Annotated in this window: 113 protein-coding genes, 1 riboswitch and 1 other annotated feature (2 of these 115 only partly in view); of the genes, 32 read left to right on the top strand and 81 right to left on the bottom strand. The window is 46.8% G+C overall.

Annotated elements, in window-relative coordinates; genetic code table 11:
- From BW952_RS12260 to BW952_RS12250, 3 genes are all read right to left on the bottom strand, one after another.
- Positions 1 to 769: the 5' portion of an FAD-dependent oxidoreductase gene (locus tag BW952_RS12260; RefSeq protein ID WP_045851780.1), read on the bottom strand. It extends 737 nt beyond the left edge of the window; 769 of the gene's 1,506 nt are visible here — the first part of the coding sequence; its start codon is at positions 767 to 769; its stop codon lies off the left edge, out of view.
- 85 nt (positions 770 to 854) lie between these two features.
- On the bottom strand, positions 855 to 1,622 hold the full coding sequence (locus tag BW952_RS12255; RefSeq protein ID WP_045851779.1) for a TIGR01457 family HAD-type hydrolase: 768 nt from the start codon (positions 1,620 to 1,622) through the stop codon (positions 855 to 857).
- A 1-nt stretch (position 1,623) separates the two neighbouring features.
- Entirely contained in the window at positions 1,624 to 2,073 is a 450-nt protein-coding gene (locus BW952_RS12250) for a DUF86 domain-containing protein (RefSeq protein ID WP_045851778.1), read from the bottom strand.
- Positions 2,074 to 2,145: 72 nt separating this feature from the next.
- Between BW952_RS12250 and BW952_RS12245 the strand changes: the two genes are divergently transcribed.
- On the top strand, positions 2,146 to 2,412 hold the full coding sequence (locus BW952_RS12245; RefSeq protein WP_045851777.1) for a DUF3055 domain-containing protein: 267 nt from the start codon (positions 2,146 to 2,148) through the stop codon (positions 2,410 to 2,412).
- A gap of 41 nt (positions 2,413 to 2,453) precedes the next feature.
- On the opposite strand, the gene BW952_RS12240 is transcribed toward BW952_RS12245, so the two are convergent.
- The 9 genes from BW952_RS12240 to BW952_RS12200 form a co-directional block, all read right to left on the bottom strand.
- Positions 2,454 to 2,771: a YutD family protein gene (locus BW952_RS12240; RefSeq protein ID WP_045851776.1), complete on the bottom strand. Its 318-nt coding sequence runs from the start codon at positions 2,769 to 2,771 to the stop codon at positions 2,454 to 2,456.
- Complete coding sequence (gene lipA / locus BW952_RS12235) at positions 2,768 to 3,682, bottom strand: lipoyl synthase (RefSeq protein ID WP_045851775.1); 915 nt, start codon at positions 3,680 to 3,682, stop codon at positions 2,768 to 2,770. Before lipA ends, BW952_RS12240 begins: the two co-directional genes overlap by 4 nt.
- Before the next feature lie 126 nt (positions 3,683 to 3,808).
- Positions 3,809 to 3,922: a methionine/alanine import family NSS transporter small subunit gene (locus tag BW952_RS12230; protein WP_076496300.1), complete on the bottom strand. Its 114-nt coding sequence runs from the start codon at positions 3,920 to 3,922 to the stop codon at positions 3,809 to 3,811.
- Positions 3,922 to 5,415: a sodium-dependent transporter gene (locus BW952_RS12225; RefSeq protein WP_045851774.1), complete on the bottom strand. Its 1,494-nt coding sequence runs from the start codon at positions 5,413 to 5,415 to the stop codon at positions 3,922 to 3,924. The genes BW952_RS12230 and BW952_RS12225 overlap by 1 nt, the downstream gene beginning before the upstream one ends.
- A gap of 174 nt (positions 5,416 to 5,589) precedes the next feature.
- A complete protein-coding gene (locus BW952_RS12220; RefSeq protein WP_045851773.1) occupies positions 5,590 to 7,167 on the bottom strand; it encodes a Na+/H+ antiporter NhaC family protein in 1,578 nt (525 codons plus the stop codon).
- Between the two features lie 119 nt (positions 7,168 to 7,286).
- Positions 7,287 to 8,018 carry a sporulation protein YunB gene (gene yunB / locus BW952_RS12215; RefSeq protein ID WP_045851772.1) on the bottom strand — a complete coding sequence of 244 codons (732 nt, stop codon included), beginning with the start codon at positions 8,016 to 8,018 and terminating at the stop codon, positions 7,287 to 7,289.
- Positions 8,019 to 8,058: 40 nt separating this feature from the next.
- The gene (locus tag BW952_RS12210) at positions 8,059 to 9,417 is read right to left on the bottom strand and encodes a bifunctional metallophosphatase/5'-nucleotidase (protein ID WP_045851771.1); all 1,359 of its coding nucleotides are present in this window, start codon (positions 9,415 to 9,417) and stop codon (positions 8,059 to 8,061) included.
- A gap of 13 nt (positions 9,418 to 9,430) precedes the next feature.
- A complete protein-coding gene (locus BW952_RS12205; protein WP_045851770.1) occupies positions 9,431 to 10,240 on the bottom strand; it encodes a sulfite exporter TauE/SafE family protein in 810 nt (269 codons plus the stop codon).
- A 12-nt stretch (positions 10,241 to 10,252) separates the two neighbouring features.
- Positions 10,253 to 11,098: a DUF72 domain-containing protein gene (locus tag BW952_RS12200; protein ID WP_045851769.1), complete on the bottom strand. Its 846-nt coding sequence runs from the start codon at positions 11,096 to 11,098 to the stop codon at positions 10,253 to 10,255.
- A gap of 117 nt (positions 11,099 to 11,215) precedes the next feature.
- On the opposite strand from BW952_RS12200, the gene BW952_RS12195 reads away from it, so the two are divergent.
- From BW952_RS12195 to BW952_RS19895, 4 genes are read left to right on the top strand one after another with little or no spacing between them, the layout of a single operon-like run.
- The gene (locus BW952_RS12195; RefSeq protein WP_045851768.1) at positions 11,216 to 12,817 is read left to right on the top strand and encodes a spore germination protein; all 1,602 of its coding nucleotides are present in this window, start codon (positions 11,216 to 11,218) and stop codon (positions 12,815 to 12,817) included.
- Positions 12,807 to 14,021 (top strand): Ger(x)C family spore germination protein, encoded by a 1,215-nt coding sequence (locus BW952_RS12190; RefSeq protein WP_045851767.1) that lies wholly within the window; start codon positions 12,807 to 12,809, stop codon positions 14,019 to 14,021. The genes BW952_RS12195 and BW952_RS12190 overlap by 11 nt, the downstream gene beginning before the upstream one ends.
- A 17-nt stretch (positions 14,022 to 14,038) precedes the next feature.
- A complete protein-coding gene (locus tag BW952_RS12185; RefSeq protein WP_045851766.1) occupies positions 14,039 to 15,145 on the top strand; it encodes a GerAB/ArcD/ProY family transporter in 1,107 nt (368 codons plus the stop codon).
- Positions 15,142 to 15,378 (top strand): YczF family membrane protein, encoded by a 237-nt coding sequence (locus BW952_RS19895; protein WP_045851765.1) that lies wholly within the window; start codon positions 15,142 to 15,144, stop codon positions 15,376 to 15,378. The genes BW952_RS12185 and BW952_RS19895 overlap by 4 nt, the downstream gene beginning before the upstream one ends.
- 18 nt (positions 15,379 to 15,396) lie before the next feature.
- On the opposite strand, the gene sufB is transcribed toward BW952_RS19895, so the two are convergent.
- From sufB to BW952_RS12105, 16 genes are all read right to left on the bottom strand, one after another.
- The gene (gene sufB, locus BW952_RS12175; RefSeq protein ID WP_045851764.1) at positions 15,397 to 16,794 is read right to left on the bottom strand and encodes a Fe-S cluster assembly protein SufB; all 1,398 of its coding nucleotides are present in this window, start codon (positions 16,792 to 16,794) and stop codon (positions 15,397 to 15,399) included.
- A 69-nt stretch (positions 16,795 to 16,863) separates the two neighbouring features.
- Entirely contained in the window at positions 16,864 to 17,298 is a 435-nt protein-coding gene (sufU, locus tag BW952_RS12170) for a Fe-S cluster assembly sulfur transfer protein SufU (protein ID WP_045851763.1), read from the bottom strand.
- Positions 17,288 to 18,517 (bottom strand): cysteine desulfurase, encoded by a 1,230-nt coding sequence (locus BW952_RS12165; protein WP_045851762.1) that lies wholly within the window; start codon positions 18,515 to 18,517, stop codon positions 17,288 to 17,290. The genes sufU and BW952_RS12165 overlap by 11 nt, the downstream gene beginning before the upstream one ends.
- The gene (sufD, locus tag BW952_RS12160) at positions 18,514 to 19,824 is read right to left on the bottom strand and encodes a Fe-S cluster assembly protein SufD (protein ID WP_045851761.1); all 1,311 of its coding nucleotides are present in this window, start codon (positions 19,822 to 19,824) and stop codon (positions 18,514 to 18,516) included. The genes BW952_RS12165 and sufD overlap by 4 nt, the downstream gene beginning before the upstream one ends.
- Positions 19,825 to 19,840: 16 nt before the next feature.
- A complete protein-coding gene (gene sufC / locus BW952_RS12155; RefSeq protein ID WP_045851760.1) occupies positions 19,841 to 20,617 on the bottom strand; it encodes a Fe-S cluster assembly ATPase SufC in 777 nt (258 codons plus the stop codon).
- Positions 20,618 to 20,795: 178 nt separating this feature from the next.
- Positions 20,796 to 20,954 (bottom strand): YuzK family famiily protein, encoded by a 159-nt coding sequence (locus BW952_RS19495; protein ID WP_169714102.1) that lies wholly within the window; start codon positions 20,952 to 20,954, stop codon positions 20,796 to 20,798.
- A gap of 303 nt (positions 20,955 to 21,257) precedes the next feature.
- Positions 21,258 to 22,106 carry a MetQ/NlpA family ABC transporter substrate-binding protein gene (locus BW952_RS12150; protein WP_045851759.1) on the bottom strand — a complete coding sequence of 283 codons (849 nt, stop codon included), beginning with the start codon at positions 22,104 to 22,106 and terminating at the stop codon, positions 21,258 to 21,260.
- 30 nt (positions 22,107 to 22,136) lie between these two features.
- The gene (locus tag BW952_RS12145) at positions 22,137 to 22,805 is read right to left on the bottom strand and encodes a methionine ABC transporter permease (RefSeq protein WP_045851758.1); all 669 of its coding nucleotides are present in this window, start codon (positions 22,803 to 22,805) and stop codon (positions 22,137 to 22,139) included.
- The gene (locus tag BW952_RS12140; RefSeq protein WP_045851784.1) at positions 22,798 to 23,823 is read right to left on the bottom strand and encodes a methionine ABC transporter ATP-binding protein; all 1,026 of its coding nucleotides are present in this window, start codon (positions 23,821 to 23,823) and stop codon (positions 22,798 to 22,800) included. Before BW952_RS12140 ends, BW952_RS12145 begins: the two co-directional genes overlap by 8 nt.
- 73 nt (positions 23,824 to 23,896) lie before the next feature.
- Positions 23,897 to 24,002, bottom strand: a riboswitch (SAM riboswitch).
- Positions 24,003 to 24,088: 86 nt separating this feature from the next.
- The gene (locus tag BW952_RS12135) at positions 24,089 to 24,388 is read right to left on the bottom strand and encodes a thioredoxin family protein (RefSeq protein WP_045851757.1); all 300 of its coding nucleotides are present in this window, start codon (positions 24,386 to 24,388) and stop codon (positions 24,089 to 24,091) included.
- Positions 24,389 to 24,751, bottom strand: coding sequence for a toprim domain-containing protein (locus BW952_RS12130; RefSeq protein WP_045851756.1), 363 nt, complete (start codon positions 24,749 to 24,751; stop codon positions 24,389 to 24,391).
- 89 nt (positions 24,752 to 24,840) lie between these two features.
- Complete coding sequence (gene gcvH, locus BW952_RS12125; protein WP_045851755.1) at positions 24,841 to 25,224, bottom strand: glycine cleavage system protein GcvH; 384 nt, start codon at positions 25,222 to 25,224, stop codon at positions 24,841 to 24,843.
- 71 nt (positions 25,225 to 25,295) lie between these two features.
- A complete protein-coding gene (locus BW952_RS12120) occupies positions 25,296 to 25,646 on the bottom strand; it encodes an arsenate reductase family protein (RefSeq protein ID WP_045851754.1) in 351 nt (116 codons plus the stop codon).
- 304 nt (positions 25,647 to 25,950) lie between these two features.
- Complete coding sequence (locus BW952_RS12115) at positions 25,951 to 27,717, bottom strand: acyl-CoA dehydrogenase family protein (protein ID WP_082084650.1); 1,767 nt, start codon at positions 27,715 to 27,717, stop codon at positions 25,951 to 25,953.
- Positions 27,718 to 27,733: 16 nt separating this feature from the next.
- Entirely contained in the window at positions 27,734 to 28,912 is a 1,179-nt protein-coding gene (locus BW952_RS12110) for an acetyl-CoA C-acetyltransferase (protein WP_045851752.1), read from the bottom strand.
- 14 nt (positions 28,913 to 28,926) lie between these two features.
- Entirely contained in the window at positions 28,927 to 31,239 is a 2,313-nt protein-coding gene (locus BW952_RS12105) for a 3-hydroxyacyl-CoA dehydrogenase/enoyl-CoA hydratase family protein (RefSeq protein WP_076496298.1), read from the bottom strand.
- A gap of 173 nt (positions 31,240 to 31,412) precedes the next feature.
- Between BW952_RS12105 and cls the strand changes: the two genes are divergently transcribed.
- Complete coding sequence (gene cls, locus BW952_RS12100) at positions 31,413 to 32,939, top strand: cardiolipin synthase (protein WP_045851751.1); 1,527 nt, start codon at positions 31,413 to 31,415, stop codon at positions 32,937 to 32,939.
- 297 nt (positions 32,940 to 33,236) lie between these two features.
- On the opposite strand, the gene BW952_RS12095 is transcribed toward cls, so the two are convergent.
- The 5 genes from BW952_RS12095 to xylA all read right to left on the bottom strand — a co-directional run bounded on the left by BW952_RS12095 (position 33,237) and on the right by xylA (position 38,642).
- Positions 33,237 to 34,301 (bottom strand): M20 family metallopeptidase, encoded by a 1,065-nt coding sequence (locus BW952_RS12095; RefSeq protein ID WP_045851925.1) that lies wholly within the window; start codon positions 34,299 to 34,301, stop codon positions 33,237 to 33,239.
- Positions 34,302 to 34,468: 167 nt separating this feature from the next.
- Positions 34,469 to 34,687, bottom strand: a complete 219-nt coding sequence (locus BW952_RS12090) for a hypothetical protein (protein WP_045851926.1) — start codon at positions 34,685 to 34,687, stop codon at positions 34,469 to 34,471.
- Between the two features lie 55 nt (positions 34,688 to 34,742).
- Positions 34,743 to 35,660 carry an aldose 1-epimerase gene (locus tag BW952_RS12085; RefSeq protein ID WP_045851927.1) on the bottom strand — a complete coding sequence of 306 codons (918 nt, stop codon included), beginning with the start codon at positions 35,658 to 35,660 and terminating at the stop codon, positions 34,743 to 34,745.
- A gap of 12 nt (positions 35,661 to 35,672) precedes the next feature.
- Positions 35,673 to 37,169, bottom strand: coding sequence for a xylulokinase (gene xylB / locus BW952_RS12080; protein WP_045851928.1), 1,497 nt, complete (start codon positions 37,167 to 37,169; stop codon positions 35,673 to 35,675).
- A 159-nt stretch (positions 37,170 to 37,328) separates the two neighbouring features.
- Positions 37,329 to 38,642 (bottom strand): xylose isomerase, encoded by a 1,314-nt coding sequence (gene xylA, locus BW952_RS12075; RefSeq protein ID WP_045851929.1) that lies wholly within the window; start codon positions 38,640 to 38,642, stop codon positions 37,329 to 37,331.
- Positions 38,643 to 38,780: 138 nt separating this feature from the next.
- On the opposite strand from xylA, the gene BW952_RS12070 reads away from it, so the two are divergent.
- Complete coding sequence (locus BW952_RS12070; protein ID WP_045851930.1) at positions 38,781 to 39,926, top strand: ROK family transcriptional regulator; 1,146 nt, start codon at positions 38,781 to 38,783, stop codon at positions 39,924 to 39,926.
- Positions 39,927 to 40,244: 318 nt separating this feature from the next.
- Here BW952_RS12070 and BW952_RS12065 read toward each other — a convergent pair whose 3' ends face one another.
- The 11 genes from BW952_RS12065 to BW952_RS12015 form a co-directional block, all read right to left on the bottom strand.
- Positions 40,245 to 41,570: a glycoside hydrolase family 30 protein gene (locus tag BW952_RS12065; protein ID WP_045851931.1), complete on the bottom strand. Its 1,326-nt coding sequence runs from the start codon at positions 41,568 to 41,570 to the stop codon at positions 40,245 to 40,247.
- Between the two features lie 18 nt (positions 41,571 to 41,588).
- A complete protein-coding gene (locus tag BW952_RS12060) occupies positions 41,589 to 43,595 on the bottom strand; it encodes a beta-galactosidase (protein WP_045851932.1) in 2,007 nt (668 codons plus the stop codon).
- A 22-nt stretch (positions 43,596 to 43,617) separates the two neighbouring features.
- Entirely contained in the window at positions 43,618 to 44,442 is an 825-nt protein-coding gene (locus BW952_RS12055; protein WP_045851933.1) for a carbohydrate ABC transporter permease, read from the bottom strand.
- Positions 44,442 to 45,386, bottom strand: a complete 945-nt coding sequence (locus BW952_RS12050) for a carbohydrate ABC transporter permease (RefSeq protein ID WP_082084655.1) — start codon at positions 45,384 to 45,386, stop codon at positions 44,442 to 44,444. Before BW952_RS12050 ends, BW952_RS12055 begins: the two co-directional genes overlap by 1 nt.
- Before the next feature lie 67 nt (positions 45,387 to 45,453).
- Positions 45,454 to 46,734 carry an ABC transporter substrate-binding protein gene (locus BW952_RS12045; RefSeq protein WP_094031977.1) on the bottom strand — a complete coding sequence of 427 codons (1,281 nt, stop codon included), beginning with the start codon at positions 46,732 to 46,734 and terminating at the stop codon, positions 45,454 to 45,456.
- An 87-nt stretch (positions 46,735 to 46,821) separates the two neighbouring features.
- Positions 46,822 to 47,898: a response regulator transcription factor gene (locus BW952_RS12040; protein WP_169714107.1), complete on the bottom strand. Its 1,077-nt coding sequence runs from the start codon at positions 47,896 to 47,898 to the stop codon at positions 46,822 to 46,824.
- A gap of 7 nt (positions 47,899 to 47,905) precedes the next feature.
- The gene (locus BW952_RS12035) at positions 47,906 to 49,651 is read right to left on the bottom strand and encodes a sensor histidine kinase (RefSeq protein WP_045851936.1); all 1,746 of its coding nucleotides are present in this window, start codon (positions 49,649 to 49,651) and stop codon (positions 47,906 to 47,908) included.
- 729 nt (positions 49,652 to 50,380) lie between these two features.
- A complete protein-coding gene (locus BW952_RS12030; RefSeq protein ID WP_045851937.1) occupies positions 50,381 to 51,091 on the bottom strand; it encodes a LutC/YkgG family protein in 711 nt (236 codons plus the stop codon).
- Entirely contained in the window at positions 51,088 to 52,518 is a 1,431-nt protein-coding gene (locus BW952_RS12025; protein WP_045851938.1) for a LutB/LldF family L-lactate oxidation iron-sulfur protein, read from the bottom strand. The genes BW952_RS12030 and BW952_RS12025 overlap by 4 nt, the downstream gene beginning before the upstream one ends.
- Before the next feature lie 13 nt (positions 52,519 to 52,531).
- Entirely contained in the window at positions 52,532 to 53,248 is a 717-nt protein-coding gene (locus BW952_RS12020; protein ID WP_045851939.1) for a (Fe-S)-binding protein, read from the bottom strand.
- A 148-nt stretch (positions 53,249 to 53,396) separates the two neighbouring features.
- On the bottom strand, positions 53,397 to 54,110 hold the full coding sequence (locus BW952_RS12015; RefSeq protein ID WP_045851940.1) for a FadR/GntR family transcriptional regulator: 714 nt from the start codon (positions 54,108 to 54,110) through the stop codon (positions 53,397 to 53,399).
- A 147-nt stretch (positions 54,111 to 54,257) separates the two neighbouring features.
- Between BW952_RS12015 and BW952_RS12010 the strand changes: the two genes are divergently transcribed.
- Both BW952_RS12010 and BW952_RS19490 read left to right on the top strand, forming a co-directional pair.
- On the top strand, positions 54,258 to 56,066 hold the full coding sequence (locus tag BW952_RS12010) for an L-lactate permease (protein ID WP_045851941.1): 1,809 nt from the start codon (positions 54,258 to 54,260) through the stop codon (positions 56,064 to 56,066).
- Between the two features lie 319 nt (positions 56,067 to 56,385).
- Positions 56,386 to 56,550: a hypothetical protein gene (locus BW952_RS19490; protein ID WP_156149430.1), complete on the top strand. Its 165-nt coding sequence runs from the start codon at positions 56,386 to 56,388 to the stop codon at positions 56,548 to 56,550.
- 57 nt (positions 56,551 to 56,607) lie between these two features.
- Here the strand turns inward: BW952_RS19490 and BW952_RS12005 are convergent, their stop codons facing one another.
- Both BW952_RS12005 and BW952_RS12000 read right to left on the bottom strand, forming a co-directional pair.
- On the bottom strand, positions 56,608 to 56,979 hold the full coding sequence (locus BW952_RS12005) for a DUF4181 domain-containing protein (protein ID WP_045851942.1): 372 nt from the start codon (positions 56,977 to 56,979) through the stop codon (positions 56,608 to 56,610).
- Between the two features lie 228 nt (positions 56,980 to 57,207).
- Positions 57,208 to 58,050 (bottom strand): STAS domain-containing protein, encoded by an 843-nt coding sequence (locus BW952_RS12000; RefSeq protein WP_045851991.1) that lies wholly within the window; start codon positions 58,048 to 58,050, stop codon positions 57,208 to 57,210.
- A 135-nt stretch (positions 58,051 to 58,185) separates the two neighbouring features.
- Here BW952_RS12000 and BW952_RS11995 point away from each other — a divergent pair, with 135 nt between their 5' ends.
- Positions 58,186 to 58,509, top strand: a complete 324-nt coding sequence (locus BW952_RS11995; protein ID WP_045851943.1) for an iron-sulfur cluster biosynthesis family protein — start codon at positions 58,186 to 58,188, stop codon at positions 58,507 to 58,509.
- Positions 58,510 to 58,537: 28 nt separating this feature from the next.
- Here the strand turns inward: BW952_RS11995 and BW952_RS11990 are convergent, their stop codons facing one another.
- The 6 genes from BW952_RS11990 to BW952_RS11965 form a co-directional block, all read right to left on the bottom strand.
- A complete protein-coding gene (locus BW952_RS11990; RefSeq protein ID WP_045851944.1) occupies positions 58,538 to 59,353 on the bottom strand; it encodes a metallophosphoesterase in 816 nt (271 codons plus the stop codon).
- Positions 59,350 to 59,892: a GNAT family N-acetyltransferase gene (locus BW952_RS11985; RefSeq protein ID WP_045851945.1), complete on the bottom strand. Its 543-nt coding sequence runs from the start codon at positions 59,890 to 59,892 to the stop codon at positions 59,350 to 59,352. Before BW952_RS11985 ends, BW952_RS11990 begins: the two co-directional genes overlap by 4 nt.
- Positions 59,893 to 59,961: 69 nt before the next feature.
- Complete coding sequence (locus BW952_RS11980; RefSeq protein WP_045851946.1) at positions 59,962 to 60,426, bottom strand: DinB family protein; 465 nt, start codon at positions 60,424 to 60,426, stop codon at positions 59,962 to 59,964.
- 115 nt (positions 60,427 to 60,541) lie between these two features.
- Positions 60,542 to 61,846 carry a globin-coupled sensor protein gene (locus BW952_RS19815; protein ID WP_045851947.1) on the bottom strand — a complete coding sequence of 435 codons (1,305 nt, stop codon included), beginning with the start codon at positions 61,844 to 61,846 and terminating at the stop codon, positions 60,542 to 60,544.
- Positions 61,847 to 61,988: 142 nt separating this feature from the next.
- Positions 61,989 to 62,495, bottom strand: coding sequence for a CarD family transcriptional regulator (locus BW952_RS11970; protein ID WP_045851948.1), 507 nt, complete (start codon positions 62,493 to 62,495; stop codon positions 61,989 to 61,991).
- Between the two features lie 357 nt (positions 62,496 to 62,852).
- Positions 62,853 to 64,802, bottom strand: coding sequence for an alkaline phosphatase family protein (locus BW952_RS11965; RefSeq protein WP_045851949.1), 1,950 nt, complete (start codon positions 64,800 to 64,802; stop codon positions 62,853 to 62,855).
- A gap of 166 nt (positions 64,803 to 64,968) precedes the next feature.
- Between BW952_RS11965 and BW952_RS11960 the strand changes: the two genes are divergently transcribed.
- Positions 64,969 to 65,226 carry an HPr family phosphocarrier protein gene (locus tag BW952_RS11960; protein WP_045851950.1) on the top strand — a complete coding sequence of 86 codons (258 nt, stop codon included), beginning with the start codon at positions 64,969 to 64,971 and terminating at the stop codon, positions 65,224 to 65,226.
- Positions 65,227 to 65,244: 18 nt separating this feature from the next.
- On the opposite strand, the gene BW952_RS11955 is transcribed toward BW952_RS11960, so the two are convergent.
- The 5 genes from BW952_RS11955 to BW952_RS11935 all read right to left on the bottom strand — a co-directional run bounded on the left by BW952_RS11955 (position 65,245) and on the right by BW952_RS11935 (position 69,802).
- On the bottom strand, positions 65,245 to 66,396 hold the full coding sequence (locus BW952_RS11955) for a GGDEF domain-containing protein (protein WP_052698511.1): 1,152 nt from the start codon (positions 66,394 to 66,396) through the stop codon (positions 65,245 to 65,247).
- Positions 66,397 to 66,450: 54 nt separating this feature from the next.
- Positions 66,451 to 67,680 (bottom strand): EAL domain-containing protein, encoded by a 1,230-nt coding sequence (locus tag BW952_RS11950; RefSeq protein WP_045851951.1) that lies wholly within the window; start codon positions 67,678 to 67,680, stop codon positions 66,451 to 66,453.
- 128 nt (positions 67,681 to 67,808) lie between these two features.
- The gene (locus tag BW952_RS11945; protein WP_045851952.1) at positions 67,809 to 68,342 is read right to left on the bottom strand and encodes an MEDS domain-containing protein; all 534 of its coding nucleotides are present in this window, start codon (positions 68,340 to 68,342) and stop codon (positions 67,809 to 67,811) included.
- Positions 68,343 to 68,444: 102 nt separating this feature from the next.
- Entirely contained in the window at positions 68,445 to 69,128 is a 684-nt protein-coding gene (locus BW952_RS11940; RefSeq protein ID WP_045851953.1) for a Na-translocating system protein MpsC family protein, read from the bottom strand.
- 293 nt (positions 69,129 to 69,421) lie between these two features.
- Positions 69,422 to 69,802 carry a hypothetical protein gene (locus BW952_RS11935; protein WP_045851954.1) on the bottom strand — a complete coding sequence of 127 codons (381 nt, stop codon included), beginning with the start codon at positions 69,800 to 69,802 and terminating at the stop codon, positions 69,422 to 69,424.
- Between the two features lie 193 nt (positions 69,803 to 69,995).
- Between BW952_RS11935 and BW952_RS11930 the strand changes: the two genes are divergently transcribed.
- On the top strand, positions 69,996 to 70,187 hold the full coding sequence (locus BW952_RS11930) for an alpha/beta-type small acid-soluble spore protein (RefSeq protein ID WP_045851955.1): 192 nt from the start codon (positions 69,996 to 69,998) through the stop codon (positions 70,185 to 70,187).
- A gap of 74 nt (positions 70,188 to 70,261) precedes the next feature.
- Here BW952_RS11930 and BW952_RS11925 read toward each other — a convergent pair whose 3' ends face one another.
- From BW952_RS11925 to BW952_RS11910, 4 genes are all read right to left on the bottom strand, one after another.
- Positions 70,262 to 70,972, bottom strand: coding sequence for a hypothetical protein (locus BW952_RS11925; RefSeq protein ID WP_045851956.1), 711 nt, complete (start codon positions 70,970 to 70,972; stop codon positions 70,262 to 70,264).
- Positions 70,973 to 71,090: 118 nt separating this feature from the next.
- Positions 71,091 to 72,803, bottom strand: coding sequence for an assimilatory sulfite reductase (NADPH) hemoprotein subunit (gene cysI / locus BW952_RS11920; protein WP_045851957.1), 1,713 nt, complete (start codon positions 72,801 to 72,803; stop codon positions 71,091 to 71,093).
- A gap of 29 nt (positions 72,804 to 72,832) precedes the next feature.
- Complete coding sequence (locus BW952_RS11915) at positions 72,833 to 74,656, bottom strand: assimilatory sulfite reductase (NADPH) flavoprotein subunit (protein WP_045851958.1); 1,824 nt, start codon at positions 74,654 to 74,656, stop codon at positions 72,833 to 72,835.
- 200 nt (positions 74,657 to 74,856) lie between these two features.
- Positions 74,857 to 75,093: a hypothetical protein gene (locus tag BW952_RS11910; protein WP_045851959.1), complete on the bottom strand. Its 237-nt coding sequence runs from the start codon at positions 75,091 to 75,093 to the stop codon at positions 74,857 to 74,859.
- A 104-nt stretch (positions 75,094 to 75,197) separates the two neighbouring features.
- Between BW952_RS11910 and BW952_RS11905 the strand changes: the two genes are divergently transcribed.
- Both BW952_RS11905 and BW952_RS11900 read left to right on the top strand, forming a co-directional pair.
- The gene (locus BW952_RS11905) at positions 75,198 to 75,695 is read left to right on the top strand and encodes a YceI family protein (RefSeq protein ID WP_045851960.1); all 498 of its coding nucleotides are present in this window, start codon (positions 75,198 to 75,200) and stop codon (positions 75,693 to 75,695) included.
- A complete protein-coding gene (locus tag BW952_RS11900; RefSeq protein WP_045851961.1) occupies positions 75,692 to 76,180 on the top strand; it encodes an immunoglobulin-like domain-containing protein in 489 nt (162 codons plus the stop codon). The genes BW952_RS11905 and BW952_RS11900 overlap by 4 nt, the downstream gene beginning before the upstream one ends.
- Positions 76,181 to 76,329: 149 nt before the next feature.
- On the opposite strand, the gene BW952_RS11895 is transcribed toward BW952_RS11900, so the two are convergent.
- Positions 76,330 to 77,817 (bottom strand): flotillin family protein, encoded by a 1,488-nt coding sequence (locus BW952_RS11895; RefSeq protein WP_045851962.1) that lies wholly within the window; start codon positions 77,815 to 77,817, stop codon positions 76,330 to 76,332.
- Positions 77,818 to 77,905: 88 nt separating this feature from the next.
- The gene (locus BW952_RS11890; protein ID WP_045851963.1) at positions 77,906 to 78,097 is read right to left on the bottom strand and encodes a hypothetical protein; all 192 of its coding nucleotides are present in this window, start codon (positions 78,095 to 78,097) and stop codon (positions 77,906 to 77,908) included.
- 113 nt (positions 78,098 to 78,210) lie between these two features.
- On the opposite strand from BW952_RS11890, the gene BW952_RS11885 reads away from it, so the two are divergent.
- Complete coding sequence (locus BW952_RS11885) at positions 78,211 to 79,080, top strand: LysR family transcriptional regulator (RefSeq protein WP_045851964.1); 870 nt, start codon at positions 78,211 to 78,213, stop codon at positions 79,078 to 79,080.
- 34 nt (positions 79,081 to 79,114) lie between these two features.
- Here the strand turns inward: BW952_RS11885 and BW952_RS11880 are convergent, their stop codons facing one another.
- Positions 79,115 to 80,320 carry a Bcr/CflA family multidrug efflux MFS transporter gene (locus BW952_RS11880; RefSeq protein ID WP_269430742.1) on the bottom strand — a complete coding sequence of 402 codons (1,206 nt, stop codon included), beginning with the start codon at positions 80,318 to 80,320 and terminating at the stop codon, positions 79,115 to 79,117.
- 171 nt (positions 80,321 to 80,491) lie between these two features.
- Between BW952_RS11880 and BW952_RS19485 the strand changes: the two genes are divergently transcribed.
- Both BW952_RS19485 and BW952_RS11875 read left to right on the top strand, forming a co-directional pair.
- Positions 80,492 to 80,659: a hypothetical protein gene (locus BW952_RS19485; RefSeq protein WP_169714106.1), complete on the top strand. Its 168-nt coding sequence runs from the start codon at positions 80,492 to 80,494 to the stop codon at positions 80,657 to 80,659.
- Complete coding sequence (locus BW952_RS11875; RefSeq protein ID WP_045851966.1) at positions 80,659 to 81,450, top strand: serine/threonine protein kinase; 792 nt, start codon at positions 80,659 to 80,661, stop codon at positions 81,448 to 81,450. Before BW952_RS19485 ends, BW952_RS11875 begins: the two co-directional genes overlap by 1 nt.
- 104 nt (positions 81,451 to 81,554) lie before the next feature.
- Here the strand turns inward: BW952_RS11875 and BW952_RS11870 are convergent, their stop codons facing one another.
- The 3 genes from BW952_RS11870 to BW952_RS11860 all read right to left on the bottom strand — a co-directional run bounded on the left by BW952_RS11870 (position 81,555) and on the right by BW952_RS11860 (position 84,530).
- The gene (locus BW952_RS11870; protein ID WP_045851967.1) at positions 81,555 to 82,655 is read right to left on the bottom strand and encodes an S-layer homology domain-containing protein; all 1,101 of its coding nucleotides are present in this window, start codon (positions 82,653 to 82,655) and stop codon (positions 81,555 to 81,557) included.
- Between the two features lie 58 nt (positions 82,656 to 82,713).
- Entirely contained in the window at positions 82,714 to 83,502 is a 789-nt protein-coding gene (locus BW952_RS11865; RefSeq protein WP_169714105.1) for a CPBP family intramembrane glutamic endopeptidase, read from the bottom strand.
- A gap of 92 nt (positions 83,503 to 83,594) precedes the next feature.
- On the bottom strand, positions 83,595 to 84,530 hold the full coding sequence (locus tag BW952_RS11860; protein ID WP_045851968.1) for an aldo/keto reductase: 936 nt from the start codon (positions 84,528 to 84,530) through the stop codon (positions 83,595 to 83,597).
- 224 nt (positions 84,531 to 84,754) lie between these two features.
- Here BW952_RS11860 and BW952_RS11855 point away from each other — a divergent pair, with 224 nt between their 5' ends.
- The gene (locus BW952_RS11855; RefSeq protein WP_045851969.1) at positions 84,755 to 85,168 is read left to right on the top strand and encodes a hypothetical protein; all 414 of its coding nucleotides are present in this window, start codon (positions 84,755 to 84,757) and stop codon (positions 85,166 to 85,168) included.
- An 8-nt stretch (positions 85,169 to 85,176) separates the two neighbouring features.
- Here BW952_RS11855 and BW952_RS11850 read toward each other — a convergent pair whose 3' ends face one another.
- Positions 85,177 to 85,635: an SRPBCC family protein gene (locus BW952_RS11850; RefSeq protein ID WP_045851970.1), complete on the bottom strand. Its 459-nt coding sequence runs from the start codon at positions 85,633 to 85,635 to the stop codon at positions 85,177 to 85,179.
- Between the two features lie 332 nt (positions 85,636 to 85,967).
- Between BW952_RS11850 and BW952_RS11840 the strand changes: the two genes are divergently transcribed.
- Positions 85,968 to 86,486, top strand: a complete 519-nt coding sequence (locus BW952_RS11840; protein ID WP_045851972.1) for a hypothetical protein — start codon at positions 85,968 to 85,970, stop codon at positions 86,484 to 86,486.
- 9 nt (positions 86,487 to 86,495) lie between these two features.
- On the opposite strand, the gene BW952_RS11835 is transcribed toward BW952_RS11840, so the two are convergent.
- Complete coding sequence (locus BW952_RS11835; RefSeq protein ID WP_045851973.1) at positions 86,496 to 87,518, bottom strand: YheC/YheD family endospore coat-associated protein; 1,023 nt, start codon at positions 87,516 to 87,518, stop codon at positions 86,496 to 86,498.
- Between the two features lie 171 nt (positions 87,519 to 87,689).
- Between BW952_RS11835 and BW952_RS11830 the strand changes: the two genes are divergently transcribed.
- Together BW952_RS11830 and BW952_RS11825 are read left to right on the top strand one after the other, a co-directional pair.
- Complete coding sequence (locus tag BW952_RS11830; RefSeq protein WP_045851974.1) at positions 87,690 to 88,694, top strand: permease; 1,005 nt, start codon at positions 87,690 to 87,692, stop codon at positions 88,692 to 88,694.
- 17 nt (positions 88,695 to 88,711) lie between these two features.
- Positions 88,712 to 89,533 (top strand): TIGR03943 family putative permease subunit, encoded by an 822-nt coding sequence (locus tag BW952_RS11825; protein ID WP_045851975.1) that lies wholly within the window; start codon positions 88,712 to 88,714, stop codon positions 89,531 to 89,533.
- A gap of 39 nt (positions 89,534 to 89,572) precedes the next feature.
- Here the strand turns inward: BW952_RS11825 and BW952_RS11820 are convergent, their stop codons facing one another.
- The 3 genes from BW952_RS11820 to BW952_RS11810 form a co-directional block, all read right to left on the bottom strand.
- Positions 89,573 to 89,776: a hypothetical protein gene (locus BW952_RS11820; protein WP_045851976.1), complete on the bottom strand. Its 204-nt coding sequence runs from the start codon at positions 89,774 to 89,776 to the stop codon at positions 89,573 to 89,575.
- Between the two features lie 116 nt (positions 89,777 to 89,892).
- On the bottom strand, positions 89,893 to 90,156 hold the full coding sequence (locus BW952_RS11815) for a DUF1292 domain-containing protein (protein WP_045851977.1): 264 nt from the start codon (positions 90,154 to 90,156) through the stop codon (positions 89,893 to 89,895).
- A gap of 96 nt (positions 90,157 to 90,252) precedes the next feature.
- Positions 90,253 to 91,545 (bottom strand): ATP-binding protein, encoded by a 1,293-nt coding sequence (locus tag BW952_RS11810; protein WP_076496296.1) that lies wholly within the window; start codon positions 91,543 to 91,545, stop codon positions 90,253 to 90,255.
- A 207-nt stretch (positions 91,546 to 91,752) separates the two neighbouring features.
- On the opposite strand from BW952_RS11810, the gene BW952_RS11805 reads away from it, so the two are divergent.
- On the top strand, positions 91,753 to 91,929 hold the full coding sequence (locus BW952_RS11805; protein ID WP_076496295.1) for a YjfB family protein: 177 nt from the start codon (positions 91,753 to 91,755) through the stop codon (positions 91,927 to 91,929).
- An 80-nt stretch (positions 91,930 to 92,009) separates the two neighbouring features.
- Here the strand turns inward: BW952_RS11805 and BW952_RS11800 are convergent, their stop codons facing one another.
- Positions 92,010 to 92,201, bottom strand: coding sequence for a hypothetical protein (locus tag BW952_RS11800; RefSeq protein WP_045851978.1), 192 nt, complete (start codon positions 92,199 to 92,201; stop codon positions 92,010 to 92,012).
- A gap of 317 nt (positions 92,202 to 92,518) precedes the next feature.
- Here BW952_RS11800 and BW952_RS11795 point away from each other — a divergent pair, with 317 nt between their 5' ends.
- Together BW952_RS11795 and BW952_RS11790 are read left to right on the top strand one after the other, a co-directional pair.
- Positions 92,519 to 93,373, top strand: coding sequence for an SDR family NAD(P)-dependent oxidoreductase (locus BW952_RS11795; RefSeq protein ID WP_045851995.1), 855 nt, complete (start codon positions 92,519 to 92,521; stop codon positions 93,371 to 93,373).
- Positions 93,370 to 94,908, top strand: a complete 1,539-nt coding sequence (locus tag BW952_RS11790; protein WP_052698513.1) for an AMP-binding protein — start codon at positions 93,370 to 93,372, stop codon at positions 94,906 to 94,908. The genes BW952_RS11795 and BW952_RS11790 overlap by 4 nt, the downstream gene beginning before the upstream one ends.
- Here the strand turns inward: BW952_RS11790 and BW952_RS11785 are convergent.
- A complete protein-coding gene (locus BW952_RS11785; RefSeq protein WP_045851979.1) occupies positions 94,901 to 95,269 on the bottom strand; it encodes a DUF2538 family protein in 369 nt (122 codons plus the stop codon). The two genes, BW952_RS11790 and BW952_RS11785, sit on opposite strands and share 8 nt — an antisense overlap.
- A 164-nt stretch (positions 95,270 to 95,433) precedes the next feature.
- Positions 95,434 to 95,655, top strand: a binding site (T-box leader).
- 52 nt (positions 95,656 to 95,707) lie between these two features.
- Here BW952_RS11785 and BW952_RS11780 point away from each other — a divergent pair.
- Positions 95,708 to 97,396, top strand: a complete 1,689-nt coding sequence (locus BW952_RS11780; RefSeq protein WP_045851980.1) for a 2-isopropylmalate synthase — start codon at positions 95,708 to 95,710, stop codon at positions 97,394 to 97,396.
- 275 nt (positions 97,397 to 97,671) lie between these two features.
- On the opposite strand, the gene BW952_RS11775 is transcribed toward BW952_RS11780, so the two are convergent.
- The 4 genes from BW952_RS11775 to BW952_RS19480 all read right to left on the bottom strand — a co-directional run bounded on the left by BW952_RS11775 (position 97,672) and on the right by BW952_RS19480 (position 101,920).
- Positions 97,672 to 98,733: an ABC transporter ATP-binding protein gene (locus BW952_RS11775; protein ID WP_045851981.1), complete on the bottom strand. Its 1,062-nt coding sequence runs from the start codon at positions 98,731 to 98,733 to the stop codon at positions 97,672 to 97,674.
- Positions 98,730 to 100,454: an ABC transporter permease gene (locus tag BW952_RS11770; RefSeq protein WP_045851982.1), complete on the bottom strand. Its 1,725-nt coding sequence runs from the start codon at positions 100,452 to 100,454 to the stop codon at positions 98,730 to 98,732. Before BW952_RS11770 ends, BW952_RS11775 begins: the two co-directional genes overlap by 4 nt.
- A 13-nt stretch (positions 100,455 to 100,467) precedes the next feature.
- The gene (locus tag BW952_RS11765) at positions 100,468 to 101,496 is read right to left on the bottom strand and encodes an ABC transporter substrate-binding protein (protein ID WP_045851983.1); all 1,029 of its coding nucleotides are present in this window, start codon (positions 101,494 to 101,496) and stop codon (positions 100,468 to 100,470) included.
- 283 nt (positions 101,497 to 101,779) lie between these two features.
- Positions 101,780 to 101,920, bottom strand: a complete 141-nt coding sequence (locus tag BW952_RS19480; protein WP_156149432.1) for a hypothetical protein — start codon at positions 101,918 to 101,920, stop codon at positions 101,780 to 101,782.
- Between the two features lie 170 nt (positions 101,921 to 102,090).
- On the opposite strand from BW952_RS19480, the gene ytvA reads away from it, so the two are divergent.
- A complete protein-coding gene (gene ytvA, locus BW952_RS11760) occupies positions 102,091 to 102,873 on the top strand; it encodes a YtvA family blue-light photoreceptor (RefSeq protein WP_052698514.1) in 783 nt (260 codons plus the stop codon).
- Positions 102,874 to 102,950: 77 nt separating this feature from the next.
- On the opposite strand, the gene BW952_RS11755 is transcribed toward ytvA, so the two are convergent.
- Positions 102,951 to 103,928 (bottom strand): S-layer homology domain-containing protein, encoded by a 978-nt coding sequence (locus BW952_RS11755; RefSeq protein ID WP_045851984.1) that lies wholly within the window; start codon positions 103,926 to 103,928, stop codon positions 102,951 to 102,953.
- Positions 103,929 to 104,204: 276 nt separating this feature from the next.
- Here BW952_RS11755 and BW952_RS11750 point away from each other — a divergent pair, with 276 nt between their 5' ends.
- From BW952_RS11750 to BW952_RS11725, 6 genes are all read left to right on the top strand, one after another.
- Positions 104,205 to 106,007 carry a sensor histidine kinase gene (locus BW952_RS11750; protein WP_045851985.1) on the top strand — a complete coding sequence of 601 codons (1,803 nt, stop codon included), beginning with the start codon at positions 104,205 to 104,207 and terminating at the stop codon, positions 106,005 to 106,007.
- A complete protein-coding gene (locus BW952_RS11745) occupies positions 106,004 to 107,155 on the top strand; it encodes a response regulator transcription factor (protein WP_045851986.1) in 1,152 nt (383 codons plus the stop codon). The genes BW952_RS11750 and BW952_RS11745 overlap by 4 nt, the downstream gene beginning before the upstream one ends.
- Positions 107,156 to 107,204: 49 nt before the next feature.
- Positions 107,205 to 108,497, top strand: coding sequence for an ABC transporter substrate-binding protein (locus tag BW952_RS11740; RefSeq protein ID WP_045851987.1), 1,293 nt, complete (start codon positions 107,205 to 107,207; stop codon positions 108,495 to 108,497).
- 200 nt (positions 108,498 to 108,697) lie between these two features.
- On the top strand, positions 108,698 to 110,161 hold the full coding sequence (locus tag BW952_RS11735; RefSeq protein ID WP_045851988.1) for a glycoside hydrolase family 68 protein: 1,464 nt from the start codon (positions 108,698 to 108,700) through the stop codon (positions 110,159 to 110,161).
- A 61-nt stretch (positions 110,162 to 110,222) separates the two neighbouring features.
- Positions 110,223 to 111,767: a glycoside hydrolase family 32 protein gene (locus BW952_RS11730; RefSeq protein WP_045851989.1), complete on the top strand. Its 1,545-nt coding sequence runs from the start codon at positions 110,223 to 110,225 to the stop codon at positions 111,765 to 111,767.
- Between the two features lie 102 nt (positions 111,768 to 111,869).
- A complete protein-coding gene (locus BW952_RS11725; protein ID WP_052698515.1) occupies positions 111,870 to 113,918 on the top strand; it encodes a bifunctional diguanylate cyclase/phosphodiesterase in 2,049 nt (682 codons plus the stop codon).
- Between the two features lie 589 nt (positions 113,919 to 114,507).
- On the opposite strand, the gene wrbA is transcribed toward BW952_RS11725, so the two are convergent.
- Together wrbA and BW952_RS11715 are read right to left on the bottom strand one after the other, a co-directional pair.
- Positions 114,508 to 115,236: an NAD(P)H:quinone oxidoreductase gene (gene wrbA / locus BW952_RS11720; RefSeq protein ID WP_045849267.1), complete on the bottom strand. Its 729-nt coding sequence runs from the start codon at positions 115,234 to 115,236 to the stop codon at positions 114,508 to 114,510.
- A gap of 19 nt (positions 115,237 to 115,255) precedes the next feature.
- Positions 115,256 to 115,343 carry the 3' end of an amidohydrolase family protein gene (locus BW952_RS11715; protein ID WP_045849266.1) on the bottom strand. 1,217 nt of this gene lie beyond the right edge of the window, so the window shows 88 of its 1,305 coding nt (coding positions 1,218–1,305); its start codon lies off the right edge, out of view — the gene reads right to left on this strand; the stop codon is at positions 115,256 to 115,258.

Here is a 115,343-nt window from a genome sequence, read left to right as displayed (position 1 = left end):
CTTTCACCCCAATCGCATACGAGCGCTCCGGATGAAGCTTGGCAAAATACAAGCCATCAAAATCGTTAAAAGGAAAATGAGAGGCGACCACAATATCGTTACAAACAATTTTATGTCCGCTCACTGTCTTCACTGCATGTCCATCAATGGCTTCAGCGCGTGTGTCTTCGAATATATGGACGCGGTCTGCCATATCCTCAATCAACGCTTCTAACAGCTTCACCGGATGAAACTGCGCCTGATCTCTCATCACAAGCGCTTCCGCTATATCAAATGGCAGTTTCTCCTGCGCGGACGCTCCTGCGATGCCGCCGTTAATGCCCAGCTTCTCGTAAGCATCCAGCTCTTTTTCAAGCGCGCTTCGCATTTCATTCGTCGTGATGTATACATACGCATCCTGAGCAGTGAAATCGCAGTCTATCTTCAGGTCTTCCACCGTTTTCTTTAAAAAAGCAATGGCTTCTTCATTTGCTTCATAATAAAGCCTGGCTTTGTCTTCTCCCATTGTCCGAATCAGTTCATCGTATATAAGACCGTGCTGTGAGGATATTTTCGCTGTCGTAAAGCCCGTTGTTCCATCTGTTAATTTTTTCGCTTCAATCAAAGCCGTCTTTTTGCCTTTTTTCGATAACAGCCAGGCAGTCAAAATGCCTGTAATCCCTCCTCCGACAACGACAACATCTACCGTTAAATTCATATTCAGCGGCGCAAAGGTGCGGGGTGCAGGGTGATCTTTCCAGTAGGACATGGATTGGTTCGGAATGCGCATGTTCTCCTCCTAAAATTCGTCATGCTCCTTGTATACCCATTCCTGTCCATTTTTAGCCAAAAAAAGAAACAGCCTCGGCTGCTTCTTACAGTTCCCACTCATTCAAATTGTTCCGCGTATGTGTCGGCTGAATATCATAACGCTCCAGGAATTCCCGCTGCGTAACGCCTGTGTGCACAAGAAGCGTGTCAATGCCGATATTGATTCCGGCAAGAATGTCCGTATCGTAATAATCGCCGACCATAATCGTTTCTTCCTTGGATGTCCCAAGAACAGCCATTGCCTGCTCCATAATGACCGGCTCCGGCTTTCCGATGAAGATTGGCTGTGTTTCAGTCGAAACCGTTACAACGGACGTTAGAGAGCCGTTTCCTGGCATAAAGCCGCGCTCGGTCGGAATCGCGATATCACCGTTTGTGGAAATAAACCGGGCGCCATTTCGGACAGAAAGGCAGGCGCCCGCCAGTTTTTCGTATGTAATGCCGCGGTCAATGCCTGTCACAACGTAATCTGGATTTTCATGAGTAACGACTTCAAGCCCCTGCTCAGCCAGCGCTTCAAGAATGCCGTCTTCACCAATGACGTAAATGCTTGCACCCGGTTTTTCATCATGAATAAATTGAGCCGTGGCGCGGGAGGTCGTGAAGACATTTTCCGGTGTCGTGCGGATGCCCATTTTCACAAGCTTATCTGCTACCTGCTCCGGTGTACGGGATGAGTTGTTCGTCACAAACAAATATGGAACGTTCGCTGCATTCAGCCGGTCGATAAATTCTGCCGCTCCGGGAATGACTTGTGTTCCGGCATACATCGTGCCGTCTAAATCAATTAAATAGCCTTTATATCGTGTCATGTTATTCTCCTTCTTCTGGTAAAAATGCAGAAACCGGACCGAGTTCATTTTCCAGATACGCTCTTACACGCTTCGGAAAATCGGCCAGCTCTTTTTTATTTGCGGTTAATACAGCAGCCAGCTCATCATGTGAAATGGTGACATATTCACGCACAAGCCCTTTTCGCAGACCAATCACATCTTTTAGTGGAGCCGACTGTTCTGGCAAAATAACGTTTTCATCTTCCATAATATCGATAATATCTTCATAGCTGCCCGGGTCACGCATAATAAATCCATCAATCATCGCATTGCCGACATCGATGACGGATTCGACAAGCGTCTGGGCAATCCGTTCAAGCGCCAGCTTTTCAATTGCGGTGCCGAAAACCGGCTGCGACTCAAACAAGGCAAGCTGCTGCTCCATAAACCGGAGAGTTTCTTCCATTTTTTTGCGGTCGATAAAGTACACAGGCCATCCATCCTTTCCGTTCTTATTGTAGCATGTGGTACAATGATTGAAAATGCACAGCGGAGGTTCTACATGAGTGAACGTTTTTTTCTTTATGACGAAAAGGATACGACGACCACACGGTTTGTCAGCTTTGCCGGAGAACATGCAAGATATGACCTGGCTCTGATGCAGACGGACCGTTATTATGGAAAGCGGATTGTTATAAATTTGCAGGGTAATACATATGCCATTATTGGCCGGGATGACCTGGATGAACCCGGCTATATTGAATATGCTTTTAAGCTTAGCGAAGAGGAAGCCGCCGAGCTGAAGGATTTTTTATACGAAGTCATTTAATGAACCAAAAAGCGCGAACCCTAATCGGTTCGCGCTTTTTGTTACTGTTTTCCTTGCGCTTCTGCCTGCTTTTTGGGGGCGGCGGAAACGGGAAGCTTTTTTAAAATAAAGTAACCGCAGCCGAAGTTGCAGTACTCCAGCAAGTAATCTCTTACCGTTGAAAACTTATTGTCATACGACGACTTTTTATTTGAATCTTCGAAAAAGCCCTTTAACCGAAGCTGGCCGTAGCCCCAGTCACCGACAATGTAATCGTACTTGGACAAAATGTCGCTGTAGCGGGCACGAAACACTTCGTCATTAAAGCCGTCCATCCGCTCTTCCATTATTTCATAGCATTCATTTTGAATCGTGATCATTTCGCCGCCTGCACTTCGCCCTGTTCATGCCGCTTTTTCGCTGCCGCATTCACTTGTTCATCCGCATGGTAGGACGAGCGAACCATCGGGCCTGCTTCACAGTGGCTGAACCCTTTTGACATGGCAATGTCACGAAGCTCCGCGAATTCGTCCGGATGGTAATACTTCTGTACCTTCAAATGTTTTTTCGATGGCTGTAAATATTGGCCAATCGTCATAATATCCACGTTATTCGCCCGCAGGTCATCCATTACTTCAATGATTTCTTCTTTTGTTTCCCCAAGTCCGATCATCAAGCTTGATTTCGTCGGAATCGTTGGCTGCATTTCTTTTGCACGACGTAAAAACTCGAGTGAACGGTCGTATTTCGCACGCGCACGCACACGTGGTGTCAGGCTGCGGACCGTTTCAATATTATGATTTAGAATGTCTGGCTTTGCATCCATGAGCATTTTTAAGTTTTCTTCGATGCCGCCCATATCCGATGGAAGCACCTCAATAGAAGTAAACGGATTTTTGCGGCGAATCGCCCGCACGGTTTCCGCAAACACATACGCTCCGCCGTCTTTTAAGTCATCACGGGCTACTGCCGTCACAACAACGTGCTTTAAATTCATTTGCACGACGGAATCCGCTACGCGTTCCGGCTCTTCTAAATCAAGCTCCGTCGGAAGTCCGGTTTTTACTGCACAAAAACGGCAGGCGCGTGTGCAGACGCTCCCGAGAATCATAAAGGTTGCTGTACGGCGGACCGCCCAGCACTCGTGAATGTTCGGGCATTTTGCTTCTTCACAAACCGTGTGAAGCTGCTTTTCACGCATCATTTTTTTCAAGCCTGTGTAATTTTCGTTCGTGTTCAGCTTTATTTTCAACCATTCCGGTTTACGCAAATATTCTTCTTTCGTGCTCATTTTTCCATCTCCAATCAGCTTACGATATACCGCTACTTTATCATAATTATCATGTGGCGGCAAAAATAGATTTTCATTTCCACACAAAAACCCGGACTGCCTGTTGGCTAGCCCGGGTTTTACACATTATGCTCGTTTCGCTTCTTTTGATTTCTTCACAGCGTGGGCGATGCTTGCGCCAAGGCCGCCCCAGATGATGACAACACCTGTAATCATCATGACAATTGCACCTGTGCTCATTACAATCCCCCCTTGCTACGCTGATCAAATGGCTTCACGATCATTAGAATCACACCAACTACTAAAGCAGCGGCTGCGACAAGCCAGCCATATGTGATTAAAAACGAAGTTGGGTAGTCGCCATATGGTGCTGCAATATTCTGGCGGATGTTGTCAAACATCATGTACGCCAGAACGATTGGCGTTACGAATTTCAAGCAGAATTTCCACCATGCACCAAGGTGAATGTCCGATACAGAATCGGCGTGCTGCTTAAGGGAATCAAGCTCCTTGAACACCCAAACCACTAAAATAACTTCAACAAATCCGGCAAATACAACACCAAATTGATTAATAAAGTAGTCTGTAACATCAAGGAAGTTCAATCCGCCTTTTGTCGCGAATAGAAGTGAAATAATGGCTGCAGCGCCGCCGCCGAATAAAACGGATGCAGTCCGTGAAATGTTAAACTTCTCTTGAAGACCGGCTACAAACGTTTCAACGATCGAGATCAGAGAGGTTAAGCCAGCCAGCGTTAAGGAAGCAAAGAATAAAAATCCGAAAAAGCCGTTGGCCACCGGGAATTCATTAATAATTTGCGGGAATACGGCAAAAGCCAGAATCACGCCGCTTGATACGACTTCATTTACCGGAACGCCTTGCTGCTGAGCCATAAAGCCGAGTGCTGCAAATACGCCAAAACCGGCTAACAGTTCAAAAGATGAATTCGAAAACGCTGTGATAAATGCATTGTTTGTAATGTCCGCTTTTTTCGGTAAATAGCTTGAGTACGTTATCATGATCGCGAAGCCGACAGACAAGCTGAAGAAAATCTGTCCGTATGCGGCCACCCACACTTTTCCGTCCGTAATTTTCGACCAGTCCGGCTGGAAGAATGCATCTAGGCCCTCCAGTGCGCCCGGAAGCGTTAATGCCCGAACTACAACAATCAGGAATAGGACAACGAGAACCGGCAGCATAACCTTTGTGGCCGCTTCAATTCCTTTTTTCACGCCGGAAATTAAGATCCCCAGCGATACAATCCAGATGATGACGAGGGGAAGCAGTACGCCGCCTGCAAAGCCGCCGAATTGTCCGGCATCCACCACCTGCAAATAGTCACCGAGCAAAAAGTCCTGCGGGGCATCTCCCCACGTAAGCTTGAATGAAAAAAATGAGTACGATGTAGCCCATGCGATAATAACCGAATAATACGTGGCGATGACGAACGAGATTGCAAGCTGCCACCAGCCGAGCCATTCCGCTTTTTTGTTCATGCGTGTCATCGTTAATGGCGCGGAACCGCGGTACTTATGCCCCATTGTAAATTCCATGATGAGAAGCGGAATCCCTGCTGTTAAAAGCGCGAATAAGTAGGGAAGGAAAAATGCCCCTCCTCCGTTTTCATAGGCGACTGCCGGGAACCGCCAAATGTTTCCTAAGCCGATCGCGGAGCCTACCGCTGCCATAATAAAGCCGGCACGCGTTCCCCACTGTGGACGATTTTGTTCCATGTATAATGGACCTCCTTAAATTACACGAATGTGCCAAAGTTTTGTATTTTCAGATAACTTCTGAAGACACTCCTTATTATAATATTGTTTAAAATATTCGTAAATATCTTTTTTTATTATTTTCAGAGGATAATATATACATGGCTGTATAAGACGCGGAACAAGCCCGCCTGCTTAAGCAGGCGAGCTTGTTTTTTGGCGTTTTAATAGAATAGCCGCCACACCGAGCAAGAGAAGGGTCACGAGCAGCCCAAACAGCGTGCTGCCTGTGAAGCCGAGAACAAGATACCCTGCTGTTGCACATACAGCGGATACCGCTGCATATGGAATTTGTGTCATCACATGATCGATATGATTGCTTCCCGCCCCTGTTGACGAAAGGATTGTCGTGTCAGAGATCGGCGAGCAATGATCGCCGAATACAGCGCCCGCGAGAACAGCGGCCAAAGCCGGCAGCAGAAGGGAAATATCTGTTGCCGCCGCAATTTCACCAGCGATCGGAAGCAGAATGCCAAATGAGCCCCAGCTTGTGCCGGTTGAGAATGCCATAATGCCTGCAACGATAAATAAAATGGCCGGCAGGAACCCGATGTTCATGTTTGACTGCTCAACAAGACCCGCTAAATACGTGCCCGTTCCAAGCTCGCCGATCAACGCAACAATCGTCCATGCTAAAAATAAAATGTAAACGGCTGGAAGCATTGATTTAATTCCTTCAAATACCCCTTTTTTAAAGACAGACCCTGCTCCTTCAGGGAACACAGAGCCCTGGCGAGCGAAAGAAATAAGCGAAACAACAAAGCCGATTAATCCGCCCCAGAACAGCGATTTGGCTACATCTGTATTTTCAAAAATCGCCATAATGCCTGCTCCCGCACCGGCCGCCTGATAGCCGGTTACCACCATCGCCGTCACGGTACCAATAATCAAAGCAACGATTGGCCAAACGAGACCGCCGACGGTTCCACGGTCACTGACAGGCAGGTCTTCTTTTAATTCACCGGGAATTTCGCGGTCGGTAAACACGACCTCTCCCGTTTGAATCGCATGGTCTTCGTGCTTTTTCATTGCGCCGAAGTCACGGTTTAACAAGGCCACAACAAACACCATGCCAAGCGCGGCCCAGACGTAATAATTCATTGGGATCATTTGCAGGAAAGCTGAAAATGCCGTGACATCCGCTACCTGATGAGCAGCCAAAATGGTGCCGATCAGCCCGATAATGTATGCTCCCCAGCTTGATACAGGTGCCACAACGCAAACTGGTGCGGACGTAGAGTCAATAATGTAAGCAAGCTTTGCCCGGGAAATCCGGTGGCGGTCTGTGATCGGACGCGATACCTGCCCAACCGCCAGCGCATTAAAGTAGTCATCAATGAAAATCAATATGCCAAGAAGTGCCGCCATAACCTGCGCACCTGTACGTGACTTAACGCGTGTCACAGCCCATTCGCCAAAAGCGCGGCTTCCGCCTGAAATGGTGATGAATGCGGTGATGATGCCCAGAATAAGCAGGAAGAAAATGATATATAAATTCCACATACTCCATTCAAATGCTCCATCCGTCACCGTATACACATTGCCAGCCAGGGCTCCCCAGGTGATGGAAAGGGTTTGGCCAACGTTAAAATTGGCGAGAAGCAGCGCAGCAGATAATATCCCTACACCAAGGGACAGAAGCACCCTGCGCGTTAGAACCACCATTACAATCGCCAAAAAAGGCGGCAACAGTGAAAAAATCGTATTTTCCAAAATCGTCTCTCCTTCTAATGAATTGCACAAAAAAAGCAATGACTTGTTTCACTTCATTGCTATTGCACGATAGATTCGCTACCATCTTATCAAAAAAACCGAACATTATCCATACTCTTTTATTTTGCCGGAATCCCGACAGAATCAGGATTATAATAATTAGGCACAGTTCCATGCACGAGACCCATGGCGACCGGCAATGTCTGCTTGACCACCTTCATATCAGAAGCAAACGGCACAATAACCTGCACGTTCACCTCCAGTTCAATGTACACCTCCACATAAGCAGAATTAATGCCGAATGGCTCAACCTTCGTTTCCACATTGGATGTTACGTCTCCTATCGCATGAAAGCGGATCGGGATGCGGGGCCCGATATTACCGAGAATGGCATTGTTCGTAATTTGTCCGAGCGGAATGGTGTAAGCAATGCCATCCCCTTGTGCCGTTCGTTTAGCATCGATATCGACCCCAGATAATTTCTCCAGCTCTCTTAAATCCCCCGCTTCTGCCTGGTCGAGATTTTCCTCTGCAAGATCGGTTACTTCTGCAAGCACTTTGTTAATCACTTGTGTATTAAAGGAAGTGGACCCGCCTTCTCCTCCTTCCGTGATCATAATGTCTTTTATATCAAGGTTTTCTGTGATCTCCCGGCTAATCGCTTTTTGCAGCACCATCGAGGCAATTTTTTCGGTTTGGGCATCTGCATAATTTAACAAAACCGGCTGAAGATTCCGGTTGATCAGCCAAAAAAGAAAGATGACGCCAAGAACAAACAAAAGGAACGCTGTCACAAGCCGGTGGCGCATAGACATCTGCGATCTGCTGCGCCATTTTCTCCGCCGCCGCATAAAAAAACCTCCTTTCCGCAGTATATGCGGAGAAGAAGGTTTATTGCTGCAAAAGCTTCCATTCCATCAGATCACGTAAAAATTCAGGCATAAAATAACGCTTGGAGCGGGCTCTATGAAGCTCAACAAAGTAATGTCCGTACGTAAACATATCAAGCGTCGCCAGCTTGTATGTCTTTTTTAACTCGATCGCCTCTCCGTTGATTAAAAAGTGCGGGCCGTTCATTTTGATTCGGTCATACACAAACCGGCCCATTACACTGCCGCGAAAGCCCAGCCCTTTGACTTGCAGATGAGGCCATTTTTCGTCACGCGTCTGGCGAAGCACTTCGGAAAGCTCCGCACCGGTCAACTCAATTAAACACGGGTTGATTGGATGCGGCAGCAGCTTATGCAAGTCATACTTCGTTACGTTTCCGGCCGGCAAATGGCCGAGAACAACGCCCGCATTTAAAAACGAGCAGTCGGCCTGGCACCAGTCTGTCAAGGCTTCTGTCAGCATTTGCGGCAGCGGCGACGGATCAAACCAATGGCTTTCAATCGGCTTGTCCAAATGAACGACTGGGACGGACAGCGCTTGTCTGCCTCGCTCTTCAATTCGTTCCTGCTGTTCCTGCTCATCTTGAGGGGGCTTCAGAGAGCGGTTCGTTTCAAAAACGCGTGCCCGCTTCGCCACAACACGGCCGCTTTCCACGTCGAGATCCAGTTCCACGTGTCCGGCGAAGTAGCCGTACTTTCCCGCTGCGGCAAGCAAAGTGCCGTTCACCATTTTGCCTTCATGAAACACATGATGTGTATGTCCGCCAAGGATCACGTCGGCCTCGGTTTCTTCAGCCAGCTTTTCATCATCGTACATGCCCAGATGCGACAGGACAATGACAATGTCTGCTCTCTTTTTCAGCATCGCAATCTGCTTTTTCAGTTCATCGACCGGCAGTGTTACACACCAGTCAAGCAGCTCATAAAATGCGGTATATTGAGCCGTGGCAGAGGTAACGGCAATCGTTGTATCCCCCGCCTGGAAAAACGTATGCGGCACAAGCCAGTCCGGGCGCGTTTCGCCGTTTTTCTCGAACAGATTAGCGCAGACAACGGGGAATGAAGCATGCTCATACAGCCTGTTTAACGCTTCACGGGGCATCGTAATGCCTTCATTGTTGCCGATGGCTACTGCATGAAATTGTGACTCATTCAGCAGGTCAATATTATACGTGCCTAGCGTTCCTTCCGTAAGAGGATGCGCCCGGTCCACGTGATCACCGATATCAAACGCAAAGGAATACTCTCCCGCCTCGTCATGAAGACGTCGGCGCTCCTTTATAAAATGAGCAATTCTTGGCCAGTTTTCAAAATGGCTGTGTAAATCATTCGTATGATAAATATGTATCGTCTTTTTCATTTTCACTCCACCTTTAATGAATGCCTTGCCAAATAAGGCGGACTCCGACCAAAATCAAGACGAGACGAAGCAGCAGCACCACCGTTTTCGAAGCCATTCGCGCATTCAGCCAGGCACCGAGCTTGGCGCCGAACCACGCGCCCGGCACGAGAGCCGCCGCATACAACCACTCTACATTCCCAAGAGCCACGTGGGTCACGCTTGACACGCAGGCAGACAAAAAGATGAGAAGCATGGAGGTCGCGACCGCCACGTGCGGCGGCACAGCAAACAGCATAATCATCGCCGGCACCATAAGCGACCCTCCGCCAATTCCAAACAGTCCCCCGAAAAACCCGACCGTAAATGAAGCTGCGGTGCCTGTCACCGGTTCAATCGCGTACGTATGTGTGCCCTCGCTGTCGACAAATGTCCTCGCTATTCCACGTGCTCCAAACACGGGTTTTGCCCGGCTTTTCAGCATTAGAACGAAGGACATCAGCACCATAAACAAGCCGAAATATAAGCTGAATTGATCGACATTCAACCCTTTGTTCGCCCAGGCACCCAGAATACTTCCCGGAGCGCTGCCGATAAACAATATAAGCCCCAGCCGGTAATCCACTTTTTTCTGCTTCATGTAAGCCAGTGTCGACGACAAACCGGTCACGATTAAAATAACAGAGGACGTGCCGACTGCTATTTGCGGGGAAACGTTCGCAAGAAGCGCTGTGCCGCCTAAAAAAAGCAGGGCCGGCACGATGATAATGCCGCCTCCAAGACCGACAAGCGAGCCGGTAATCGCCGCTGCCAGACCTACTCCAAGTAAGATCACCCATTCCATCGGCCAGGCCTCCTAAAATAAATCCAGCTGGCGGGAAGCCAGGTTGTCGTACTGAATACCGGCCAGGTTTACATATTGCTTGGCATTATCCGCCGCATCTCCGCCGGAATTGTTGTTAAACAGGACATACACATCTTTCGACTGCTTCTGAAGTTCAGCGGTAAAATCCATCCACTGGCGCAGCTCATGTTCATTGTATCGGTACAAGTACCGGACTTCGCGCCAATTTTTTTGGCCGTTTTTCCGCCAGCCCGCCCGGTTGCGGCCGTGGAGGCGAACCAGCGTTTTTTCTTTATTCGTTGCCTGCAGCACGATCGGAATCGATCCATCACCTGCCTGAGGTTCATCACAAACAGTGTGAATCCAGTCCTCCTGCTCTAAAAAAGAAAGGGTTTTATCTATATACTTCGCTTGATACCACGTCTGATTGCGGAATTCGATCGCCAGCGGAACCGGCCCCATCTGTTCCTTGCAGTACCGGATGTATGTCACATTCTCCCTCGTGCAGTCAAACCACGGCGGAAATTGAAACAAAACCATCGCAAGCTTGCCCGCTTCCACCATTGGCGTTAAAGACAGATTAAAAGCGTGAAACATGTCTTCTTTTGAATCAAACGGAATGTCTCCTCGTTCATGGCCCGTCATTCCTTGAAACGCTTTAACCACAAACCGGAAATCCTCAGGTGTTTCGTCTGTCCATTTGCGCATATTGCGTTCAGGCTGCACAGCGTAAAAGGTTGAATCGACTTCAACCGTCGGAAAATGAGCCGCATATTCCGTTAATTTATCCCGGGAAGCGACCCCTTGTGTATACAGTGTGTCATGATCTCCCCAGCCTGTTACCCCAGTCCAAATCATCCGTATCACCTCGTAGTATGAGTGTAGCATATTTAGTCAGATTGTGTGAATCTTGAAATCTTCTGTTTTAAATCTCGCCAATATGGTGAGAATGGTTGAAAAAAAGGAGAACGGAAGATGAAATCATTTTTCAAACGAAGAAAGACAGCTGTCCGTGCAAAACAATCATCGGGGAGTGAAGATTTGATCCCTTCTTCTTTGTCTGCAAACCTGGATACAATCCGGCAAAAAACCGGCTACAGCCCTGACATTATTATCCGAACACTTTCTATCGGCCATTATAAAGCAGCTGTTGTTTACACAGATGGATTGATTGATTCCGTTCCGATTCAGGAAAGCCTGCTCGAGCCATTGCTGAAGCATGAAGCCCTGCCAAAACCACTTCCGCCGGATGAAGCACTTCCCATCATCGCAAGGCAGAGCATCGCCCTCGGGAGCATTCAATTCACTAAAAAGTATGAGGAAGCGATTCTGGCTGTTGTGGGCGGTGATGCTGTTCTTTTTATGGACGGCACGTCAACAGCAGTCATCACGGATGTGAAGGGCGGAGAAAGGCGCAGCATTCAGGAAGCATCAACTCAAGTATCCGTACGCGGCCCCAAGGAAGGGTTTACCGAATCAATGGCAACGAACATCGCTTTAATCCGGCGCATGATTCACAATCCAAACGTATGGGTGGAAACAATGAAAGTCGGCAAGCAAACGAAAACAGATGTAGCCGTTATGTACATAAACGGTCTCGTCAGTGAGGAAGTGCTGGGAGAAGTACGCAGAAGGCTTAAAAAAATTAACATGGACGGTGTCCTCGAATCAGGATATGTTGAACAGCTTATTGAAGATGAAACGTTTACGCCCTTTCCTACGATTATCAACACTGAACGACCGGACATTGTCACCGCGAACCTTCTTGAAGGCCGGGTAGCCATCATTGTGAATGGCACTCCCTTCGTTCTTCTGGCACCGGCCGTTTTTGTTCAGTTTTTTCAGTCGGCAGAAGATTACTATTCCCGGTTCGATATCGCAACGGCAATCCGGATGCTGCGTGTTCTCGTTTTCCTTATCTCATTAATAGGACCCGCCGTTTATATTGCTGCTACGACCTTTCATCAAGAGATGATCCCAACCGGTCTTTTAATCATTGTCGCTGCACAGCGGGATAACGTTCCTTTTCCCGCATTTGTTGAAGCACTCATTATGGAAATCACATTTGAGATTTTGAGAGAAGCAGGCGTGCGGATGCCGAAAGCAATCGGCTCTACTGTCTCGATTGTTGGTGCCCTTGTCATCGGACAAGCCGCCGTTCAGGCAGGCATTGTGTCGCCAGCGATGGTCATTATCGTCTCCATTACGGCGATTACGAGTTTTGCGACCCCATCTTATTCAATCGCCATGTCTGCGCGGCTCCTGCGCTTTTTATTCATGGGAGCAGCTGCTTCTTTTGGCTTTTACGGCGTCGCCCTCATTTTCATGGCCATGATTGTTCATTTGTGCAGCCTTCGCTCATTCGGTGTTCCATATATGTCACCGCTTGCGCCTTTTATTGCGAAAAATGTGGGCGACACCTTTATCCGGCTGCCCCTTTTATTTTCCAAAAACCGCCCTCGGCTTTTTGGACACAGCAATCCAACGCGAAGTGAACGTGGACAAGAATACGATCACTCTGTTCCTAAAGGCATGGTCAACAAGAAAACAGTGGAAGGAGAAACCAATGAAACGTAATCTGATCATGAGCTTGATCCTGGCCGCTGCTTCTTTTTTACTCGCCGGCTGCTGGGACAAGAGAGAACTGACGGACCTGGCGATTGTGTCAGCGCTAGGGCTCGATATCACTGAAAGCGGTCAGTATGTAGGCACCTTTCAAATCGTGATTCCAAGCAATGTGGCAAGCGGTCTCCAGGGCGGCGGCGGCGAAAACCTGCCCATTGCCGTTTATAAAGCGGAAGCAGATAACTTGATAGACCTGCATGGACAATTATCCGGAAAAATTTCACGGCAGCCGTATTATGCTCATACAAATGTCATTGTCATTAGCGAAAAGTTAGCAGCTGAAGAAGGCATTGCCGCTGTTTTTGACGGAATTGATCGTGGCATAGAATTTCGTAATACGACAAAGGTGGTCATTGCTCGCGGTGAAAAAGCAGAGATGGTTGTTCAGACGTTAACAGGCATCGATAAGCTGCCTTCCGAAAAAATCATAAAAATGATTTCTTTAAATGAACTCATACAGGGCGAGCATTTTAATACGAGAGTTCACGATGTGATCCATACTCTTGTTTCACCAGGATCAGAACCATTGATCAGCGGCGTCTCCCTGAAAGGCAGCGCAGAAGATGGCAATAAACAGGAAAACCTTCAATCCGCTCAGCTTGAAACAGCTCCATACGCAAATGGAATGGCTGTTTTCAAAAAGGATAAATTAATCGGCTGGCTTGATGATGACCTGGCAAGAGGAACGACCTGGACAATGGATAAATTACTATCAACTAACTTGAATCTCGACTGGAAGGATCAAAAAAATGCCATCGCATTTCAAGTCTCACGTCAACAAACGGAGGTGCGTGTTGACATAAAACATGAAAAGCCTGTTATTTCTATCCATGTTCAAGCAGAAGGAGACATTATGGAAGTAAAGCAGGCCATTAGCTTAAACGATCCCCACGTTCTCGCAGATATCGAAAAAGAAATGAATAAAGTCATCGAGCAGGACATCCTCCATTCCGTCCAAAAAGTGCAGCAGTATCATGCAGATGTATTTGGCTTCGGGGAAGCGGTTCATCGAAAAGACCCCACCTACTGGAATAAAGTCAAAAAAACATGGGATGATGAAATGTTTCCTTCGCTTACTGTTCAAGTGAATGCGGAATCGTTTGTACGCCGGACGGGCTTGCGAAATAAATCCTATTGGTCATCAATTGACTCATAAGAAGGAGCGTCTGCACGATGGAAAAAGCAAAAATCAGTGCTTTTCAATTATTTGTTATGATCGCTTTATTTGAATTCGGAAGTGCAATTTTAATTCCGCTCGCCATAGGAGCAAAACAGGATGCATGGCTTTCGATTGTCATGGGCATGGTGGGCGGATTTCTTCTGTTTTTCATTTACTACCGTCTCTACCTTTATTACCCTGACATGCTGCCCACCGGTTATGTACAGAAAATAATCGGGCGTATCCCAGGAAAAATGCTTGCTTTCCTGTACATGATTTACTTTATCTATTTAGCTTCTCGAGACCTTCGAGATTTTGGCGCCATGCTTGTGACCTCGACCTATCCGGATTCACCTTTATTTGTCGTCAATGCCCTGCTGATGCTTTTGGTCATTTATACCCTTCGATTCGGGATTGAGGTTTTAGCCCGTACAGGTGAATTGCTTTTCTTTTTATTTTTACTAATTACAGTGAGCGCTTTAGTTTTAATCAGTTCTTCCGGTCTCATTGATTTCAGACAGCTGCAGCCGGTTTTAGAGAACGGATTTTATGCCGTATTCAAAACCGTCTATATGGAAACGCTCTACGTGCCCTTTGGTGAAGCCATTGTCTTTACGATGATTTTTCCTTATTTAAATGAACGAAAAAAGCTAAAGCGGGTGTATATATCCGCGATGACGCTAAGCGGCCTTTCTCTCGCCTTCGCGATGATAATCAATGTAAGTGTTCTTGGCGTTGATTTAACGAGCCGCTCTCAGTTCCCTATCCTTTCTACTATCCAAATGATTGAGCTCGCTGAGTTTCTTGAAAGACTGGACGTGTATTTTTTACTTGTTTTGATTATTGGTATTTTCTTCAAGCTCAGTCTTTATTTTTATGTGGCCGCTTCCGGAATTGCTGATCTTTTTCAGGTGAAGGAGCCTTCTCAGCTTATTTACCCAATGGGAATCATTATTTTGCTTTCTTCCATTTCCATCGCCGGAAGCTATGCTGAACATATCGAAGAAGGACTGAAGCTTGCGACCATCTATGTACAGCTTCCTGTACAAGTAGTGATACCAGCTGTTTTGCTGATTATCGCATTTTTTAAAAATAAAAAAACGAAGGCACTGCCCGCATGAAAATCATCGGAATTGCATTACTCATCAGCCTTTTTCTTTTCGCACTGATTTTCGGCATGGACCTGTTATTGAAGTTCGATGTTAAAACGTCGATTGCTGCGATATTAACACCTATACAAATTATAGGCCCGGTAGAAATTGGCCTATTAACGATTTTCATTTTTTTCTTTTTTGCCCTTCCATTGTTTCATGAATACAAAAAGAAAAAGAACAAAAAAAAGCCCGCAGAATAATCTGCAGGCTTTTGCTTATCAACCGATTGACCCTTCCATTTCGAACTTGATCAATCTATTCATTTCAACGGCGTATTCCATTGGCAGTTCTTTTGTAAACGGCTCAATAAAGCCCATGACGATCATTTCTGTTGCTTCTTCTTCTGAAATGCCACGGCTCATCAAGTAGAACAATTGCTCTTCTGATACCTTTGATACTTTCGCTTCGTGTTCAAGCGAGATGTTGTCGTTTAAGATTTCGTTGTATGGAATGGTATCAGATGTTGATTTGTTATCCATAATGAGCGTATCGCACTCGATGTTTGAACGGGCGCCTTCCGCTTTGCGTCCGAAATGGACGATGCCGCGGTATGTGACTTTCCCGCCTTGTTTTGAGATTGATTTTGACACGATGGTTGACGATGTATTCGGCGCTAAATGAATCATTTTTGCACCGGCGTCCTGATGCTGTCCTTTGCCGGCAAGAGCGATGGACAATGTCATGCCGCGCGCACCTTCACCTTTTAAGATAACAGCCGGGTATTTCATCGTCAGCTTGGAACCAATGTTGCCATCTACCCATTCCATCGTTGCGTTTGCTTCACATACGGCACGCTTCGTAACCAGGTTAAATACGTTGTTTGCCCAGTTTTGAATCGTCGTATAACGGCAATAAGCGCCTTCCGCGATGTAAATTTCAACAACTGCGGAGTGAAGAGAGTTGGTTGTGTAAACCGGAGCTGTACAGCCTTCAACGTAATGAACACTTGCGTCTTTATCGACGATGATCAATGTACGCTCAAATTGCCCCATGTTTTCTGAGTTAATACGGAAATACGCTTGCAGCGGTGTATCCACTTTTACGCCTGGCGGTACGTAAATAAACGAGCCGCCTGACCAAACAGCTGAGTTTAGCGCTGAGAACTTGTTATCCGTTGGCGGAATAACTGTTGCCCAGTGCTTTCTAAAGATTTCTTCGTTTTCTTTTAATGCAGAATCGGTATCTTTAAACACGATGCCCATTTCTTCCAAGTCTTCTTTCATGTTGTGATACACAACTTCAGACTCGTACTGAGCGGATACACCGGCTAAATATTTTTGCTCTGCTTCAGGGATACCAAGCTTATCAAATGTTTGCTTGATTTCTTCTGGTACTTCATCCCACGATTTCTCTGAACGTTCAGATGGCTTTACGTAGTACGTAATTTCATCGAAGTTCAAAGAAGACATGTCGCCGCCCCACTGCGGCATCGGCATTTTGTAAAAATGCTCCAATGATTTTAAGCGGAAGTCGAGCATCCACTGCGGTTCTTCTTTCATTTTGGAAATTTCTTTTACGATCTCAGGCGTTAACCCACGCTCTGAACGGAAAATCGAGACGTCACGGTCATGGAAGCCATATTTGTAATCGCCGATTTCAGGGGCTTTTTTAGCCATGCTGCATTCCTCCTGTTAGAACAGAATGGCGGCAAACGATTGTTTCCGCCCATTCTGCTTTGTATTCATTTATTGTTCGTCCTGAAGCCCTTTTTCCATCGCTTTCCACGATAACGTCGCGCATTTAATGCGGGCAGGAAATTTGGCCACTCCCTGCAAGGCTTCAATATCATCAAGGTCTACATCATCCGGATAGTCATTGCCAAGCATCATTTCCGAAAAAACGTGCGACAGCTTCATCGCGTGATCCATGTCTTTTCCTTTGATGGCCTGTGTCATCATGGAAGCGGATGCCATGGAGATTGAGCAGCCTTCGCCGTCAAATTTCGCGTCTGTGACAATCCCATCTTCTACCTTCATCGTTAAATGAATGCGGTCACCGCACGTCGGGTTGTTCATGTCGACGGTCACACTGCCGTCTTCAATGGCGCCCTTGTTGCGCGGATTTTTATAATGATCCATAATCACCTGGCGATACAGCTGATCCAAATTATTAAAAGACATCTGAGAAATACTCCTTCGTTTTTAACAAACTGGCGGCAAGTCTGTCGATATCTTCTTCCGTGTTATACACATAAAAGCTTGCGCGTGCTGTAGCAGATACGTCGAGCCATTTCATAAGCGGCTGTGCACAATGATGGCCGGCACGGACTGCAATGCCTTCTGCGTCAAGAACAGTGGCCACGTCATGCGGATGAACATCATCCAGGTTAAACGTGATCACGCCCGCACGGTCACTGCCGTTCGGCGGGCCGTAAATTGAAAAGCCTTCGATTGCCGACAGCTTTTCCAGTGCATAGGCAGCGAGCTTATGCTCATGCTGCTCGATCGCATCGAGCCCGATCTCATTTAGAAAATCAATCGCTGCGCCAAGACCGACAGCGCCTGCGATGATTGGGGTGCCGCCTTCAAATTTCCACGGAAGCTCTTTCCATGTCGATTCATACAGGCCGACGAAATCAATCATTTCGCCGCCAAATTCAACCGGCTCCATCTTCTCTAAAAGAGCCTGTTTCCCATATAATACCCCGATTCCAGTCGGTCCGCACATTTTATGGCCGGAAAAAGCGAAAAAGTCGCAGTCCAGCTTTTGAACGTCAATCGCTAAATGCGGTGCCGCCTGTGCCCCATCTACTACCATCACCGCTCCATTTTCGTGAGCGATTTTCGTGATGTCTTCAATCGGATTAATCGTGCCAAGTACATTTGACACCATCATGACGGATACAATCTTCGTCTTGGATGTGACGGTTTCCCGCACATCTTCAATGGAAATCGTTCCATCCGGCTGAAGTGGGATGTATTTTAAAACCGCACCTTTTTGTTTGGCGAGCTGCTGCCACGGAATAATATTGGAGTGGTGCTCCATGTACGTGATCACAATTTCATCGCCTTCTTGCACATTGGCGCCGCCGTAGCTTTGTGCAACCAGATTCAGCGCTGTTGTTGTTCCACGCAAGAAAACAATTTCCTTCATGGAAGCAGCGTTGATGAAGGAACGCACTTTATCGCGCGCGCCTTCATATAAATCCGTTGCCCGGTTGCCCAGTGTATGAACGCCCCGGTGAACGTTTGAGTTGTGTTTTTGATAATACTCATTGACCGCTTCAATTACTTGAACCGGTTTTTGAGACGTTGCCGCGCTATCAAGGTAAACAAGTGGATGACCATTTACTTCTTGATCGAGAATCGGAAAATACTTTCTCAATTCTGCTGCGTTCATTGGCGAACTTTCCTTTCAATGACACCTGTTAACTGTTTTTTTACGTTTTCAATTGGCAGCTTGTTCACAACAGGGGCTAAGAATCCGTGAATAACGAGACGTTCTGCTTCCTGCTGCGAAATACCGCGGCTCATTAAATAATAAAGCTGAAGCGGATCAACCCGTCCAACAGATGCCGCGTGGCCCGCTGTAACATCATCCTCATCAATTAGGAGAATCGGATTGGCATCGCCGCGTGCTTTTTCACTCAGCATCAGTACACGAGACTCCTGCTCGGCATTCGACTTGGACGCGCCATGCTCGATCTTGCCGATGCCGTTAAAGATCGATTTTGCTTCGTCCTTCATAACGCCGTGTTTTAAGATGTAGCCTTCTGTGTGCTTTCCGAAATGAACGACTTTTGTTGTGAAGTTTTGAGACTGCTTGCCCCGTCCAACGACCACCATTTTTGTGTCCGCAAACGAACCGTCACCGATTAAATTCGTGACATTTTCAGAAACAGTATTGCCATCGTTCATCATGCCAAGCGACCACTCAAGACGTGCATTTGGCGCCGTAATTCCGCGGCGGTTCACATACGTCGTTGTGTTTTCACCGAGTGTATCTACCGCTCCATATGAGACTTGTGAATTATCGCCCGCGATCACTTCTGTAATGATATTAACCACACTTTGCTCTGTTTCCACTGTGGAAATGTAGTTTTCTACGTATGTGACAGAGCTGTTTGCTTCAGCAGCCACAATTACATGGTTGAAAAGCGCTGCCTGTGCATCGTCATGAATAAAAACAGCTTGCACCGGTTTTTTGATCTCGACGTTTTTTGGTACGTATAAGAAAACACCGCCGTTCACAAGGGCTGCATGAAGAGCTGTTAATTTATGCTCATCCGCTTTGACGACTTGCTGCATAAAGTATTTTTGGAAAAGGTCGCTATGCTCTTTTGCAGCTGTCGCAAAATCAGTGAAAATAACGCCCGCTTCCTTTAACTCATTCGAAAGCTTTAAAATAGCCGGTGTGCTGTTGCGCTGTACGTATACATTTTGCTCGTCATGTTCTTCACCGATCACCGCCTGCGCCGATTCCGGCAGTTCAGAAATCGTGCTAAACGTAGCACTTTTTGCGTCATGTGCACCAAATTCCGTGAAGTTCCATTTATCAATTTTCGTTTTATCCGGCTTCGGAAGCGGAAGATCCTCCACTTTGCTGAACGCATCCAGACGAACGTTCAATAGCCATTCTGGTTCATTGTTTGCAGCTGAGAAATCACGGATTGCGGATTCGTCAACTGACCATTTTGTTTCCGTCATGTTTGTTCCTCCTCGATTACTGTACCGTTTCGTCTTCGATGCCAAGTTCCTGCTTGATCCAGTCGTAGCCTTCAGCTTCAAGGCGCTCCGCCAGCTCTGCTCCGCCGGATTTAACGATTTTGCCCTGCATCATCACATGAACGTGATCAGGTGTAATGTAGTTCAATAGACGCTGGTAGTGAGTAATCATCAGGCAGCCAAACTCTTCGTTGCGCATTTTGTTGATTCCCTTTGATACCACTTTAAGCGCATCGATATCAAGGCCGGAATCAATTTCATCCAGGATCGCAATTTTCGGTTCAATGGTCATCAATTGAAGAATCTCGTTGCGTTTTTTCTCACCGCCTGAGAAGCCTTCGTTTAAGTAGCGCTGTGCCATGTCTTGATCCATTTCAAGCATATCCATGTTTGAATCCATTTGACGGATAAATTTCATGAGTGAAATTTCATCGCCTTCCTCACGGCGGGCGTTGACAGCTGAACGAAGAAATTCAGCGTTTGTGACGCCTGTGATTTCGCTCGGGTACTGCATCGCAAGGAACAGGCCTGCACGTGCACGCTCGTCTACTTCCATTTCAAGAACGTCTTCCCCGTCGAGTGTAATAGAGCCTTGTGTTACTTCATATTTAGGGTGCCCCATGATAGCGGAAGAAAGCGTGGATTTACCCGTTCCGTTTGGACCCATGATCGCATGGAATTCGCCGCCTTTAATTTCAAGGTTGACCCCTTTTAAAATTTCTTTCCCGTCGATTGCGACGTGAAGATCTTTAATCGTTAACGTAGATTGTGCCATTAATTAACCCTCCGTATTCATCGGCTGAGACGACCGATTATGTCTATTCTCAATTTATTCTCATTACAATCTTATAACAAATGAAATTTATATTCAACCGTAGAAACCGGTTACTTTCCGTATTCTCAAATAAAAGAAGAAAAACCGGCTTTTCGGCCGGCTTCCCTTCTTTTCACTATTAAATATGATTCGTAAAGTTACGGTTCACGTCAGCAGCCATCTGCTGTGACTTCTGATAGTCCTTCTCGCGCTGCTGCTCAACTTCCATTCTCACTTCGTGCTTCTGGTTGTACTCCGCATAGCCGACACCATAATTGGCGTGCATCGCTTTTTCCATACCTTCTGTGTGCTTCATATCAAGTGAGTTACTAATGGGGAATCAATCCTTTTCGTTTTTTTTTGGAAACTGAATCTTCCACGGTTAATGGTAACAAGTTCAGCCAGGAGTCGCAAAAGCCGTCTCATAGCCTCTCTCCCGCTCACACGATGTGAGCTCCTGATTACTCTCATATAATACCCGTATCTCACAATTTAAACCTCATACGGCCAAATTCGCAATTATTCGAAAATACAATCTTCAAGAAAAGCGGCATTATATTAAAAAGCCTGACGCTCACTGGTCGCCAGGCTTTCCCATTTGTTATTCAGTTACAGGTACGACAGCACCCTGCCATTCCTCTGTGATAAAGTCTTGAATTTCTTGTGATTTTAATACGTCCACAAGCGCCTTGATTTTTTCTGCGTCTTCATCCCCTGAACGTGTCACGATCAAGTTGGCGTAAGGTGAGTCCGTTCCTTCAATAGCGATAGAATCCTCTGTTGGGCTGATGCCGGCGTCAATTGCGTAGTTTGAATTGATCACGACCGCATCCCCTTCGCCGTTTTCATAAAGCTGCGTTAAAAGAGCAGGCTCGTAATCGTAATCAAACTTGATGTTTTTCGGGTTTTCCGCGATGTCTTCAAGTGATGCCTGTGTTTTGTCGATGCCGTCTTTAATCGTAATTAAGCCTTCCGCTTCTAGAATCATTAAAATGCGTCCATGCTCTGCTACCGAATTGCTCAAAATAATCGTCGCACCGTCTGGAAGCTCGTCTAAGCTTTTGTATTTTTGCGAATAAACAGCCATTGGCTCGATATGAATCGCGCCGGCGTTTTCGAAATCATAGCCTTGCTCTTTTTCCTGCAGCTCGAGGTACGGAAGATGCTGGAAGTAATTCGCATCCAAATCGCCTTCTTCAAGCGCTGTGTTTGGCAGCACGTAGTCCTGGAATGTTTCAATTTGCAAATCGTAGCCCTGTTCTTCTAACAGTGGCTGCGCTTCTTCTAAAATAACCGCATGCGGCGTGTTAGACGCGCCGACAACAATCGTTTTGTCTTCTTCTGACGAACCGGAATCCGTTGCTGTATCGGATGATTCATCTCCGCCGCCGCATGCAGCGAGAGCGAGTACACTTCCTGTTGCAAATACACTTAAAAGCCATTTTTTCATTTTGACATTCCTCCTGAAATAAAATTATTATTAACGTTTATCAAGCTTGCGAACTGCTGTATCACCGATAAACTGGATAACAAACACAATCACTAAAATAACAATGGTCGCCATAATGGTCACATCTGTCCGGCTGCGCTGAAAGCCATCCAGGAAAGCCAGATTCCCAAGTCCCCCGGCCCCAATAACACCGGCCATAGCCGTATAGCCGACAAGGGCAATCGCCGTCACCGTCAGACCGGATACAAGCGCCGGAAGTGATTCCGGAATAAGCACCTTTTGGATGATGGTCCATGTTGAAGCACCCATTGCACGAGCTGCTTCAATCACACCTTTGTCAATTTCGCGCAAAGCAATTTCAACCATACGGGCATAAAATGGAGCTGCCCCGATAATAAGAGCTGGCAATGCCGCATTTTCACCAATGATCGTATTCATTATTGCCTTTGTAAACGGAATTAATAATACGATTAAAATGATAAACGGAATCGACCGAAAGACGTTCACAATAACAGCTGTAATGCTGTATACTATTTTATTTTCCCAAAGCTGTCCTTTAGATGTTAAAAATAAAAGAAGACCGAGGATAATACCGAGAATAAACGTGATCACGACGGAGATGCTCGTCATATAAAGGGTTTCATACGTTGCTTCCCACATTTTTTCCCAGTCTACGTTCGGAAACCATTGTTCAATCATACGTAATCACCTCCGAATCCACCTGCTGCGCGTCTAAAAATGCAACTGCTTCGGCTACTGCTGCCCGGTCTCCGGTTATTTGCACAAAAAGAGTCCCGTAAGCACCATTTTGCGTCTGAGAGATTTTCCCCTGCAAAATGTTCACGCCTACGTTGAAGGAACGAATTAACTCTGTGACAACAGGCTGTTCTGCTGAAATGCCCACAAACGTAAGCTTGACAATCTGCCCATCCGGATGTTCAGCAAGCAGATGCTGAATCGTTTCCTTTGACTCCTCCGGCTCCGTGACCTGCTGAACAAACCGTTTTGTAATTGGCTGATCCGGGCGGCGGAATACATCTAGAACCGGACCGAGCTCGACAATTTTACCTTCTTCCATGACCGCCACGCGATGACAAATTTTGCGAATGACGTGCATTTCATGGGTAATGAGCACGATCGTTAAGCCGAGGCGTTCGTTAATGTCTACGAGAAGCTCTAAAATCGAATCCGTCGTTTGCGGATCCAGTGCGGATGTAGCTTCATCACAAAGGAGCACTTTCGGATTATTTGCCAGTGCCCGGGCAATTCCGACACGCTGCTTTTGACCGCCTGACAGCTGTGCAGGATATGAATCCCCGCGTCCATTGAGGCCGACGAGGTCAATCAGCTCATCGACACGTTTGTTTCGTTCGGCTTTTGAGACACCCGCAATTTCAAGTGGAAATGCAATGTTGTCCCGAACCGTACGAGACCAAAGAAGGTTAAAATGCTGAAAGATCATGCCGATTTCCTGCCGTGCTTTCCGGAGCTCTGATCCTTTGATGGATGAAATCGTCCGCCCAGCTACAGTGACGGACCCTTCTGTTGGCGTTTCAAGCCCATTCAGCATCCGAATCAGCGTGCTTTTCCCAGCGCCGCTGTAGCCGATCATGCCAAAAATTTCTCCTTCTTGAACAGACAGGTTTATATCATCAACAGCCTTTACAGGACCATTTTTCGTTTGAAAAATCTTTTTTGCTTGATTAATCTTGATCATGGGATCACTTCCTTTCCAAAAAAAAAGCCTGTCTGCCCATAATGACAGAAAGGCTTTGCGTTCAAATTCCTTTCTCTCATCTTCCGGAGCATACTGCTTCGTGTGATTTGGCACCTTTTCTATTATAGACGGTTGCCGGGCTTCATCGGGCACATTCCCTCTGCCGCTCTTGATAAGAGTCGCTATTAATTATGAATGGATTTTACCACCGCACTTGCAGTCATGTCAACAATCGATGTTCAAATTCCGACAAAATTCGGCGGAATTATGAAAACGACTGTATTTCTTCATATATATATGGAACTGACTGAAAAGCGTAAATTTTCTTACTTAGCTTCCCTTCTTGAAGCAAAAGCAAACACGGCACACTTTCCACTTCAAACTGCTGGGATAATTCTTCGTGGTAATTCAAATTGATCCGTTCAATTGGCACTTCAACCTTCATTGCCTCAATGACATCCAGCATTTTCCCCGCTACCTGGCACGTGCCGCACATCGGAGTATATAAATAAAGAGCTGCTTTCGGTTTTTTTAACATTTCCTGAATCGGCTGAGCTGTGTTCATTTACGTTTGTGCTCCTTCTTTTTGTAAATACTCACCGCGCACATCGATATCGGCACTCATTAAAATTCCGGCCAGATGACGATGCGGTGCTGATGCTACTTCTTTGTAGCCGCGGTCGATATAAAGGTGACGGGCGTGGGGAAGCTCTCGCATAAATTGCCGGCGCAGCTTTTCACCGGACGCATCTGCGTCAACCAAAATGTAAACATCCCGTTCAAACAGTTCATCCACCAGCTCATCCAGACGTGAAACACCAATGGTCCCGTTCGTACAAATAATTTCAATTGGCTCCTGCACAATTTGGGCTACCCGCTTTCGATCAGATGACCCTTCGACGATAATCGTTTTTTCCACCATCATCACCAATCACCCCGCTGCTTGTTAATATCTATATCGTACGTTGTTTACCCAAAAATAGAAAGAAAAAAGACCGGCGAAAAGCCGGTCTTCTGTTAATCTTCTTTTGTCATTTCTTCATATTGCTCCGCTGTCATCAATTCCTCGATTTGCGCAGCATCAGACGGTTCCACGACGATCATCCATGCTTTTTCGTATGGTGACTCGTTTACAAATTCAGGGCTGTCATCCAGTTCTTCATTGATTTCTACCACTGTACCGCTGACAGGCGCATACAGTTCAGAAACAGTTTTAACAGATTCAACGCTGCCGAATGGCTCATCTGCTGTTACTGTATCTCCAACAGAAGGAAGCTCAACAAATACGATATCGCCAAGCTCTGACTGGGCGAAATCAGTGATGCCGATACGGACCTTTCCGTCTTCTTGTTTCACCCACTCATGTTCTTCAGAATAGCGCAGCTCTTTAGGCAAGTTCATTTGTATGTACCTCCAGATTAGAATAATTACACTTTACACTTTACTGATTAATCGAGCAGAAAGCAAGAAAATCACTGCCATTTCCCTGTATAATCTTCTTCCTTGAAGCCGACCGTTACGGTTTCGCTTCCCACTGCAAGCGGCCGCTTGATCAACATGCCGTCCGATGAAAGGATGTCGAGCAGTTCATCATCAGAAGCTGTTCCCACCTTGTCCTTTAATCCAAGCTCGCGGTACTTTTGACCGCTCGTGTTAAAAAATTTCTTAAGCGGCAGTCCGCTTTTTTCGTATGCTTCTTTTAGTTCCGCTTTAGACGGCGGGCTTTCCACAATGTGTATGGCTTCATAGTCAACATTATGCTCATCCAGCCATTTTTTTGCATTGCGGCACGTTCCGCATTGCGGATACCAGTAAAATTTCATCCTTTATCACCTCATACATAACGAGGTTCGACAAGCAGGAGCAAAATCCTCTTTAATTGCTTTTTTTTTAGAATACAGGCTAAAAACGTTCACATTTCCCCGCAGCTGTCTCGCATCTGGAGATAGAAAAAACGATCGCCGATATAGGTAGAATAACGCTGATATATACATGTCGATCGCCGATATTCACCTGTCAATCGCTGATATCTTCAACATACCGGCGATATGGGACCTTCTTTTTACCAGCTTGAGCCGAACGATCGTGTGACACGACCGTTCGGCTCCTTTTTGTCTGTTCGGTTGCTTATACGATGTATCTCTTAGCTTCATTCAGCCGGTCTGCTGCTTCACGCTTTTTCGCAATAACGTTAATCGGCGTGTGGCGGCCGAGCTTGCGGAGGACGGACATCATCATCCGCAGGCTGTCGCCGGATTCGATGGCGACGAGCGTTTCTTTCGCATGTGCTTCAATTTCGTTAAAGGCTTCCTGGCAGAAAATTTGTGTGTACAGGATTTTTTGCTTGTTTTTTCCTTCGCCGGAAGCCTGAATCGCTTTTTCCGTCCGCAGCACAGCGGATTCCATTGCATACACCAGGTTGACGAGATCGGCAATGTTTGCAAGTACCTCCTGTTCGGCTTCAAGCGCTTTTCCGTATTTCTGGACAGCCAGCCCGGCTGCAAGAAGCGCCACTTTTTTCCCGTTTTTCACAAGCATTTTTTCCTGCGCAAGCACTTCATCTCCCGGCTCCTCCGGCATGAGCATCATCAGCTCACCCTGCAGCTCCTTTGCTTTTTCAAACAGCGGCAGCTCGCCTTTAAAAGCCTTTTTCACGAATGTACCCGGCACGAGCAATCGGTTGATTTCATTCGTTCCCTCGAAGATCCGGTTGATCCGGGAATCGCGGTACATGCGGGCAATTTCGTATTCTTCCATAAATCCGTAGCCGCCGTGGATTTGAACTCCCTCATCGACCATGTAATCCAGCACTTCCGAGCCGAAAAATTTCCCGAGCGAGCATTCGATTGCATACTCAGCAATCGAAGCTGCGATCGCTTTCCCATCCTTTTGTTCTTCTTCGGACAGGGCACTCATTCGTTCCTCGAACAAGCCGACCGTCCGGTAAATCGCGCTTTCCGCTGCATACAATTTGGATGCCATCGTTCCAAACTTTTCTTTGATCAAATTAAAATTCGCAATAGCGGTTTTAAACTGCTTTCTTTCTCCGGCATATTTGAGTGAAATATCAAGCGCCCGCTTGGAGCTGCCGACCGTGCCGACACCGAGCTTGTAGCGGCCGATGTTTAAAATATTAAAGGCAATAATATGACCTCTTCCCGCTTCCCCGAGCAGGTTTTCCACCGGCACTTCTGCATCGGATAAAATCAGCGTCCGGGTTGAGGAGCTTTTAATGCCCATTTTTTCTTCTTCAGCGCCTGTTGATACCCCTGGATACCCTTTTTCTACGATAAAAGCTGAAAATTGCTCACCATCGATTTTCGCATATACGATAAAAATATCGGCAAAGGCGGAGTTAGTAATCCACTGTTTTTCTCCATTTAACACGTAATGAGTTCCGGCTCCATTTAACCGAGCTGTCGTTTTAGCGCCAAGCGCATCGGAACCAGAGCCCGGCTCTGTCAGCGCATAAGCGGCGAACCTTGTACCCGCAGCCAGATCCGGCAAATAGACTTTCTTCTGCTCCTCGTTTCCGAACAAAACAATGGGCAGCGACCCGATGCCGACATGCGCACCGTGTGAAATTGAGAACCCGCCGGCGACCGCCATCTTTTCAGCAATGAGCGCCGAGCTGACTTTATCGAGATTGAGCCCGCCGTACTCCTCTGGCACATCTGCGGCTAAAAGACCAAGCTCTCCCGCTTCCTGCAAAAGCTTCACGGAACGGTCAAATTCATGTTTTTCCAAGAAAGGCACTTCCGGCATAACACTGCCCATCACATATTCTTCCGTTGTTTTCGCAATCATTTTTTGTTCATCTGTAAAGTCCTCCGGTGTAAAGATCGATGCTGCCTCTACTTCTTCTATTAAAAATGAACCGCCTTTTGCTGCCATGATCATGTCCCCCTTTTTAGTTGATCAGTTCGAAAACACCGGCGGCTCCCATTCCGCCTCCGATACACATCGTGACGATACCAAACTGCTGCTGACGCCGCTTTAATTCATGCAGCAGTGAAAGTGTCAGCTTTGTTCCGGTACAGCCAAGCGGATGCCCAAGCGCAATGGCGCCCCCGTTTACATTCACTTTTTCCTCGTCAAGGCCGAGCTCCCGAATAACTTGAATCGACTGGGAAGCAAACGCTTCGTTTAATTCAAATAAATCAATATCCGACAGTTCAAGTCCCGCAAGCTGCAGCGCTTTCGGCACAGCCACAATGGGTCCAACGCCCATAATTTCCGGTGGTACCCCTCCAACCGCAAATGAACGAAATTTGGCCAGCGGTGTTAAGCCAAGCGACTCTGCCTGAGCGCGCTCCATCACCATAACCGCTGCTGCTCCGTCTGACGTTTGCGACGCATTTCCTGCGGTGACTGAACCCGTCACCGAAAAAGCAGGCCGCAGCTTGCTCAGCCCTTCCATCGACGTTCCATGCCGAACCCCTTCGTCCATGGAAAACGTCACCTGTTCTTCCTTTATTTTATGGTCACTGCCCACATGACGGAACGTGACGTCGACCGGCACAATTTCATCTTTAAACTTCCCTTCCGCAATGGCGCGTCCAGCACGTTCGTGGCTTCTTACCGCAAAGGCATCTTGATCTTCACGCGAGATGCCGTATTTTTTAGCAACTTCCTCTGCCGTATGCCCCATCGGCATATAGTAGCCAGGCATCTCTTCCGCAATTTTAATATTGGGCCTTGCCACATGTCCCATCATCGGCACCAGGCTCATTGATTCTGCACCGCCGGCAATAATCGTTTTGGCATGGCCAATCATAATCCGTTCTGCCGCATAGGCGATCGATTGAAGACCCGATGAACAGTAGCGGTTGACTGTGATAGCAGGCACATCATGCGGCAGCCCTGCGAGGGCGCCAATGTTTCGGGCCAGATTCAACCCCTGCTCCGCTTCGGGCATCGCACAGCCGATAATGAGATCATCTATTTCACCTTCATACTGCCCCGCCCGCTTCAAGGTTTCTTTCACCACAAGCGCACCGAGATCGTCCGGCCGCGTATACCGGAGCGTTCCTTTTTTAGCCCGGCCGACCGGCGTCCGTGCTCCTGCGACAATAACCGCTTCTTTCATATTTGTTCTCCCCTTTAATTTCGAAGTGGTTTTCCTTTAACGAGCATATGCTGCATGCGCTGCTGTGTTTTCGGCATCGCGACAAGCTCTAGAAAAGCTTTTCGTTCAATCTCCAACAAGTACGCTTCATCAACCTTTGTTCCGAACGGCACGTTTCCTCCGGCAATGACCCAGGCTAGCTTTTTTGCAATGACCAGGTCATGATCCGAGATAAATCCGGATGCATGCATGGACTGTGCCCCTAACAGCAACGTTGCGTAGCCTGTTTCACCGGTGACCGGTATGTTCTGGCGGATCGGTGGCCTGTAGCCGGATGCGGCCAAATGAAGAGCCGCCCGCTTTGCATCATGGAGCAAGTGATCTTGATTCACACTAATGCCGTCCGGGCGGGTTAAAAAGTGAGCATCACGTGCTTCTGCGGCAGATGTAGACACATTTGCCATGGCAATCGTTTCAAAAACCTTGTTCGCAACCGCCTGCAAATCATAGTTCACACCGTCTGCCATCTGATTCAAATAGCGGATGTACAGCTCCTTGTTGCCACCTCCGCCAGGGATCAACCCAACACCGACCTCGACAAGCCCCATGTACGTTTCATGGGCGGCCTGTATATGAGCCGCAGGCAAACATACTTCAGTCCCGCCACCGAGTGTCATGCCAAACGGTGCGGCGACAACTGGCTTTGTACTGTATTTGATCTTCATCATCGCCTGCTGAAAATGCTTTACGGTCATGTCAATTTCCCACATATCGTCATCTTGGGCGGCCATTAGAATCATGGCCAGGTTTGCGCCCACACAAAAGTTCTTGCCCTGGTTGCCGATCACAAGCGCTTGATAATTTTTTTCCACTTCATCGATTGAAGCGTTGATCATCTGGATGATATCCATGCCGATCGCATGATTCGGTGACGTAAATTGGAGCAGCGCCACGCCGTCTCCCATATCATGAAGCCGTGCTCCTGTATTTTCCTTTATCACACTTGTTCCTTTGCCAAGGTGAATGACCTTTTCATCCTGCGGCACAGATTGATAGGATTTGGTGGCTGGATGATAAAATGCCCCCTCCTGGTAAAAGGAACCGTCCATTTCCTTCACCCATTCCGGAACCGAAAGACCCTCCTCTTCCATTCTTTCAACGGATCGCTTTACACCGATTTGATCCCATATTTCAAACGGGCCCTCATTCCAGCCAAAGCCCCACTTCATCGCCTGGTCGATCGACACGATGTCGTCGGCAATTTCACCGGTAAGACGTGCTGAATAAATCAGCACGGGAGCCAGCATTCTCCAAAGAAGCTGTCCCGCTTCGTCTTTTGCGAAAAGGAGTGTTTTCCACTTTTCTGCTCCTTTTTGCTGTTTGGCCATTTCAATTGAAGCCGCTTTCATTTTCTTGCGTTCTTCATATGCCATTGTCTTCGTATTCAACTCCAAGATGGCTTTTCCGTCTTTTTTGAAAAAGCCCTGGCCTGCTTTGGCTCCAATCCAGCCTTTGTCTTTCATCTGAGCGAGCGTGTCAGGAATATCAAAAACCGCCTGCTCTTCTCCCTCTGTCTGGTCATACACATTTTTCGCCACATGAATAAACGTATCCAAACCGACCACATCGAGTGTTCGAAAGGTCGCGCTCTTCGGCCGGCCAATAAGCGGCCCCGTTACTGAATCCACTTCACCGGGAGACAGGTCCATTTCCTTCATCACCTGCATCGTTTTCAGCAAGCTATATGTGCCAATGCGGTTCGCGATGAAATTGGGTGTGTCTTTGGCCAGAACGACTCCTTTTCCAAGCAGATTTTCGCCAAATGATTTCATGTAAGCCGTAACAGCTGGATCGGTTGCACTTGTCGGAATAATCTCCAGCAGCTTTAAATAACGAGGCGGATTAAAAAAGTGCGTGCCGAGAAAATGCTTCTGAAAGTCGTCACTTCGCCCTTCCTTCATCGCATGGATCGAGATGCCCGATGTGTTGGACGAAGCAATGCTTCCTTTTTTCCGGTGCGTATCCACCAGGTCAAAAATGGTTTTCTTTACGTCAAGCCGCTCCACAACCACTTCAATAATCCAATCGGCTTCTCCGAGAAGGTCCGCATGATCTTCTAAATTACCCGGTGTTATGAGAGCCGCGTTTTTTTTAGAAGACAGCGGGGCAGGCTTTTGCTTGAACAATTTTTCGATAGCGCTTTCAGAAAGTTGATTGCGATTCTCTGCGTTTTCCGGTACGATGTCGAGCAGAACGGATGGAATGCCGATGTTAGCCAGGTGCGCCGCGATACCCGAGCCCATGACACCTGAGCCGATCACTGCCGCTTTTTGAATGTGCTGAACCACGTTCGTATCCCCCTCTTGAATGAATACTCATTCATTTAATATAACTCCACTATACCGCACCTTTTTTTTATTTTCAACTGTCACCTGCGGGATTTTTTCGGGTAAACTAATGGAAAGTTGACGAGAGCTTATTTTTGGGATGGAAATAAGCGCTGTGAAAGGATGGGGCAGCCATGAGAGAAAAAATTGTGCAATTATGTGTGTTAGCTGCAGTTGTAGGTCTTGTTTATTTTTCAATCCGTTTTTATTCCAATGAATTATCGGTTGCGTTTTCTTATTTAGCCGTGACGATTTCTGTGATCGTTGTGCTGAATCTGCTTCTCTTTGATTCAAGAGGCACGAATTCAAAAGTGGCATGGAGCGCGCTCGTTCTGGCTTTTCCTCTTGCCGGTGCCGTTGTGTACGCCGTATTCGGACGCGATCCGAGAAGACGGATGCTGCCAAAGCACGTGATTGCCGAAACGGTGAAGTTTATTACGACAATGCGGCATCTCGGAAAAGAATGGGACGTATCCGAACAGCTGCCAGAAGCGAAAAACATTCGCAATATGACTGGCTTTGAAGCGCTCGGCGGCAATAAAGTGGACATCTTAACAAACGGCGATGAAACATTTCCCGCCATACTGGATGCGATTCGCCATGCTGAGCATCACATTCATATTCAGTATTATATTTTCAGAGATGACGCGATTTCCACCGACATCCGTGATGCCCTTATAGAACGTGCGGAAGCGAATGTACATGTCCGTTTTTTATTTGACGGTCTCGGCTCCTCCAGCCTGCCCAAGTCTTTTTTAAAGCCGCTTCGCGATGCTGGAGCTGAAGCCTATGCGTTTGATTCTATTGTCTCCCCCTGGCTGACACGGACAGCAAACTTGCGGAATCACCGAAAAATGGTCGTGGTCGACGGTCATACCGGCTTTACGGGCGGATTAAATGTCGGTGAAGAATACCGAAGCAACACGCCCCAGTTTGAAGTGTGGCGCGATACGCATATTCGCCTGGAGGGTCCCGCAGTCCGACAGCTGCAGGAGGCCTTTATAACAGACTGGATTCATGCCACAGGTGCAAAGTCTTCTCTTTTAGATGAACTAAAGGAACCGTTTCGTTTTGAGGTTTACTTTCCTTCGAAGGTGCAGGAAGCCGATCAAATGGTTCAAACTGTTTATGGAGGACCATACAATGAGGAACGGGACGTACGGGACGCCATGATGGAAATGATTCAATCAGCAGAAAAGTCGATCTGGATTGCTTCTCCGTATTTTGTTCCCGACGATGAAGCACTCGCTGCCATTCGGGTGGCGGCAAGGAGCGGCAAGGATGTTCGCGTGATCGTTCCCGGAAAAGGGGACCGGGCTGTTTCCTTTTACGGGACAAACTCCTACTTTAAGGATCTGCTCAGTGCCGGTGTGAAGGTGTTTGCTTACCGGGATGATTCCTTTATCCATTCAAAGGTGCTCCTCATTGACAACGTACACGCGATTGTTGGCACGGCCAATTTCGACGTTCGCAGCTTCCGGCTGAATCACGAACTGATGACCTTTTTATACAACCGGACGCCAGCTGTCGAAAAAATCGAAATTGATTTTCTCCACGATTTTGCCGAGTCCGAGCCCGTCACACGCGAACGGTACGAGCACCGCAGTTTCTTAAAACGAATCGGCGAATCCCTCGCCAGACTGCTGTCGCCGATTTTATAAAAGGCTGAGACATAACAATGAGAATGGCCCTTGAATTCGAACGACCTAGCAGCTGAAAGCCTCGTTTCTTCCTTTTTCTTGAAAAAGCACATTCAGGGGCTCTGGGCTGGCGCAGGGCGAAGACTCGGGAGGGAGCTCACCTCCCGCCCCTCCGAACGCGCAGTCCTGCAGAAGCCGTCCCGACTGTGTTGGCGCAAGCGCAGCCACTAAATGATCTACCAATATGAAGTGCTCAAAAGAAAGCGAAGGTGATCGTTCGGTTTTTTCTTCTATCCAGAACCATTTGTCCCAAGCTCATTAAAACATATATATATATTCCGTTAAAATTTCTTTAAATGCGACCAGGGATTCGGTTTCGACGTATTCGTTTTTGCCATGGTGATTGGCGCCGCATGGACCGAATTCTACGGCGGGAATGCCGCGTGCTGCGTAAAAGCGTGTGTCCGCCGCGCCGTGCTGGCCGAACAGTTCAATGCTTCGTCCCGCCACTTTTTCTGCTGCTTGCTGGAGACGAAGAATCAACGGATGTTCCGGGTTGGTTTGCACCGGTTCGCCTTCGCTTAATACGCGAATCGATCCATTGACCACCTGCTTGATCTCATTCAGCAAAATGGATGGGTCCTGTCCCGGTAAATAGCGGATATCAAGATCCATAATACACCGGTCAGGCACTTGATTAATCGCCTGCCCCGCCTGAATGCGCGCCAGGTTGAGCGACGGATGCTCGAAATACGGTGTGCTGACGCTGAACACCGGCAGCTCTGCAATTTTTTTGTACGTCTCCACCGCTTTTAAAATGGCATTGTCGCCAAGCCACGGACGGCTTCCGTGAGCGGAAACACCTTCGATTTCAATCTCCACCTGCAGGACGCCTTTTGCCTGTACGGCGATATCAAGGTTGGTCGTTTCGCCGCAAATGACAACGTCTCCTAATAAGCCGTGCTCCACTAAATATTTCGTTCCTTTTTGTCCGCCTTTTTCTTCATCCGGCACGAGTGCAAGCATCACACGGCATGGAAGCTCCTCCTGCACAAGCTCTGCCATCACGTGCATCATGACGGCCACTGAGCCAAGCATGTCGAAGCTGCCCCGCCCGTACAGCCTTCCTTCTGCGACATACGGAATAAATTGATCCGGACCCGCGGGCACAACGTCTAAATGGCCATTCAATATAACGGTTGGTCCTTTTTTTCCAATAATCGATACGACGCTTTTTAATCCTTCATTATCGAGCACTCTCGTTTGAACGCCGTGTGCTGCCAGCCATTCCGCACAGTAATCAGCCGCTGCGTTGATCCGGTCTTTTTCCACTGTACGAAATTCAATTAATTTTCTAGTTAAAGAAACGATGGATTCCTTCATTACTTCCACTCCTTTGCGTATGTTATAGTACTTCCTTTTGTTTACGCAATTAAACATATAAGAGGGATCGCGGGTCCTTTTACATTTTCAGAAAACCCAAAAACAAGAAAGCCGACGAACACGGTCGCCAGCATAAAATAATCATTTCGTTTCATTTCAAGCTCTCCTTAGAAAATAAGCACATACCCAATTCCCATCATACCGAGTGTCAAGCCCGACAGCATGAGAAAAAGCCTGAGTCCCGGCGCCATCCATTCTTTTGCTTCATTGCTCAAAGACATAGCCCTGTCATGCCGCTGCACCGAGGCGAGTTCATCCGCTTCTCTTTTCAAATAATCATCAGGCGTTTTGCCGTTTACAAGCATATCGATGAGTGACTTTTTCATAGAATCCTCTTCTTTCTGCTCTTTTCCTCATTATACCAAAAAATCCGCAGTGAAATCACTGCGGATACGAAATCTCTAATTGAGCGGTAACGCTGTCTTCTTCGCCGGGCTGAAGGACACGCAGCCCCGTCACATCAGCCGGAAGATCCAGATTAAACGCATTCGTTATACACGTGTAAGGCTCTGGACAAAGAAAGCCTTCCCGTCCGTTTCCGTTGTACACCACCCAATGCTTGAACGCTGAGTCGGTCCGGTAAACGAGTCGGATATCCTCACCTTCGACAACCGCTTTGTTTTCAGAGGCTGCTGCCGCAAACGCGTCATCAAGCGGTACATTTTGCAAATTAACCTGCTCAAAAGGGTCCGTTTCTTCCAGTTTCCCGGTCGGAATCGCCTCATCCGTCAGCGTCCACTGGTTCGTTTTCGTTAGCGAAAATGCGGCATTGCGCTCGTCAAATAAAAGCGCCGTATGGTAGCCGATTCCCCATGGAAACGGCTTACTTCCTTCGTTTTTCACGACCGCTTTTTGGCGAAGAACCTGTCCCTCCAGTTCATAGGTTAAATGAATAACCGCATGCTGATAAATAGCCGGTTCCTCCAGCTGGATCGCTGTTTCAATCGTAATGATGCCGCTTTCTTCCTTTTCCGTGACAACACGCCACGGCTTGTCGTATACAAACCCGTGAATATGATGCTTGCCGATTTCATTAATCGGAAATTCATGTGTTTCACCTTCAAACGAAAAGGTACCGCCTTCGATCCGGTTTGGCGGAAACAAAACCGGAATGCCATGCAAAATCGGGCTTTCTTGCAGCGCTGAAAACGACTCCGGTTTTACAAGAAGCTCCTGGCCCGTTTTGACATCCACGAGCGAAATCACGTTGCTGCCGAACGAGGGGATAATCGTCATTACAAGAGCACCGTTAGATGCCTGTATTGCTTCTGCTCCATCAAACTGAATGTGCTGAATCATGTGAAAACTCCTTTACGCGCGAAATGGCTGAAGCTGTTCATTGATCGACTTTGTTTGATCATACACTGTTTGATAGATAGAAAACAATGATTTATACTGCTCTACCCGTTCCTCATTCGGCATAAAGACCGTTCCTTCTTTAATAAACACCGCTGCACACTCCTCAAGAGAGTGGAACAAGCCGCTGCCTGCTGCCGCAATCATCGCTGCTCCCATCGCGGGGCCCTGCTCATTTTGAAGCTTCACCACTTTTGCATGAAAGATATCCGCCTGCATTTGCAGCCAGACGTCGTTTTTCGCCCCGCCGCCGATCGAAATAACAGTATCCACTGTTTTCCCTTCGTTCCGGAACAAATTGATTGACTCCTGAAGTGAAAAGGTAATGCCTTCCATCACCGCCCGAGCAAAGTGAGCCCGTGTATGTGCGCTGTCCATGCCGATGAAGCTTGCGCGAATCACTGAATCAGGATGAGGCGTCCGTTCGCCAACTAAATACGGTGTGTAAAGAAGACCGCCCGCTCCCGGTGGAATGTCGCCCACCTCCGCCAGCAATTGGTCAAACGATTCATTTTCAGCGAATGTTTCTTTAAACCATTGCAGGCTGTGCCCGGCTGAAAGCGTCACGCCCATTGTATAAAAGGCGTTCTTTTTGCCATGATTAAAAAAATGAACCTTTCCCTCAAAATCGCGGGAGGCATCTTCTTCGTGTGCCAGGATCACGCCGGATGTACCAATGCTGCACATCGTTTTTCCCGATGTTAAAATACCGGCACCAATCGCACCGCACGCATTGTCAGCGCCGCCGGCAAACACAGGTGTCCCTTCGCCAAGCCCTGTTTTCGCTGCCACGTCAGGAAGAAGAGTCCCCGTTTGATCGGTTGAATCAGCAAGAGGCGGACAAAACGACAACGGAATGTCGAATGCTTCACAAATAGTGCTGCTCCATTCTTTTTTTGCCACATCCAGCAAAAGAGTCCCGGCAGCATCTGAATAATCCATGTGCACGTCTCCGGTCATCTTCAAGCGAAGATAATCCTTCGGCAGCAAAAACAAGCTCGCTTTTTCGAAGATCTCAGGCTCATTTTGCTGCACCCAGCGAATTTTCGGAAGCGTAAAGCCTTCCAGCACCCGGTTTCGTGTAATCCGAAGCAAGTCCTCTCCAAGCGCTGCGGTCATTTCTTCACATTGCTTTGTGGTCCGCGTGTCGTTCCATAAGATCGCATTCCGGAGCGGCTGATGCTCCTGGTCGAGCAGGACAAGCCCGTGCATTTGACCAGAATAGCTGATACCGGCAATGTCTTCAGGTGACGCTTTTGTTAAGGCCATCATATCCTGCAGCGCACCAATTGTTCCAGTTACCCAGTCATCGGGATTTTGTTCACTCCACCCTGCTTTTTCGTGAAAAAGAGGAAAGCTTTTTGATGCTTCCGCGCAAATATCACCGGTTTCGTTGACGAGAATTGTTTTTACCGCACTCGTGCCGAGGTCAATGCCGATTACATACTTCATTTGTGTTCGCTCCTTTTTGAATACGTTGTTGGTGGACCGGATTGTTTGAAAAATGGACCGGATTGTTCACATGAAAGACCGGATTATGATGAATCCGGTCTTTCATGGTCCCTTTCCGGTCCATTCGCCTATTTTTCCGGCCAATGCGGCCGCTGTTGCTTATTGATTCAGCAAGTATTGATTCAAGACCGCTTTTAAATTTTCCTGGCGTCCTGAACGGTTTTGGATCTGGCTGTTTTCAAGTGCATGCTTCTCCAGTGAATGGAAATTAGCGCGTCCTTCGACAATATCAAGGCCAATTCCCTTTGTATAGCTGCTGTACCGCTCTGAAATCATTTCTTCAAACACGCGATCCTCTATTAAGCGGTGAGCAGTTTTTAAACCGATCGCAAAAGCATCCATGCCGGCAATATGGGATAAGAATAGATCATCTGCTTCAAATGACGCACGGCGCACCTTCGCATCAAAGTTTAAGCCGCCTTTACCCAATCCGCCATTTTGCAAAATTTCGTACATCGCAAGCGTTGTTGAATACAGGTCTGTTGGGAATTCATCTGTGTCCCAGCCTAATAGCGGGTCGCCCTGATTGGCATCCACTGAACCGAGCATGCCGTTAATGCGCGCTGTCCGCAGCTCATGCTCAAATGTATGGCCCGCAAGTGTCGCATGGTTCGCTTCAAGGTTTAGTTTAAAATGGTCGTCAAGTCCGTACTGACGCAGGAAAGACAAGGTTGTTGCCGCATCCGTGTCATACTGGTGCGTCGTCGGTTCCTTCGGCTTCGGCTCAATTAAAAATTGACCATCGTAGCCAATTTCCTTCGCATAATCAACCGCCAGATGAAGGAAGCGGGCTAAATTATCAAGCTCCAGCTTCAAGTCAGTATTCAGAAGTGTATCGTACCCTTCACGGCCACCCCAGAACACATAGTTTTCAGCGCCGAGAAGCTTCGCTGTTTCCAGCCCTTTCTTCACCTGTGCGGCCGCATACGCAAACACATCGGCATTGCTGCTCGTTGCCGCCCCGTGCACAAAGCGCGGATTCGTAAACATATTCGCTGTATTCCATAGAAGCTTCACGTTGCTTGTTTTCATATAATCCTGGATCATGGACACAATCACATCCAGGTTTTCATTTGTTTCTTTTAAGTTGCTTCCTTCCGGGGCAATGTCACGATCATGAAACGCGAAATAAGGAGCGCCTAATTTTTCGTAAAGCTCAAACGACGCTTCAACTCGTGCTTTTGCCAGATCCATGTGTGAATAGCTGTTCCACGGGCGCTGCATCGTTCCGGCGCCAAATGGATCGCTTCCGTCCGCTGTGAAGGTATGCCAGTAGGCAATAGAAAAACGAAGCTGCTCTTCCATCGATTTGCCGCCAATGACTTCTTCCGGATTATAGTGTTTAAAAGCAAATGGATTTTTTGATTGTGCCCCTTCAAATTGAATCTTGCTGATGTTTTCAAAATAGCTCATGTGTATATCCTCCTTAATGTTTGTTGTGCGGATAAACTAACTTAATTGCTATTTTACAGAATCCGCTTTCATTTTTCAAGCTTTTCGTTATAATTATGTTAAACTTTATTTAAATACACAACAAAGCGAGTGAATCATATGACAATAGCAGATCAAAACTTAGTGAAAAAGATGAACAGGCGGCGTTTGCTGCAGGAAGTTATTCACCATTCTCCCATTTCCCGCGCCAGCTTATCCAAAACAACCGGATTAAATAAATCCACTGTTTCCGCCCAAATTCAAGGACTTGTAGACGAAAAATTCATTTTTGAAATCGGCCAGGGCCAATCGAGCGGCGGGCGCCGTCCAGTGATGCTCATGTTTAACAAGCAGGCCGGCTATGCGATTGGTGTTGACATCGGGGTAGATGATCTGACAGTTCTTTTGACCGACCTGGACGGTTCCATTGTCAGCGAGCATTATTTTGAATTGGAACAGTCCTCTGTTAACGAAACGATGGCGCTTCTTTTGAAAACAATCGAGCAGGTCATTCGCACGATGCCCGGTTCTCCCTATGGCTTGATCGGCATCGGCATTTGTGTGCCCGGTCTTGTCAATCGCTCTGAACAAATCGTGCTAACCCCTAACACGCACTGGAATGGGGTTGACGTGAAAAAACAAGTGGAAGAAGCGTTTAACGTACCGGTTACCATTGAAAATGAAGCAAACGCAGGGGCATACGGCGAACACATTTACGGCGCCGCCAAAGCCTTTGATGACTTTATGTACGTCAGCATCAGCACAGGGATCGGTGTCGGTCTTGTATTAAATAATGAACTGTACCGTGGTGTTCACGGGTTTTCCGGTGAAATGGGTCATATGACCATCGATTTTAACGGACCAAAGTGCAACTGCGGCAATCGGGGCTGCTGGGAATTATACGCCTCTGAAAAAGCGTTTCGCCAGTCACTTCCAGCTGACTGGGATGAAAAAGAGTTAAACAAACGTTTCCAGCAAAATGATGTAGTCCTTTTCCGGTCACTTGAGAACTTTGGTCATCATTTAGGCATCGGTCTCGTCAACATCGCCAATACCTTTGACCCGGAAGCCATCATATTGCGCAATCCGCTCATTGAATCGAATCCGTTTGTCTTGAATGCAGTGAAAAACACTCTTTCCTCCCGGATGAATGTCCGGTTTGAAACAGAATGCGCGTTTTTGCCTTCTACATTAGGAAAAAATGCACCTGCACTCGGCGCCTGCTCGATGATGATCGAGTCGTTTATTAAAGGAATTACCGCATAAGCGCCTGCTGACTGGACTACATTGTAAAACAGAAAAGCTTATCGCCGGTATATTTCATTTATCGCCGATATAAAGTGCGCTATCGCCGGTATTTCTTTTTATCAGCGTTAGACAGGTGGATATCGGCGGTATTTTCACTTTATCGGCGATAGACCAGCGGATATCAGCGGTATTTTCTTTTTACCGGCGATCGCTTTAATGGAATCCATTTCATTTCGAAAAGATCCAGTACCGCTGCAAAGCAAAAAAAGCCGGACGATTAGCAGATTCGTCCGGTTTTTCAACTATTCTTCTTCTTCTCCAGTCAGCTTGTTTGCTTTATTTCCAGCTGATTGTGTGGAAGGATTCTTTCTCCAGCGAAAAGGTATACTTTTTTCCACCAATATTGATCACAGCTTCCCGTGCTTCTTTAAACGGGTTTTGAACAACAATGACGTTCGTGTTGTCCGGATTGCGAAACGCAACAGCGCTTCCTGTCCAAGGTCCTTCCATTTCCACACGCCGTGCACCCGGCTTCACAAAGTGGGAAAAGTGCTTCATTACAAAGTACTCGGGATTGAGCTCAACTTTCTGCTTCTCCACCTGAGAGGTCATCATCGCATTTTGCTTCCATCCCCACGTGCTTTTTCCTTCTGGCTCTAAGATCATATTCCAATATATATAGGCGTTGGCTCCGTTCACAAAATAGTGGCGATACAGGTTAAACACATACTGCGCGTATTCCCATGTATTCTGACCGTCGCCACATTCATTTTCCGTTTGCATGTAGCGCTTGTCCGGATAGCTTTGAACCGTTTGCTGCAGCGCATATTTCCCCGCCCATTGAAAACCAACACCCGAAATATACTTTGCCGCCTCCGGGTCACTTAAAGCTGGTGCCGCAATCGCGTCATAATCGGAAGCGGACTTTGTGAACAGGTCCCGTTCAATGCCGTTAATGGTGCCAAGCCAAATTTCCGTTTGAAGACCGTGCTGTTTAAACGCAGGCCCGAGGTAATCACGGATAAATTCACGTAGCTGTTCACCGGTCCATACACACGAAGGAAACTTCTGATCAGCCACCACTTCATTTTGAACATGCACTTGATGAATCGTAATGCCCTCTTCCGCATATGCCTGCACAAATTTAACGAAATAAAGCGCATATGCAGTTAAAATAGCCGGCTCCCAGCGGAGTGTACCATAATTGTAAGCCTTCGGAAATTTCATCCACGTTGGCGGGCTCCATGGTGAGGCGAATAATTGCAAATCAGGATTGCGCTTCAACGCTTCCTTAATATATGGAATTAAATACTTCCGGTCCCGCTCAATGCTAAAATGAGCCATGTCTATATCATCATCTGTTTCATTATGACTGTACCATTCGAGCGCATAGTCGCTGGCACCGATTGGCAGTCGGCAAATTGAAAAGCGGCAATCTCCGTCCGGTGAAAACAGGGCTTCGTACACCGTTTGCTGCTCCTGCTCCGGGAGCTGTTGGATGGCGTGATAGCCGAGTTCATTAAAGCAGCCTCCGAATCCTTCAATGATCCGCTTTCCTTCTTCCGTGACCGTTATATTTACCGCGGCACTTGTTTTTTGCTCCGGCTGTTTTTCCTGCCAGAGCTGATCCTTTGCTGTGGCAATCCACTGTATCGTTGTCATGATTCACACCTTCTCCTTTTACTGTATTTCCAGGATGAAAAAGGACCACGGCTCGATCGATAGCTCCTGATCTTTTTCAATGATTGCGCCTGACTGCAATTCGATTGATTTTTCATACGGCGATTGGATGCTTTGCGTGTTCCACGAATAGTTAAATAAAAACTTGATCTGTTTGCCTGCTTCGTTGACGGCGCTTTTGATGATCAGCGGGAAGGCATAGTGCTGCTCCGTTCCACACAGACCTGCTCGCTCCAATGCCTGCTGTAATATGCCCGCCAGCAGCTCACGTGAGACGATGCAGCCGACATAAGTCGCATATCCTTTCCCATATGAATTGCCCGTCACAGCTGCATATTCTCCCCAGGCCGGATGGTCATAGCGTGCCAGCGTTTCGGCCGTTGTCGGAATGAGAAGCTCCATCCATGTGTGAACCTCGTTTTCATTTACTTCCACGTTATATGAATGATCCGCCAGCTTCACATTTTTCGGTTCGGCGAACATTTGATAGTTTACGCCGCATGTTTCAGCAATTCGTCCAGGCTGCATCGTTGTGCGCACTTGAATGTGTTCATTCGTAAACCCTGATTTAAAGGTAAACAGCGCATGTCCACCCTTTTCCACAAACGAATTGATCCGATCCAGCAGTTCATCTGATGCGACATACAGACAAGGGGCAATCAATAGCGAGTAGTCATCAAAGCTTTCGGTGCCGGGATGAACAATATCGCATTCTATATTTGCCTTATATAATTCATCATAAATGAGCCGGACGATGTCGTTGTAATTCAGCTCTGTCTTTTGATTGAACGGGAACCATTGCAAGCCGGTTAACGATTCGTTGCTGACAAGAATAGCTACTTTGTTTTGTTTCTTTAAGTTCACCAGCTTTGGAGACAGCCGGTTAAAGTCCGCCCCGATTGTTTTCGCTTCATTGTAAACCGGATTGGGCTGAAGATCGTGGCTTAAAAGACCTTTCCAGTACGTTTCAAATGAATTGTGAATCGAATGCCAGTGCCAGTACGCCACCATATTTGCACCGGAGGCCACGTGGCTAAAGGCTTGAAGACGGAGCTGGTTTGGATAAGGTGTCCAGTTGGAAAAAGCCTGTGCCTCTGTTTCCAGTACCAAATAATTTTTTCCTTTTGTAGACCGTGCGACATCTCCGCCAAATGAAATCTCAATCCCTGTTAAGTCATTCTGTGTCGGATGATAAATGTCCACTCCGGTCACATCAAACGGTTCGGAGGCAGTGAAATGATTGACATTCGGCTGTACGCCAAAAGAATAGCCTCTCCACTCAAAATCGAAGTTTTGCGTAATAAAATGCTCCGGCTTCCGGTATTCCTTCACAATGTCGACCTGCCAGGATAAAAACCGGTCGACGAGGCGGCGTTGAAAGGCTGAAAATTCTGCCCCAAGGCTGCCATTGATTGTACCGACAACAGAAGGCATATCCTCCCAGCTGTTTACTTTGTTGCTCCAGTACGCCAGCCCAAACTCTTTATTCAGCGCATCAGTCGTGCCGAATTTCTCTTTTAAATACTTCACAAACTGCAGCTGAACATTTGGACCGCTCGTATCATAATGCTTTGTTTCATTATCAATCTGGTAGCCGATCACTGCCGGATGACCACTTACCTGCTCCATCAGCTTTCGGATAATCCGTTCTGCATAAAACAAATAAACTGGGCTGGTAATGTCCATAATTTGCCGCGCGCCGTACTTGCCCGGCCCTTTTTTCGTTTCTGCCAGCACGTCCGGATGCTCCTTCACCATCCACGTCGGCACCGCATACGTCGGTGTTCCGACGATGACATGGATGCCGGCTTCATGCATGGCATCCAGCACCCGGTTGACTGACGTGAAATCAAACACGCCATTTTGCGGCTCATGTGTACTCCAGGTGGATTCCGCAATCCGCACCATATTAATGCCGGCGTCCTTCATCATTTGTATATCTGTGTCCAGCCGTTCATACGGCATGTATTCATCGTAGTAGGCAACACCATACAGCAGCTTCTCCATCAAACCTCACTCTTTCTTCTTTTTATTTAATCGCTCCGTCCGCAATTCCTTCTAAAATATATTTCTGGAAGAATGCGTAGAAGACAACGACCGGCAACGCTGTTAACACAAGGGCAGCCAGAATTTTTGGCCAGTCCGCAGCATATTGGCCGAACAGCATATTGATGGACAGCATGAGCGTATAATCGTTCACATCTGTCAGCATAATGAGCGGCAGAAGGAAGTCATTCCACAGCCATAGCACGTTTAATACTAAAATCGTTGCTGTAATCGGCTTTAAAAGCGGAAAAATAATTTTCGTGAAAATTTGAAAATCATTGCAGCCATCGATTTTTGCGGCTTCCTCCAGCTCTTTCGGGATCGCTTTAACAAACCCATGATACAGAAACACCGCCATGTTCACGCCGAGCCCGATATAAATAAAGCCGAGTCCGATTAAGGAGCCTTGCGCACCGACTCCTTTTGCCATCTGGCTGAGTGTGATCATGATCGAATGAAAGGGAACAAGCATGGAGGCGACAAACAGCATGAACAGAAAATTGCTGAACTTCCCAGACGTCCGAGCCAGCTTGTACCCGGCAAGTGAACCGCAGAAAACAATTCCGGCCAGTCCTACAATCGTGACTATCAATGTATTAAAGGCGCTGCTGAGTAAATTCAGCTCTTGAAAAACGCCAATGTAATTGTCAAAAGAGAAATTTTTCGGCAAAGCCAGCACCGAATCGAATATTTCAGCCTGTGTTTTAAATGAGTTGATCACGGACATGTAGATCGGAAAAAAGGAAACAACCGCGAAAAGGGAAAGAATGAGATTTACCGACCATGAAGCGGCTTTACTTTGTTTCATTACGCTTCAACCTCCTTGCGTTTTAACACTCTGATTTGAATAATCGTAATGATGAGCACGACGAGAAACAAAATCATCGCCTTTGAGTTGGCGTATCCAAACCGGAAGTTGTTCGAGAACGCTTCCTGGTAAATATTCAACGTCATAACCTGTGTAGATGTCCCAGGGCCCCCTTGTGTCAGCGCATACACTACATCAAATACTTTAAACGCGCCATTCAACGTTAAAAATGAGCAAATTGTTATCGCATGCATAATCATTGGAATCGTTACATGGCGCAGGCGCTGGAAAATGGTTGCGCCATCAATCATGGCCGCTTCTGACAATGATTTCGGCACACCCTGCAGTGCTGCCATGTAAATGATCATCATGTAGCCAATTCCCTGCCAGAGTGAAACGATGACGATCGAATAAAAGGAAACCTTCGGGTCACCGATCCAGGACTGATCGAGAAACGAAAAGACCGCTTTTTGAGAAAGCTCTGGAAATACGTTGGTGAAGATGAACGAAAACATAAAGGCGCTGATGATTAAGCTGATCATATTCGGCATAAAAAAGATGGTTCTGAAAAAGCCTTTTGATTTTATTCTGGATTCAATGAGAAGCGCAAGGAACAGCGCAATAATATTTTGCACGAAGAACACGACAATCGTGTAGCGCAGTGTAAAGAAAAACGAGTGGCGGAATGCAGGGTCATCCCTAAATGCTTCAATGTAATTCGCAAATCCAACAAAGTTGTACGTTGGGTTCAAACCGTTCCAATCGGTGAAGCTGTATACGCCGGCCCCAATCATTGGGATAAATAAAAAGATAAAGTAAAAAACGAACGCTGGCAGAACGAAGAGAATCAAGCCAAGATGGCTGCTTTTCGTCCGCAGTTTTTTTTCTTTTTTGCGCACATTGACTGACGTATTCTTTTTGTCATTAATGGCTTTTACCGTCATTCTTTATCAGTCCTTTCGTTGTTTGATAGTAGGAAAGACAGCTTGAAAGCTGCCTTTCCTCCACAACTTATTTATTCAGCTTGTTGTATTCCTGCCATGCGCGGTCAAGGCCTTCTACGACTTCATCCTGTGTGGCATCTTCCGCATAGTAGCTTTGAAGCAGCTTTTCGGACGCTGATTTCACCGCTGCCGGAATGGACGGGTCCTGATACACCTTGCCTTCTTCTACATATTTTGCTGAGTCAACAAGCCACGGATACGGCTCGAATGTGTGAACATCTGAAATCGGGTTAAAGCCAAGGCTTTCATATAGCTCGCTTGAGTCCTGCTCATCAAGGATATAATTGATAAAATCTTTTGCGACATCTTTTACTTCACTTTGCTTTGACACAGCCAGTGACGTCGATGTACTTAAATCAATCAATGTCGCATTTGGGTCATCATTGATTGGCAGGGGAGCAACACCGAAGTTAAAGTCTGGATTGGTTGCCATTAATGATTCGGCCATCCACGGACCCTGTACCCACATAGCGGCTTCGCCGGCTGCAAATGCGGCGGCTCCCTGATCTTGTCCAACTTCAAACGGACGGTCTGTTCCATGCGCATGAACGAGATCAATAATAGGGAACATCTCATCCTTCAGCTGATCGAACGATGTGTCATCTGCATTCATTTTGTCAATGAAGCCGGCCTGTGATGTGCTCTCAAGCGCACCGACTGTTAGCGGCAGGAACAGCTGTGGAATGTAAGAATCTTTGTACGCCCGGATAAACGGTGTGACATTTGCCTCTTCAAACGTTTTCACGGCTGCTTCTAGCTCTGTGAACGTTTGAGGCAGCTCTACCCCGTGCTTTTCAAATAGATCCTTGTTGTAAATGTAGCCCCACTGAAGCGTTTCAAGCGGAAGAGCTAGAACACGATCATCCTTGGTTACTGCCGGTGAAACCGTCTCGTACATTTTTTCTACAAAGGGCTCTCCTGATAAATCCTCCAGGTAACCGGCTTTATCATAGACAGGAATATCGTTTACAGCATGAAGGGCAAAGACGTCTGGACTGTCTCCAGATGCAAGCCGCGTTTTCAGCAGCTCGTCCGCTTCATTTACGCTCGGAAGTTCAAGCTTGACCGTCACATCTCGTCCCTCTTCTTCTTTCTGCTTGGCGACGAACTGGTCGATATAGGTTTCATACTGCTCTTTAAAGCGAGGCTGGCCGATAAACACCTTCAGCTCCACTTGATCCGAATCCCCCGAGGATGACCCTCCTGATGAGCTGCTTTCTCCTCCGCAGCCTGCAAGCATTCCAGCGATTAAAACGGATGCGAACGGCAAAGTAAACGCTTTCTTCATTTCCATCTCCCCTTTGCTTTTTTTCTATCATAATGTGTTTTCGCACCTTAATAAATCGACAATATTAGCGCTTACATTTGTATTATATTAACCTTTCCTCATGCAGCCAGGCGAAGTGCCGTACACTTTTTTGAACAGCCGGTAAAAGTAAGAAACATCCTCGTAGCCGACCATACTGCCGATTGTTTTAAATTGAAGCGTCGTTGTTTCCACCAGCTCCTTTGCTTGTGCCATCCGGTATTCAATAATAAATTCTGTAATGTTACAGCCAAATTTCTTTTTAAAAGCGGTCGTCAAATATTCCTTGCTCACGAAAAATTTCCTGGAGATCATGCCGAGTGATAAGTCGGCTGATGCATAATGCTCTTCAATATACTCCTTAATTTCGTCCAAGTTGACCCGTGACTTTTGCTTTGCCCCTTCTTTTATTTTCTGAATGGCTGCTTTCCCAATCTGCTGCATATTCGTCAATTGCTCTTCAACTGAAAGGGCCGGCTCATACAAAAATTCTTTTCGTTTAAACCCAAGGTCTTCTGCTGTAACGTCAAAGTGTTTCATAGTCGTCTCCATCAACACAACAAACTGTTTGTGAAGATGATAGCGGAAGGCTTCATTTCGTTTCAGCACCTGGGTAAGCTTTGTGTCAAACGATCGTATGGTTGCATGAAACTGTTCCGCGTTTAATTCTTTTAATGAAAACCCCAGCGTCCCGAAAAAGGGATCTGTGATCGTTGTCATTTCCGGCTGCTTGGAGGCAAACAGCGGGCTGCTCATTTGCTGCTCCTCCTGCTTCCGCATTTCCATAACCGCTTTTCCGATCGCTTGATTAAGCTCTTCTCCATCCACCGGCTTGGTCAAATATTCAACCGCTCGTGCCCTGATGGCCTGCCGTGTATACATAAAATCCTGATAGCCGCTCAGCACAATGACCGGGAGCTCCGGGTATTCCCGCTCCAGCACTTCAAGCAGTCCGATGCCATCCATACCGGGCATTTTCATATCAGTGATGACCATATCCGGCCGTTTGGCTTTGATTTTCTCAAGGGCTTTTTCACCATTTACCGCTTCGTCAAGCTCGGTAATACCCCATGACTCCTGGTTGATCAGCGCCTTTACTGTATCACGCGTCCATTTTTCATCGTCAATAATTAATACCGTCGTCATCGTCATGTCACTCCGTTTCTGCAGAGGGGATTCGGATCGCCACCTGCGTATATTCGTTTTCAATACTTTCAAGCTCGATGCCGTATTCCACGCCGAAGTAAAGCTTTATCCGGGCATCGACGTTTTTAATACCAATGCTGCGCTCCTCTGAAAAACCATCTGCTGCTAATTTGTGCTGAACTTCCTGAAGCCGCCTTTCACTCATACCAACGCCGTTATCCTTCACAATAATCTCGATCTCATCAAACACTTTTTGAATGTCGATCTTCAGAATGCCTTTTTCCGTTTTTCTCTCAAATCCATGCTTGAACGCATTTTCAATAATGGGCTGAAGGGATAGTAAAGGAATAAGCGAATCGTTTACTTCTTCATCAACGAACAGCTGGATGGAAACGTCCTCACCAAAACGGACCTGCTGAATGTATAAATAATTGTTTAAATGAGCGATTTCTTCCTGAATTGGAACAAGATCTCCCTGTTTATTCGTAATGTAGCGGAACATAAGCGCCAGCTTCTGTGTCATGCTGTAAATATCATTTGATCCATTTTTCAGCGCCATTCCTCCGATCACTTGAAGCGTATTGTACAGAAAATGCGGATTAATTTGTGCCTGAAGCGCTAGAAACTGAGCGTCCCTTGTTTCCATTTCACGCTTATAGTTTTTCTCGATTAAATCTCGAATCCGGTCGATCATTTCTTTGTATTTCCGGTGCAGGATGCCGATTTCATCCGTACGGCTTGTTTTCATGTTCACACGAAAATCGGTTTCTTCCACGCGGTCCATTGCTTTTGTCAGGGACACAATCGGTCTGGCAACTTGATTTGACACCAGTATAGAAAGGATCGCCGTCAAAATCATAGATACTAGCAAGATCACTGCTCCAGATCGTCCGATATAAACGGCACCGACCATCATGACCTCTTTGGGGACCATTTTCACTAAAATCAAATCGCCCTCCATCATTGGCTGAAGAAAATAATAATGTTCGTCCTCCACTAAATAAGCACCTTTTGTTGAACGATCTGCCACCTTTTCGCTAAATGCTTTTGTAAATGTGACATCCTCCGGGCTGTAAAGAGCCTCTCCCTTCCTATTCAGAAGAACAATATGCTCACCCTCGTTGCTTTTTAAATTTTCTGCAATATGATCCATAAAAGAAAAATCGATGGCAATTTGAATTTTTCCGACGACCTGCTGGTTTTCAAACCGGTAAATATACCGCTCAAATGAAAAGGTTCCTGCTTGTTCGTCGACTCTGAAAATGGCCTGCTTGTTGTCTTGCCTTGCGGGTAAATCCAAGTAGGGATAAACGAAAAAGTCATTGTCCTTCACTTGGTACAGCTGATTGTTTTCAAATGAGATAAGGGAAGCTGACACCATATCGTCCCGTCCATTAAATAAGCCGAAAAGCTTGTCCCGGACATAATTCATCCGATAAAACACACCAGCTGTATCAATGTTTTCCACGGACGCGATACTTGGCACAAGCTGCTCATCGACCATTTCGTCAAACAGAAATTCGTCGTAAAGCTGAATCTGTTCCTCCATATAGCTTCCGGAAAGCGCCAGCCGTGAGATGTTGGAGCTGATTTCAGAGGATTCTACCGTGCCGCGGGAGATTTGCGTTGAAATGACCATGAAGATCAGCAATGGAACGATCATCACAAGCAGCAGTGTCCCCATCAGTTTTCGCTGAATGCTATTTAAAATGGTATTTCGCACAAAAATGAGCAGCTTTTGCTTTATTCTCATAAAGCTGCCTCCTTTCTAACTTAATCATGTAATCGATTCCATTTTGATCGTAAAAAGCTTTTTTGACAAGACAAAAAACAAACGTGTCAGGGGAATATAGGTATTTCTTTATGGCATTTTCTTTTTTATGAGCAACATAAAGACGGTTATCTTTCTAGAAAAGAACATTCAGGGGCTCCGGGCTGCCGGCTCCGCTTTCCTACTGGGCGAACGCTGAACCAGCCCAAAAACCGTGGCTGTTTCACCCTGTCCGCTCGTCCAGTGGGAGTCTTCGCCGGCCTCCCTGCGCCCGTTGTGGTTCTAATGAAACAGTGAGGATAAAAGATAAAAATGCTTGAAAACGGCTTGTTTTCAATGACTAACGAGTAGATGGATGAACAGAAGCTTCTCTTTTTTCGTGTGAAGAGCAGAATGGTTTTTTTCGTTCATCACGCTTCTTTTGGATTTTACCAGCTGCGTTTCCTCCCCACTAAGGGCGGCTGGCGCAGGACGGAGACTCCTTGGGATCAAGCGGGTCAGGTGAGATCCACTTTTGACGCATCAGCGTCAAAAGTTAGCTCACCGCCCGCCCCCAGGAACGCGCAGTCCTGCAGAAGCCGCCCAGACTGTGTTCGCGCAAGCACATTAGCTTTAAAAAAGAGAAAGGGTCACCTGGTTTTCATTGACAAAGGCTTTTTCAACAGCATGAAAAAACACCGCAGCAATAGTAAGCTGCGGTGCTTTTTGATTTTAGCGGTCTTCGACGACAATATAAGCGGCTTTCACCGGGCCATGCACGCCGACGACTAAATTCATTTCAATGTCGGCTGAGTTGCTCGGTCCGGTTACAAAGTTAATGCACGAAGGAATCGTTTCTCCTGCCTGAACACGGCGGGAGATTTCCTGTGCGGCCTGCGTCATGCGCGGCACGATCGTGCTTTTCGGAATAATCGCAATGTATTGCTTCGGAAGCAGGCTGACCGTACGCCCTTTGCCTGTGCTGGAAAACAGCACGACTGTACCTGACTCCGCCAGCGTCATGTCGCTAAAGGTGATGCCGACGTTTGCCTGCTCGGCTCTAGCAATGTTTTCTTTGCCCTGTTCAGCGTCCCATTTGTGCACGTCTACGCGGCGGGACGGCCACGTTTCATCGATGAGAGAAGCAAGACCGAATTCCGTATAGCGCGGATCATCCCAAAGCGAAATCGGTCCGCCGCCGTACAGATTCACGGTTGCTTCGAGTACGTCAGCCAGCTTTTCTCCTGTTGTTTCAATTAACTCGGTGTGAATTAACCGGCACTGGTCCCGAAAAATCGTCATCAGTTCATCCGGTGTTTTGTTCGTGAGCGTCTTATCTTGCGGACGAAACTGCCAGTTGCGCTCCGGCTTGACGGTTGTATTTCGGCTGCGGCCAAGCTGTTTGGCAACATTATTTAAAAATGCATCACGGTGATGGATCATTGCCCGCCGCCTCCTTTTTCATGTTCTTTAAACCAGTCACGGAACCGTTCCTTATTCGGCGCCGGGAATTCGCGAATTTCCGTCCATGCCTTTAGCGGTCCCGGTCCGCTTGAGATCCGGTCATTTTTCGTAAAGGGCTTCATCATCGCCGACGCCATTTTCGAGCCGGCTGCATACATCGGATTGGATGCCGCTCCAAGACCAAAGGCTTTCATCGCCAGCTTTTCCGAGATCGGCGCCCGACCTTCCCGCTCCACGATGACCTGGCGGTGTTTATGCAGCAATTCGTGAAGCGGAATCTTCACTGGACAAGCGTCGGTGCAAGCCGCGCAAAGCGTTGACGCGTAAGGCAGATCTTTAAAGTCATCATAACCGCCAAGAAGCGGTGTTAACACAGCGCCAATTGGCCCTGGATAAATCGAATTGTAGGAATGGCCGCCAATATGCCGGTAAACCGGGCAAACATTAATACAGGCCGCACACCGAATGCATTGCAGCACAGACTGAAATTCAGTTCCCAGAATGCCTGAACGGCCGTTGTCCACGATGACAAGGTGGAACTCCTCCGGTCCGTCCGCTTCTCCGTCCATGCGCGGTCCGGTCAAGGCGGTAATGTAGCTTGTCAGCTTTTGTCCAACAGCGCTGCGGGTTAATAAGCCGACAAGCACTTCAAATTCCTCAAATGTCGGCACGATCCGTTCCATGCCCATGACAGTAATTTGTGTTTTAGGCAGGTCAGTGACAAGCCCTGCGTTGCCTTCGTTCGTTACAAGACCGACCGAGCCGGATTCTGCAATCGCAAAGTTACAGCCTGTGATGCCAATATCAGCTGTCAGGAATTCCTGACGCAGCTTTTCACGCGCATGAAGTGCAAGCTCCTCCGGTTTTTCCGTCAGCTTATAATCCAGCTTTTCTGTGAACACATCCCGAATCTGTTCTTTGTTTTTATGAAGCGCCGGAGTCACAATATGAGACGGAGGATCATGCTCGTCCAGCTGCAAAATGTATTCACCGAGATCGGTTTCAATGACCTCGCAGCCTTCTTCCTCTAACATCTGATTTAAGCCAATTTCTTCTGTCACCATTGATTTCGCTTTTAAAATCTTTTTGCCATTTTTACTATTGACGACTTCACGCACATACGCATTTGCCTCATCCGCTGTTTCAGCAAAAAACACGTGCCCCCCGCGCTTTTGAATATTTTCTGTTAATTCATGCAAGTAATAGTCCAGATTGTTAAGGACGTGCTGGCGAATTTCTTCTCCGTGTGACCGCCACTCTTCCCAGTTGCCGAGCTCTTCGGCCGCATCTAAACGGCGCGTCCGCAGCCGCTCCTGTGCGCCTGCCACGGCACCACGCATAAATGTATCTTCCATATTTTTATTCACATTATCTTTAAATTTGCCTTCACCGATTTTCATTGCCATGCGTTTCTCCCCCTCACCGGCTGTTTAGCACTTCCGCGATATGCATCACACGGATCGGCTTGCCTCGTCGTTCGATCCGGCCGCCAATGTTCATTAAGCAGCCGCCATCTGCCCCAATTAAAAAGTCTGCTTTTGTTTGTTCGGCTGAATCTACTTTTTCATCGACCATCTGCTCGGAAATGTTGCCCATTTTCACTGAAAACGTTCCGCCGAAGCCGCAGCAGTTATGTGCATTCGGCAGCGGCTCAAATTGAAGCCCTTCGACATTGTGCAGCAGCGTCATCGGTGCATCCTTTACCCCGAGCAGCCTTGTCATGTGGCAGGAAGGATGGTAAGTCGCGACACCGCTCAGCTTTGCCCCGACATTCTCCACCTTCAGCACATTAACGATAAATTCGGTCAGCTCATACGTTTTAGACGCAAGCTTTTCCGCGCGCGGCCGCCAGATAGGATCATCGTGGAATATATGCTGGTATTCCTTGAACATCGTTGCACAGGACCCGGACGGCGTAACAACAACTTCCGCGTGTTCAAACGTCGCAATCATTTTTTTCATGGCATCCTTTGATTCTTCTACGTAACCGGAATTGTACGCCGGCTGTCCGCAGCACACCTGTCCCATCGGAAAGTCAATGTCACAGCCGAGCCGTTCAAGCACTTCTACTGTTGCTTTGCCCACATCTGCTTGAAACATATCGACGATGCATGTGATAAATAATGTAACCTTCACGTCGCTCACCCCAAAAGTAAGGTCATCTGATGACCTGTATAATATGATTTCTTTTTATGATACAACAAACGCTTTCATTTTCCAATGATTTTCTGTATTCAAAAAACACCCCCTGCTGATTAGTCTCAAAATCAGTAGAGGGTGCTAATTATTTTGCCATAAACTCGTTTAATACTTTTTCGACGTAGCTTAAATGCTCGGCCATAGCCCGCTGTGATTCGTCAGCCTTTTTAGATTCGATCGCCTTGTAAATCGCTTCATGCTGCTGATTCAGCTGATCCACTGTTGCACACGCCTCATATAAACAAATGCGGCGTGTTTCCCGCATCGATTCTGCCGTCATATCAGACACGTGATTCATTAAGCTGAGCAACAGCTCGTTTTTCGCAGACGCGGCCACCGCAAAGTGAAAGGCTAAATCGGCTTTTTCTCCTTGCTCAGGGTCTCCCGCGTTTGCCACCATATCAGCCAGCGCCTGCTTCATCGCCTCGAGGTCGGTTTCTTCTCTGTTTTTTGCTGCAGACGCGGCGATGCCTGTTTCTAAAATTTTGCGGACTTCCATTAAATTTTGCAGGTCTGCTTCGTTCATTAAAAGCACACGCTGAAGCGGAAATGCAATGCCGCCCGGTTCAAATGCTTTTACATACGTTCCCTCTCCCTGACGCATTTCAATGAGCCCCATCGCACGGAGGGATGTGAGTGCTTCTCGAATCGCGGACCGGCCTACTTGAAAGCTTTCAGCGAGCTGCTGCACCGAATCAAGCTTTTCCCCCGGCTGCAGCTCACCGGAACGGATCGATTCAAGCAATGTATCAGCCACTTCTTCATATATTTTTTTCGGTTTAATTTGTTTGTATTTCAACGTCGACCTCACCTCTCGTTCTATTATATACACAACAAACAAAAATTTTTATTGATTTTTTGAAAACGTTCCCCGTATAATCATAACAGGTCATCTGATGACCTAACTACTTTAAATTTGAAATCGCTTACTTAGGGAGGGGAAAGAATGAGCTTGCTTGCATTATCACTAATTTCGATTGTGCCCATTCTAACGATTATGTTTTTCCTGGTTTTATTAAACTGGCCGGCCAGCCGCGCCATGCCGGTTGCGCTCGTGGTCACAGCCGCCATTGCGATGTTCGTTTGGGGAACGGACGGCAATGTCGTGGCAGGAGCTGCTTTTAACGGTGTTATAACAGCGCTCGAAGTGATCTTTATCGTTTTTGGGGCTGTTCTTTTATTAAACACGGTGAAAGAAAGCGGTGCCATCAATACGATTCGCCGAGGCTTTATTGGCATCTCGCCAGACCGCCGCATTCAGGCGATTATCATTGCCTGGCTGTTCGGATCTTTTATCGAAGGGTCTGCCGGCTTCGGCACACCAGCGGCCATTGCCGCACCGCTTTTAGTGGCAATCGGGTTTCCTGCGATGGCTGCCGTAATGGTTTCACTTATTATTCAAAGCACGCCGGTTTCTTTCGGTGCGATTGGAACACCTATTCAAATTGGTGTTAATACAGGCTTGACCGATCAGCCGGCTGTCATGAGCGGCATTGAGTCGATTGGGATGAGCTACACGGATTACCTGCTTCACATTACATCGAATGTGGTCTTGATTCACGGCATTGTCGGGACACTGATTCCATTGTTTTTAGTGGCGATGCTGACGCGCTTTTTCGGACCGAATAAGTCCTTCCGGGAAGGGCTGAAGGTATGGAAGTTTGCCCTGTTTGCCGGCTTTGCTTTTACCATTCCATACGTACTGATTGGCACCTTTTTAGGACCTGAATTCCCGTCCCTGCTCGGTGCACTTGTTGCCTTGCTTATTGTCGTGCCTGCTGCTCAAAAAGGGCTGTTTATCCCGGATAAGGACGTATTTGACTTTCCTCCGAGAAACAAATGGGAGGAAGACTGGTTTGGCAAGCTGAATCATGAACCGGAACGCCCAGAAGGATCACAGCGGTCCATTTCAATGGGCATGTCCTGGCTGCCCTACATTTTGGTTGCCGGTCTGCTTGTGGCATCGCGGACGATTGAGCCGCTGACAGCTGCTTTGAAAGCGCCTGCACTCGTGTTTGAGAACACATTCGGCTCAGGTATTACAACGACTTCAACACCGCTTTATTTACCTGGCTTTATTTTTATCGTTGTATCCGTCTTAACATTCTTCCTTCATAAAATGAATACACAAGCCTACAGCATGGCTTGGAAGAATTCGTTTAAGACAGCGGTTTCTGCTGGTATTGCACTTATTTTTGCCGTGCCAATGATCAAAATATTTTTAAACACTTCGCTGGCAGCCGATAAGGTCAACGCGGCAACAGACTATTTAGCCGGCCAAAATATGCCGCTTATTCTAGCCGAAAGCGTATCGATTATAGCGGGTGATTTCTGGCCGATCGTTGCACCTGCGGTCGGCGCACTCGGCGCTTTTATCGCTGGAAGCAATACGTTCAGCAATATGATGTTTTCCTTGTTTCAATTCGGTGCAGCCAGCAATATCGGTCTGGACGTTCAGCAGTCGGGCATTGTGGTTGCTCTTCAGGCAGTCGGCGGTGCAGCCGGCAATATGATCTGTGTGCATAATGTCGTCGCCGCTTCTGCTACCGTTGGCTTAATCGGGAAAGAAGGCGCACTGATCCGTCGAGTCCTCCTGCCAATGACGTATTACTTACTGGCAGCCGGCTTCCTCGGCATGGCGATTATCCACGGGACGTTCAATGTTTGGCTAATCGTGTACGCTGTAATTGTTATTGCGTTCCTTGCACGCTTAATCTCTGCGAAAAATAGCTTACCAACTGTTGCAGCCCGTTAACCAAAATCCGTCCTGGTTTCCAGAGACGGATTTTTTCTTGAGTTGAAAATGGTTTTCAATTATGTGTTGACAAAAATGGAAGCAGCGGGTAAGATAATACTTGTAACCGGTAATGATAATCATTATCACTTTAGCTTTACCCCACCGATTCATTGTGCATTGTTTGGCGCTCCGAATGCCCATCCGGAGCGCCCCTTTTTTGTTTACCTTTAATGAAATGTAAAGAATATGTAAATATAGCGATTTTTTGTTTATTATGTTTTAGATCGGGAATTGAAATAGTGCTTTTCATCTTACAATTTCTGAGGAGGGTTTCGGTATGGATTCTATTTTGAAAAAGAAGTTGGTTGCAGGCGGCGCGGCAGCATTTTTATCTATTGGGGTATTAGCAGGCTGCGGTGCGGAAGAGGAAGAAACAGATACCGGCACTGAGATGGAAGAAACGGAAACGGAAGACGCAGAAATGGAAGAAGAAACGGAATAAGACGATCAAGGCCGGACTGTTATTAAGTCCGGCCTTTCTTTTATTTAAAATCTACAGCTACTTAAATATGGGATGCAGTGGTCCGATTAAAAGAAGAATCACAACCAGTACATACACTAGAATGAAGAACGATAAAATGTATTGCCGCTGTTCTTTAGCATACTTCCATTCAAAATAGGTGCGCGTGCTGTAGATCGCTATATACATAGGGATGAGGAAGGAAATAGACAAAAAACGCGGGAATTGGTCAAGCAATATAAACCCTATTACAAATGAAAGCACCATCGCAATACCTTCTGTCCAGCGATGCGTTTCGTTCACATGCTTGTAAAAGATCCCTTTTAATTTCGGAATGGCAAAATAAGCTCGCACTCCTCTTTCCAAAAAGATTCCACCAGCTATCGCCAGAACAATAAATAAAAACAGCATGACATCAATCTCCCTTTAAAAAGCTTCAATACAATGTACGTTTCATCCACTAAAACGTTTCAATATATTTTACATATAAGAAAGAGACTGGAATAAAAAAGGCCCTCTTGATGTTAGCAAGATCATATTTTTTTTGACTATACCGCGCATTCATTGACCGTTAAACTAGAAAACCCAAACGAATACGCGATAAACTTCGCATTCGTTTGGGTTTTCTATCAATATATGTTATTGTCCAAATCCTAAATAAGCAAGTGCCTGTGGCAGGCCATGAAAGGTTTTCACCTGACTGAAATCCAATCCCAGCTGAATGGCTGTCTGGGCTACCTCCGGCCGGATGCCGGACAGAACCGTTTGCACACCAATTAATTGAAGCGATTTCGTCAGCTGAAACAATTGATTAGCCACGAAGGTATCAATATCATGGATGCCTGATAGGTCCATCACAAGGTGAACGATCCTTTTTTCCGCACATTTCACTGGAATTAATTCAAACAAAGACGCCGCCCGGCTTTCGTCCATCATGCCGATCAACGGGAGAATGGCAATACTGCTGGATACGGGAATAATCGGTGAGTCTATTTCTTCAATCAGCTTTTCCTGTCCTTTTAACCGGCTTCGCGTCAAACGGTAATACTGAGTTGAAAACTCGCTAATGAGTGTGTCTAAAATAGGGTGATAGACAGCGCTCCATCTCAGCACATCTTTTTTTGTGATTTCCTCTTTTTCCATGGCGTATTCCGTAATAAAGGTCCAAATGAGGTTTCTTGTTTTATTCACGGCCGCGACAACCTCGTAAATAGGCGTGTCCCATTCAAGGCGGGTTTTCACTACTTCCTTCGTCCACTGATACACGTTTTCATGAAAAAGCTCCTGCTCCGGCAGGAATCCGCTCGCAATCGTTTGAATGGTAAATAAATGCTGTTCTTTCAGCTGTTTCTCGATCGATTCATTCACATCATTTGAATAAATAGAGCCATCCTTTTTTTGACGGGTATCGAACCATTTTTGGCTGAGTTTTGCTGCCTGACGATTTATTTCCTCGTACAGCGCTCTATCCTTTCGATCCATCTTTTCATCTCCCATTCTATCGCTCCATTCCTTATGATGCCGCTTTTCCCTTCCTAAGGAGCGTTAATCAAAAAACCACAAAAAAGACGACGTGCCTGCCCTATGCTATACTAAAAGCAAAAAGGCGGAATACGAATGAACATTACGATTACACCGGCTGCTGCTGAAAAAATACATGCGCTGAAAAACAGAGAAAACGGCTTGCTCAAGCTCAAATGGGATACAGAAGGAAACGGCTGCGTGCTGAACGGCGTTCCGACCCTTTGGTATGTGGATGAAGCAGACGCGGATCATGATGTATTGCTTGAAACAAATGACATGTCCATCTTAGTAGAAAAGCCGAAAATGGTTTTTTACGATGAAGAAGTCAAAATCGATTACTCTCGGGAAGCAGGCATGTTTCAATTAAAAAGCCCGAACCAGATCTTAAATGGCCGAATGGCTTTTCGCAACAAATAAAAGGAGCGGCTGCCAACGGCCGCTTTTTTCATTTGCTGCTTTTCAGCTCTACTACCATTATTTCAGGACGATTGAAGATGCGCTGCGGGGCCATGCTGTTGCCCAGACCCCGGTTGACGATCATCGTTGTCGAGTCCATAGCATGCGCTCCGGACGTAGATTCCGGGAAAAATCCTTGTCCCGGTGCAAACAATCCGCCCACAAACGGAATTCGAATTTGGCCGCCATGTGCGTGCCCGGTAAACACAAGATCCATGCCGGCGTTTGCATATTGAACAAAATACTCGGGACGATGGGACAGCAAAATCGTATAGGGTGCGGTCACGCTGCCTGCCTGCTCGAATGCTTCCCCTGTTTCCGTCATCAGCGGATCATCGATGCCGATTAGTCCGATTTCTACCCCATCCTGTTCAAGAGAGACCTGTTCATTCCGAAGCACCTTCACCCCGATTTCACGCAGCTTCGTTTCCTTCTCCTTAAACACCTGCCATTCGTGGTTGCCCGTCACGAAATAAACCGGTGCGATGGCCACCATTTCTTCCATTAGCCTGTACCCCGCTTCTTCGTCGTTTTTACGCCGGTCAATTAAGTCTCCAGTGTAGAATATGACATCGGGGCGCTGTTCCTTGACTTTCTTCGCAATTTTTTGCTGCTCCTGCCCAAAGCGCTTGCTGTGAAGGTCCGACAGCTGTATGATTCGGAATCCATCAAATTCTGCCGGCAGCTGCGGCGATTTCACCTCGATGTTTGTCAGCGTCAGCCAATTGTTCTGGCTATAGAAAAAAGGGATGGTCAACAGGAGAAAGGCGAAAAGGAGCATTCTTTTTTTACGCTTTCTGTTCATTTCATTCGATCACCCATTCTTTCTTTCCATTCGTTTTCCAATAAGCTCATTTCCCACAAGCTCCAATATTCGTTGCGGCACTTACGGGCGTCACGCAAACATCCTTCTTTTTGAAACCCCGCTTTTTCGTAGCAGGCAATCGCGGCCTCGTTAAAATCAAATACACCGAGGCTGACACGGTGGAGTTTAAAGGTGCCAAAAGCTTCATTTGTTAAAGCTTGTATGAGGTGGAGGCCCGCCCCTTTCCCCCGCATCGATTCATCACCAATCAGCACGTTTCTAATACGGCCTGACTCGTTTCTTCTATCTATTTTCAAAGAAGCATGTCCGATGGTTTTGTCCGTTGCTTCTTCGACTGCTTTATAAATGAATGTATCCGACGCTGGCTGATTTGCTTCTTTCAGGTATCGTTCCAGCTGGTGAATGTGCAAAGGAAAGGTGAAGCCAGTGCCGGCCCATTGAATCATGAACGACTCAGTGGGAACCCAGTCCAGCAGCTGAGAGAAATCGTCTCGTGTAAAGTAGTTAAGCCGGATCATCACCAGCCCCTCCTCTCTTTGTAAAATCGTGTATGAAAAAACGGATCTCCCCTCGAGATCCGCTCCTCCTTATAAAAACCGCTTGATCGATTTAATCGCTTCTGTATGAAGCCCCTCATGATGGAGGCTGAAGGTCAAAAATTCTTCGACTGTGAAAAGCTTCATGCCGGCCGACGTTGTAAATGGCTCCGACACAGATTCTGCTAAACGATGCCCGACCTGACGTTCAATGCGCTCTGTTTGCTGCTCCAAAAGCGCTTTTAGCTCGTCTGTTTTCGGCAGCTCCCCCTGCCAGTCTGCTGGCTTTGTTCCACGGCCGAACCAGCTGCTGAATGTCTCAGGCAGAATCATTTCTTCCCCGATAAAATAAAACGCGAACCGCTCCTGCACGAGATAAATATGACCAAGATTCCATTTTATATTATTATTAAACCGCTCAGGGACGATTAACGAAGCTTCTTCATCAATCCCTTCAGCCGCTTTTAGTGCCTGACCTCGAACGAAAGCCAGCTGGTTAAATAAAAAATGCGCCACAGCAAGTCCCCCTTTTTTTCGATTTTATCATTTAAAGCGTTTGCGATAAACTTTCCAGCATCTTAAAAATGAAAAAATCATCCTTATTTATAAAAAAAAGGATGATTTTTTAAGATTAAACCGTTTGCTCCGCTTTTTCAAGCAGATTAGTTGTTAGTCTAGACAAGCCTTCAGTCGTCTGGCTGATTTCTTGAATGGATAGCACAATTTGATTTAAGTCTTCTTTGTTTCGTCCAAACATCGTCAAGTAGTTTTCCATTTCCATTTTCACGGTGTTTAAGCCTCTTTTCACCTGCTGCAGTTTCATTTGTGACTGTTCGTTCGACTGATTTACTTCTTCCATCTGCCCAACGAGGCGGGTAATATTTGAATTGTTTTGGCCAATCAACGTGTTAATGCTGTTGCTCATCACCTTGGAATGTTCGGCAAGCTTACGGACTTCACTGGCGACCACTGAAAATCCTTTTCCGTGCTCTCCAGCCCGTGCCGCTTCAATGGATGCGTTTAAGGCCAGCAAGTTTGTTTGATCGGCAATGTCTTCGATCCCTTTAGTAATGGAAATAATTTCTTCAGATGTCTGCTTCAGCTCGCTGATACCCGATAAAGACGCGCTCACTTTTTCGGATGATTCATGGAACTGCCCCTCCATATCCGCCATTTGTTCTTCATTTTGACTCGTGAGGCTTACCAGGTTTTTGCTGCTTTTCTCTGTTTGACCGGTTTCCTTTAAAATCTGATCTGCTCTGGAGCTCGTATCTGAAATCGCTGCTTCAGTTTGCTCCACCGATGCTGCCACTTCCTGGCTGACGGAGACGATCTCCTGCTGCAGCGTGTACTTGGATTCATTGGCCCGTTCCACTTCCGTATAGCGGGCATCCATGTATTGATCAATGACCATTTGCGCATCAAGGTTCATCGCATGGGTAATTGCCTGAATCGCGTTCGACAGCTTTTTGGGATCGTGCTGAAAATGCTCAACAATTTTCGGAATAATGAGTGTATTAAAAGCGGAATATGACGCAACAAACCATGTCACAGGGACAGCATTTTTGTTATGGGTTTGGCCCATTCGTTTCCGCATGGCCAAAAAGGCTTCGTCCATATTCCCTGTCAGCAAGCTGCTGAAATAGTCTCCGAATACCTTTTTCAAACGGTCACGAGTGGAATGGTTTTGAGCAATTTCCGCCATTTCCGGACTTTTCACTAAATGATCGAGCACTTGCTCTAATACCTCATCCAGTATACTGTTCATAACCGGTGCCATTTCCTGCAGCAAATTCACCTGCTCTTGCGTATAGCCCATATAATAAAGTCGCGGTGCCAGACTTTCGTCCACCGAAGCTGCAATGGCTGATTGATCTGGAAATTGAATAGACGCTTTGAACTCTTTTTCTTTTTTATCTTTAAGGAAAGGAAACATGGTGATCCTCCGCATTCTTCAAATTACAATCTATTTTCATTATGGAGGATGCATATAGGACATTGCAACTATTATTATCTTCACATTCGGCAAAAAAACCAAAATAAAAAAAGCTTTTCAGCTTTTTTATCACACTCTTCATTTAACCGATTTTTTCTGCTTTAAAATGCTCATTAAATAAGTCAGAAGCCTGCTGTTCCGTTAGACTGTTGCTCATTTCAATTTCACTAATTAGAAACTGCATCGCTTCTCTGAGCATTGTTTTCTCGTTGGAGTTTAACGGCTTCACTTGTTTGACGATCATTAAGTCTCTTATGACCTCAGCACCTGCACTTGTTTCGCCCGTTTTCATTTTTTCAGTGTTTTGTTTGAATCGCTGTTTATAATCCAGTGACTGATCCATGTCTCCCCGCTGAACGGTGTAGATAACCTGTTCCATTGCGGATTGTTCCAGTACAAGCCTCATTCCTGAATGATCAATCTTCGAAATCGGAATCATCACTTGAATATTTTTCACCGGAAACGCCATAATCAGAAAGCTTTGCTTTTTACCGAACAGTTCTTTTTCTTCAATGGCTTTTATCACGCCAGCTCCATGCATCGGGTACACAACTTTGTCGCCTACTTCAAACAAATGCTCCACCTCCATGGAATGTATCTCCACTAAGGATAGCATACTTTTCATTTTTAATCGAATTTATTATAATAACATTTCGTTATTTTCCTTGTCAATTACTTTAGCGTAAAAAAATAAAGAGGTTGGAGAAAAGTTATCATATACAAAGATAAGCAGCTTAACTAAGCGCGTAGACCCGTTTTTTTGTATGCAAAAAGAGTACAGAGCCTCCTGTATCGCCGGTATATTTTATTTAGCGCTGATATCGGTCAGTCTATCGCCGGTATTTTGAGGATACCGGCGATAGGCAGGAGGATATCAGCGCTATTTTCATTTTATCGGCGTTAGCTCTTGCTCTTCACCTGCATGTGTCACACTCGTAAACCTTTTTCATTTCCATAATTCATCCAGTATTTCACCCTCCACAAAATCCGGGGAATCAATCCCTAGCAGGTCATATAGTGTCGGCGCCAGATCCATCGTTGACGTTTTCCCGATTGTTTCTCCCTCTTTCACCGCAGAGCCGGAAGCCATAAACACCGGGCGCAAGTCCTGCTTCGTCGAATCACCGCCGTGCGTGCCCAGCTCCTCGGCCGGCTTCACCCCTCTTTCCGTTCCATTTGCCATCATGTAGCCCGGAGCCCCAATTAAAAGAATATCGCCGGCATGCTCATGGCCAAGTACTTTTTCCTCCAGGTTCGATGACGAATACATCACGTGATATGGGTGAATGGATTTGTTGATTCCTGCCTTCCACACATCCTTCATCGTTGCTTCTGGAAGCCTTGACAGCAGATCCTCCTCTTTTTCCGAAAGAACGGCTTCGATTGCCAATTCAAGGATTTGGTTTTGATTGCTCAAAGCTACGTTTGATTTCCTAAAGGCTTCAATCACCTGCCGCTGAACATCATCGAATTCTTCATCCGGGACAATACCGTTCTTTTCCGTGCTTTGAGCTTGAATGTACACATGTGCCACTGATCCGCTGGGCACAGCATACGCTTTCGTCTTGCTGTAATCAATGTTTCCTTTTTTCGTAACAGCAAGCAGCCCGGCCTGCTTCAGAACAGCATTCGGCTCAAGCATCGTGTGGGCGGCCTCCATACCATGATCCGATACGACAAATAAATGATCCTGTTCATCCATTGCCTGCATCGTTTTTCCAACCGTCTCATCCGCGAGCTTGTAAGCCCACTTCACATAGCTGTCGTACAGCGCTGCTTTTTCCTTTGTGTAGCAGGTCTGGCGTGGATCGGTCATCGTATAATGATGGGCCTCATGATCGATTTGCGGACCATAAAAAAAGAGCGCATCCGGCTTATAGGTTTGTTTAATATAAAGAGAAACATCGGTGATCCACGTCGTAAAGCGGGCACTGATTTCTTCGTATTCCGTTCGGGTAATCCATTTTTCTTCAAACGCTTTATCTTCTGATTCAACTGGGAAAAAGCCGAATTCATCCGTGATCGCTTCTTTAAAACCGGCTGGGCCCTCCAAAATACCTGACGTTACCGCTGTTCGAAACACAGGAACGGGCCTGGTTAAATCCGACGGCTTTTGCTTGATTTTAAATGAGAAGCCAGCTGATTCCTCCTTAACCTGAAGCGGCACCGTTCCCCACTCATTGGATGTTACCGGTTCGTTCATCCCAGTTGTCTCTTTTGTTTCAGACACAAAAAACTGGTCATAATTCACTGTGCTGTCGTCGGTTGTGTCGGCTGCAAGCACAACCAGCTTTCGGTTCTCTGCTCCTTTCAGCTTCAGCGGCCACTCGGCTTCCTTTAATGGACTGAAGCTTTCAATCGAGCCGCTCCATCCCGATGCCGGCTGAAAGGAAAGCTTATCCAAGCTGCTTTTTGCCCATGTATCGCCATAAAAAACCGTATAATCCGCCGACTGGTTTTTCGTCTCCGGGTTAGCGCCGGGAAAAGCAACCGTTGCCGTTGTTTTACCCTGCTGGCTCGCGACGGACCAAATCGGCGCTACATCTAACGTTGTATGAAAAGCATCGTCTTTATTGTTAAACTTTTTTTCCGGATCGTGAAACTGATTGCTGACGACACCCGTTTTTGCAGGCCTCGCACCTGTCGACATCGCTGCGTGGGAGGGTGCCGTTAAAGACGGGGTAATGGTTTCAGGCGCGCCGGCCCAGACACCGTGCTCTCTCAGCTTTTGTACATTCGGCATCACCCCGGATTCCATATAGTCCTCTGTTACATCCTGGCGCATACCGTCGAACGATATCACGATAACCGTTTCCTTCTTCCTTTCATCCGCCTGTGTAAAGAGCGGATTCATGCATAATGTTGCGCCCATGACCGGCAGCAGCAGCTTCTTCATCAATTGCAAAACTCCTTTTCCTCAAAGTAGAACCATAGTCTATACCCTAATGAAGAGACGGTTAGACGTTATGATTCTTAAAAAAATTCTACAATTTAGAGGTTCTTTTTTCTACAGGACTGGGTATAATGAATACTGTCATTTTAAAATGAAAGGTCTGAACGAGATGTTCGTCAAAACAGTTTATATAAACGGCTTTTTGCCGGAAACCGCCGTCCCTGTTGTTCACCTGGCCAGCCAGTTCGTTTCTGATGTTTTCCTTGAATATCAACATCGGAAAGTGAACGTGAAATCGATTATGGGGCTTCTTTCGCTTGGCTCGACAACGGGTGAGATGACCCTGACCGCCAAAGGAATGGACGAGTACGAGGCGATCAAAGCAATCGGTGCCGCTTTTGAACAAAACAAAACACGCTCCGCCTAGGGTGCGTGTTTTGTTTTGTTATACGAATGTAGAGTCGGTTTGAGGCTGTCCGGCTTCCACACGGTTTCGACCGGATTTTTTTGCTCTATACAATGCTTCGTCTGCTGCATGATAGCTCGCCGCAAAGGTCCCGTTCATTTCAGCCACTCCGAAGCTCGCTGTAATGCGGATGTCATTGAGAAACACGTACTCTTCAATCGTCTGGCGCAGCCTTTCAGCCGTCTGCGAGCTTGCGTGCTCGTCTGAGTCCGGTATTAAAACCACAAACTCCTCGCCACCGAGTCTTCCGGTTATCCCTTCCATTCCAACTGACTGCCGTAAAAGATCGGCCACACTTTTTAAGATGGCGTCCCCTGCTGGATGCCCATGTTGATCGTTCACTTGTTTGAATAAATCGATATCCATTACAATTAACCCTGATAAAATGCCTTGATTCAGCCATTCATCTGCTTTTTGAATAAACGTCGGGCGATTGATTAAACCGGTCAATGAATCATGCGAAGCCGTCCACGCAAGCTCCTCGTTTGCCTGCTCAAGGAACCGGTTTTGACTTTCGATTTTTTCCTGCTGCCTCATGCGCTCCTCGTGCATCCGCCATAAAAAAACGGAAACACCAAGACTGATGCCCAGCAGCGTCAGTGCGTTCACCCGCAAGGAAAGCAAAATATCGGCTGAATGGCTCGTCCAGGTCAGCATGAGTTGAAAAAACAAAAAAGCGGTCATATACTGCAGAACAGAAAAGAGCGGCGGAATCAAAAAAACAACCGCCACGCCAAGACACGCCATTAAAAACGGCGTGATGCTGGCTGAAACGAGCAAGTCAGCCCAGGCGACCAGAATGCCAAACAGCAGCCAGGAAAAGATGAGCAGCTGCTGGAGCACAATCGCTTTTGTTTTTTGAACGCCATTGTGTTTTTTCAGCTTCCAGGCGGCTGCTCCTGTCCCAATCGCCACAAGGCTCATACTGGCGTGCAGAAGCATAATCGCGTATTTCCATTGAACCGTTTTATCGCTGTCCCCCGGTGATAAAGCGAACCAAAACAAAATAATGTGTGCCACATGGATCGGAACAGCGATAAAGGACAGCCGGTAAATCCGCTGTATATTGACTGCTGATACATTGTCCTGCCATGCACTTTTTCTGAATGCCCTGCGCCAATCTGCTATCATTTCATGGAACCCGCCTTTCGACAAACAGGTTTTTTCTCACAGTATAGCATCTTTTCATGCATTGAATAAGGCTTTTTTCAGATCAACCATCAAGTCAAGGAACAGGTAGCCATTTTGAATAGGATAAGAAAAGGTTCGGATACGGACATTCGTTTCCAAGTCCTGATATTCTTCAGACAAGATGCCTTTTTCATCAATCTTCATCTTGGCGATATTGTGCAGAAAATACGGGCGCCAGCTCCAGTTTTTCCCTCGGTATTCCGGCTGCTTCTGCCAGTCCCCGTCCACCATTATGTAATTCGCTGTTATTTGATTTCCTTTACTGTCACAGATGTAAATGCGATAGCAGTACTCTTTTACATCAACCGTCAACTCTGTTAAATACGCAGCCGGGTCTGCCAGATAAGGAAACGTGTCTAATATTTGCAGCATCTTATGATTCAAAAGCTGCTCAAGCTTAAACTGGCGGTTCCAAACGGTCAGCTCTTTTTCCACAAGCTGCTCAATCAGCCCGTTCATTTTCTGCTGGATTGGCACTGCGATTTCCTGAAAATGAGAAGCCGGCCGGGCGAACAGGTAGCCTTGATAAAAACGGCCGCCGCTTTTCCAGGCGTTTTGCCATTCATCCTCTGTTTCCATTCCTTCGAACAGGAGTGACGCACCCATTCGTCTGGCCAGGACCGATAAGGAATGAAGTACATCCATGAAGGACTGGGACTGCGTACTGCTTTTTAACAAATGAATGTCCACTTTAATGATATCCGGTAAAAAAGAGGCAATGCGGTCAAGATTGCTGAAGCCTTTGCCAACATCATCAATCGCAATTTTACAGCCGAGCTCTTTGTAATAATTCAGCATATTCAGCATGTCTTGTTCTTTTATTGAAAACAAAAACTCGGTGACCTCAAGCACAATTCGTTCCGGTTCAATGCCGTGCCTTGTGATCCAGTCTTTGTCGCCTTCCTGCCAGTCCATGCGGAGCCAGTCGGGATTCACATTAATAAACAAGTGACCAGTCTTTTTTTCTTCAACGAATTTGTTCAACGCCAGCTCTCTTATATGCCGGTCTACCTGACGCTGCAGAGCGGGATCGGCTTCCGGATCTCCAAAAAACGGACCAAGCGATTGAATGCCCGAGGAAGAATGCACACGGCCGAGCACCTCATATCCCCACACCTGCTGCTGATCAGCTCCGATAATGGGCTGGAAATAAGGAATGACCTGCTGAAGATCGATTGGTTTAGACTTCGTCCGATGGTTTATTTGATTGATCGTATGTCCCATCTAACTTCCCCTTCTTCATGCTTCCAAGCGCTTCTAAAAAATGGCGCCTGTCTCTAATCTCCTTAGTATACATTGTTTTCTTCGTTTCCGCCCGAAAAGTTTCATTGTATGTCACAAAAGGTCACATATTATAACGCATGATTTTTCCAATCGGCGTCTGTCATCACGTAATCATGCGTTTCATGGAGCACTTTTTTCAAATCGGGTAATACACGGTCTTCATTATAAGCACAAACCGCTGTAATGGGCTGGCAGGACAAGCGCTCACTTAACCGTTTTTCGTATACACCCACGTGCTGGGCATTGTCTGCTGTACCCCACTCCACATGGCCCCACGTCCGCACTCCCTGGTTCACATATAGTTCGGTCGACTTATGAAACTGGCCGAGAATTCGCCCGGGGTCGAAGGTCTGATTGGAGAAGTAAAAATCGAAATTGTCTTCCGCATGAAGCCGCTGCAGCTGCTGGTCCGTAAAAATGGCATGAAGCTTTGCTTGTATAAGAGCAAGACACTTTTTGTTTTCCACCAGCAAAACGTGCTCCCCTTTTTCAATCCCTTCTTTAATGTATTCCACCACATTATGTATATACGAATCGTTGCTAGCGAAGCAGTACGCGATATGTACAGGTTTTTCTGTTTCATTACTGTTTTGTTCTCGCATGATCAGTCCCCTTTTTTTAATAAATAAAAAAGCCAAAAAGAAAGGCGGATTGCCTTTTCTTTTTGGCTTATATCCAGTTCCATGCCTGGCTTATTGCTGCCGTTATTTAATGGGTTTTAAAACAAACAAGATCGCGCTCTTATCATGGTCAAAGTCCCAATCGACGAAGTAATCGACGATTTGCGCACTTGTATGCTGTTCAAATTCCTGCCTGCGTTCTCCAATAAGGCGGCGTTCAAGGTTTCGCTTGGCTAATTTTAACGTTTCCTGAAAGCCGAGCCGGTTGAGTTCTTTTTCAATGTTTATTAAAAGACCTTCCCTTATTATAAGAAGCGTTCGCTCATTAATCAAATGAGAAAACACCGCTTCCGGCTGCTTTTCTGCTTTTTCCGTTATTCTCATAATGGCTTTTTCCACTTTTTCTTGATTTGGATAAGGTGAAGTCGCGACCGCTCCCTCTCCAATCGCGACGAACATTCCAGATTCTTTCTCCAGATTCCAATCGTAGTAAAATTTATTTACGGTAAGGTCCGCATATTGATGAATGAATACATTGATTTCCTCAATTAACGTCTCCATTAATAAATCTCGTGTTTCCTGTACGTAAAGGCTGCGATCCTTTTGCATCAGCGATTTTTCCAGCGGGGATAAAAACCCGGTGAAATAAATAGTGACAACTGTATCCGATACAGTCGAAAACACCGTTTCCGGCCCTTTTCCAAACTTCTCACGCAAAAGACGCCCCACAAAGCCGCTTAATTCTTTTTGTACTGTTTGTTTTTCCATATGATTACCCGTCCTCAGCATTGATCTATCCATCTCTTTCATTTTACTTCTTGAGGAACGGGAGAACAACGGTCATTTTTAAAATGTTCAGCCAATTCACTTCAGGGAACATAAGTAAATATGGATTATCAAATAAGGAGAGCCTGGCACAGAAGGGTTTAAACAAAAGAAAAAGCCGAACAATCATGCGAAAACATCGCATTCGTTCGACTTTCATTTTTGATCTCTATGATGATGAGCCAGTTCTTTATGCAAAAAAAGGAAGTCGTTTCTCCCTGACCTATCCAGCTCTTTTATGTTTGGACAGCTACGGTAAATGAACCGGATTCGTCAGCTGTAATACCCACTTGTTTCGTTTGTCCGTTTTGTTCAAATTCATACGTTTGAATGTTCGCGTTTAATTTTTCTGATTCCGTGTCAATATGTGTCTCAACCGGCGAGCTTCCTTCCGGCAAAAAACGTTTGGCAAGCTCAACTGCCGCCTGCGCTCCCATTGGCATGGAGCTTGACAGCTTATGTACATTTTTTTCCTCGTCAATCCAGCATGTCAGTACCGCATTAATGCCGGGAATGTCGAATAAAATCATGTCGTCTGTAGACTGTGGTGCCGGCTGGCCGCACACTTGAATGAATGACTGGATCGGATCGCCGACCTTTGGATATCCTGGATGCATGAAACATCGCTCCTTTACTAAATCACTTTTGTCTTTATCCTGTACCCTTATGCAAAACACGCAAAACATTCTTTCCGCTCCCTCATAAAAGCGGAATCTTTCCAAATCCGATATCATTTACTACCCTTCTTTTTGCATGATCGCACCGTCATTAACAAATAGTATGAACAAACAACAGAGGTGGTGAATCATCATGGCAGCGAATAATCGGCAGCAGCTTCTTGTGCCCGGCGCTGAACAAGCGCTGGAGCAGTTCAAGTATGAAATTGCCAGCGAATTTGGCGTTACGCTTGGCGCTGAAACAAATGCCCGCTCTAACGGCTCCACAGGCGGTGAAATGACCAAGCGTTTAGTGCGTCTTGCCCAGCAGGAGCTCGGCCGATAACATGAAACGCACTGAGTAAAATAAAAAGGGAAACGAAAACGTTTTGCCATCTTATTTTCAAGTGCGCTTTTTCGTTAATCGGCTGCCTGCTTTTCCTCCCCGTAAATTTGCACATACTGGCGGTCGATGTGAAACGAATGGCCATCCCATTTCAGCACATTTTCCATATAGCCGAGCCGGTCCGCACTGTACCGGCCGGCTATATTCTGATAGGCGTTTAATTCATACACGCCGTCCCGTTCAAAATCAACCGGATATAAGCCAGTCAGCGGTGACACCCATCCATGAATCGGCTGTTTCAGCGTCCCGTCCGGATTATATATATCGTTTAAATAATCGGCTCCTTTCGTTGTCAGATCAAGCACGTACCGTTTGTCCGGCTGTCGGCTGATAACCTCCGCCTTGAACTGATCCCGAAACCGAACCTCATAGTCCGCTTGCTGGTTAAATTGATTGACATTAAAAATGGCATCAAACCGGTCATTGATAAAGGAGAAAACAAACGCATAAATGGTTCCGCCGCTTCCCCCCGTGTCGATGACAACTAAAATATCCTTTACATTGTTCCCAGTGAAATCTCCTAAAAACAGCGTCGGGTGATACCCTGCATTTTCCTCAAGCGGCACTCGGAATGTCTGACCCGTCCGCCGGCATTGGATAACGAGCGTGATCTGCTCTAAAAAAGGGCTGCCTGCTGCTTGAACCGCTGTCAAGTAGACGACATCAGGTACGCGGTCGCCGGTCACATCGCCATACTTTACCTGAATAACCTTTTTTCCGCTCATCTATTCTTTCCCCTTTTCTCACTGATTGATGCAAGGCTTATTATCATCCTTATGTGCTCAACCCTTTTTTAGACACACAAAAAAAAGCGGCCTCGATGTCGAGACCGCTTTTCCCTTCTTACTGGTGGAAGTTCGTTCCATCCGTTGTCGCTTCGATAATGCCGGCGCGGATGACAAAATCACCAAAGTGTTCGCTTTCCTGCCGCTCATTAGCGTAGCGTGTTAAAATCACACGAAGTTCTTTTAAGATTTCTTCTTCGCCGATATTTTCACGGTACATTTTGCTCAAGCGACTTCCATCATGCGCCGCACCTAAATACATATTATATTTGCCGACTGCTTTGCCGATAAAGCCGATCTCACCAAGAGCATGCCGCGCGCAGCCGTTCGGACAGCCTGTCATGCGGATCGTAATTTCTTTATCGCGCAAGCCGTTTTCATCGACAATCGCGTCAATTTTGTTCATTAATTCAGGCAAATAGCGCTCAGCCTCAGCCATCGCCAGTCCACATGTCGGCAAAGCTACGCAGGCAATGGCACTGCGGCGGATCGCCGAATGGTGCGCTCCGTCTGTTAAGCCGTACTGGTCAATCAAGGCGCTGATTTTCTTTTTCGCCTGAGTGGACACGTTGCCGATGATCAAGTTTTGATTGGACGTTAAGCGGAAATCGCCGTTATGCACTTTGGCAATTTCACGAATACCGGTCATGAGCTTGTAGTTATCGTAATCGATAATGCGGCCGCCTTCGACAAACATCGTGAAATGCCATTTGCCTTTCACGCCTTTTTGCCAGCCGTAGCGGTCGCCGTTGTGATCAAAGCGGAATTCCCGTGCTTCGTCCAGCGTCCAGCCAAGACGTTTTTCAAGCTCATCTTTCACGTTTTGAAGGCCAAGACGATCCACTGTGTATTTGAAACGGGCGTATTTGCGGACAGAACGGTTGCCGTAATCACGCTGAATTGTGATCACTTTTTCTGCCAGATCAACGATTTTATCCGTAGTCACAAAGCCGATTACTTTGCCAAGCTGCGGATACGTTTGTGTATCGCCGTGTGACATGCCCATGCCGCCGCCAATTGTCACGTTAAAGCCGGCAAGCTTGCCTTCTTCAATAATCGCAATAAAGCCCAGATCCTGTGAAAACACATCGATATCATTCGCGGGCGGAACCGCGATTCCAATTTTGAATTTACGCGGCAAATAAAGCGGACCGTACATCGGTTCAACCGTTTCCGGTGTCCCGGCTACTTTTTCTTCATCAAGCCAGATTTCATGATACGCGCGTGTTTGCGGCAGCAGGTCATCGCTCAGCTTTTTCGCCAGAGTATGGACCTCAGTATGAACCTCGGATTGGTATGGATTGGATGTGCACATCACGTTCCGGTTTACATCACCGCACGCCGCAACCGTATCCATCATCGTCGAATGAATATCCTTGATCGTCTGCTTCATGTTCCATTTTAAAATGCCATGAATCTGAAATGTTTCACGCGTCGTCAGCTTTAATGTGCCGTTGCCGTATTTATGGGCCAGCTCGTCCATCATCAGCCACTGCTCTGATGTAGCCACACCGCCTGGAAGACGAACGCGGAGCATAAATTGATAAGCCGGCTCAAGCTTTTGCTTTTGGCGCTCAGTACGCAGGTCACGGTCATCTTGCAAATAGCTGCCGTGGTGCTTCATCAAGCGGTTGTCATCATCTGGGATTCCAGCTGAAATCCGGTCCTCCATCACTTCCGCGAGTGTTCCGCGCAAGAAATTACTTCGATCTTTAATGCCCTCTACATCACTTGGTGCGCCACCGGGTGCTGTTAACAATTGATTGCCCATCTGTTTTTGTTCCCCTTTCAATCAAAAACTCAGTATACGTCGCGCTGATAGCGTTTTTGCTGCTGCAGATCCGCTACATACTGCTCCGCTTGTTCACGGCTCATCTGACCTTCTTTTTCAACGATATCGATCAATGTATGGTGAACGTCATGTGCCATATTCTTCTCGTCGCCGCACACGTAAACCGCTGCGCCCTCTTCAAGCCACTGGAACAGCTCCTTGCTGCTTTCCTGCATACGGTGCTGCACATATACTTTTTCCGCTGTATCACGAGAAAACGCAACGTCCATTTTGGTCAGGACACCCGACTGAAGCCATTTTTGCCATTCGGTCTGATACAAAAAGTCTGTGACGAAGTGCTGGTCACCGAAGAACATCCATGCCTTGCCCTCAGCTCCTGCTTCCTCGCGCTCCTGCATAAAGGAACGGAACGGTGCAACGCCTGTTCCAGGACCAATCATGATAATAGGCGTTTCCGCTTTTTCCGGCAGCTTGAAGTTGTCATTATGCTGAATGTAAACCGGCAATGTATCACCCGGCTGCAAACGCTCGGCACAAAGAATCGAGCAAACACCGCTGCGGTCACGGCCGTTTGCATTATAGCGAACCGCCCCAATCGTCAAGTGCACTTCGTCCGGATTCGCTTCTAGGCTGCTCGCAATCGAGTAAAGGCGGGCGGGCATTTTGCGAAGCACGTCCGCAAACGCCTGCGGAGAAACGCCGAACGGGCCGTATTGCTCGACAAGATCCAATAAATCACGCCCATGTATGTACGCTTTTACTTTTTCACTGTCGCCAATTAAGTCGTGAAGCTCATCCACGCCTGTTAACTGCGCAATTTTCTCTAATAATGGCTTCGTCAGCACGGTAATTTCGTAATGAGACAGGAATGCGTCACGCAATGAGCGGACATCGCCCTGCTTGTTAATCGTAATCGTTTCGTCCGCATTCCAGCCGAGCGCTGCGATTAAATCGTCCACAAGCTTCGGATCATTTTGCGGATAAACACCCAGGCTGTCCCCCGGCTTATACGTTAAGCCTGATCCTTCAAGAGAAATTTCAAGGTGGCGAGTTTCTTTGTTCGAGCCGCGTCCGTTTAAGTTGATGCTTTCGAGCACTTCAGCATGAAACGGATTCGTTCTGGAATAGTCAGATTCCGCTGCCGGAGCCGCCGCTGTTTCCTGTGATGGAGCAGCGCCTGCTGATGCTTCAGACAGTCCGGACAGCACACTGTCAAGCCATTCTGCCGCCGGCTCGTCAAAGTCAAGATCACAGTCAACCCGTGCGGCAATGCGCTCGCCGCCCAGTTCTTCAAGGCGCTGGTCGAATTCCTTCCCTGTCTGGCAGAAGAATTCATATGAGCTGTCGCCGAGAGAAAGAACGGAGAACCGAAGCTCCTCTAGTTTTGGCGCACGCTTGCCATGCAGAAATTCATGGAAGGTGATGGCATTATCCGGTGGATCGCCTTCTCCATGTGTGCTCACCACAATCAGCAGGTTTTGCAGCTTTTTCAAACTGTTTGGCTTAAAATCGCTCATTGCTGAAACGGTTACTTGAAAGCCGTTTGATTGAAGCGTTTTTCCTGCTTTTTCACTCAAACGCTGGGCATTTCCAGTTTGAGAACCGTATAAAATCGTTACGTCCTTTGAAACAGCAGGTGCTGCCGACGGTGCCGGAGCTGCCTGTGGTGCTTCAGCTGCTGACACGGGTGCCGGAGCTGCTGCTGCAGACGGGGATGCAGCTAAAAAACCGCCCAGCCAAACTTTTTGCGATTCAGTCAATGTTGGCAGAAGACGGTTCAGAAGCTCTGCCTGCTCCTCATTAAACGGACTATTCGTTACTTGAAAATGCAACACGATCCACCTCACCTAATATTAGGAAATCTATTAACGCTTTTTAATAGATTAATCGTAAACCTCTTATTCCTACAAGTCAAGTTGGTTTTATTTATATTTACTATAACCTATAACTTATCATAAAAAGAGAAACAATAAGAATGATTCTCAATAAAAAAAGCTGGCTTCACGTAAGCTCAGCCAGCTTTTTTTTATATCTATTTTTCCTTTTCATCATGTGTCGGATGTGCACCCGGATATTGTCTTGGCACATTTTCATGCAGCCGTTTGTATTCGTACGTAAAGGCACTGGCCTTTCGCTGGTTTTCTTTCCATGGCGTTGTTTTGTTTTCGACGCGCCTGTTCTGGCTGATGACTTCCCCGTACGAGCCTTCAGGGAATTCCTCCACTCCAATCGTCTGCTCCTCTTGCAGATTCTCCTTTTCCTGATCCACCGTCTCACCTCCCCCTTTCCTAGTATGCGGCACTGATTCATTGTTTTATTCCTTGTGCTAAAGGGAACTAATGAACAAAGAGAAAAGTCGAGGAGGATATGCAAATGGATAAAACAAAATGGACAGTGGATGAGTCGCAAAGCAGCATTCAGTTTAATGCCGACCAGGTGAAAGGTTCTTTTCATTCGTATGAGGCGACCGTAGAGGCGGACCCGGGCAATCTCGTTGCGGCGAATATTGCGTTTATGGTGGATCTGGACAGCATTGATACCGGCGACAAACAACGTGACGCGCTGCTGGTGAGCGAACAATTTTTTGATGTTGAAAAATTTCCGGTCATGCGCTTTATTGCCAACAATATCCTGGAGCATGAAGAGCACCAGTACGAATTAGTCGGGGATTTTTCATTGCATGGTGTCACTCGAACCGAATCCTTTTTTGCTACCTTTAAAGGAGAAGCGGAAGACTCTGATCAGCAGCACAAAAGCAGCTTTCAAGGAAGCGGCCGTGTAAAGCGGAGTGATTACGGGCTGGCGGATCAGGATGGGGACAAGGACGAGGTTGAGTTCACCCTTCACATTCAGCTGACAAAAGAAGCATGATCAAACCCTTTATCCAGCTAGCGGCTGTACTGATCTTTTTAACGGGCTGCCAGCCAGAGGAACAAACAGTTGAGATGGAGAAAGCACCCCTTCAACAGCTGGATAGTGAAGAAAACGGACTGTCTATATCTCTGCGCAAGGTGACAGACAGTGAGCTCACTATTGTGATTCAAAACGGTCGAAACATCGATTTTACATATGGCCGGCCGTTCCGGATCGAGCAGCGAATCGACAATGTTTGGTATGTGCTTCCGTTTAATGAAGATGGCAGCGCTTTTGAGGATATTAAGCTTTTGGCTGGGCCCCGGAAGCAGACGATTGAAACGGTCAGCCTGAGTCAGTTAGCAGATCCGCTCGTACCCGGTGACTACCGGATTGTGAAATCGTTCAGTGCATTCTCTATTAATGAACAAGGCGCTGGCGTAGACGGAGAAGCGTTTTGGCTGGCCGCGCCGTTTAAAAAAGAAGCGATCCGTTCTGAATGAACGGAATCGCTTCTTTTTTGATAGGATGGACCGGAAAAGTGGTGAATGGACCGGAATGCTGGGAAGGATGACCGGATTATCCCTTTTCCGGTCATCGCACTGTACAATCCGGTCTATTTTGAAAAAAATCCGGTCGTTCCTGCAATATTTCAGTCTTTAGATTCTGTTGGCTGCACACCAGGTTCCGGTGCTCGCGGTGAGGCTGCTTCTGTTCGTTTTCCTTTCGCCGCAAAATCCTTCAGAAGACCAGCTACATCAATACCCGTTAATTCCTTTAATGGCTCTTGAATGCCGAGCATCGTGTCCGTGACGCCTTTGCTAATCGAAGGAATGCCCGATTCGCTGCCGGTTTGAATGACTTTGATCGAGTCTACATTATTCAGCGGCTGAGCAATTTTTTCCGCAAGAAGCGGCAGCATTTCGATAATCTTCTCTGTAATAATGACATCGCCGTGCTCTTCAATGGCTTCTGCCAGCAATTGGCGTGCTTTGGCTTCAGCTTCCCCTTTTTTCAGCACAACCTCAGCTTCTGCAAGACCCGCTTCACGGACAATTCGCGCTTTTGCGGCTCCGTCAATTTCTGCTTTTTGCGCTTCGGCTTCAGCCCGCTTTGTTGTTTCGTAGAAATCCGCGTCCGCTTTTGCTTTCCTAATTTTTGTTTCCTCTGCTTCAAGTGTAACGAGGCGCTCCCGTTCAAGCTGCTGAATGCGGAGCTGCTCTTCTTTCTGGCGGCTGATCAGCTTCAGCTCTTCTTCCTTTACTTCTTTTTCAAGCTTGGCCCGTTCAAGCTCATAGGACTGCTCGGATTTTGCGCGTGCCCGTTCTGTTTCCTCTTTAATCGAAGCATCCTTTAAATCTTTTGCTTTTTTCGATTCCGCTGTGGAAATCTCACGCTTGTACTCTTCTTCCCTTGCTTCCTGGTCTGTCTTCGCCTTATGAATCCGCGTTTCCCGCAGGCTGTCAGCTTCCGCAATTTCTGCCTGCTTGCGTACTTCCGCAATTCTCGGCCGTCCCAGATTGTCCAGGTAGCCGTTTTTCGCATCGGAATCGCGCAAATCCGTTAAGCCGAGTGACGTGATTTTAAAGCCCATTTCATCCAGCTGTTTTTGAGCAATTTCCGTGACCTGCTTATTAAATCCTTCACGATCCCCATTAATCTCTTCCACGGTCATTTTCGATAAAATCGCCCGCAGGTTGCTTCCCAATACTTCAGTGATTTCCACTTCAATTTCTTCCTGCTCTTTTCCTAAAAACTGCTCAGCGTAATTGGCAATCCCTTTTAGCGTATCGGCCACCTTCACCATCGCTACCGCGTCCGCCACAATTGGCACACCGCCATTTGTGTATACACGGGGCGTCGTCAGCTTCAATTGAAACGAGGTTAAATTAACCGGTGTCGACGTTTGGAACATGCGGAGACGATAGCCGCCTCCACGGATAATTTTCATCGAGCGCCCTTCATCATCGGTGAAAATATTCGTTTCCTTTTCATTGTCCCCGAGCTTCGGTCCGGTAATGACCAGTGCTTCGTTGGACTTGGCCGTGCGGTAGCGTACCTTCATAAAAAAGTACCAGAATGCGGCTCCAATTGCGGCCAAAATGAAAACAATAATAAGAAGAATGACTGCATTTCCCATAATAAAACTCAACTCCCTTTCATGGTAAAATATTGATCTACCATTCTGTACGGAAGAAATGGGAAAACGTTTCGTTTTTCGACAAGATTTATTCGTTGTTGATTTTTTTGATCGTCCAGCCGTATTTAGGCAGTTCAGTTAGATAAAACTCTTCCGCTTCCACCCAGCGATTTTCAATTAATACATAGGTCTTCTTGTCCTCGTTCTTTACAGACGGCTGCCCGACTCCATACAATACTACGGCACACAAAATAATGAGTAAATAAACGGCTCGTTTCATATCGTCATCTCTTTTCATTCTTTTTTTACAAGTGTAAAATAAAAGAGTGATTCTTAAAAATGATCATTATTAATATATTTCATCATTATTATTGATGGAAGGAGGAGAAATCGATGGATATAGGCGATTTGGTCGTGTTTAAAGCGATAGCGAAAGAACAAAGCGTCACAAAAGCCGCGCACTCATTGAATTATGTCCAATCCAATGTCACCATGCGGCTGAAGCGGCTTGAAAAGGAACTGGGCACTCCGCTTTTTCACCGGAACGCACGCGGCATGACGTTAACATCCTCCGGAAAAACACTTGTTGGCTACGCCGACCGGCTCCTTTCATTAATGACAGAAGCGAAACAGGCAATGCAGGGCGATGAACCGCGCGGACCGCTTACGATCGGTGCCATTGAAACCGCAGCGGCTGTACGCCTTCCCGCTTACTTAACTTCTTTTATGCGCCGGTTTCCAGCGGTTGATTTGACCTTCCTGTCCGGTACGACGGAATCGCTTATTCAAGATGTTCTCCATCACCGTGTTGACGGAGCATTTGTGACCGGTCCTGTGGATCATCCCGAGATTGACACGTTTTTATTTTGCGAGGAAGAGCTTGTCCTCATTTCCGATCAGGAGCATTCACCATTGGAATCGTTCCAGGATATTCACGCCCGGACACTTGTGACACTTCAAGCAGGCTGCATGTTTCGGCGGCGGGTGGAGCAATGGCTGGCGGCAGAAGGCATTTATCCGAAAAAGCATGTTGAATTTTCAACACTGGAAGGACTGATCGGCTGTGTGAAGTCAGGGCTCGGCGTCGCTTTATTCGCCAGAGCCTACATCGAGCATGCTGCCAGAGGTGAAGGCGTTCACTATTATGAAATTCCTGACGCTTTTTCTCATGTATCCACGCTGTTCATCTGCCGGAAGGATGAGCACCGTTCAAAGGCGTTAGTGGAATGGATTGCGGCTATTGAACAAAAAAAAGAATGCTGATTGTCCGTCACGAGACGTTCAGCATTCTTTCTTTTTAGCTGTGCTGCTGTTTCTTCGCACTGCGGGCAAGCCCGAAATACGCGATCATCGCCAGCATGCTGGCACCAAAAATCGTTAATCCCATTGGGACAGCTGTATTCTCGCCGGCAATTCCAACGAGCGGTGCCGTCATTGACCCGAGTGCAAAAGGAAGCAGCCCGAGAAGTGCAGAGGCACTGCCTGCGATATGCCCCTGTGTTTCCATCGCCAGTGAAAAGGCTGATGTTCCGATGATGCCAATCGATGAAACGAAAAAGAAAATCGGAATAACAATTGAATAAAGCGGCCCGTGCAGAAGCACCATAATCACAAGGCTGATGCTTGCGGCGGCTGACATAAACAAGCCGAAACGCAAAAACGTCGCTTCCGGAATTTTATCCGAATACCGGCCAACCACCTGTGTACCGATCATAATGCCGATCCCGTTGATGCCAAACAGCAGACTGAACAGCTGTGGCGACGCTCCGTAAATATTTTGATACACGAAAGGTGTACCCGAAACATACGCGAAAATACCGCCGACCATAAAGCCCTGTGCCAGCGCGTAGCCCATAAACTCACGGTTTCGAAGCAATTCTCCAAAGCTTCGAAACGTTTGCGTAATGCTGCTCGGACGGCGGTTCTCTACTGGAAGTGTTTCGTCCAGTTTCCATGTCACGACAAGCATTAGCGCAATGCCAACGCCGCTTAACACAAGAAAGACGCCTGACCAGTCTGTAAAAGCAAGCACCCCTCCGCCAATAATCGGCGCCAAAATCGGACCTAGATTATTCACGAGCATTAATAAAGCAAAAAACTTCGTCAGCTCCCGGCCGCTGTACATGTCCCGCACGACCGCCCGTGAAATAACAAGACCGCCCGCTGCTGAAAACCCCTGCAGCACACGCGCTGCGATAAACCAATAAATCGAAGGCGCAAATGCGCACAAAATAGAAGCAATAAAATATAAAAACAAGAAAAACGTCAGCGGCTTTTTCCGCCCCCGCACATCACTCATCGGCCCAATAATAATCTGGCCAAGCGCCAGGCCGATCAAGCAGGCGGTCAAGCTGATCTGCACAAGTGATGCCGTCGTGCCGTAATCGTCTGCGATTGTCGGAAACGAAGGCAGATACATATCAATTGTAAATGGCCCCATCGCGCCAAGTGCACCGAGAAGCATCGCCATTTGCGTCCGCTTGCTAGTTCGTGCTAATTCCAACTGCTACACCCCTTTCATTCGAAAAAAGACAATTGATTATCTTTTTTGCACAATATGAACAGTATAGCGGATTTCGACAAAATCGCCCAGTGATGAAGCTTAGAATGAAAATAATTGAAACTTACCGCACGGCTGAAACGTACATATGAAAAACAGAAAGGAAGGGATTGCATGTTAAAGAAAATCCTGAAGCAAATACTGGGCCAGAAATCTTCCTATAAACGAAACTATTCAAGCAGCGACCGCCGGTACAGAAAGCACTCTCACCACCCGTCCAAGCACGGACACCATTATTACAAGAAAAAGCGCGGCTCCTCGTACAGCTCCTACAGCAGCTGATGCGTTTTTGGCCCCTATTCGAGCGGCCGCTCAAGCCAGGCACGATGCTGGCGGGCGGTCGTTTTCACATTCATCGTTTTATCGGCAAGGGAAGCTACGGCCTTACTTATATTGCAAAAGATTGGAACACGGGTACAGACGTGGTGATCAAGCAGCTGCGAAGAAGAAAAAGGCACAAGCCGGCGGAAGTGGCGTATTTCATGCAGGAAGCTGATTTTTTGCGCCGGTTTCACCATCCGTCTATTCCCTCGCTTCTTGCCGTTTTCCAAGAGAAGGAGATTCCGTTTTTAGCAATGGATTTTGTGGATGCGCCGAACTTCGAAGAGCTTATTTTCTCCCATCACCACACCTACACAGAACGAGACAGCTTTCTTCTGTTGACGAAGGTGCTTCATGTTATCGAATACGTACACAGTTTGGACATCGTCCACCGTGATCTGCGCATTCCGAATATTTTATGGGATGGCACGACTATTTCAATTATTGACTTCGGGCTGGCCCGTTCGCTGAATGCTCCTTCTCCTCCCGTGCGAAGACGAAAAAAAGAGCACCCGCTGTTTCGGGAGCTGTCGGTAAGAAGCGATTTTTTTGCGCTTGGGCATTTTGTCCTATTCCTTCTTTATTCGAGCTTTGAGCCTTCGTCGAAAAAAGAGAAAAGCTGGGAAGAAGAATTGACTCTTTCACCCGCTGCGAAGCATATTATTCGCCGAATGCTTCAGCTTGACCAGCCTTACATATCTGTAGCGGAGCTGAAGCAAGAAATATCGCTTCTGCTGAAATGTGACCGGTAAAGGACAAGAAATGGCTGATAAACACACCGATCTGACCGGTAAAAGCGGTTTACCGGTCAGATCATGACAGTTACCGGTCACATCCTCCGCTGCCTGCACAGGAATCAATGAACCGATTCTATTTCAGACGTCACCATAAAATCATCCATCAGAAGCTCTCTTTTCACTTCACCGTACCGCTCTGCAAAATAGGAACGGATCACCGCGCCATTCTCCATTCGTTCCAGCACGATCACCTGGTTAAACGCACGAAGCGGCGAGATCAAGATCGCTTCATCATCGATTATCGTCCAGCCTTCAAATGAAGCCCCTTCCTCCAGTGGCTCTTTTAAATAAATATGGAGCGGTGCCAGCGCATCCAGTTCACCCGGTGCCGGTTCGAAATCTTCGTACTGTTCGCCTTCTTCCCGAATGACCACAACCTGATGATCCTCCAGCCGAAATGTACGCGCCATAACCGTTCCGCTGTTGTCTTCGTACACCGTTACATGGCGGCTGTCATGCCAAACGGTATGTGTTGTGTAGGAGGCAAATTCATTTCCTTCCCCTAAAAACGAAGCCGTTTGTCCATTGGCCAGGAAGTAATCCGTCCAGTCCACTTCCTCTGTTCCCGGTTCATACGTATACGCCCGATGTAAAAATGCCGCAAACTGCTCACGCGGCACCGCAACAAAAGGCCGGTACAACCCATTTGAATAGCCGGAAGCAATACCTGCTGCGATCATGTTTTCAACGAACGGGTAGGCGGCAGAACGAGGCGATACATCCGGAAAATGAATGTCAACCGCCTCTGTCACATCAAATGCCCGGCCCATTAAGATGGCCGTCTGTCCGCGTGTAACGGGCTCGTTCGGCCGGTACGTGCCATCCGGGAAGCCTGAAATAATACCGGCAGCGGCAGCCGATTCAATATAGCCGGAAGCCGTGTTCGCTGCATTCACATCCGAAAACGAGGTCGCACGCTTTGTGCCATCAAGACCTAAAGCACGCCCGATTAAAATCGCTGCCTGCCCTCTTGTGACCTCTGCTTTCGGCTGAAAAGTTCCGTCCGGGTACCCGCTGATAATGTTCAAATCTGACAAAGCGTCAATGTTTTCATAAAAACGATTCGTGTCCGGTACATCAACAAAATCCGCTGCACCGGCTGTTGACCCCATCGTACTAAAGGAAAGAATAACTGCGGCAATAACAGATGGAAGCTTCATCCTGTCCTCCTCCTTCTCCTTTTTACGCATGAATGGGTGGACTGCTGTTTTCTATTCTTTACCCGCTTTTCAGCTCCAGCAGTCCGGCAAAAACCATGAGCATATTAATGATAAAGTGCCAGAGAACAGCCGGGAGGAGGCTTCTCGACTGAACAGTCACAAGACCGTAAAACAGCCCGCCTACCGCAAATGCCAGGCAGATGAACCAGGAAAACCCAAGCGAATAATGCTGCAGTCCAAATCCAAGACTCGTCACAAGCAGGGCCGGACGATGACCAAGCAAGACAGAGAAGCGGCTTAACAGAAGACCCCGCCAAATCCATTCTTCTAAGGCCGCGTTTACGAGCGAGAACACAAGAGCCAGCAGCCAGACGCTTTTTGCATACGGCCAACCTTGTTGTACGATAAACGGCAAAAAAACCACCATATTGATCGAGAGGGCAATCCATAAAAACCGCTTTAACGTTGTTTCATGAAACGGCAGCTTGAATGGAGCCTGCCAGTCCACAGTCCGCAGGATACCCGGAGACGGCTTTCCCATTGCAAGCCATAAGGGCAGCGCAATGAAAAGCAAAGACGCCCGCTTAAGAAAAAGCTCCCACTCTCTCGGCTCTATACTTGAAACAATCTCGGTCGAAACGAACAAGTAAAGACTAAAGCCGGCATTAAATAAAACCGTGATCCATACAAAGGATTTGTTTTCGCCACTTCCTGAAGCATACAAAGAGGCGCCGAAAAACACGCTTACTGTAATGAGGACGTTCGATTGCAGCTGAACCGCTATAATACTCATAATAAACAAACCGGCTAACAAAAAAGCCCGGCTTCCCTGTGATTGATTAATCAACGTTTTCTCCTCATTGTTTTTCTTCATTTTACTTCTTTTGAAAGGAATTGGAAACACACAAAAGCCGTCCCCCTGGTGAGGACAGCTTCCGATTATGATTGAAAAACCCGGTCGATTTGATTAATTTCCTCCTGCGACAGCGTCACGTCAAGTGTTTTTAAATTGTTTAACACCTGCTCCGACCGTTTCGCTCCCGGAATAATGACATCAATCGCATCACGCGTTAAATACCAGGCAAGTACAACATGCGCCAGCTCCACACCTTTTGATTCCGCAATCGGACGAATTTGCTCGACTTTTTCCAGGTTCGACGCAAACACGTCTTTTTGGAAATAAGGAAGACCGCTGCGCAAATCATCAAAGGTAGCCGTTTGATCGTATTTGCCTGTTAAAAGACCTGAGGCAAGCGGGAAATAAGGAACAAAGGATATGTTTTGTGCTGTCATAAACGGGAACAGCTCCCTTTCCGCTTCACGCGCAAGCAAATTGTATTCCCCTTGAAATACATCTACATGCCCATCCTTATTCGCTTCCTTCAGCTGCTCCAGTGAAAAATTCGACACGCCGATGTGGCGGATCTTCCCGGCTTCCCTCAATTCCTGCAATGCGCCGACCGCTTCGTCCTTCGGTGTTTCTTCATCCGGGAAATGAATGTAGAACAAGTCGATATAGTCTGTTTGCAGGCGTTCAAGAGCTTCATCGACTGACTTTTTCAAAAAAGCCGGCGAGTTGTTTATTTTTTCACCCTCATCGGTTAAAACGTGTGCGGCTTTTGTCGCAATGACCGCTTCTGAACGATTGCCGCGCTCCTTCAGCACGTCTCCAATGAGTTCTTCTGACCGTTTTGGCCCGTAAATAAAGGCCGTATCTAAGAAGTTCACACCGTGATCGAGTGCTGTGCGCACCATCTGACGGCCCGCTTCTTCGTCCAAATTCGGATACAAGTTATGCCCGCCAACCGCGTTCGCACCAAAGCCAATCGGATTTACATAAAGATCTGTTTTGCCAATTTGAACCTTTTTCGTCATCAAGTATCGCTCCCTTTTCATTTTTCCACCCTTTTCCTATTACCAATAACCGTTGCAATTAAACATGTTCAGCTCTTCTCTCAACACTCCCCTATCATACCCATAATAGGTTATAATAGGAATTGATAAGGAGCAGATCGTCTAGGAAGCAATCAACCTATTTTTTCCGTTCATCTGCTGGCTGAAGCATTTTCTCAATTGAAAAAGGAATAGGAGGAATCCAAATGGAGCGGACACGTCGTTATTTTCTGCTAGCCTTCTTCTATGCGGCTGCGGGCGGAGTAGGATTATGGCTGATTGAGGAAATCGAAGGCAGCAAAATCATGACAAGTGAACACATCGACTTCGAACTTGATATGATTTGGATTGGCGGGATCAGCCTTTTCATAACAGTTGTGCCGCTTTTCATTGTGCCAATCACCGCCCTGCTCAATCGTTATGTCCCTCTTTTCATCATAAAGTGGGTGCTGTTCACGCTATTTAGTGCTGTTTTAGCCAACGTATTATTTGTTTACTGGTATCGGTATTTCGATGAATTTCCACTTCAATCTTCTACAGCTGTATGTATCTTCGCACTTGTGGGGAGTTTTTACATGCTTTTAAATGAATGGCTGCTTCGGAGAGAACAAACAAGTTAATACTATGCTTATTGCCTTGATTTTTCAGCCATTCTTTTAATCTCTTTTGCCCGCACGGCGATAAAACGTTCCATATACTTTTGAAGAAACAGACGATCAGCTATTTTTCCGATGATGCCTAACGGGCTTTTATAATCAAACCGATCCTTCATTACCGTAACGCCATTCGTCTCTGTAAAATAATGTTCATGAGTAAAAGAATGAAACGTACCTTTTACCATTACATCTGTAAAGTGATAGGGCGGATTCATTTCAGTAATATTGGCGGTGAGCTGCTGCCGAATGCCAAAATGAGTGGCTTCCCATGTCACGTGATCTCCCTTTTCCATTAGGCCTGATGTTTTGCCGCCGACCGCACGTTCATTGGTCTGTTTCGTTGACTCTACGTGAGCATCAACACTTCTCGCTAAATCAAAACAAGTATGAATTGGCGCATGAATATAAATTTCATGATTGATAACGGGCATTTCCATCTCCCCTTCCCACAATCATTGTAAATAGTATTGTGGCAAGGGACAACTGCTTTTTGATCTTTCGCTTGCCCTGTCCCATTTAACATTTAGAAAGGGTTGATTTCAAATGCTCCCTCGCTTTCTGGTATCTATAACCGCTTTTTTAACAGCCACTTTTGCAACGGTCTTGATCGGACATCTTTTTTCAGTTCCTTTTCTTCAGTTCCATTTCAGCAGCCATTTTACGTCTGAAGGCTTTACGATGGAAATGGGGTCGCTCATTCCCATTTTGATCGGGCTTGTGGCTAGCTTTGCGGCGGAGAAATGGTTCACTCATAGGAACAGCTATGTATAATAAGCGACTGTTTATCGTATCTTTACTCGTGAATCTCGTGTTGTCTGCTCTTGTCCTGTTCAGCTACATTCATTCAAAAAGATCAGCAGAAGAGCTGACGGCTTCGGCTGTTTCTGACAATTTGATCGCTTTAAACGGCCTTATTTCATCTCAGGAAAGCAACGGATGGGAGAGACCTGAAGTCGTGGTATCGCGAATGGGAGATGTTCTGACCGGACTGATTATTGCCTCAAGCCACGTTAGTGACAGCGGCTTTGTCGATCTAGGCGGTTCGAATGAGTTAAGAAAGCTTTACATTCAGCTTTCTTCTTATCCGAACGATGCCTTTTTCTTGCGGGAGCAGCCCGTTTTGAGCCCGCGTGAGCAGCAATCATTTGAGCAGCTTCAAATCGCGCTGACAGACGCGGGTCTTGGCATGAACATGACCACCTCGTCCGATTGGGAGGAAAACATACACACATACCAGTCATTAATTGATGCTCTTCAAACTAACGCTCAAAACGCCGACTAGCCGGACCACTTATCGTCCGGCTAAATACTTCGCGTATAAAATTGTATTTCTGGCTACATCGAGTTCGCAGTTAAACAAAACCGGCTCTCCCGGTCTCCAGTTCACTTCAAACAGCCACATTTTTTGCTGATGATCCAGTCCGATGTCAATACCCAGCTCATCAAACAATACATCTTTATACAACGATTCAAAGTGATGAGCGAAATCAAGGGCAAATCGCTCTAGTCTCTCGTTCACCTCACGCCAGCAATCCGGAAATTCCTTTTTTAAGATGTCATCCAGGTAGCCCGTATAGCCTCCGCTGCCAATATTGGAAATGATGCTCCCGATCGGTCCGATACGCGGATAAATAGAAGTGATCACCCACTCCCCGTCTCCGTTTTTTTGAACATGAAGCCGTAAATCATATACGTTGCCCGATTTTAAGCGGCAGGAAATAAACGGCTGCACAATATAGTCGTCGTTTTCCGTCAGCTCGGCGAACCATTTCATCAGCTTCTTTTTCCTGAACGAAAAAGAACGATCGCCTTCGAACAGCCGGTACCATCTGATGCTTTGCTTTTCAATCGTCACAATGCCTTTTCCCTGGTGGCCATATTTGGGCTTTAACAAAATCTTCCCGTACTGGCTGATCGCATGTGAAAGGCTGTTAAAATCCTTTGCTTCAATTGTCGGGATCAAATAGTGCGCAAATGTTTCTCCTTTTTGAATCCGGTGATACACCCGCAGCTTGTTCCCGATGGAGTGGCTTGTGAATGGGATGTGTTCGTATAAAAAATCATACATCTCTTCTGCGTCATCATCGGGCGGAGCACTCGCATTATAAATGACGTCAGGAAAAGGAAATTCTTTTTCAATCCATTCTCCGTTTTCATATATTTTTCCGCAAATCCTCTTTTTTTCCTTGATCACATTTTGAGGCGTGAAGTAGAAAAACGGCACACCCTCCATTTTTGCGGCTGCCGCGTATGCGTATGCTTTTATTACGCTCCGCGGATCCTCCCGGAAATGAAACATCCCGATTAACGCCATATGAAAGCCACCTCATCCTGTTATTCCGTCTTTTCAGCTTATGAACGGAAACACGGAAATGTGAATTGTTTTTTTACATCACATTTTCAAATCGTAATGATTCTTCTTTATCATACTTTTCCTCTCAGGCGAATACGTTTAACCGAACCATTCAGAAAAAAGGAGGCTGCTATGAACCATACCACTTGGACCCAACTATTACCTTTCATCTTCATTCTGTTCATCGTCGTCTGCTTCGCCGTTCTTATGGGTACGGACGTCATTTCGTTGCAAAGCATGACTTCACAAATGCCTCCATCCCTTTTAGAAATGAATACAATCTTTTTAAGCATTTTTATCGAAGCGGTCCCCTTTGTGCTGATTGGTGTGCTGATTGCCGGGTTTATTCAAATGTTTATCAGTGAAGATCATGTGGAAAAATGGATGCCTAAAAACCGGGTTGCAGCTGTTTTCATGAGCTGTGTGATCGGCGCTTGTTTTCCTGCCTGCGAGTGCGGTATTGTGCCGATTGTCCGGAAGCTAGTCTCAAAAGGCGTGCCCATCTACGCCGGCGTCGGTTTTTTACTGACAGGACCGCTGATCAATCCGATCGTGATTTTCTCTACGTATATGGCGTTTGGCAACGACCTGAAAATAGCCGCTCTCCGGATGGGCGTCGGATTTGCCGCAGCCTTGATCATTGCCCTGCTGGTCAGCCTCTTTTTTAAAAAGAACCAATTAAAAGGGCAGACGGGTACGATGGAAATTCATGAGCACACACAGCCCGCTTCTTTTTTCAAACGGATTTGGCATATGCTTGGACATGCCATCGATGAATTTTTTGATATGGGCAAATACTTAATTATTGGCGCGTTTTTTGCGGCCTTTGTTCAAACGTATGTCGCGGCGCAGACCCTTCTTCAGGCTGGAGAAGGATGGGTCTCTTCTACGCTTGTGATGATGGGTCTGGCGTACTTATTGTCGCTTTGCTCGGAAGCGGATGCCTTTATTGGCGCTTCTTTCCGTAACCTATTTCCGACATCCTCTATTCTTGCCTTTTTAATTTACGGTCCGATGATTGACTTGAAAAACACGGTAATGCTGGTCAGTGTCTTTCAGCTGAAATTTGTTTTTTCACTCATTTTCTTTATTACCTTGACCGTTTTTGCTTGCACGAGCGCCTTAGTTTGGCTGTGAAAAAGGAGGAATCACGAATGACGTTTCAATCCAGTCATGCGCTTAAGGCGGTGATGCTGGCCACTTTTGCTTATTTTCTCGTTACTCTTCATGCAAATGGAGACATCGTTAAATTCGTGAATCCGAAGTACAATCTGCTCAGTCAATCAGCCGCCTGTCTGTTTTTCTTTCTTTGTGCCATTCAGGTTTTTCGGATCATAGGGAAAAGCACTCACGTCTGTCATCACGGGTGCAATCATCGTTCTCCTCGTCCCAAAGTGATCATTTCATACGCTGTTTTATTTTTTCCGTTGATCACTGGGTTCTTGCTGCCTCCACAAACTCTTGGGGCTGCTATTGCCGCAAAAAAAGGAACTGTATTAACATCAAGCAGCTCATCTGCAGCACACGAAGGGCTGCAGGCTGCCAGAAAGGAAATGAACCAGGCCGAATATGATCAAGCGCTAGAGAGGATGGAAAAGGAACCCGTCATCCATTTAAAGGAGAATGTGTTTGAGCCCTACTTTACAAGAATTAGTACAGAGCCCCAAAAATACGAGGGTCGAAAAGTGAAAATGAGTGGTTTTGTTTATAAAGAGGATGGATTTGCTGACAATCAGCTTGCTTTAACCCGTTTTTTAATCACCCATTGTGTAGCGGATGCAGGCAGTATTGGATTTTTGACAGAACTGGAGGATGCGCCCTCCATCGAACAAGATACGTGGCTGGAGGTGGAAGGAACCATCGAGCTGACACACTATGATGGCGCAGAAATGCCCATGCTGAAAATCGTTTCCTGGAAAGAAATTGATGAACCGAAGGAACCTTACGTGTATCCCGTGTATATCAAAATTATGTAAAAAATCCGGCTTCCTCATCGGGAGCCGGTTCTTTATGTACTAGCGGATGGTTGAATCAAACAGCATATGGACAGTGAAGTTATTCGTTTGTCCGGAATGGCCTTTCTTCGCTTTCGAAAAACGAATATCAAGCTCAACTTCCTGCTCGTTTCCACCAGCATTCAACACGACAATCTCTTTTAGCGCCGCGTCCAAAAAGGAGTGCTCAAAGCAGATCAGCGGTTTTACATTTATTCGAGCCATGGTTGCCTTTCCTTCTTTCTACAGACAGTCAAGAGTTCATTATAGCAAAAGACTCCCTTCGATGAACACCCTTTTCCCCGTAAAAAAAGCCTCTATTTTCATAGAGACTTTGCTTTTTACGCTTCCTCTGCTTCAATAAAAGCAGCGGACACTTTTTCGAATTCATCATCTTCGTCTACGATAATCAACTGCTCATCGTTTTCAATTCGGAAAAAGAACACATCGACTTCATCGCCTGTTTCCTCTTCAATGTCGCCTGTGAATCCGGCTGCGGCATAATCCGTGCCCTCTATTGTCATTGTGCCAAGCACCTCAATATCCTGCTGCTGATCATTTTCGTCTACGAATGTAAACACATCGCCTACTTGAACTTTTTCCACGTTGCATGCCCCTCTCTGCTTTGCTCAAAATAATGTCTGCACATACTCTACCCCATCTTACCTCTTTTCATAAGCGGCGGTCTACTTTGGGCACATTTAAAAAAGGTTCGCTGTCTCTTCCTGTTTGACACTCCACACTTTTTTCACTTCGTCCTTCTGCTGAATAACTGGAGCTGCCGGTAATAATACACGCACTGTTGTCCCTTTGCCGATCTCGCTTTTAATATGCAGTTTCCCTTTATGATGATCAATGATTTTAAAGCACGTCATCAAGCCAAGGCCGGTTCCTTTTTCTTTCGTTGTATAAAACGGCTCTCCAAGCGTAGGAATTCGATCTTGTGGTATTCCCACTCCCTGGTCGGTAAACGCAAACGAAACGTTCCCCTCTTTGGTTTCCTCTACCTCCACACGAATGAAACCTCCGCCGGGCATCGCTTCAATCCCATTTTTTAAAATATTGATAAATACTTGTTTTAATTGATTTTCTTCACAAACAATTGCCGGAATCGGTGTTTGATAGGCAACGTTAATTTGGACATTGTCCATGATCGCTTGTGAGTTGATAAGCGCTACCACGTCCTCAAGGAGCGGCTTTACATCCGTTTTTTTAATCTTTACTGCATTTGGCTTGGCAAGCACGAGAAATTCTCCGACAATGGCGTTGATGCGCTCTAGCTCAATTAATACAATTTTCAAAAACTCCTTGTGATCCGGCTGGTCTATTTCCGCATGAACAAGCTGGATAAACCCTTTGATGGACGTAAGTGGATTTCTAATTTCATGTGCAATTCCCGCCGCCAGCTGCCCTACCACCGCCAGCTTTTCCGATTTTTGCAGGAGAGATTCGGTTTGAGTCTTTTGATCCGTCACATCTTTTCCAATATACAAAACGGCTTCTTTTCCTTCAAATAAAATGGAAAGGGAAGAAAATTCATAAAAAATCGTTTTCAAATGAAGACAGGCAAGCTTGCATACCGTATAGACGGAAGAAGATTGGCCAAGCTCTTCTTTTTGTCTGCCGCTTGTCAGCCTTTCAGCCTCATTTGCATCCATTAGTTCAAGGAGAGAGCGGCCGTGTAATTCGCTTTTTTTGCGGGCACCAAGCATGACTTCCGCTGCCTTGTTGACATAAAGGATGTTAAAATTGCGATGAATGATCACGGATTCCGGAAGCATCTCGATTAATTCCCGGTAGTTTTCTTCGCTTTGTTTTCGCCTCAGCTGATCATATTTCAGCTTGTCATAATGCCAGCCGACAAACCAGGCAATTGAAGTCGCAATGATAAAGTCGATGGATTCCTTGTAAAATGGATCATGAAAAATGAGCAGTTGAAAAACCGTAAAAAGAACAGAGACACCAATCAACATCAGTTGGCCTGTTTTCTTCATATGAAAACTCCCCTCGGTTACATTCACTTTTTCTATCCTACATCACAGCATATATATTTCTTATTTTGCAACAGAAAAAAGGAAAAGCCTATTTTTTTCATTCGACAATTCCCGACATGAATGGCTCTGATCCTTAACAATTGACCTCCGCGTTCCCTCTTTACTTTCGCACGTGGAAGCCGATAGAAAAAAAGGGAGGTGATTTTTTTGGATATCGCCGCACTATCGATGGGCATGAGCAATGCGTCCCTTGGCCAAAGTGTCAGTCTGGCGCTGACGAAGCAAACGATGGATTTAGCGCAGCAAAACGCCAGCCAAATGGTGCAAATGCTTCAGCAGGCACCCCACCCGACTCTTGGGAAGTCCATCGATTTGAAGGGATAAGAAAAAGCGGATTCAGCTGAATCCGCTTTTTGGACATGCACAAAAAAGCCCGGCATCTGCCGGACTCATTCGTGCATCATTTAGAATAAACTGCTGAACAGCATATATTGGTCTCTCAATTTTTCATCGTCGGATTTGTCGGCTGCTTCTCTTGTGATGTCACGCTCTCTGGCTAAAATGTAGACTCCGTCGTCTTCTGCGGCCATCTTTGTCAGAATATGCACTGCCTGAAGGTCTGCTGCACCAGGTTGAAGCTCGTGTAACGAAGTCATTTTTCATTTCCTCCTCTTGGTTCAGTTTTTCCAATGGACAACCTACTGAAAGAATGAAAGAAAACTCGACAATAATCCAATAATCCCTTACCCGTACCGGCCCCACCTACGCCAAATACACTGACGGCCACCATTGCCATCCTTCCCGTGTCAATCTTCGGGAGGATTGACTCTTTTTATCTACCCACTCTTTTTATTTGTTAAACACTCTTTTTCTACTTTTTTTAAAATCGGTGATTTGGAACTTGCATCCTGATGTGTACATCCTTTCAACCCTCCCTTATACTTTACAAAAAGACAGAAAAGGATTTGTTTGGATGCATTCCTATACCTTTTTAGAAAAAATTTTATTTTTCCCGCCGTTTTGGTTGAATAAACAAAAGCTGCACAGCTGCTTATCGGGTAAGACGATGCTGATCACGGGAGCGAGCTCGGGTATCGGCAGGCAGCTGGCGTATTCACTGGCACATATTCCTCTTCACCTCATTTTGGTTGCGCGCCAGGAGGAACAGCTTATAACCATAAAAAAAGACATCGAACAGTCTAAAGCGAAAGTAAGTATTTTTCGAGCAGACTTGCGAAACCATGAAGAAGCAGAGCAGCTGCTGGTGTTTCTTCATCGGCTTCCGGATGGACTTGATATCTTCGTAAGCAATGCAGGTCTTTCGATTCAACGCTCTATTCAAGATTCACTGGACCGTTATCACGATTTTAGCCGAACAATGGCCATTAATTACTTTGCGCCTGTACAGCTCCTTCTGTCTATCATTCCACTGCTTCAACAAAACAATGGTCATGTGATTAACATCTCTACCATTAATACGAGACTTCTGCCTGTTCCATACTGGGCGGCCTACCAGGCATCTAAATCCGCTTTTGACACATGGTTTCGCTCTGCATCTCCTGAACTTGAGGCGATGCGTATTTCGACAACGTCCATTTACTTGCCTCTAGTGAAAACACCAATGATCGAGCCGACAGCCGCTTATAAACAGATGCCCGCGATGTCTTCAGAGCATGTGGCTGCTATTATTGGAAAAGTTCTGTACACCAAACAGCGCACCTTTTCGCCCTGGTGGCTGATTATCGGTGAGACGGCTTCCGTTCTTTTCAGAGGCACGTGGGATCGGACAGCTTCTCGTTTCGCCACCAAAAGGAGGAAGCGCCAATGAATATCATGACACTGGTTCTCGTTTTGGCTAAAATGAGATGGCTTACTCCAAAAGGTCTTTTCCTGCTTCTTGCAGCCGTTCGAAAAGAAGGCGTAAATGTTATGCTCCTGCTCCACGTGGCTGCGCGCCTTTTCGGCGATAAACCCGCACTCACGGATGATTGGGAAACTGTTGATTACAGGCAGCTGTTTACACGGTCCCGTACGCTTTCCATTCACTTTTCTCATGTATACAAAATGAAAAAAGGACAGAAAATTGGCTTTTTATGCCGGAATCATCTTTCTTTCGTAACCGCCCTTTTTGCGGCGTCACGGATAGGTGCGGACCTTTATTTGCTGAATCCGGACGCCGGGAAAAATCGTTTAAAAGAGATGATGCAGCATCACGCCTTTGATGTTCTCGTCCATGACGAGGAATTTGCACCTCTTTTAAATGCGTTCTCCATTTCAGCTTGTAAAAAATTTATTCGTTCGAGTACCCTTCAAAATGCAATTGCTGATGAAAATGGAATTCTCCCCCGCTCCTCGTCAGGAAGAATTGTGCTGCTGACAGGAGGAACGACCGGAAAGCCAAAAGAAGCAGTCCACCGTCCATCAATCCTCGCTTACATCAGTCCTTTTTTCACACTGGTCCAGCGTCTTGAACTGCACCATCGCCAAACGGCGTTCGTTGCTACGCCCCTTTTTCACGGCTACGGCATTGGCATGTTACTGTCGATGATCGCTCTTGGGAAAAAAGTCGTGATCAGCAGTGACTTCAAGGCCGATAAAGCATGTACCATTATAAAAAAACAACGCATTGATGTTGTGTCTGTGGTTCCACTTATGGTACATAAGATGCTGGATTGTCGTGTTCAAGACTTGCAGTCACTCGTCTGCATTGCATCGGGCGGTGCCGAGCTTAATCCAAAGCTGGTTCAGTCTGTTTCCGACCAGCTGGGAATGATCCTGTACAATTTATACGGAACGTCAGAAGGTGGCCTGCTGAGCATTGCCACGCCACAAGAATTAGCTACTTTTCCCGGAACGGCTGGCCGGAAGATCAGAGGAATTCAGTTAACGGCGTGCAATGAAAAAGGACAGCAATTAAAACCCGGAGAAATTGGACAGCTGTGCGTGAAAAGCAAAAACGGCTGGGCCCAAACAGGGGATGTTGGCTGGCAGGATGGTGCCGGTTATTACTATTTGTGTGGGCGGACAGACGACATGATTGTTTCGGCTGGAGAAAATGTGTATCCACAAGACATTGAACGGGTGCTCAGTTATCACCCTGGCATTGACGCTGCAGCCGTAATTGGTATACGTGATGAACGATTCGGTCAAAGGCTGGCAGCGTTCGTCCAGCCCGCTCCTCACCTATCACTTACGACAGAAGAACTGCTCAGCTGGCTGCGTCCTCAATTAGCCCGGTTTCAACTGCCAAAGGAAATCATCTTTGTGCAAACAATGCCTCACACTGCGCTCGGAAAACTGGATAAAAAGGAGCTTGAAAAGCATTTTTCTTCGACAGGTGAACAGCAGCTTCCGCTTACATAGATCTTCCAAGACGGACATCCATTGCTGTTTTCACGACGTCATAGTGATGGCCCTGCAAGCTCTCCAGACAAGTTAGCAAATGAAACGGCTCGTGTCCATTCCACAAATGGAGAGCGAGCCGGCCAAGCTGAATGGCGCCGGCACTCAGATCGTATGCAGAATCATCCTCTTCCCACTGGATAATCCAGTCAACCGGCGTTTGCTGCTCATCAAGATGATGAACAATATGCTCAAACACCATCGGCACTGCCAGCAAGTAGCAGGCTGCGGCATATTCCGGATCATATTCGGCATACTCCCATTGAAGCTGCGTTAATTTATAGTTGACGGCGTGATGATCATCGACAAAATACATACACATCGTTATCGCTCCTTTTTACGTTTTCCCAATGGTCACTTCCTTCCAATATACCCAAGCTTTTTCATGTTCAGTCCATTATTCCGCATCATGTTTTTGCATTATTTCTTCAATTCACATTGACAAACAAGCAAATCGGTAATACGATGGAAAAAATGAAACAACAATGAAACGCTTCGACTGGGAGCATTAAGGATTTGTGATTGTCATAGAGAGCTGCCGCTTCGGTGAAAGGCAGTCAATCGCTTCCCCAACTCGCCCATGAGCGGCAAAGCTGAACTGAAGTAAGCTTTGACGGACGCCCCGTAATCAGCCTTCAAGCGGGTTTATGTGTATACATCAGCCAATGAGAGTGGTACCACGGAAGGTTAACGCCTGTCGTCTCTTTTTTAGAGACGGCGGGCGTTTTTTATTTTATCCAAAAACGGAAGGATGATTATCGTGAAGAATGTAAGCAAATATACACGCAATTATTTTATGCCGCCGGCAACGAGTTTGAAATGGACAGAAAAAGAATACATCGACAAAGCGCCGACCTGGTGCAGTGTTGATTTACGAGATGGCAATCAGGCTTTGATTATTCCAATGAACCTGCAGGAAAAACTAGAGTATTTCCAGGTGCTTGTTGATGTCGGTTTCAAGGAAATCGAAGTGGGCTTCCCGGCTGCATCGGATACAGAGTACACGTTTCTGCGCACATTGATTGAGCAGAACTTGATTCCGGATGATGTGACCATTCAAGTGTTGACGCAGTCACGCGAGCACATAATTAAGAAAACGTTCGAATCGCTCCGCGGTGCCAAAAATGCGGTCGTGCATTTGTACAACTCTACCTCTCTTGCCCAGCGGGAGCAGGTATTCAGACGGTCTAAAGAAGAAATTAAAGACATTGCCGTCAGCGGCGCGCATTTATTGAATAAATATGCGGCTGAAGTGGAAGGAAACTTTAAGTTCCAATACTCACCGGAAAGCTTCACGGGAACAGAGATCGAATTTGCGCTGGATGTGTGCAATAGTGTGCTCGATGTATGGCAGCCGACGGCAGACAAAAAGGTGATCATCAACCTGCCGGCAACGGTGTCCATGTCGATGCCTCACGTGTACGCGAGCCAAATTGAATACATGAGCGAAAACATGAACTACCGCGAAAACGTCATTTTGTCGCTTCACCCACATAACGACCGCGGCACCGGTGTAGCAGATGCTGAGCTCGGCATTTTGGCAGGTGCGGACCGCGTAGAAGGCACGCTGTTCGGAAACGGCGAGCGTACAGGCAACGTGGATATTGTCACACTCGCATTAAATATGTACACGCACGGCGTTGATCCACAGTTGAACCTCGACAACTTGCCAGCAATTCAGGAAGTGTACGAGCGCGTAACCCGTATGAGCGTCCCGGATCGCCAGCCGTATGCCGGGAAATTGGTGTTCACCGCCTTCTCCGGCTCGCATCAGGACGCTATTGCCAAAGGAATGAAGTGGCGTGAGCAGGAAGACCGCAAACACTGGACCGTTCCATACTTGCCGGTGGACCCGGAGGATATTGGCCGCGAATATGAAGGAGAAGTCATCCGGATTAATTCACAGTCCGGAAAAGGCGGCATCGGCTACCTTCTAGAGCAGGCGTACGGCTTCGAGCTTCCACCAAAAATGCGTGAAACACTTGGCTATAAAGTGAAAGACGTCTCCGACCGCAACCAGAAGGAATTAATGACCAATGAAATACATGATATTTTCATGAAGGAATTTGTTAATGTCGACTCACCAGCAGAGCTAGTGGACTACACATTCGAAGGAAAAGACACGGCCACTACAACGATTCAAGTGAACGTAAACGGCGAGACGAACACGTGGCACGGCGCAGGAAATGGCCGTCTGGATGCCATTAACAACGCGCTTCAAAAAGAGCTTGGCATCGCCTATAAAGACTTAACATACAAAGAACATGCCCAATCGATCGGCTCACAGGCAAATGCCGTCTCCTACGTCAGCATCACATCCGACAACGGCACAGTCTACTGGGGCTGCGGCATCGACCCGGATATTATGAACTCATCCGTTAAAGCCTTGTTCAGCGCTGTGAACAACCTTTTAAAAGTCGAACAGGAACGCTTCGCGGCTACGAAATAAAATAAGCTTCCTTAAAGAAGATGATAACAATCGAAAGAGCCGAACGCAGTCGTTCGGCTCTTTGTTTTGCAGATAGCTTCGCCTGTCTAAGAGAGAGGGCTAACGCCGGTAAGCTGAAAATAACGCCGATACAGACTTGCCTAACGCCGGTATCTTCAGGATATCGGCGTTAGCCTGTATGATATCAGCGGTAAACCCTGGATATCGGCTTTAAGCTGTACGATATCAGCGGTAATTTTATTATACCGGCGATAAAACTCATCATACGTTTTTCATCAAACAAACACCGGTTGCTGTTCAGCTGCTTTCACAGCTAAGCTGACTGTATCGCCAGCCTGGTATCTTCTTGAAAAAATAGACTGGTGTACAGTCCATTTTTCTTCCTCTACCTCAATTACATAATGAACTTCCTTGCCCTGATACTGGACAGAGAGAACCGTTCCTTTTAACCCTTCCCCGGACTCGTCTGCCATCGCCCATTGTTCCGGCCGCACCGGACAAAATCCTTCTTGCTTCAGTGATTCTGCCACACCGATGTCAGGCCACGTTTCCCACGGAAAGGCTCTCGGTGTAAACCGGCCCTCCTCCCACTTTCCTTTCACCATGTTGCACTTGCCGACGAAGGATGCAACAAAAGCGGTCTCGGGCTTTGTATAAATGTCTTCAGGTGAGCCGATCTGCTCGATTTTCCCTTTATTCATGACGACGATTTTGTCCGCCATTGCGAGGGCTTCTCCCTGATCGTGGGTGACGTACACAATACATGCTTTCGTTTCGCGGTGAATACGCTGAATCTCCGTTCTCATGTCCATGCGGAGTTCTACATCGAGCGCACTGAGCGGCTCGTCCATAAGCAAAATGTCCGGCAAAGGCGCAATCGCCCGCGCCAGCGCCACCCGCTGCTTTTGTCCGCCTGACAGCTCTGACGGATAACGGTCAAACAACTGGTCAAGCCCAACCATTTTCAATACATGCTGGACACGCGCCACCATGTCTTTTTTCCATTCGTCCTGCGTATGACGGTGATGACGGAGAGGAAAGACAATATGGTCGTACACGGTCATATGCGGCCAAAGCGCAAAGGATTGAAAGACCATGCCAATGTTCCGCTTTTCGGGCGGTATCAGCTGATGCTTGGATGCCACCAGACTGCCGTCCATCTGAATCTCACCGGAGGTTGGCTCCATAAACCCTGCCAGCAGCTTTAGCAAAGTCGTTTTTCCGCAGCCGGACGGACCGAGAATGGCCGTGAACTCTCCGTGCTTCATGGTAAGATTGACCGAATGAAGCGCGGTAAACGAACCGTACTGTTTGGATACATCGTGCAGTTGAATCATTTCTTTTTCATCACCTTTCGTTCCCAGCGTCTGCTAAAAGCGGTAAACAACAAGCCGCCTGTTAAAATGGCCAGCACCAATACACTCGCAAAAGCGGTGGAATATGTTGTGTAGCCTGCCTGTTCATAACTGAAAATGACGACACCGATCGTCTCGGCACCACTCGACCAGAGAAGGCTGGATACGGTCAGCTCTGTCAGCACCATTAAAAAGACAAGAAGCGCGCCGCCAATCAGCCCGGGAAAAATGAGCGGCAATAAAATGCTTCTCCACTTCACCCATCCGTGCGCCCCCGATGTTCTTGCCGCTTCTTCCATAGAGGGATCCACCTGTAGCAAAGCTGTATAGCTTCCCCTTACCTGAAGGACAAAAAAGCGGGTGACGTAGGCGATCAATAAAATCCAGACAGTGCCATACAGCCCCGGATTCCACCCTGGAACCGGCTGCATCCAGGCGAAAATCATGCAAAGAGCCAGCACCGTTCCCGGAAGCGCATAGGGAATTGTCACAAGCACTTCCATCATTTTTGAAAAGAACCCGGGCTTCCGGTACCGAATGTAGGCCATTACGGTGCCTGCGATCAGACAGATCACAGTTGTCATGACTGCCAGCATCAAGCTGTTCCAGAGCGCTGAACCCGTTTTGTCATCCGTTAAAAAGACATATTGATAGTTTTTAAAGGACAGGTTTTCAATCTCAAATGGCAGCCCGTATGCTTTAATGAGCGACAGCGCCCCCATCGTAAGAAAAGGAACCAGGCTTGTGACAAGCAAAAACAGCCAGATGACGGCTTCAAGCAGGCGTCTTTTTTTCTCGGGTAAAAAAAGGCGCGGTTCCATATCTCTTGTCACGGTTTCGGTCACACGGCTTTTTTTCAACAGAAGCCACTGAAGAAAGGTGCCAAACAGGGCAATGACGCCAAGCAGCACAGATAAAACGGCTGCACGGGCAAAAGCGGACGGCCCAAATCCGACAATCTGCTCATAAATATATGTGCTCAGCACACGAATATTGGCCGGGATGCCTAAAAAAGCAGGAATGCCGAAGTTATCCAAATTCGTCAGGAACGCAAGCAGCCCCCCTCCCGCAATCCCCGGAAGCGCTAACGGCAGCACAATCTTCAGCAGTATGTGCTTCCGACCTGCTCCCGCTGTTTTTGCTGCTTCCTCCAGCTCTCGCGGAATTTTGCGAAATACATCGACTGTAAACAAATAAACGAGCGGGTAATGAGACAAGCCGAGCAGAAAGATAATGCCGCCCATACTGTAAAGATTCGGTGCCCAGCCAACTACTGATTGGATGGGGCCGCTTTTCCCTAAAAATTGAATCCAGGCAAGCGTTGTAATATACGATGGGATAATAAAAGGAAGAAAAATAAACAGCTGAATCCACCTTTTCCCTCGGATGTGCACATAGGCCATTACCCAAGCGATAGTTACACCGAGGACAATGGCTAAAACAGTTGATCCGATTGTAATGTAAATGGTATTTTTCACCGTTGTCCACGTCGCCGCTTCTTGAAGCACCTCGCGATAGTGGGCCAGGGAGAAGGAGCCTTCTGCCAGAACACTTAAAAGACCGAGCCGAAAAACGGGTACCACAAAAAACAACAAAACAAGCAACAAACCAATAAATGCGTATAGCTTCTTAAGATGCAAGAAAGGAGAGAAAAAGAGTTTTCCTCTTTTTCTCTCCGGTGCGACTGATTGCTCCGAAATCATCATTCTCTCCTTTTTACTGCTCGCCAAACAAATCGCCGAACAGCTGCTTGTCTTCTTCGCGCGCGTTAAACAGCTCGCTTGTATCAGATTCAAGCACTGTCATCTCATCAAGTGTTTTCAGCCCTTCCGGCGCTGCCACTCCTTCACGGATCGGTGTGTAGCCGATGTCAGCCGCAAGCTGCTGGCCTTCTTCTGATAGGACAAAGTCTACAAACGCTTTAGCTGCTTCTTCATTTTCTGTGTTTTCCATAATGCCAATCGGCTCCGTGATGACCGGCACCCCTTCTTTCGGGTAAACGAGTTCAACCGGTGATCCCTCCTGCTTGGCGCGTGCCGCAACAAAATCAACGACCATTCCGTATGTTTTTTCACCAGATGCCACGGCCTCTAGAACACCGCCGTTTCCTTTCGTGATGCCCATTTCATTCGCCTTTAAGTCTTTATAAAAATCCCAGCCAAATGCGTCCTGCCGTGTTATGACACCTAAATTGTAAGCAGCCGCTCCGGAGTAAAATGGACTCGGCATAATGCTTTTTCCTTTTGACGCTTCATCCGTCAGCACACTCCAGCTGTCCGGCATGTCTGTCGCTTCATTCGTATTGATAACAAGGCCTGTCGCCATCACCTTTGTGCCTGTATACATGCCATCGGTGTCCACAAAGGCTTCCGGTATCGAATCTGCTTCCGGTGATGCATACTCCATAAGGAACTCTTCTTCCTTTAAGCTTTCAAATGTAACAGCATCCGCAACGAGAAGGACATCCGCCTGTACGTCTCCCGCCTGCTTTTCTGCCCGAAGCTTGGAAATCACTTCCTCTGTGCCGGAGCGGAACATCTCTACCTCTACGTCAGGGTGCTTTTCGCCAAACGCATCCACAAGCGCTTGTGCGTCTTCATCCGGCTGTGACGTATAAAATTGCAATGTTCCGGCAGTGCCAGAACCCGTTTCTTCTTCTGATGCTTCACCTGATTGAAGACTTTCCTGTGAGCAGCCGGCTGAAAGAGCTGCCAGTGCTGCCGCTGATAAAAATAACTTGCGCATACATCCATTCCTCCGCTTCATTCAATATAAGGTAATCCCTTATACTTTATTGTACGGATGAATTGTGAACAGAGAATAAATGAGAAATAAAAGTTATGTTGAGTATTTGTAAACGTGTGGAAAAGCTTAAAGTGGAGCGTATCAATGCTGATGTCTTTTTGTAAACAGGGTGTAAACTATTTTTTCCAAACAAAAAAGAAGCCTACCATACGGCTTCCGTCATAAGGCTGCTGCCTCTTCGTGTTCTTATTCGACCGAATAATGCAACTGGACGAACCATCATTCATTTCGCACCTTCTTCAAAATGGATCTTTACGTTTGGGTTGTGCCGATCCAGTTCCTTCATCAGCTGTTCTTTTTCGATAATATGCCGGAATGTAATATTCAGCAAGGGATAGCCCATCTTCATATTCAAACGGGTCATTCGTCTCATCGTTCAACAAACAGTCGTTAGGAACTATGCTTAAAGACACATCGAACGGTTTTGAAAATAGAAAGTAAAGGGTATATACTTTCTATAAAAAATGTTTTGTTTTTTCTTGATGATGAAAAGTATTTTAATGAAGAGGCCGGACATGAACAAAGGAGAAACGTATGAACTTTATAACTGAACAACCCTCCATCCAGCTGCTTACCGAAACTTTAAATATGGTTGAAAATGGCGCTGTTATTACCGATGCCTCAAAGCCGGACAACCCCATTGTCTTTATGAACGACGGATTTGCGCATATTACGGGTTACACTAGAGAAGAAGTTCTAGGGAAAAATTGCCGGTTTCTCCAGGGAGAAAAAACAGCTCCGCTTAGTGTACAGACGATGCGTCAGTCTATTAAAGAAGCGCGTCCATTTCAGCACACCCTTTTAAATTATCGAAAGGACGGAACACCGTTTTGGAACAAGGTTGACATTAAGCCCGTCTGGATAAATGAAACTCTTTATTTTATCGGACTTCAATACGATGTCACAGATAAGGTGCACTTGAATGTAGACATTGAATCAGCAAAAAAAGAAATTGAAGACCTGTCTATTCCGATTATTCTGCTGGATGACGAAACGATGGTTGTGCCTCTCGTAGGCCAGATGGATGCCGCGCGCTCGTTGCTGCTGATGGATAAGCTGTCCAAACAGCTGTACAAAACAGCTGTGGAAAAAGTAATCGTGGATGTAACAGGCCTTTATCTAGAAACAGACATGAGTGAGCAGTGGATGCAAAATCTGCAGCATACGTCCAAGCTGATGGGAGCGGAGGTCGTCGTTAGCGGGGTTTCGCCTAAAATGGCGTTTCATTTCAACCAAACCATTCATGCGGTATACGACATGACGTTTTATCCCAGTCTGCAGGCTGCCTTAAAGGAACATGGGAAACGTTCATTGTGAAATTGACCTCCTACCATCGGGGTTTATAGTCCAATAAAAAGAAAAAAAGACACCTTTTCGGGTGCCTTTTTTTCTTTTTATTGAGCAGCTTCTGTTGCAGGAAGACCGGCTGGCTGGTCAAAGTCTGCCTCAATACTTGCGCTGGAAGACGTCGTCACCGATGAAAAATTGAATGGCGCTTCAACAACTGTTTCCCAGTCATCCACGAGCATCGTTCCTTGCTTGCCCGTTAAATCCTCGTGGCGGATCGTCAACGTTGTGCGGTCCGCAGACAGGGAGAAGGACGTTGGGTCGAATTCAGTTGACGAGCCGTCGCTGAATTCGATGGAAAAGAAAAACGAATCCGCAATATCTCTTGCTGTGTACTCAGCCGGTGCCGCTTCATCAAGAACCACGGCTGTTGTCGTAGCTGACGTAACCGAGGCACTTACTGCCATTGGATAATACGAGTTTTCAATATCAAAAAGCACGGTTCCATAAAGCAGGTTCGCGAACTCGCCGCGTGTGATGTTCTGGTTCGTGCCGTACGATGTAGCCGTTTTTCCGTTTGTAATGCCTGTTCCATACAGCGCTTCGATGTAAGGAGCAAATACGCCGCCAACATCGGTAAACGGCGTTTCTTCTGCATACTCTTCCAGTTCAAAAGCTGTCACGAGGAATTTCGCCATAGCTCCCCGGCTAAGCGGCTGGCCTGGCTTGAATTCTGTTGCTGTGACGCCGGACACGATGCCGTATTCCGCCAGTGCATCAACAGACGGCTTCACGCGGCTGTTCAAATCTGTGAAGCCTGCATCCGGTGCATTTTCTGTATCAAGCAGCAGCATATTCGCCAAAATGACGGCTGCATCGCCGCGAGTTAACGTTTGCTGCGTTCCAAACTTCGTCGAGGAAATCCCGTTAATAGCTTCAATCGTATATAAAAATTCAACCGCTTCGCCGTACCGGTCCCCTACATCTGTAAAGGGATGCTCATACGCTGCGCTTGCTGGAGCTGAAAAGCTGGCGACGGTGACGGTTGCGGCAGTTGCGGCTGTAAAAAAAGAGTATTTGTTCAAGTTCGAATCTCCTATTCTAAAATGTGTTCAGCTGATTTTAGCATTTACATCCAGTTGCGTAAATAGTTCGCTAGACATTGGAAAAAGCAGTATGCTCCCAAGGTCTAATGGCACTTGCTTCGAATATGGAGAAAAGCATATTTCTAAAAAAGACTCACTTCTTTTTCCGTTTCTGGGTCCTTGTCTATTCGATTAATTCAGCTACTTATGCATGATTGACGCCGCCTGCTGATTTGATATAGTTTTAGCATATTTAAAAACAAAGGGGCTCGTTTTATGAAAAGCATTCAAAGCCGCTTGTTACTGTTATTGTTTTTGTTTATTATTTTGCCTTATTTTCTTTTTGTTTTTTTAATATACGGCTACACCAAAACTAGCATCGAGCGGAATGAACTGGAGAACAGCCGGGAGCAGCTCGAAGGAACAGCGGATGAGCTGGAGCAGTATTCCGAGGATCTCGTGAACCTTCCATACATCTTATACCGCAATCCCGATTTATTCCGAATGTTTGAGAACGGGTTCGAGGATTCCATTTATTTTGACTCAATGGCGATGGAAAAAAGCATTGAAACGTTTTATTTAACAAGAAATGAAATTCGTCAGCTACGCTTTTATATTGAACAGGACCAAGAGGCCTTTACGGTGTACAATGCGATGATCAGCACACGCAAGCCGCAGCCCGGCCTGCTCTCTCAGGGGCCGATCAAGCAGCTTTATGAATCGAACGAACAATATGTGATTGAGCCACCTCATGAAATTGTTAATTACAATCAAGCCGCCATCCTGCCCGAGTCCGACCACGCGATGGTCATGACGTTTCACCATAAAATCGTGGATGTTCTGTCCAACGAGTTTCTTGGCATCATGACAATGGATATTGATCTGGATGCTTACGCGAAAATGATGCACAGCCTGTCTCAGGAGGAGGGCGCTTCTGCTTTGTTGATTGATGCCAATGACCGGATTATGTATGCCACGGATTCCTCCCTTATCGGCAGCCAGATTCCTGCTCAGCTCAAACAGCGGATCACATCCTCATATGGAGATTCGGAGGAGGAAATTGTGTTATCGAAAAAACTGACGGGCGCACTCGATCAGTGGACCGTTGTGAAAATCATCCCAAGCCATGTGTTATTCAGTGACGCCCGTAAAACCGCTTTTATCAATATATTGGTTGGTCTCGTTGTCGGCTTGCTCGGGCTGGTCATGGTGACACTTATTTCCTACCGGATCACTCGTCCGATCCAGCTGCTCAGCCGGAAGGTGCGCTCGATAGAAGGCGGCCAGACGGACATCCCTTTTGCCAGCAGCCGCGATGATGAAATCGGTCACTTGGAAAGCCATATGCATGCGATGATGAATCGCATTCATCATCACATTGACCGTGAATACAAGCTGGAAATTGAAAACAGAAAAAATGAATTCAGAGCATTGAAATCTCAGGTCAATCCCCACTTCTTATTTAATGCGCTGCAATCAATCGGCGCTGTAGCCTTAAGAGCCAACGCGCCGGCTGTTTACCGGCTGCTGACGTCCTTATCGAGCATGATGCGCTATTCTATGCAGGCGAACCAATGGGTGACGGTTCGCCAGGAAATAAACTATATTAATGCCTACCTCGACCTTCAAATGGAGCGTTTCGGGCACAAGGTAAAGCATACGATTCATATGAGCGAGCCCGTTTTAGATGCACAGATTCCAAGTATGATTCTTCAGCCGCTCGTTGAAAACTTTTTCAAGCATACGTATGAGGAAGGATTCTACGAATCCCAGTTAATCATTACAGGAAGCATTCATGAAGAACGCCTCCACCTTTCTGTTGAAAATGACGGTCCGGGCCTTGGAGACGCCGAGCTTCAAACGCTGCGGAACCATATTAAGGATTCACAAAGCGATGGCTCCGGCCAAATCGGCTTGAAAAATATTCATGACCGTCTGGCATTGCACTACGGTTCTGCGGCTGTTTTTTCCGTTCATTCAAAGGAAGGAAAAGGGTTTTCTGTTACGATCATCATTCCAGCTGCCCCTCCATTTTCGAATGATGAAACGATGTTAGCGCATAAGGAGGAAACAGAATGAAAGTGTTAATTGCCGATGATGAATTTAACGTACGTGATGTCATCCGACATGTAGGTCAGTGGGAAGCGAACGGCGTCACTCAATTACTCGAAGCAAAAAATGGCGATGAAGCAAAGGAAATCATTGAAACCGAAAAGCCGGAGATCATTTTTACAGACATTAAAATGCCCAAAATGAGCGGCATCGAGCTTCTGGAGTGGCTAAATTCGATTTCGTATACAGGCAAAGTCATTTTAATTACCGGATTTGATGATTACACCTTTATGCGCAAGGCCATCCAATTCAACAGCTTTGATTACTTGCTGAAGCCGATAGAGCCTGATGCGTTCAACCAAACGCTCGAACGGGCTGTTGCCGAGTGGACAAACGACGTGGAAAAACGATTATATGAAGAAACCGGATTATATGAAGATGCGAAAAAGCTGCAAATGAGCCAGCTGGTTTGGGCGGTCTGCTCAGGTGATATGACGGACTTGCCGCACCTTCAATCGGCCTTGCCCGCAACGGAAGCATACGATGTTACGCTATTGTCTTTCTACCAAATGCATCAGCCTGCTCCTTACATCCAAGACCTAGCGGATGAACTGGCAGAGCGGACACTTGGACATGCGTTCGAGCTTCAGCGGGATGCGACGCTTTGTCTCGTGATCACAATACAGGGTCACTGGCTGGCTGTGGAGGAATGGATTAGTCATCACGTGAATTTGCCTGTCCGCCTCGTCAGCCAGCCGCTTCCTTCTCTTGAACACTTGCCCGCTGCATTTCAGTCTTTGCAGCAGGAAATGGACAAACAAAACTTCAGATCCATTCACCGCCTGGATGAGCTGGAAACGGCCCGCCGCATGGAAGATCTTGTTGCTTACGTCGATCAGTATTATATGGAAGAGTTAAGTCTGGAAAAGCTGTCCAGACGCTTTTTCTTCAGCCGCGAGCATATTTCAAGGAAATTCAAGCAAGAAACAGGCATGCCGTTATCCAAATATGTGACGAACCGGCGAATCAATCAGTCCAAGCAATGGTTAAAGGAAACCGACAAAAGCATTTATTCGATCTCCTTGCTGCTCGGTTATCAGGATGAAAAATACTTCTCCAAGCTATTTAAAAAGGTAGTGGGCATGACTCCGTTCGAATACCGGAACAGCCAGTAGGCAGATCATGAGCTCTCTGCCTTATGTTTAATACGATAGAGGTGAACGAATGAATACGAACATCATCCAAGTCTTTTCAATCGGTCTGACCGCTTTTCTTTTATCTGCCTGTCAGCCAGAATCAAAGCCGGAAACCAGTCAAATCGAACCCGACGAACAGCCCATCCACTTGACCATTCGAAATCCGAAAATCGAAATTGCTGAGTCTTTTGAAGAAATGGTGTTCGCTTACGAGGAGGAAAACCCTCACGTGACGATTGACATTCACACTGTTGGCGGGGCAGTCGACGACCTCGCTGATTTAAAGGCTGATATAGCCGCTGGCAACGGGCCTGACATTTTCACAAACAGCGGCTATGAAACCGCCAGGCGATGGGAGAACTATTTAGAAGACCTGTCTGATCAGCCCTGGGTAGACCAGGCATATGATAAATCACTCGAGCCGATGACGTTCAACGGGCAGCTTCACGGGATGCCGATCAACCTTGAAGGCTATGGATTTATTTACAACAAAGCGCTGTTCGATCAAGCCGGCATTGAGACCCTTCCTGATACACGAACGGAGCTTCTTGCGGCAACAGAGAAATTGCAGGCCGCCGGCATTACCCCGTTTGCGACCGGCTATTATGAAGAATGGAAGCTCGGCGATCACTTGATGAATGTAGCGTTTGCCCAGCAGAAAGACCCCGACGCGTTTATTCAGCGATTAAATGACGGGACGGACACGATCAGTCACAACCCGTTGTTCAGTGATGTGATCGACTTGCTGGACATGACACTTCAATACGGAAATGAAAACCCGCTCACGACGGATTACAATATGGAAGTGGAATTGTTTTCCACCGGACAGACCGCCATGATTCAGCAGGGAAACTGGGTCCAGCCGATGATCGATCAGCAATCACCAGATATGAACATCGGCTTTCTTCCAATTCCTCTTAATGATCATCTCGAAAGTGAACTGGTCGTCAGCGTGCCGAATTATTGGGTCGTCAATAAGCAGGCTGCGCCTGAAAAAAAGAAAGAAGCAAAGAAGTTTTTAAACTGGATGGTTTCATCGAAAAAAGGACAGCAATACATGACCGAGCGCTTTCAATTTATCCCTGCTTTCAAGAATATTGAATCAGATCACTTAGGAGCGCTTGCGGATGAAACCATTCAAGCTTATCAATCAGGAAACGCCTTGCACGCCAACTGGTTTCATTTTCCGCCGGGCATCAAGGAAGAATTCGGGACAGCGATGCAGCTGTACATCGGCAAGCAGCTGACCCGCGAACAATTGCTGGAGGCATTTCAACAATCGTGGGAACGGGCATCTCAGGAACAACGGGACGAAACGTGAGAAACAGCAGGAAAAAACGGTGTCCTCCCTTCTCCGCTCCGCATTTAGCGGGGCTTTTTTTATGCTTCCTTTTTCCCTCCGCTTATCAATATAAGACGAAATCTCAATCAATTCATGCCATATCCAGAATAGAAATCCCCCCGTATACTTTTACTTGTACTACATATCGAATACTAAAAAACAGCACAGGAGGAAGATGAATGAACGTTCAAAAGCTAACAGCAAAAGCAACTGTCGTCACTCTCGGCGCCGGTATTTTATTAGGAGGGATTGCGCCGCAGGCATTTGCCGCTCCAAAAGATGCCCGGGATTACAAAGAAACGTATGATTTATCGCAAATCACCCGCTCAGATATGAAGAATATGATTAGCCAGCACGGCGATCCGAAATTCACGGTCCCTGCGTTTGACGAATCCACCATCCGGAATATTCCGGCAGCGACAAAAACAGATGAGAACGGCAACACGATCATGATGGACGTTTGGGACACATGGCCATTGCAAAACACGGATGGCACGGTTGCTGAATACAACGGCTACCATATCGTATTCGGATTAGCCGGTGATCCTAAAAACGGAAGCGACACATTCATTTACATGTTCTACAAAAAAGTCGGCGATAATTCATTGGATGCCTGGAAAAACGCTGGACGCGTGTTTGAAGACAGTGACAAATTCCAGCCAAATGATCCGTACTTGAAATATCAAGCGGAGGAATGGTCCGGTTCTGCCACATTCACCGACGATGGCGAAGTTCGCTTGTTTTATACAAACCGCGAGCCCTTCACACCAGAATCCGGCCACTACGGCAAACAAACATTGACAACGGCGCAGGTGAACTTGTCTGAACCTGACACGAATACGCTGAACATTGACGGTGTAGAGGATTACAAGTCGATTTATGAAGGCGGCGACAGCAAAACGTATCAAACGGTTGACAAAGCGTTTGGCGGCGGAGATTTCTCCGATAACCATACGTTCCGTGATCCCCATTACGTAGAAGACAACGGCCGCAAGTACCTTGTGTTTGAAGCAAATACAGGGACAGAATACGGGTATCAGGGTGAAGAATCCCTTTACAACAAAGCGTACTATGGCAACAGCGAAAAATTCTTCCAGGAAGAAAAACAAAAGCTTCTTCAAAGCCCGAAGAAGGAATTAGCTGAGAAAGCAAACGGTGCAATCGGCATCATTGAAATCAATGACGATTTCACCATGAAAAAGGAAATGAAGCCGCTGATCGTTTCGAATACAGTGACCGATGAAATTGAACGCCCGAATATCTTTGAAAAAGACGGTAAATTTTATTTATTCACGAGCACTCGCGGTTCAAAAATGACCATTGACGGTATAGATGACGAAGATATTTACATGCTCGGCTACGTGTCCAACTCTGTTGACGGCCCATACAAGCCGTTGAACAAAACGGGTATCGTTCTGCACCAGGATTTGAATCCTCGTGACATTACGTGGACATACGCGCATTATGTGATTCCACAGGAAAACACAGATAACTTTGTCGTCACAAGCTACATGACAAACAGAGGCTTCTTTGAAGACCGTAAGTCAACGTTTGCGCCAAGCTTTGAGCTGAAAATTAAAGGTCCTAATACATCTGTTGTAGAAAACAGCATTTTAGAACAGGGTCAGATTACAAACAAATAAAACGATTGAAAGGAAAATGCCAGTCACATGGCATTTTCTTTTTCTATACAGGCGGTGAAAAATGATGAAAAAAAAACATAAACGGCTTGGCCTGCTCCTTTTTGCAGCAGGTGTCATCGGACTGTTTATTTACACCATTGTCTCCTGGGTGGATCGTCCCCTAACAAAAGAGAAAGAGGACGCTTCTTACCGGGCGGCTTACCACTTCACATCACCAGACCATTGGAAAAACGATCCGCAAAAGCCTGTTTATTTTAAAGGGGTCTATCATTATTATTATCTTTATAACGGCGATTACCCGGACGGAAACGGGACCGAATGGCGCCATGCTACGTCAACAGATTTAGTGAATTGGCAAGATCAAGGCGTGGCCATTCCGAAATATACGAATGAAAACGGCGATCCATGGTCCGGGTCTGTTGTCGTTGATGAAAACAATACAGCTGGCTTTGGTCATAACGCTTTTATAGCCGTTGTGACACAGCCTTCCAAGAATGGCGGCCAGCAGGAGCAATTTCTCTGGTACAGCACCGATGAAGGCAAAACGTTCACCTCCTACAGCGAAGAGCCTGTCCTCCCGAATCCAGGCACAAAGGATTTCCGCGATCCGAAAATCATCTGGGATGATCAGCATGATAAGTGGGTCATGGCTATGGCGGAAGGCACGAAAATTGGCTTTTACGAATCCGACAATTTAAAAGACTGGCAGTATACGAGCGGCTTTTCAACTGAAAACATCGGTCTCGTTGAATGCCCGGATTTGTTTTTCATGCGCGCAGAGGACGGAACGGTCAAATGGGTGCTCGGCGTGAGTGCGAACGGAAAAGCAGCTGGCAAGCCCAACACCTATGCTTATTGGAGCGGAGATTTTGATGGAAAGGAATTTTTCCCGGACCAAAGCGAACCGGAATGGCTGGACTACGGCTTTGACTGGTACGGTGGTGTGACATTTGAAGATGGAGCCGAACAGGACAAGCTGCAAAAACGGTACGCGCTTGCCTGGATGAACAACTGGGACTACGCCCATGAAACGCCGACAATGGAAGAGAATTTCAACGGGATGGATTCGGTCGTCCGCGAGGTTCAGCTGAAGCACGATGGCCGCGGCCAGTATTATTTGGCCTCACAGCCTGCAGCAGCACTGGATAAATTCGTTCATTCTACCGATGCTTATGACGAGATCGAAGTAAACGGAGCTGAAACATTAAAAACAACGGGTGATTCCTATCAGCTCGAAGCAGATATTACGTGGTCAGAAGCAACAAATATCGGCTTCCGTCTACGTGAATCTGCTGATCAGGAACGCCGCGTCGACGTCGGCATTCTTTCAGAGGCAGGCTATTCTTACGTGAACCGGTCCTTTACCGGCCAGCCGGACCAAACCGGTCATTTACTGGAAAGCCGCGCCCCATTTGACAGCAGCAATAAAAAGGTTCATGTCACCATTCTTGTGGACAAAACAAGCGTTGAATTGTTTATAGGGGACGGAAAAGTGGTTCATTCCAGCTTAGTGTTCCCTGAACATGAAGATCAAGGCATTGCCTTGTTTTCCGAAGGCGGCCCATCCGTTTTCAGCAACGTGAAGATCAAGCATATAGGTCAGTAAAGACATTCGACATTTTTCGCCCTTTTCTCTCATTATTTGTTAAGAATAGGGACAAAGTCGCCGATATAAATACTATGATCTTTGTAGAAACGAGGAATGTACATGTTTTCCCCCTCTATCCCGCAAAATTACAGTGAATTATCGGGAGACCATTCGTGGCCGATCGTCGTTTTGTCGATCTCCATGGCTTGTCTCGCTTCTTATACAGCTCTTTCCATGAATGAGCGTGTGCAGAAAAACGGCTTTTTTCACCGGTCCGTCTGGCTTGTTCTGGCGTCGCTTGCAATGGGGTTCGGCATTTGGTCGATGCATTTCATCGGCATGAACGCTTTTTCGCTGCCTGTTTCGATGAGCTATAACCACCTTTGGACCTTTCTTTCTATTCTGCCTGCCATCGTTGCTTCTTTTCTCGCTTTTCATTTAGCCAATAAGCAAAACCAGTCCTTGATGACCTTCGCTCTGGCAGGAGTCGCCATGGGGATTGGCATTGCAGCGATGCATTACATGGGAATGGAAGCAATGGAGATGGAGGCGATCCATACTTATCACGCCGGTTTATTTACTATATCAGTTGTCATTGCCATTGTTGTTTCGTTCGTGGCTCTTTATATTTTCTCCAGCTTAAAACAGCTGATGGAAAAGCGGCTTATGAAAATCCTGACCGCTCTTATAATGGGACTGGCGGTTTCTAGCATGCATTACACCGGCATGGCGGCCGTTTCCTTTTATGCGTCTCCTACTTCCATACTCTCGGGACACGCTGGCCATTCCGATATGAACATGCTGATTGGTCCGGTCACAGCCGGAATGTTTTTCCTGCTTATCTCGCTTCTTTTCTCTAGCTTAATGGACCGGTACATTGACTACAGAATCAGCTACTTTGACGGTCTGACACGGCTGCCCAACCGTCGTCAGTTTGAAAAGACATTGATGAAAAAATCAGACAACCGCCTGTTGGCCATCTGGCATTTTCATGGCTTTGAAAAAATCAATAACGGGTATGGTTATGCCTTCGGAGACAAGCTGATTCAGCAGATTGCCCTTGAGCTGCAGGACGCCCGCGCTGGTTTTATGGCGTTATACCGGATCGAAGGAAACCGGTTTGCTTTTCTCTCGGAAGAAGTCGATCAAGATATTTTTCTTCGGATTATGGAAACGGTCGCAGAAAAATGGAGAGGGCCCTTTTATTTAGAGGATAAATGGATTTACTTGACCTCTGTATGTTCCGTTTCCTTTGTAAAAGAAGCTGACACCCAGCACCAGCTGTATTCGAATGCACTGGCTGTTCTTGAACATCCTCTTACCCGATATGACAATGAAGTGGTTGTATATGATCCAGCCGTCCATACCTTTTCCTTTGATCAAAAAGTGCTACAAGGGCTCGGACGTGCGATGGCAGAGGAAGAGCTGTTTCTCGTCTACCAGCCGAAGATCCTGGCTGCTTCCGGACAGCTTGACGGGTTTGAAGCACTCATCCGCTGGAAGCATCCCACTCTCGGCATGCTTTCACCCGGCGTGTTTATTCCGATTTTGGAGCAAAATCATCGAATTGATGATGTAACTGACTGGGTGATTGACCGCGCTGCCCGGCAGCTGCAGCAATGGACACAGTCCGGTTTGCCCGGCGAAAAGGTCGCCGTCAATATTCCGGGTGAATACATTACATCTTCTAAACTAAGCAATGTCTTGAAAAAAGTGATCGATCGCTATTCAATCCAACCCGAGCAGCTTGAGCTTGAAGTGACCGAAACAAGCGTTGTCCAGTCGGCCGAAAGCGCCATCCGGGCGATTCATTTATTTCGGGAGCAGGGCTTTTCTGTTGCGCTTGATGACTTCGGAACAGGTGTCTCTTCTCTTTCTTTTTTGCGGCAAATGCCGATTAACACGCTGAAAATTGATAAGTCATTCGTCGACCAGGTGCCTCAATCTGAAAAAGACTCGGCCATTCTGCTGGCGATTATCACACTCGGCCAGTCGCTGAATCTGCATATTGTCATTGAAGGGGTAGAAACGGCCGAGCAGGTTGACTTTCTTATCTCCACCGACCACCCCCTCGCCATTCAAGGCTATTATTATGGGAAGCCAATGATGCCGGCTGAATTGGAAGAATGGCGAAGAGGCTTTTTTAGGCAAACAGAAGAAACATCCTGACGGCTTTGGATATACGCATGATTTCCAAACAAACCGAGGCTGGGACATAACAATGAGATTGGCCGTTGAAACCGAACAACCTAGTAGCTTAATTCTCTTTCTGGAAATGCACATACAGGGGCTCCGGGCTGCCGGCTCCGCTTTCCTACTGGGCGAACGCTGAACCAGCCCAAAAACCATGGCTGTTTCAGCCTGTCCGCTCGTCCAGTGGGAGTCTGCGCCGGCCTCCCTGCGCCCATAGTGATTTTAATGAACAAAGAGGATAAAAACTTGAAAACGGATTGTATCAACGACTAACAAGTGGCTGTATGAGAAGTGCCCTTTCTTTTTTTATACGAATAATAGAATGAAGTTTGTTGTTACACATTCAGATCGCTTCTTTTTAGGTTTTACAAGCTGCTTGCCCTCCCCACTAAGGGCGGCTGGCGCAGGGCGGAGACTCGGAAGGGATCAGCTCACCTCCCGCCCCTTCGAACGCGCAGCACTGCAGAAGCCGTCCTTTCAATATTGTCTCAAGCGCAGTCACTAAACGATTTACCATCATGAAGAGCTCAAAAAAAAGCCGAATGTGATCGTTCGGCTTTTTATTCTATCCAGAACCTTTTGTCCCAAGCACGTTTTTATTACATGAAAGGAAACGACCTTTTTTCAGCGAATCCGCAATGATCGCCACACGTGTTCCCAGCCGTCCTGCCATTTTTCGTTCATCGTCACATGGCCGCTTTGATCCGTCCGGACCGGCAAGAGTGGAGGCGCCGTATGGCGAACCCCCAACCGCTTTATCCGTTAAGTATTCGGTATTTTCGGTGTACGGAAGACCAACGTAAATCATGCCAAAGTGGAGCAGTGGCACGAGGGATGTTAAAAGTGCCGCTTCGTGACCGCCATGAATAGAGCCGGCACTTGTGAACAGGGCCGTCGGCTTTCCTTCTAATTCACCCGTCGTGCAAAACTGCCCCGCCTGATCCAGAAAAGATTTCACCTGACCGGGCATCGTCCCTAAATACGTCGGGAATCCCCAAATGATTCCATCCGCCTCACGTAAATCGTCCATCGTTGCAACCGGAATCATCGCCTGATCCTGCTGCACCTTTTTATAATCTTCCACCCGCTTCGTTAATCCAAAATGTTTGCCCAGTTTAGAAGAAACCTGATCCTGTCTTTGCAGCGCAACCTGAATAGCCGGATCTGAAAATTCAGGAATACGCAGCCGGCTGTACACGGCTCCTTCTACGGCACCGATGCCTTCAGCGACCGCTTCACTCAGCTCGGCAATATGTCCATAGGCACTGTAATAGACAATCGCAATCGTTGTCAAAAATCATTCTCCCCTTTCTTTACACCGGGCTCTCCGATGCGGTCTGGCTAAATGATACAGCCGTATGCATTTTTGACAGCCACTGCCCATTTCCATAGACCGCGCGT

Origin of the sequence: Domibacillus enclensis (assembly GCF_900156125.1) — a bacterium.
Taxonomy (GTDB): domain Bacteria; phylum Bacillota; class Bacilli; order Bacillales; family Domibacillaceae; genus Domibacillus; species Domibacillus enclensis.
Note: the sequence above shows the minus strand (reverse complement) of the source record. Positions and strands in the feature narration are given on the sequence as shown.

Excerpts from the sequence above, each read along its gene's own strand:
- BW952_RS12255 (WP_045851779.1), bottom strand. The coding sequence starts at position 1,622 with ATGACACGATATAAAGGCTATTTAATTGATTTAGACGGCACGATGTAT.
- BW952_RS12245 (WP_045851777.1), top strand. The coding sequence starts at position 2,146 with ATGAGTGAACGTTTTTTTCTTTATGACGAAAAGGATACGACGACCACA.
- BW952_RS12240 (WP_045851776.1), bottom strand. The coding sequence starts at position 2,771 with ATGATCACGATTCAAAATGAATGCTATGAAATAATGGAAGAGCGGATG.
- lipA (WP_045851775.1), bottom strand. The coding sequence starts at position 3,682 with ATGAGCACGAAAGAAGAATATTTGCGTAAACCGGAATGGTTGAAAATA.
- BW952_RS12230 (WP_076496300.1), bottom strand. The coding sequence starts at position 3,922 with ATGAGCACAGGTGCAATTGTCATGATGATTACAGGTGTTGTCATCATC.
- BW952_RS12225 (WP_045851774.1), bottom strand. The coding sequence starts at position 5,415 with ATGGAACAAAATCGTCCACAGTGGGGAACGCGTGCCGGCTTTATTATG.
- yunB (WP_045851772.1), bottom strand. The coding sequence starts at position 8,018 with ATGCGGCGGCGGAGAAAATGGCGCAGCAGATCGCAGATGTCTATGCGC.
- BW952_RS12210 (WP_045851771.1), bottom strand. The coding sequence starts at position 9,417 with ATGAAAAAGACGATACATATTTATCATACGAATGATTTACACAGCCAT.
- BW952_RS12205 (WP_045851770.1), bottom strand. The coding sequence starts at position 10,240 with ATGGAATGGGTGATCTTACTTGGAGTAGGTCTGGCAGCGGCGATTACC.
- BW952_RS12200 (WP_045851769.1), bottom strand. The coding sequence starts at position 11,098 with ATGATTTGGACTGGGGTAACAGGCTGGGGAGATCATGACACACTGTAT.
- BW952_RS12195 (WP_045851768.1), top strand. The coding sequence starts at position 11,216 with ATGAAATCATTTTTCAAACGAAGAAAGACAGCTGTCCGTGCAAAACAA.
- BW952_RS12190 (WP_045851767.1), top strand. The coding sequence starts at position 12,807 with ATGAAACGTAATCTGATCATGAGCTTGATCCTGGCCGCTGCTTCTTTT.
- BW952_RS12185 (WP_045851766.1), top strand. The coding sequence starts at position 14,039 with ATGGAAAAAGCAAAAATCAGTGCTTTTCAATTATTTGTTATGATCGCT.
- BW952_RS19895 (WP_045851765.1), top strand. The coding sequence starts at position 15,142 with ATGAAAATCATCGGAATTGCATTACTCATCAGCCTTTTTCTTTTCGCA.
- sufB (WP_045851764.1), bottom strand. The coding sequence starts at position 16,794 with ATGGCTAAAAAAGCCCCTGAAATCGGCGATTACAAATATGGCTTCCAT.
- sufU (WP_045851763.1), bottom strand. The coding sequence starts at position 17,298 with ATGTCTTTTAATAATTTGGATCAGCTGTATCGCCAGGTGATTATGGAT.
- BW952_RS12165 (WP_045851762.1), bottom strand. The coding sequence starts at position 18,517 with ATGAACGCAGCAGAATTGAGAAAGTATTTTCCGATTCTCGATCAAGAA.
- sufD (WP_045851761.1), bottom strand. The coding sequence starts at position 19,824 with ATGACGGAAACAAAATGGTCAGTTGACGAATCCGCAATCCGTGATTTC.
- sufC (WP_045851760.1), bottom strand. The coding sequence starts at position 20,617 with ATGGCACAATCTACGTTAACGATTAAAGATCTTCACGTCGCAATCGAC.
- BW952_RS19495 (WP_169714102.1), bottom strand. The coding sequence starts at position 20,954 with ATGGAAAAAGCGATGCACGCCAATTATGGTGTCGGCTATGCGGAGTAC.
- BW952_RS12150 (WP_045851759.1), bottom strand. The coding sequence starts at position 22,106 with ATGAAAAAATGGCTTTTAAGTGTATTTGCAACAGGAAGTGTACTCGCT.
- BW952_RS12145 (WP_045851758.1), bottom strand. The coding sequence starts at position 22,805 with ATGATTGAACAATGGTTTCCGAACGTAGACTGGGAAAAAATGTGGGAA.
- BW952_RS12140 (WP_045851784.1), bottom strand. The coding sequence starts at position 23,823 with ATGATCAAGATTAATCAAGCAAAAAAGATTTTTCAAACGAAAAATGGT.
- BW952_RS12135 (WP_045851757.1), bottom strand. The coding sequence starts at position 24,388 with ATGAACACAGCTCAGCCGATTCAGGAAATGTTAAAAAAACCGAAAGCA.
- gcvH (WP_045851755.1), bottom strand. The coding sequence starts at position 25,224 with ATGAACTTGCCTAAAGAGCTGCGCTATTCTGAAGAACATGAGTGGGTG.
- BW952_RS12120 (WP_045851754.1), bottom strand. The coding sequence starts at position 25,646 with ATGAAATTTTACTGGTATCCGCAATGCGGAACGTGCCGCAATGCAAAA.
- BW952_RS12115 (WP_082084650.1), bottom strand. The coding sequence starts at position 27,717 with ATGGCAGCAAAAGGCGGTTCATTTTTAATAGAAGAAGTAGAGGCAGCA.
- BW952_RS12110 (WP_045851752.1), bottom strand. The coding sequence starts at position 28,912 with ATGAAAGAAGCGGTTATTGTCGCAGGAGCACGGACGCCGGTCGGCCGG.
- cls (WP_045851751.1), top strand. The coding sequence starts at position 31,413 with ATGAGAGAAAAAATTGTGCAATTATGTGTGTTAGCTGCAGTTGTAGGT.
- BW952_RS12095 (WP_045851925.1), bottom strand. The coding sequence starts at position 34,301 with ATGAAGGAATCCATCGTTTCTTTAACTAGAAAATTAATTGAATTTCGT.
- BW952_RS12090 (WP_045851926.1), bottom strand. The coding sequence starts at position 34,687 with ATGAAAAAGTCACTCATCGATATGCTTGTAAACGGCAAAACGCCTGAT.
- BW952_RS12085 (WP_045851927.1), bottom strand. The coding sequence starts at position 35,660 with ATGATTCAGCACATTCAGTTTGATGGAGCAGAAGCAATACAGGCATCT.
- xylB (WP_045851928.1), bottom strand. The coding sequence starts at position 37,169 with ATGAAGTATGTAATCGGCATTGACCTCGGCACGAGTGCGGTAAAAACA.
- xylA (WP_045851929.1), bottom strand. The coding sequence starts at position 38,642 with ATGAGCTATTTTGAAAACATCAGCAAGATTCAATTTGAAGGGGCACAA.
- BW952_RS12070 (WP_045851930.1), top strand. The coding sequence starts at position 38,781 with ATGACAATAGCAGATCAAAACTTAGTGAAAAAGATGAACAGGCGGCGT.
- BW952_RS12065 (WP_045851931.1), bottom strand. The coding sequence starts at position 41,570 with ATGACAACGATACAGTGGATTGCCACAGCAAAGGATCAGCTCTGGCAG.
- BW952_RS12060 (WP_045851932.1), bottom strand. The coding sequence starts at position 43,595 with ATGGAGAAGCTGCTGTATGGTGTTGCCTACTACGATGAATACATGCCG.
- BW952_RS12055 (WP_045851933.1), bottom strand. The coding sequence starts at position 44,442 with ATGAAACAAAGTAAAGCCGCTTCATGGTCGGTAAATCTCATTCTTTCC.
- BW952_RS12050 (WP_082084655.1), bottom strand. The coding sequence starts at position 45,386 with ATGACGGTAAAAGCCATTAATGACAAAAAGAATACGTCAGTCAATGTG.
- BW952_RS12045 (WP_094031977.1), bottom strand. The coding sequence starts at position 46,734 with ATGAAGAAAGCGTTTACTTTGCCGTTCGCATCCGTTTTAATCGCTGGA.
- BW952_RS12040 (WP_169714107.1), bottom strand. The coding sequence starts at position 47,898 with ATGACGACGGTATTAATTATTGACGATGAAAAATGGACGCGTGATACA.
- BW952_RS12035 (WP_045851936.1), bottom strand. The coding sequence starts at position 49,651 with ATGAGAATAAAGCAAAAGCTGCTCATTTTTGTGCGAAATACCATTTTA.
- BW952_RS12030 (WP_045851937.1), bottom strand. The coding sequence starts at position 51,091 with ATGATCCATCACCGTGATGCATTTTTAAATAATGTTGCCAAACAGCTT.
- BW952_RS12025 (WP_045851938.1), bottom strand. The coding sequence starts at position 52,518 with ATGGCAATGAAAATCGGTGAAGGCAAATTTAAAGATAATGTGAATAAA.
- BW952_RS12010 (WP_045851941.1), top strand. The coding sequence starts at position 54,258 with ATGAGCTTGCTTGCATTATCACTAATTTCGATTGTGCCCATTCTAACG.
- BW952_RS19490 (WP_156149430.1), top strand. The coding sequence starts at position 56,386 with ATGGATTCTATTTTGAAAAAGAAGTTGGTTGCAGGCGGCGCGGCAGCA.
- BW952_RS12005 (WP_045851942.1), bottom strand. The coding sequence starts at position 56,979 with ATGCTGTTTTTATTTATTGTTCTGGCGATAGCTGGTGGAATCTTTTTG.
- BW952_RS12000 (WP_045851991.1), bottom strand. The coding sequence starts at position 58,050 with ATGGATCGAAAGGATAGAGCGCTGTACGAGGAAATAAATCGTCAGGCA.
- BW952_RS11995 (WP_045851943.1), top strand. The coding sequence starts at position 58,186 with ATGAACATTACGATTACACCGGCTGCTGCTGAAAAAATACATGCGCTG.
- BW952_RS11990 (WP_045851944.1), bottom strand. The coding sequence starts at position 59,353 with ATGAACAGAAAGCGTAAAAAAAGAATGCTCCTTTTCGCCTTTCTCCTG.
- BW952_RS11985 (WP_045851945.1), bottom strand. The coding sequence starts at position 59,892 with ATGATCCGGCTTAACTACTTTACACGAGACGATTTCTCTCAGCTGCTG.
- BW952_RS19815 (WP_045851947.1), bottom strand. The coding sequence starts at position 61,846 with ATGTTTCCTTTCCTTAAAGATAAAAAAGAAAAAGAGTTCAAAGCGTCT.
- BW952_RS11970 (WP_045851948.1), bottom strand. The coding sequence starts at position 62,495 with ATGGAGGTGGAGCATTTGTTTGAAGTAGGCGACAAAGTTGTGTACCCG.
- BW952_RS11965 (WP_045851949.1), bottom strand. The coding sequence starts at position 64,802 with ATGAAGAAGCTGCTGCTGCCGGTCATGGGCGCAACATTATGCATGAAT.
- BW952_RS11960 (WP_045851950.1), top strand. The coding sequence starts at position 64,969 with ATGTTCGTCAAAACAGTTTATATAAACGGCTTTTTGCCGGAAACCGCC.
- BW952_RS11955 (WP_052698511.1), bottom strand. The coding sequence starts at position 66,396 with ATGATAGCAGATTGGCGCAGGGCATTCAGAAAAAGTGCATGGCAGGAC.
- BW952_RS11950 (WP_045851951.1), bottom strand. The coding sequence starts at position 67,680 with ATGGGACATACGATCAATCAAATAAACCATCGGACGAAGTCTAAACCA.
- BW952_RS11945 (WP_045851952.1), bottom strand. The coding sequence starts at position 68,342 with ATGCGAGAACAAAACAGTAATGAAACAGAAAAACCTGTACATATCGCG.
- BW952_RS11940 (WP_045851953.1), bottom strand. The coding sequence starts at position 69,128 with ATGGAAAAACAAACAGTACAAAAAGAATTAAGCGGCTTTGTGGGGCGT.
- BW952_RS11935 (WP_045851954.1), bottom strand. The coding sequence starts at position 69,802 with ATGCATCCAGGATATCCAAAGGTCGGCGATCCGATCCAGTCATTCATT.
- BW952_RS11930 (WP_045851955.1), top strand. The coding sequence starts at position 69,996 with ATGGCAGCGAATAATCGGCAGCAGCTTCTTGTGCCCGGCGCTGAACAA.
- BW952_RS11925 (WP_045851956.1), bottom strand. The coding sequence starts at position 70,972 with ATGAGCGGAAAAAAGGTTATTCAGGTAAAGTATGGCGATGTGACCGGC.
- cysI (WP_045851957.1), bottom strand. The coding sequence starts at position 72,803 with ATGGGCAATCAATTGTTAACAGCACCCGGTGGCGCACCAAGTGATGTA.
- BW952_RS11905 (WP_045851960.1), top strand. The coding sequence starts at position 75,198 with ATGGATAAAACAAAATGGACAGTGGATGAGTCGCAAAGCAGCATTCAG.
- BW952_RS11900 (WP_045851961.1), top strand. The coding sequence starts at position 75,692 with ATGATCAAACCCTTTATCCAGCTAGCGGCTGTACTGATCTTTTTAACG.
- BW952_RS11895 (WP_045851962.1), bottom strand. The coding sequence starts at position 77,817 with ATGGGAAATGCAGTCATTCTTCTTATTATTGTTTTCATTTTGGCCGCA.
- BW952_RS11890 (WP_045851963.1), bottom strand. The coding sequence starts at position 78,097 with ATGAAACGAGCCGTTTATTTACTCATTATTTTGTGTGCCGTAGTATTG.
- BW952_RS11885 (WP_045851964.1), top strand. The coding sequence starts at position 78,211 with ATGGATATAGGCGATTTGGTCGTGTTTAAAGCGATAGCGAAAGAACAA.
- BW952_RS19485 (WP_169714106.1), top strand. The coding sequence starts at position 80,492 with ATGTTAAAGAAAATCCTGAAGCAAATACTGGGCCAGAAATCTTCCTAT.
- BW952_RS11875 (WP_045851966.1), top strand. The coding sequence starts at position 80,659 with ATGCGTTTTTGGCCCCTATTCGAGCGGCCGCTCAAGCCAGGCACGATG.
- BW952_RS11870 (WP_045851967.1), bottom strand. The coding sequence starts at position 82,655 with ATGAAGCTTCCATCTGTTATTGCCGCAGTTATTCTTTCCTTTAGTACG.
- BW952_RS11860 (WP_045851968.1), bottom strand. The coding sequence starts at position 84,530 with ATGACGAAAAAGGTTCAAATTGGCAAAACAGATCTTTATGTAAATCCG.
- BW952_RS11855 (WP_045851969.1), top strand. The coding sequence starts at position 84,755 with ATGGAGCGGACACGTCGTTATTTTCTGCTAGCCTTCTTCTATGCGGCT.
- BW952_RS11850 (WP_045851970.1), bottom strand. The coding sequence starts at position 85,635 with ATGCCCGTTATCAATCATGAAATTTATATTCATGCGCCAATTCATACT.
- BW952_RS11840 (WP_045851972.1), top strand. The coding sequence starts at position 85,968 with ATGTATAATAAGCGACTGTTTATCGTATCTTTACTCGTGAATCTCGTG.
- BW952_RS11835 (WP_045851973.1), bottom strand. The coding sequence starts at position 87,518 with ATGGCGTTAATCGGGATGTTTCATTTCCGGGAGGATCCGCGGAGCGTA.
- BW952_RS11830 (WP_045851974.1), top strand. The coding sequence starts at position 87,690 with ATGAACCATACCACTTGGACCCAACTATTACCTTTCATCTTCATTCTG.
- BW952_RS11825 (WP_045851975.1), top strand. The coding sequence starts at position 88,712 with ATGACGTTTCAATCCAGTCATGCGCTTAAGGCGGTGATGCTGGCCACT.
- BW952_RS11820 (WP_045851976.1), bottom strand. The coding sequence starts at position 89,776 with ATGGCTCGAATAAATGTAAAACCGCTGATCTGCTTTGAGCACTCCTTT.
- BW952_RS11810 (WP_076496296.1), bottom strand. The coding sequence starts at position 91,545 with ATGAAGAAAACAGGCCAACTGATGTTGATTGGTGTCTCTGTTCTTTTT.
- BW952_RS11800 (WP_045851978.1), bottom strand. The coding sequence starts at position 92,201 with ATGACTTCGTTACACGAGCTTCAACCTGGTGCAGCAGACCTTCAGGCA.
- BW952_RS11795 (WP_045851995.1), top strand. The coding sequence starts at position 92,519 with ATGCATTCCTATACCTTTTTAGAAAAAATTTTATTTTTCCCGCCGTTT.
- BW952_RS11790 (WP_052698513.1), top strand. The coding sequence starts at position 93,370 with ATGAATATCATGACACTGGTTCTCGTTTTGGCTAAAATGAGATGGCTT.
- BW952_RS11785 (WP_045851979.1), bottom strand. The coding sequence starts at position 95,269 with ATGTGTATGTATTTTGTCGATGATCATCACGCCGTCAACTATAAATTA.
- BW952_RS11775 (WP_045851981.1), bottom strand. The coding sequence starts at position 98,733 with ATGATTCAACTGCACGATGTATCCAAACAGTACGGTTCGTTTACCGCG.
- BW952_RS11770 (WP_045851982.1), bottom strand. The coding sequence starts at position 100,454 with ATGATTTCGGAGCAATCAGTCGCACCGGAGAGAAAAAGAGGAAAACTC.
- BW952_RS11765 (WP_045851983.1), bottom strand. The coding sequence starts at position 101,496 with ATGCGCAAGTTATTTTTATCAGCGGCAGCACTGGCAGCTCTTTCAGCC.
- BW952_RS19480 (WP_156149432.1), bottom strand. The coding sequence starts at position 101,920 with ATGACCCGTTTGAATATGAAGATGGGCTATCCCTTGCTGAATATTACA.
- ytvA (WP_052698514.1), top strand. The coding sequence starts at position 102,091 with ATGAACTTTATAACTGAACAACCCTCCATCCAGCTGCTTACCGAAACT.
- BW952_RS11750 (WP_045851985.1), top strand. The coding sequence starts at position 104,205 with ATGAAAAGCATTCAAAGCCGCTTGTTACTGTTATTGTTTTTGTTTATT.
- BW952_RS11745 (WP_045851986.1), top strand. The coding sequence starts at position 106,004 with ATGAAAGTGTTAATTGCCGATGATGAATTTAACGTACGTGATGTCATC.
- BW952_RS11740 (WP_045851987.1), top strand. The coding sequence starts at position 107,205 with ATGAATACGAACATCATCCAAGTCTTTTCAATCGGTCTGACCGCTTTT.
- BW952_RS11735 (WP_045851988.1), top strand. The coding sequence starts at position 108,698 with ATGAACGTTCAAAAGCTAACAGCAAAAGCAACTGTCGTCACTCTCGGC.
- BW952_RS11730 (WP_045851989.1), top strand. The coding sequence starts at position 110,223 with ATGATGAAAAAAAAACATAAACGGCTTGGCCTGCTCCTTTTTGCAGCA.
- BW952_RS11725 (WP_052698515.1), top strand. The coding sequence starts at position 111,870 with ATGTTTTCCCCCTCTATCCCGCAAAATTACAGTGAATTATCGGGAGAC.